This window comes from Prevotella vespertina (assembly GCF_009728485.1).
GTDB lineage: Bacteria > Bacteroidota > Bacteroidia > Bacteroidales > Bacteroidaceae > Prevotella > Prevotella vespertina.
Map to the genome: position 1 here is coordinate 1 of NZ_VVIQ01000010.1, position 95,728 is coordinate 95,728.

The 95,728-nt window shown below is 41.6% G+C and carries 72 protein-coding genes and 3 pseudogenes; 38 read left to right on the forward strand and 37 right to left on the reverse strand.

What is annotated here, in order from left to right:
- Positions 1-691: 691 nt before the first annotated feature.
- On the reverse strand, positions 692-889 hold the full coding sequence (locus tag F0475_RS11865; RefSeq protein ID WP_234422986.1) for a hypothetical protein: 198 nt from the start codon (positions 887-889) through the stop codon (positions 692-694).
- A 663-nt stretch (positions 890-1,552) separates the two neighbouring features.
- Between F0475_RS11865 and F0475_RS09080 the strand changes: the two genes are divergently transcribed.
- Positions 1,553-2,302 carry an outer membrane beta-barrel protein gene (locus F0475_RS09080; RefSeq protein ID WP_155716371.1) on the forward strand — a complete coding sequence of 250 codons (750 nt, stop codon included), beginning with the start codon at positions 1,553-1,555 and terminating at the stop codon, positions 2,300-2,302.
- 9 nt (positions 2,303-2,311) lie between these two features.
- Entirely contained in the window at positions 2,312-3,556 is a 1,245-nt protein-coding gene (locus F0475_RS09085; RefSeq protein ID WP_317163216.1) for an acyloxyacyl hydrolase, read from the forward strand.
- A 364-nt stretch (positions 3,557-3,920) separates the two neighbouring features.
- Here F0475_RS09085 and F0475_RS09090 read toward each other — a convergent pair whose 3' ends face one another.
- The 11 genes from F0475_RS09090 to F0475_RS09140 form a co-directional block, all read right to left on the reverse strand.
- Positions 3,921-6,416: a TonB-dependent receptor gene (locus F0475_RS09090; RefSeq protein ID WP_155716372.1), complete on the reverse strand. Its 2,496-nt coding sequence runs from the start codon at positions 6,414-6,416 to the stop codon at positions 3,921-3,923.
- A 92-nt stretch (positions 6,417-6,508) separates the two neighbouring features.
- On the reverse strand, positions 6,509-7,597 hold the full coding sequence (locus F0475_RS09095) for a zinc ribbon domain-containing protein (protein ID WP_155716373.1): 1,089 nt from the start codon (positions 7,595-7,597) through the stop codon (positions 6,509-6,511).
- A 41-nt stretch (positions 7,598-7,638) separates the two neighbouring features.
- A complete protein-coding gene (locus tag F0475_RS09100) occupies positions 7,639-9,705 on the reverse strand; it encodes a peptidase U32 family protein (protein ID WP_155716374.1) in 2,067 nt (688 codons plus the stop codon).
- Positions 9,706-9,764: 59 nt separating this feature from the next.
- Complete coding sequence (locus F0475_RS09105) at positions 9,765-10,658, reverse strand: homoserine O-succinyltransferase (protein ID WP_155716375.1); 894 nt, start codon at positions 10,656-10,658, stop codon at positions 9,765-9,767.
- A 298-nt stretch (positions 10,659-10,956) separates the two neighbouring features.
- Positions 10,957-12,990 carry a M13 family metallopeptidase gene (locus F0475_RS09110; RefSeq protein ID WP_155716376.1) on the reverse strand — a complete coding sequence of 678 codons (2,034 nt, stop codon included), beginning with the start codon at positions 12,988-12,990 and terminating at the stop codon, positions 10,957-10,959.
- A gap of 22 nt (positions 12,991-13,012) precedes the next feature.
- Positions 13,013-15,022: an ABC-F family ATP-binding cassette domain-containing protein gene (locus tag F0475_RS09115; RefSeq protein ID WP_155716377.1), complete on the reverse strand. Its 2,010-nt coding sequence runs from the start codon at positions 15,020-15,022 to the stop codon at positions 13,013-13,015.
- Between the two features lie 123 nt (positions 15,023-15,145).
- On the reverse strand, positions 15,146-15,580 hold the full coding sequence (locus F0475_RS09120; RefSeq protein ID WP_155716378.1) for a DUF5675 family protein: 435 nt from the start codon (positions 15,578-15,580) through the stop codon (positions 15,146-15,148).
- An 87-nt stretch (positions 15,581-15,667) separates the two neighbouring features.
- The gene (locus F0475_RS11740) at positions 15,668-18,088 is read right to left on the reverse strand and encodes a VirE protein (RefSeq protein WP_234422987.1); all 2,421 of its coding nucleotides are present in this window, start codon (positions 18,086-18,088) and stop codon (positions 15,668-15,670) included.
- 202 nt (positions 18,089-18,290) lie between these two features.
- Entirely contained in the window at positions 18,291-18,596 is a 306-nt protein-coding gene (locus F0475_RS09130; protein ID WP_155716379.1) for a cell division topological specificity factor, read from the reverse strand.
- Between the two features lie 210 nt (positions 18,597-18,806).
- On the reverse strand, positions 18,807-19,634 hold the full coding sequence (locus tag F0475_RS09135; protein ID WP_155716380.1) for a hypothetical protein: 828 nt from the start codon (positions 19,632-19,634) through the stop codon (positions 18,807-18,809).
- On the reverse strand, positions 19,594-20,568 hold the full coding sequence (locus F0475_RS09140) for a hypothetical protein (protein WP_155716382.1): 975 nt from the start codon (positions 20,566-20,568) through the stop codon (positions 19,594-19,596). The genes F0475_RS09135 and F0475_RS09140 overlap by 41 nt, the downstream gene beginning before the upstream one ends.
- A gap of 1,061 nt (positions 20,569-21,629) precedes the next feature.
- Here F0475_RS09140 and F0475_RS09145 point away from each other — a divergent pair.
- A complete protein-coding gene (locus F0475_RS09145; RefSeq protein WP_155716383.1) occupies positions 21,630-22,106 on the forward strand; it encodes an HU family DNA-binding protein in 477 nt (158 codons plus the stop codon).
- A 54-nt stretch (positions 22,107-22,160) separates the two neighbouring features.
- Positions 22,161-22,256 (forward strand): smalltalk protein, encoded by a 96-nt coding sequence (locus F0475_RS09150; protein WP_155716384.1) that lies wholly within the window; start codon positions 22,161-22,163, stop codon positions 22,254-22,256.
- Here F0475_RS09150 and F0475_RS09155 read toward each other — a convergent pair.
- A complete protein-coding gene (locus F0475_RS09155) occupies positions 22,240-27,906 on the reverse strand; it encodes an alpha-2-macroglobulin family protein (protein WP_234422988.1) in 5,667 nt (1,888 codons plus the stop codon). The two genes, F0475_RS09150 and F0475_RS09155, sit on opposite strands and share 17 nt — an antisense overlap.
- Before the next feature lie 305 nt (positions 27,907-28,211).
- Complete coding sequence (locus F0475_RS09160; protein ID WP_234422989.1) at positions 28,212-28,598, reverse strand: YARHG domain-containing protein; 387 nt, start codon at positions 28,596-28,598, stop codon at positions 28,212-28,214.
- A gap of 173 nt (positions 28,599-28,771) precedes the next feature.
- On the opposite strand from F0475_RS09160, the gene F0475_RS09165 reads away from it, so the two are divergent.
- The 4 genes from F0475_RS09165 to F0475_RS09180 all read left to right on the forward strand — a co-directional run bounded on the left by F0475_RS09165 (position 28,772) and on the right by F0475_RS09180 (position 32,822).
- Positions 28,772-31,018, forward strand: a complete 2,247-nt coding sequence (locus F0475_RS09165; RefSeq protein WP_155716385.1) for a M3 family metallopeptidase — start codon at positions 28,772-28,774, stop codon at positions 31,016-31,018.
- A 101-nt stretch (positions 31,019-31,119) separates the two neighbouring features.
- On the forward strand, positions 31,120-31,617 hold the full coding sequence (locus F0475_RS09170; protein ID WP_155716386.1) for an STM3941 family protein: 498 nt from the start codon (positions 31,120-31,122) through the stop codon (positions 31,615-31,617).
- Between the two features lie 283 nt (positions 31,618-31,900).
- Positions 31,901-32,398, forward strand: coding sequence for a hypothetical protein (locus F0475_RS09175; RefSeq protein ID WP_234422990.1), 498 nt, complete (start codon positions 31,901-31,903; stop codon positions 32,396-32,398).
- Positions 32,399-32,558: 160 nt separating this feature from the next.
- Positions 32,559-32,822, forward strand: coding sequence for a hypothetical protein (locus F0475_RS09180; RefSeq protein ID WP_009436045.1), 264 nt, complete (start codon positions 32,559-32,561; stop codon positions 32,820-32,822).
- Positions 32,823-32,845: 23 nt separating this feature from the next.
- Here F0475_RS09180 and F0475_RS09185 read toward each other — a convergent pair whose 3' ends face one another.
- The 7 genes from F0475_RS09185 to F0475_RS09215 all read right to left on the reverse strand — a co-directional run bounded on the left by F0475_RS09185 (position 32,846) and on the right by F0475_RS09215 (position 36,325).
- Positions 32,846-33,121, reverse strand: coding sequence for a type II toxin-antitoxin system RelE/ParE family toxin (locus tag F0475_RS09185; protein WP_155716388.1), 276 nt, complete (start codon positions 33,119-33,121; stop codon positions 32,846-32,848).
- Positions 33,122-33,129: 8 nt separating this feature from the next.
- A complete protein-coding gene (locus F0475_RS09190; RefSeq protein WP_036895742.1) occupies positions 33,130-33,357 on the reverse strand; it encodes a hypothetical protein in 228 nt (75 codons plus the stop codon).
- Between the two features lie 270 nt (positions 33,358-33,627).
- On the reverse strand, positions 33,628-33,972 hold the full coding sequence (gene rplT / locus F0475_RS09195; RefSeq protein ID WP_004383393.1) for a 50S ribosomal protein L20: 345 nt from the start codon (positions 33,970-33,972) through the stop codon (positions 33,628-33,630).
- Between the two features lie 36 nt (positions 33,973-34,008).
- Positions 34,009-34,206 (reverse strand): 50S ribosomal protein L35, encoded by a 198-nt coding sequence (rpmI, locus tag F0475_RS09200; protein ID WP_009436018.1) that lies wholly within the window; start codon positions 34,204-34,206, stop codon positions 34,009-34,011.
- A gap of 113 nt (positions 34,207-34,319) precedes the next feature.
- A complete protein-coding gene (gene infC / locus F0475_RS09205; protein ID WP_155716390.1) occupies positions 34,320-35,000 on the reverse strand; it encodes a translation initiation factor IF-3 in 681 nt (226 codons plus the stop codon).
- A 305-nt stretch (positions 35,001-35,305) separates the two neighbouring features.
- Positions 35,306-35,398, reverse strand: a complete 93-nt coding sequence (locus tag F0475_RS09210; RefSeq protein WP_155716391.1) for a smalltalk protein — start codon at positions 35,396-35,398, stop codon at positions 35,306-35,308.
- A gap of 411 nt (positions 35,399-35,809) precedes the next feature.
- Positions 35,810-36,325, reverse strand: coding sequence for an HU family DNA-binding protein (locus F0475_RS09215; protein ID WP_155716392.1), 516 nt, complete (start codon positions 36,323-36,325; stop codon positions 35,810-35,812).
- A 1,238-nt stretch (positions 36,326-37,563) separates the two neighbouring features.
- Between F0475_RS09215 and F0475_RS09220 the strand changes: the two genes are divergently transcribed.
- The 7 genes from F0475_RS09220 to clpB all read left to right on the forward strand — a co-directional run bounded on the left by F0475_RS09220 (position 37,564) and on the right by clpB (position 46,387).
- Positions 37,564-38,820 (forward strand): hypothetical protein, encoded by a 1,257-nt coding sequence (locus F0475_RS09220; protein WP_155716393.1) that lies wholly within the window; start codon positions 37,564-37,566, stop codon positions 38,818-38,820.
- A 3-nt stretch (positions 38,821-38,823) separates the two neighbouring features.
- Positions 38,824-39,342, forward strand: a complete 519-nt coding sequence (locus F0475_RS09225; RefSeq protein WP_155716394.1) for a hypothetical protein — start codon at positions 38,824-38,826, stop codon at positions 39,340-39,342.
- Between the two features lie 156 nt (positions 39,343-39,498).
- Positions 39,499-39,786: a DUF3127 domain-containing protein gene (locus tag F0475_RS09230; RefSeq protein ID WP_155716395.1), complete on the forward strand. Its 288-nt coding sequence runs from the start codon at positions 39,499-39,501 to the stop codon at positions 39,784-39,786.
- Between the two features lie 121 nt (positions 39,787-39,907).
- A complete protein-coding gene (locus F0475_RS09235; RefSeq protein ID WP_155716396.1) occupies positions 39,908-40,309 on the forward strand; it encodes a hypothetical protein in 402 nt (133 codons plus the stop codon).
- A 234-nt stretch (positions 40,310-40,543) separates the two neighbouring features.
- Complete coding sequence (locus tag F0475_RS09240; RefSeq protein ID WP_234422991.1) at positions 40,544-42,913, forward strand: DUF3987 domain-containing protein; 2,370 nt, start codon at positions 40,544-40,546, stop codon at positions 42,911-42,913.
- A 173-nt stretch (positions 42,914-43,086) separates the two neighbouring features.
- Complete coding sequence (locus tag F0475_RS09245) at positions 43,087-43,518, forward strand: DUF5675 family protein (protein ID WP_155716397.1); 432 nt, start codon at positions 43,087-43,089, stop codon at positions 43,516-43,518.
- 280 nt (positions 43,519-43,798) lie between these two features.
- The gene (gene clpB, locus F0475_RS09250; protein ID WP_155716398.1) at positions 43,799-46,387 is read left to right on the forward strand and encodes an ATP-dependent chaperone ClpB; all 2,589 of its coding nucleotides are present in this window, start codon (positions 43,799-43,801) and stop codon (positions 46,385-46,387) included.
- A 75-nt stretch (positions 46,388-46,462) separates the two neighbouring features.
- Here clpB and rlmD read toward each other — a convergent pair whose 3' ends face one another.
- Positions 46,463-47,887 (reverse strand): 23S rRNA (uracil(1939)-C(5))-methyltransferase RlmD, encoded by a 1,425-nt coding sequence (rlmD, locus tag F0475_RS09255; protein WP_155716399.1) that lies wholly within the window; start codon positions 47,885-47,887, stop codon positions 46,463-46,465.
- 206 nt (positions 47,888-48,093) lie between these two features.
- On the opposite strand from rlmD, the gene ppdK reads away from it, so the two are divergent.
- The 3 genes from ppdK to F0475_RS09270 all read left to right on the forward strand — a co-directional run bounded on the left by ppdK (position 48,094) and on the right by F0475_RS09270 (position 53,094).
- Positions 48,094-50,817, forward strand: coding sequence for a pyruvate, phosphate dikinase (ppdK, locus tag F0475_RS09260; protein ID WP_155716400.1), 2,724 nt, complete (start codon positions 48,094-48,096; stop codon positions 50,815-50,817).
- 834 nt (positions 50,818-51,651) lie between these two features.
- Positions 51,652-52,788, forward strand: coding sequence for a porin (locus tag F0475_RS09265; RefSeq protein WP_155716401.1), 1,137 nt, complete (start codon positions 51,652-51,654; stop codon positions 52,786-52,788).
- A gap of 120 nt (positions 52,789-52,908) precedes the next feature.
- Entirely contained in the window at positions 52,909-53,094 is a 186-nt protein-coding gene (locus F0475_RS09270) for a hypothetical protein (RefSeq protein WP_155716402.1), read from the forward strand.
- Between the two features lie 32 nt (positions 53,095-53,126).
- Here the strand turns inward: F0475_RS09270 and F0475_RS09275 are convergent, their stop codons facing one another.
- A complete protein-coding gene (locus F0475_RS09275; protein ID WP_155716403.1) occupies positions 53,127-54,203 on the reverse strand; it encodes a hypothetical protein in 1,077 nt (358 codons plus the stop codon).
- 156 nt (positions 54,204-54,359) lie between these two features.
- On the opposite strand from F0475_RS09275, the gene F0475_RS09280 reads away from it, so the two are divergent.
- The 4 genes and pseudogenes from F0475_RS09280 to F0475_RS09295 all read left to right on the forward strand — a co-directional run.
- Positions 54,360-55,544, forward strand: coding sequence for an ATP-binding protein (locus F0475_RS09280; RefSeq protein ID WP_155716404.1), 1,185 nt, complete (start codon positions 54,360-54,362; stop codon positions 55,542-55,544).
- 49 nt (positions 55,545-55,593) lie between these two features.
- Entirely contained in the window at positions 55,594-59,169 is a 3,576-nt protein-coding gene (gene nifJ, locus F0475_RS09285; protein ID WP_155716405.1) for a pyruvate:ferredoxin (flavodoxin) oxidoreductase, read from the forward strand.
- 176 nt (positions 59,170-59,345) lie between these two features.
- Positions 59,346-59,568, forward strand: a pseudogene (locus tag F0475_RS11870) (IS982 family transposase); the annotation flags it as partial.
- A 113-nt stretch (positions 59,569-59,681) separates the two neighbouring features.
- Positions 59,682-59,852: pseudogene (locus F0475_RS09295) on the forward strand (DUF3408 domain-containing protein); the annotation flags it as partial.
- Here F0475_RS09295 and F0475_RS11745 read toward each other — a convergent pair.
- From F0475_RS11745 to F0475_RS09330, 8 genes are all read right to left on the reverse strand, one after another.
- Complete coding sequence (locus F0475_RS11745; RefSeq protein ID WP_199879804.1) at positions 59,781-59,930, reverse strand: hypothetical protein; 150 nt, start codon at positions 59,928-59,930, stop codon at positions 59,781-59,783. The pseudogene F0475_RS09295 and the gene F0475_RS11745 sit on opposite strands and share 72 nt — an antisense overlap.
- Positions 59,931-60,019: 89 nt before the next feature.
- Positions 60,020-61,081, reverse strand: coding sequence for a nucleoside 2-deoxyribosyltransferase (locus F0475_RS11985; protein ID WP_155716406.1), 1,062 nt, complete (start codon positions 61,079-61,081; stop codon positions 60,020-60,022).
- Positions 61,082-61,173: 92 nt separating this feature from the next.
- Positions 61,174-61,752 (reverse strand): hypothetical protein, encoded by a 579-nt coding sequence (locus tag F0475_RS09305; protein WP_155716407.1) that lies wholly within the window; start codon positions 61,750-61,752, stop codon positions 61,174-61,176.
- 54 nt (positions 61,753-61,806) lie between these two features.
- Positions 61,807-62,151, reverse strand: a complete 345-nt coding sequence (locus F0475_RS09310) for a WD40/YVTN/BNR-like repeat-containing protein (RefSeq protein ID WP_155716408.1) — start codon at positions 62,149-62,151, stop codon at positions 61,807-61,809.
- 25 nt (positions 62,152-62,176) lie between these two features.
- On the reverse strand, positions 62,177-62,848 hold the full coding sequence (locus tag F0475_RS09315; RefSeq protein WP_155716409.1) for a hypothetical protein: 672 nt from the start codon (positions 62,846-62,848) through the stop codon (positions 62,177-62,179).
- Between the two features lie 708 nt (positions 62,849-63,556).
- Positions 63,557-64,009 carry a DUF4293 domain-containing protein gene (locus tag F0475_RS09320; protein ID WP_009436011.1) on the reverse strand — a complete coding sequence of 151 codons (453 nt, stop codon included), beginning with the start codon at positions 64,007-64,009 and terminating at the stop codon, positions 63,557-63,559.
- Positions 64,010-64,011: 2 nt separating this feature from the next.
- The gene (locus tag F0475_RS09325; RefSeq protein WP_155716410.1) at positions 64,012-64,353 is read right to left on the reverse strand and encodes a DNA-directed RNA polymerase subunit omega; all 342 of its coding nucleotides are present in this window, start codon (positions 64,351-64,353) and stop codon (positions 64,012-64,014) included.
- Positions 64,354-64,384: 31 nt separating this feature from the next.
- Positions 64,385-65,209, reverse strand: a complete 825-nt coding sequence (locus tag F0475_RS09330) for an outer membrane protein assembly factor BamD (protein ID WP_009436027.1) — start codon at positions 65,207-65,209, stop codon at positions 64,385-64,387.
- Between the two features lie 150 nt (positions 65,210-65,359).
- Here F0475_RS09330 and uvrB point away from each other — a divergent pair, with 150 nt between their 5' ends.
- Complete coding sequence (uvrB, locus tag F0475_RS09335; RefSeq protein WP_155716411.1) at positions 65,360-67,402, forward strand: excinuclease ABC subunit UvrB; 2,043 nt, start codon at positions 65,360-65,362, stop codon at positions 67,400-67,402.
- 479 nt (positions 67,403-67,881) lie between these two features.
- On the opposite strand, the pseudogene F0475_RS09340 reads toward uvrB, so the two are convergent.
- The 3 genes and pseudogenes from F0475_RS09340 to F0475_RS09350 form a co-directional block, all read right to left on the reverse strand.
- Positions 67,882-68,340: pseudogene (locus F0475_RS09340) on the reverse strand (HU family DNA-binding protein).
- A gap of 433 nt (positions 68,341-68,773) precedes the next feature.
- Positions 68,774-70,354 carry a hypothetical protein gene (locus F0475_RS09345; RefSeq protein WP_155716412.1) on the reverse strand — a complete coding sequence of 527 codons (1,581 nt, stop codon included), beginning with the start codon at positions 70,352-70,354 and terminating at the stop codon, positions 68,774-68,776.
- 22 nt (positions 70,355-70,376) lie between these two features.
- On the reverse strand, positions 70,377-70,580 hold the full coding sequence (locus tag F0475_RS09350; RefSeq protein WP_155716413.1) for a hypothetical protein: 204 nt from the start codon (positions 70,578-70,580) through the stop codon (positions 70,377-70,379).
- 741 nt (positions 70,581-71,321) lie between these two features.
- Between F0475_RS09350 and F0475_RS09355 the strand changes: the two genes are divergently transcribed.
- The 6 genes from F0475_RS09355 to F0475_RS09380 all read left to right on the forward strand — a co-directional run bounded on the left by F0475_RS09355 (position 71,322) and on the right by F0475_RS09380 (position 77,106).
- Positions 71,322-72,245, forward strand: a complete 924-nt coding sequence (locus tag F0475_RS09355) for a DUF4468 domain-containing protein (protein WP_155716414.1) — start codon at positions 71,322-71,324, stop codon at positions 72,243-72,245.
- A gap of 55 nt (positions 72,246-72,300) precedes the next feature.
- Positions 72,301-72,531: a hypothetical protein gene (locus tag F0475_RS09360; protein WP_155716415.1), complete on the forward strand. Its 231-nt coding sequence runs from the start codon at positions 72,301-72,303 to the stop codon at positions 72,529-72,531.
- Positions 72,531-74,927 (forward strand): putative porin, encoded by a 2,397-nt coding sequence (locus F0475_RS09365; protein ID WP_155716416.1) that lies wholly within the window; start codon positions 72,531-72,533, stop codon positions 74,925-74,927. The genes F0475_RS09360 and F0475_RS09365 overlap by 1 nt, the downstream gene beginning before the upstream one ends.
- 36 nt (positions 74,928-74,963) lie before the next feature.
- A complete protein-coding gene (gene menA / locus F0475_RS09370) occupies positions 74,964-75,905 on the forward strand; it encodes a 1,4-dihydroxy-2-naphthoate octaprenyltransferase (RefSeq protein WP_155716417.1) in 942 nt (313 codons plus the stop codon).
- A 74-nt stretch (positions 75,906-75,979) separates the two neighbouring features.
- Positions 75,980-76,615: an HD domain-containing protein gene (locus F0475_RS09375; RefSeq protein ID WP_009434566.1), complete on the forward strand. Its 636-nt coding sequence runs from the start codon at positions 75,980-75,982 to the stop codon at positions 76,613-76,615.
- A gap of 23 nt (positions 76,616-76,638) precedes the next feature.
- Positions 76,639-77,106: a nucleoside deaminase gene (locus F0475_RS09380; RefSeq protein ID WP_155716418.1), complete on the forward strand. Its 468-nt coding sequence runs from the start codon at positions 76,639-76,641 to the stop codon at positions 77,104-77,106.
- Between the two features lie 619 nt (positions 77,107-77,725).
- On the opposite strand, the gene udk is transcribed toward F0475_RS09380, so the two are convergent.
- From udk to F0475_RS09395, 3 genes are all read right to left on the reverse strand, one after another.
- On the reverse strand, positions 77,726-78,352 hold the full coding sequence (gene udk / locus F0475_RS09385) for a uridine kinase (protein ID WP_036894951.1): 627 nt from the start codon (positions 78,350-78,352) through the stop codon (positions 77,726-77,728).
- Between the two features lie 37 nt (positions 78,353-78,389).
- Entirely contained in the window at positions 78,390-78,977 is a 588-nt protein-coding gene (locus F0475_RS09390) for a uracil-DNA glycosylase family protein (protein WP_155716419.1), read from the reverse strand.
- Between the two features lie 73 nt (positions 78,978-79,050).
- Positions 79,051-80,097 (reverse strand): endonuclease/exonuclease/phosphatase family protein, encoded by a 1,047-nt coding sequence (locus F0475_RS09395; protein ID WP_155716420.1) that lies wholly within the window; start codon positions 80,095-80,097, stop codon positions 79,051-79,053.
- 209 nt (positions 80,098-80,306) lie between these two features.
- Between F0475_RS09395 and F0475_RS09400 the strand changes: the two genes are divergently transcribed.
- The 9 genes from F0475_RS09400 (at position 80,307) to F0475_RS09440 (ending at position 95,154) form a co-directional block, all read left to right on the forward strand.
- Positions 80,307-82,886 carry a TonB-dependent receptor gene (locus F0475_RS09400; protein ID WP_155716421.1) on the forward strand — a complete coding sequence of 860 codons (2,580 nt, stop codon included), beginning with the start codon at positions 80,307-80,309 and terminating at the stop codon, positions 82,884-82,886.
- A gap of 21 nt (positions 82,887-82,907) precedes the next feature.
- Positions 82,908-84,146, forward strand: coding sequence for a DUF5689 domain-containing protein (locus tag F0475_RS09405; protein WP_155716422.1), 1,239 nt, complete (start codon positions 82,908-82,910; stop codon positions 84,144-84,146).
- A 23-nt stretch (positions 84,147-84,169) separates the two neighbouring features.
- Positions 84,170-85,138, forward strand: coding sequence for a choice-of-anchor J domain-containing protein (locus F0475_RS09410; RefSeq protein WP_155716423.1), 969 nt, complete (start codon positions 84,170-84,172; stop codon positions 85,136-85,138).
- A 132-nt stretch (positions 85,139-85,270) separates the two neighbouring features.
- Positions 85,271-85,522, forward strand: a complete 252-nt coding sequence (locus tag F0475_RS09415; protein WP_004384468.1) for a type B 50S ribosomal protein L31 — start codon at positions 85,271-85,273, stop codon at positions 85,520-85,522.
- A 128-nt stretch (positions 85,523-85,650) separates the two neighbouring features.
- Positions 85,651-86,580 (forward strand): DNA/RNA non-specific endonuclease, encoded by a 930-nt coding sequence (locus F0475_RS09420; RefSeq protein WP_155716424.1) that lies wholly within the window; start codon positions 85,651-85,653, stop codon positions 86,578-86,580.
- A gap of 625 nt (positions 86,581-87,205) precedes the next feature.
- The gene (gene hflX, locus F0475_RS09425) at positions 87,206-88,456 is read left to right on the forward strand and encodes a GTPase HflX (protein ID WP_009434549.1); all 1,251 of its coding nucleotides are present in this window, start codon (positions 87,206-87,208) and stop codon (positions 88,454-88,456) included.
- 120 nt (positions 88,457-88,576) lie between these two features.
- On the forward strand, positions 88,577-90,430 hold the full coding sequence (locus tag F0475_RS09430) for a DUF4954 family protein (RefSeq protein ID WP_155716425.1): 1,854 nt from the start codon (positions 88,577-88,579) through the stop codon (positions 90,428-90,430).
- Positions 90,431-90,467: 37 nt separating this feature from the next.
- Complete coding sequence (locus F0475_RS09435) at positions 90,468-93,398, forward strand: M16 family metallopeptidase (RefSeq protein ID WP_155716426.1); 2,931 nt, start codon at positions 90,468-90,470, stop codon at positions 93,396-93,398.
- A gap of 109 nt (positions 93,399-93,507) precedes the next feature.
- Complete coding sequence (locus tag F0475_RS09440) at positions 93,508-95,154, forward strand: fumarate hydratase (RefSeq protein ID WP_009434591.1); 1,647 nt, start codon at positions 93,508-93,510, stop codon at positions 95,152-95,154.
- The last annotated feature ends 574 nt before the right edge of the window (positions 95,155-95,728 follow it).

Here is a 95,728-nt window from a genome sequence, read left to right on the forward strand (position 1 = left end):
GGATTCTCTTGTTTTTTTTTGCAACACTAAGATAAGTGAAAATTCTGACATGGCAAAATCCTGAGCAACTTTTTGTTGCTCAGGTACTTAAAAAGTTTAATTTATAATAGTGTTGCGGAATTAAGGAGGTATACATTTTTTTTATAAATTGAACCTTAAATATAACATCTCACTTATGTGCTTTACGAAAAAACTATCTAAAGTAAACTTAATTTCCCTTATTATCGATTAAATGATAATCAAGAAATATTAAGACCATAAAAGCTAATTATTCCTCTTTCTTATGAGAGTTCTTCTAAATGCTTCCGAAGCAATCAGACACATTGTCCGAAGCCTTCGGACAGAGTCTACGGAACTACTGAATAGAGATAAATAATGATTTACTTTGAATGAATTAAAAGACTTTTATAGTTTAACCGAGTCTATTTTTATTCGTGAAAAGATAAAGACTCAAATGTTCTGTCGTATCGGGGTGAATCGTAGCCATATTTTTTGAATATAGCTTTAACTTCTTCTGCCATCCGATAGGTAAAGAGGTTGCCATTCTCAGCATTCCGTAACGATAGAAATTACTTCATCCTCGAAAGTAGGAATATATTTCATTGCGGAGGTCGGGTAAGTCCTTACGGCGCACCTCGTCAAAGAAGTGATTGAAACCTGCATGACAAGTTACTAATTTTTTATCATGAAATTACCTGCAACAGCCATTCACAAGGTTCTCTGGTAAGAGTGCAGATGGGTAAATACCTCCACCCCATGTGTTGGTAGATGGTTGTAGTTTGAAATATAAATGATGCAGGCAGTTCTCTTTTACAGAACAAGATTCCAAAAAGCAAGCCTCATAACTCTTAGGGAAAGTGTCTAAGCTCAGCAATTCGTTTGTTTCCATTGGGTAATCATAATATTAAGATACTCTAAGATTAGATAAGAAAAAGAGAAAATATCATCTCCTCCCTACAAACAATGAATAGCTTGCAGGCTGACAACTATCAAGGTTCCTCCACATAAGAACGAATGGGCAAAAAACAAATAGACGTGGTACAGTAACAATCGTTAACTTAAACAATAAGACTGTGTTGGTCAATTCAGTAGATGCTTCGTTCGCAGAATCATTCTGTTAATAGTTCTAATTTCCTTTGTTATGGGTACAAAATTAAATAAAAAAAATGAGAAAAGAAAGAATATTCATAGAATAATTGTAGGCACACGATATAAAAAAGAAAGAATGAGCAACAAGGCCTGACCCACCAACTGGCCCCTCCCCCTCGCCCCTCCCCAAAGGGAGGGGAGTAATCACCGAGACACCCCGCACGTATAATGACAAAGCTAAGACATAATGACATAGGGACATACCCAATGCTCCAGCCATATATCCTGCATTGAAATATGTCATTAAAGAATATGTCTTTATGTCATTCTGGCTTAATACCATCTATGCCTTTATATCATTCTGTTTAGCATTCTGTTTCTTTATCTGTATGAAAAAGCCACAAGATATCAATGGTTTGAAGAAAAATCACTATCTTTGCATCAGAATCAGTTATCCTAAAAAATGAAAAAGATTATATTGATTGCTGCCATCCTTTTAGGGGCATTGACAAACGGACAGGCTCAGGTAATAAACAAGAACTACGCAAAACGTATTGGAGAAGTTGTTAAAGAAGGCTACCAAGACGTTAAAGGAGCTATTGTTCAAGATACCAAACCAACAGGTGAGCATACGATTTGGGACATCTACGCAGCTCCGAAAGTTGGATTAAACTTATCGAACCTATCTGGAATCGATGGGAAAATGAAAGTTGGTGCTGTTGCAGGTGCTTATATTGAAGTATTTTTTACAAATAACATTGCAATTGATGCAGAACTTCTTTATAGTCACCAAGGTTCTTCTGGTATCTATCGTAATATCAACACCACAGACGACTATGGAAACCCTGTTGTACAAGAATATGGTCCATATAACTTTAACTTGCACTATCTCAATATGAACTATCTTGTACGTTGGTACCCTTGGACTGATTTACCATGGAGTTTCACTACTGGAGTACACGCAGGATATGTTATCAGCGCACATGCTAAAGAGAAAAATGGAAAAAATATCAATCTGAAGGATCACATATATAAAGGTGATATAGCAATCCCATTTGGTGTTAGTTATGAATGGAGCCAATGGCAGATTGAAGCACGCTATAATCTCTACTTTAGGAAGCTAGCGCGCAATGCTGAAGCTCAAGAACTCATGCGAAATGCTCGCAATAATATGTTTGAGATAACACTGGGTTACAGGATTAAAGTGCTATAATATAATAAGGTGAGAACTGCTATCCTCATACTTCTCTCTACCCTTTCGATCAATGTGACAGCAGAGGAGAAAGACTCGCTCTCCATTGCGAAGATGGGGATAGAGTTCCGCTATATCCCTGCACAAACGCTCACTTTAGATAAGGAGCCACGTATCTGGACGAAGACGAAAGACACGCATTCTTGGGCTGCACAAATAAACGTTACGCCTACGAAGAATGCGTATGCACACGACTATAACTACCCTACTTTTTCATTCGGTCTCCGCTATCATCTCAACCATGGTACAACCATGCACAGAGATGATCCGTGGGGCGAAGCACAGCCTGTAAACTATACCAGTAAGCTGGGGAACTTCCTCACCTTATATGGTACTTTCAACCGACCACTCTATCGAAGCAAGCACTGGCAATGGGGATATTATCTAGGAACGGGTATTGCCTACACGAGCCTTAAATATAATCAGAAGAACGACATAGATAATGAATATATTGGCTCACACCTAAATATTTATTTCAATGCTGGCTTGTACGGACAAGTTAAGATAGCGAAAGAATGGAGCGTAAAGGGCGGATTAGACTTCGCACATCATAGCAATGGAGCTATGGCACGACCCAACAAAGGCGCAAATTACTTCGGTCCGTTCGTAGGACTTGTTTACGAGCCTCAACAAGCGACAAGCCCCATTGTGAAACGTAATACTAATAAAACTAAGCCCTTTCAAAAATATTGGTTCACAGAGTTTACCCTCGGACTAGGTGGAAAAACATTACTTGAGGAATGGTTACAAACTCAGTTCAATACCCCTCAAGGACAGCCTGATTATCGTAAAGAACATTTTACTTATTACGGAGCCTACTCCTTTCACACACATCTCCTCTATCGTTACGCTCGCCGTTGGGCATCGGGGGTAGGCGTCGGGCTATTCTACGGAGAATATGCGCATCGGATAGCAAGAATGGATAAAGAAAACGGACATACTGACGAGAAACATAGTCCGTGGTCAGCAAGCATCGAGGCACGTCACGAGGTTTACTATGGGAATGTTTCCGTTCGCCTCACACTCGGTTATTATCTTTACCGACACATGGGATATAGTGCCAATCACGGACTTGAATATCCTTATCACGAGCAGGTGGGTGTCTTCTATAGTTTCCCTAAGCTAAAGGGCTTAACCCTAGGATTCAGTGTGAACGCACATGCCACGAAAGCCGACTTTACCGAACTACAACTGTCCATACCTGTTAGGTTATAACTCTCTCCCAACCCTCTCCTTCGGGATAGGAACACCTAACAGAACATAGGCTTTACCTAACTATGAGAAACAGCCTATAACACAAGGTATTAGAATCAATTACATGAAAGATAAAATCAACCAATAGGAGGTAACAAAAATGACACATACGTGTTACTTAATTTACTCGTATGTGTCACCATGGTTAACACATACGTGTCACGCACGTGACTCGTATGTGTCATTGAGCCGTCAGCCTAGAAGTAAATGAACGAACAAATAACTCGCATACTTGTCAACACGTCTATCTCGTCAACTTCAACACCATCACTTCCATCCAACTAATAACTCGTCTACTTGTAAACTTGTCTACTTGTTAACTCCCTCAAAACTTATATCTAAAGTCAACACCTAGCTGGAATGGATTACCGCGCTGGACAAATGTAAACTTATTACCCGTAGCAGCACTTTGGACAGCAAACGTGTTATACTTCGTATCAGTCAGATTACGAACCCAAAGGTTCACGTGCAACTGCCCGAAGTCAGCATCAGCATGTGCGCCCAAGACAGCATAAAAGTTCTGTCCTATCATATTCTGCTCATCCCAATAAGTCTTGCCCTGTGCCGAGAGGTTCAAACCTACGGTCACACTACGTAAATGGAAACGATAAGAGGCATCGAGTAAGGCGGCTGGGTCAACATCAATACGATAGTCAGCACTTGCGCCCAATGTATGTTGTGGGACGAAAGGCACTTTCTTATCTTTGTAATTCACCTTATTGCCACCAGCGATAGAATCGGAATACTCATCGAACTGGGCACTTGTAAAGCCGTAACTAAGGGCATAAGACAAACGATTATCAAGTGCACCACCTCGAAGAGTCGCCTCTAAGCCACACGAATGACTACGGCCTGCGTTTGTCATAACACGTCCGAAACCATAATTACCAGCCATTACAGAGAGTTGTTGATTACGGATTTGCATGTAATAAGCTGCTAGGTCAAGATGAATTTGATGCCCCAAGAGGTTGAGGTGAGCACCTACCTCATAGTTCCAGCTAGTCTCAGGCTTATATTCTATCGTCTTAGCGATTCGCTTATAATAAGCCTCATCATGCTGAATATCCACATCTGCACGTGCCTTTTGTGCGGCTTGTGATGTCTCAGCCTGCAATATATCAGAGAACATTTGGAAATTATATCCGCCAGCACGATAGCCCTTAGACCATGTGGCATATAGGTTACTCCCGTCATCGAAACGATAAGTTAGTCCAACCTTTGGTAGTAATTGTTTGAAATGATTACCCTCATGGTGATTCAACGTTGATGTGATTACAGGATTAATATTCACACCTAGCACGTGCTCTTGCAATACGACACGAGCTGAAGTCGCATAGTCTATCGCCACATGCGAATAGTCATAGCGTAAGCCGAGTGTCGCTCTTAGGCGATTGGTGAGGTCGATATTACTCTCATGATAGACTCCAAAGTTAAATGTTGGTGTACGGAAAACGCCTGGGACAGGATCCATCGTCATATTAATGGAAACGCCTCCCGCACGTGCAATATTAGTAGCTACTAGCGTGCGAGCCGCTAGCATAGCCGCTTCTTCAGACATACCACGTGCTATGAAACTAGGCACCATACCACGTGCCATGGCATTGAGCATCCCGTTATAAGCATAGTCCGTTATCTTCTTTGACAGGGCTGCATTCATATCCTTATCGAAGTAGATGGGCGCCATCGTCTTCAACCATTGATAAGAACCAAAGGCACCGAATGTCCATTGCCATTTGCCGTTTCTATTACTCTTCACTGATAGTTCCTCAGTAATGCTATTACCATGCTGACGCTGGGTAAGATGGAGGAAATCTTGTGGGAGATAATCAATATCCATTAGCATATTGTCATGGAGGAATTGCCAGGAAGTCATGCTATTCACGTCAAAGCCATTGCCAGCATACTTGATTCCCATTCCTGTGTTCAGTATATTACGTCTGTAATAGCTCTGTCTGTTCTGATTGGGCATTTGTGTGCCAGCCTTCATAGCATATAAAGGCGAGGTAAGGGGTGCAGATGCAATCTCTTCTTTTGTCACGAGTTGTCCATAAGGGAACCCATTCTGGTGAGTGTATTGATAGTCGGCTATCCAATCGAACATCCATCTGTCTGACGCTTTCCACATAAAGCGTCCCTTGCCTCCGAACTCATTGATAAGGTCGGCACGACTTCCGTCAAATTGGTTTCGGAAAAACCCGTTTTGTCCACCATAGAAAGCTGATAAAGAGAAGGCACACTTGTCATCGAGCTTTTGGTAATGGCTCAGTTCCACCTTGCGCAATAGCTTCGTACCAAGCGAGAACTTAACATCTGTGCCCTGATACTGGAATGGGTTACGACTATACATACGAATGAGTCCGCCTTCTGTATTCATTCCGTAAAGCGTTCCTTGAGGACCATGCAATACGTCGACACGGTCAATATCATAAGTGTGGAAGTTAAAAGCACTCTTATTCAATATCGGCATTCCATCAACATAAATACCAACAGCTGGTGAGTTCACCCGTGAGCCGATACCACGCATATAAATAGAGGAAGTGTAACGACTTCCATATTCTGGCATAATGAATGACGGGACAAAGGTGGATAGATGGCGAGCGTCCTGCACATTTAATTGCAGAAGTTGGCTTCCATCGAAAGACGTACTACTCAAAGGCTGTTGGCGAAGTCGATAGACCTCTTTCGGCTGATTGATTACCAATACCTCATCAATATCATAAACCCGAGAGGTATCACCTATTGCTATGGTATTATCAGCATGAACTCCTACTGACAAGCCTGTTGCTATCAACAAAGCTAAGCTAAACTGGTATTTAAACATATCTTTTTCGCTTTCTTACGTTTAAGTATTATTTCACTCTGCAAAGATAGAGAGAATATATATATCACACAATCCTAATTTATTAGGATAACTTATTCATTCATCGCACCACAATGCGGACAACGCCCCTTACGATGTAAGCGAGTCCCACAATTCCCACAATAATAAGTCTCACTACTCCTTCGTAAATACATACGAAAGGCATAATAGATATAAACGACAAGTAGGATATAACCTATGTAATATAAGGTGAGAACGGAGAAGATAATATAATTAACGGCACATACGGCGGATAATCCACTAAGATAGAGTATGGCATCACCCGACTTCAATAAACGGCGCACATCGTCAATAGTAGCTATGGCGATGATCAGCATTGCCCATACTAAGCCTAGGAAGATATTAAGAAGTAAGGGCTGGGAGAACGGGTTGAGCGATGGGTGGAAATAGAACTCCCTCCACGTTTCTGGGGCAAAGAGTTGTATGCTAGCATAGAAGGCCGCTGATAATGCCACTACTACAGCTAACAATGTAGGATAGAAGGAATTGATGTCATTGAAGTGGACAATATGCGCATTACGCTTTAATATCTTACGTGCCAAATAGCCCACACCTATGATAGAAATAATAATCATAAAGATGAGTAAGTGGATGTTAGAGAAGGTGGAGATAAACTGGGATATGGGGTCGTCAGGGGTTACCTGCTTCAAAAGACGCCCTTCATGTATCCATCCAAAGGCGTAATCTTCAGTCGCTATCTGAACCCATACAGAATCATTCTTATCGTCAGGAAGAATACGAATATCAGCCACGACAATCCCCTTACCCTCATGCACGGCGAACGAATCAGTCTTCATTCGATTCACGGCCTCTTCGGGTTGTTGGCGTATAAGCATAAGTGAATCTGAGCTGACCACAAAGTTAAAGCCTTGCGAGTAATGGTGTTTCACACGGAAAGAAAGCGAGTCAGCCCCACTTATAGAGCCTTGCCAATCATCCTCTGTACTATCTTTTTGCTTTGAAAGAGAGTCGCCTCCAGCCTCTAATCTACGTGTAATCTGTGCCTCTTGAATACTATCTGGTAATCGGAAGGAAGAGGGTGTCTTCTTATGATAACAGCCTGTTATCATGAGTGTCACACTAAACAGAAAGACGATCAATATCGGATAATATCTTCGCATATTGTGAGAATGTTTGGGGTTAAAGGTTAGATGAAACACACTTACTCTACGTCAGGATGGATATTCATTTGGCAATCCTTACAATCAAACTCTAGGCGAAAACGACGCTTATCGGGTAACTCTAAATAGAGAGGTTCACGCCATGTGGGTTTCTTTCCTCCACGTTTCACACAATAGCCTAACGAATAACGAATACAATGACGGCATTGCATGAGTAAGGCATCCTCCACTTGTCCACGCTTCACTTGTACGCCTTGTGGGTGTTGATTCTCGAAAGCCTCATCGGGTTTTGTTAATCCTTGTTGTTCGTAAAACTTACGGGCGACATCGTTAGAGATATTATAAAGGTAAGGGAATGCCTGATATTGACTAGGGTTAGCCTCTCTCACAAACTTATAGGATTGCGCCTTATCACTATCCAATCTTGTCGTTCTGTGAATGGTGATACGCTTTCTTTCCTGTATCTTCTTGTCTAATTCTGTTATCAATGCACGACGCAAATCAGCAAGTATACTACTAGGAATAAAGCATTGCTCCACCCCATCCTCAAGTCTAACATCCGAGCATTCATAAGCCGTGTTTCCGAGTTTTGTCAACTGACGAACGATATTATCATGTTGAGGTTTCTGGGCTTGTTGATGATCGAAACTAATAAGTGTTTCAGCACTTAATGTATCTTCCATACTATCATCAGATACGAGCTTCCCCCTTAATATAAAGCCATTATCCGTAAGCCCGAAAGTCATTACAATAGGTATTTTACGGATAGCCGTAGTACCACTCAACTCCTTATCAAAGGCTTGATCTTGATTACGATACAATGCCATACCAGGCTTTAAGCCATGTGGCATCTTGTAGGGATAAAGGCGATTACCCACGGCTCGATTCACACGGAAACCATGGAGGACTATTGGAGAGTTGACGGGTTGACGAGTTGACGAGTTATTGGAACCATGAACTTGTCTACTTGCCTTCTTGTCCTCTTGTTCACTCCCCAAAAAGCACAATCCATCGCCATTAGCAAAACTTGACGTACCAGCCACATTGAAACTATCACGCCTAATCTCTTTCACCGTACCTACAAACTCGCCTAAGGCTTTTGGCGTATCAGGGGAGAAGATATCAGCCTGTCGACCATTTAAGAAATAGCTCGTATATCCACGATTAAAGGTTTTCTTTAGGTTAGGCGTAAACGAATAAGCCACACGCCCTAAAGAGGCACGACGAAACTCACGAGGGTATTGGCGGATAATCTCATCAATGCGTTGGCTATAAGCCGAGACCACATTCTTTACGTAATTAATATCTTTCAGTCTTCCCTCTATCTTAAAAGCACAAGCCCCTGAACGCATTAGTGCCTCAAGATTATCTATCTGACTCATATCCTTCAATGAGAGAAGATGACGCTGGTGTTCTATGGTTTTCCCGTCTGAATCCTTCAAGTCAAACGCTAAACGACAGAACTGAGAACATGCACCACGATTGGCTGAACGCCCAAAACAATATTGTGAGGCATAACAGATTCCACTATAACTCACACATAATGCGCCATGCACAAAGGTCTCTAACTCCAGATTGGGCAAACGTTTATGTATCTCACTGATTTCTTCAACTGATAATTCTCGAGCCAACACAATACGATCGAAACCCTGCTCGCTCAACCATTGGGCTTTCTCCCATGTACGTGTGTCACATTGTGTACTGGCGTGGAGAGCTATCGTATCAGGCACTATATCCCTCACCTTACTCATCAATCCCATGTCTTGCAAAAGGAAGGCATCAACGCCAACATTCACCAACTCACGGACTAAAGCAAGCGTCTCTTCAAACTCTTCATCATAGATAATCGTATTGATGGTCACATGAACCGTGACGCCATAACGATGAGCATATTCGCATAACTTACCAATATCCTCAACACTATTACCAGCCGATTGGCGTGCCCCAAATCGAGAGGCACCGATATATATGGCATCTGCTCCATGATCGATTGCGGCTATTCCACATTCAAGATTCTTGGCTGGAGCAAGGAGTTCAATAGAGCGACTCCCTCCAGCTATACCAGAAGTAAAATGAGAGGAATAAATATGACTTTTATCTTTTATCATTATAGATTACGCTTTTAAAGGGGTATTATATTGAGAAAAAACCCTACTCTATTTCCCTTCTACTCACTAAAGGGGGTGGCAATCAGCTTTACCCAATTCATAAATAGTAGGTTAGCGTGGGCACGCCAAGTAACAAGTGGACCTTTCATAGGATCATCCTCACGATAATAATGCTTTGGAATCTCTACATCATCACGCTTACCAAGGTCACGATGATACTCCCTATCTAATGTTTCAGGGGCATACTCCAAATGACCTGTGATAAAGAATTCATACCGATTACGTGACCTTACAATAGAAACCCCACTCTCCTTTGATTCGGCAATGATTTCGAGGTCATCAACTCGCTCAATATCCTCACGCCTTATCTCTGTATGACGACTCTGAGGCATACGAAAGACATCATCAAAACCACGAAAGAGAGGCAATTCAGGCTTTAAAGGAATCGTAGGGAAGATTCCAAACATCTTCTTGGATAAAGGATATTTCGGGATGTCATAGAAATGATAGAGTCCAGCCTGTGCCGACCAACAGATGTAAAGCGTTGAACGCACATTCTCACGAGCCCAATTAAATATCTCCTGTAGTTCTGCCCAATAGTCCACCTCCTCGAAAGGCATTCCTTCAACAGGTGCTCCTGTGATAATCAAACCATCAATCTTCTCCTTGCTGAGTTCTTCAAGCGTATGATAGAAACGATTGATATGTTCCGCAGGCGTATGGATGGAAGTATGGCTCTTGAGCTTCATAAAACTGATGTCCAACAATAGCGGACTATTAGAAAGAAGGCGAATGAAATCAGTTTCAGTCGTAATCTTAAATGGCATAAGATTGAGTATGACTATGCGAAGTGGATGATAATCATCCTCCCTTACAAGCCCATCCTCTATGTTGATATGCTCACGCTTTAATATGTCTATGGCTGGAAGTCCATCGGGTAATCTTAATGGCATAAATCCTGTTCTTCTATTAGGAGTTTTCCTACTCCTATATCACTTACGAAAAATCAGATACAAAGATAGTGATTAATTACCAATTGAACAAATACATCAGACAAATAAGGGAAACACGATAGATTAAATAATATAAAACCACGAATAAAGTAGAAGGCAAACTTCCTTATCTATTCACATTTCACAAATCCTTCATAAAGGAAAAAAGTCCCCTCTGATTGGAGGGGACTGAGTCTATTACGTTTTAATGTGAGCAAACGATACGTATGCCTACATAAACTTATATCACAAGTTTCGTTTACCAAAGCTTCAGACGTTCATTCTCTGGGATGAAGAGCTTATCGCCCTCCTTCACACCGAACGCCTTATACCACGCATTGATATGAGGAAGAGCACCATTTACACGCCACTCGCCAAGAGAGTGAGGATCACTCTTCACACGACTACGAATCTCGGCCTCTGTAATATTGTTTGCCCATACACCTGCATAAGCAATAAAGAAACGTTGTTCTGGAGTAAAGCCCATGATAACCTTACCTTTCTTGGCTTCTGGCGTCTTCTCGAAAGCATTGAAAGCCACCTCAAGACCACCATGGTCAGCTAGATTCTCACCTAATGTGAGCCTACCATTCGCATGAAGATCAGGCAAAACCTTAATAGCACTGAAGAAGTCAGCATACTTTCCTGTACGTGCCTCAAAGTTCTTTCCGTCCTCTTCTGTCCACCAGTCTGTCATATTACCATCCTTATCATAATGGCGTCCTTGATCATCAAATCCGTGCGTCATCTCATGTCCAATCACCACACCGATGGCTCCATAATTGAAGGCATCATCGGCCTTAGGATCAAAGAATGGATACTGAAGAATACCTGCTGGGAAACAAATCTCATTTGTCGTAGGATTATAATAAGCATTCACCGTTTGTGGGGTCATCAACCATTCATCCTTATCAACAGGCTTACCAGCTTTCTCTTGAATAGTCACGTCAGCCCAGAACTTACGACATGCTTGAACATTATCATAAAAAGACTTTGACGGATCTATTGTAAGTTTACTCAAATCTTTCCACTTGTTGGGATAACCCACCTTCACATAGAAGGTAGAGAGCTTCTCAAGAGCGGCTTTCTTTGTCGGCTCACTCATCCAATCTTGTGCTTTAATACGTTCAGCAAGGCTCACCTGCAAGTTTTTAACTAATTCCTCCATACGTTTCTTACTTGACGCTGGGAAATAACGCTCACAATAAATACGTCCGAGTGGCTCGCCCATTTGTTCTTCCACTTGTCGTGTGGCACGTTTCCAACGAGGATAATCCTCCTTGGTTCCACGCATGGTCTTACTAAAGAAGTTGAAATATTCAGCACGTACATTATCGCTCAAACAATTAGCTGATGACAAGATTGCATCCCATTCCATTCGTGCACGAAGTTCATCTGCATTACCAGTAGATGCCAGTTTATCAACGCCAGCGAAGAATGAGGGTTGTCCAACCACCATTGTTTGAATATCCTTACTCTGTATACCTTCAGCATTCGCCAATGATTCCAATGGGAGATGAGGATATTTCTCCTTGAACTCATCAAGCGTCATCTTATTATAATTGGCCTCAACATCACGTAATTCTGTATTACTTTTTGAAATCAAAGCTAACATTGTTTCATAACGCATAATGGCATCACGACGTGCCTGAGCCTGTGTGTCAGAGAATCCAAAGAGTCGGAACATATTGACAATAAACTGGCGATAAGCATTACGAATCTCGCTCGTGGCTTTATCATTATCCAGATAATATTCCTTCTGACCAAGTGTTAAACCTCCTTGACCAAGATTTAATATGTTCTGTTTAGCATTCTTTTGGTCGGCATCAAAACCATATCCAAAGGGTACACCATATCCAAAAGTGGCATACTTAATCTGAAGATTACGAAGATCGGTCAACGTTTTTGCATTCTCCATTTCGTCCAACAGAGGTTTAACAGGGCTTACACCTTCCTTATTACGACGAACCGAATCCATAGCGAGCTTATAGAAATCGCCTAACTTTCTCTCTACCGAACCTTCCTTGCCCTGCTTTTTGAGCAAGTCTGTAAGGATTGTGTTAATCCGCTTGTTATTGTTCTCCTGTAACTGGTCGAACGAACCAAAGCGTGAGAACGCGCCAGGAAGGGGATTGAGCTTTTGCCATCCACCTGTGGCAAACGTAAAGAAATCGTCAGCTGGACGTACCGACTTGTCGAGATTTTCAGCCTTGATACCTGCCTGACCCTGTGCCATAGCAATAAAGGGGACAGATGCAAGGAGCATCATTGGTAAAAGTTTTTTGATACGCATAGTAAAAATATTTTTAATAAAATTAAAGCCTCAGAGTTTCCAACTCTTCCGACAGTATGAGCCATCGTTCGTTTTCCTCATCGAGTTCGCGCTGAAGGTTGGTGTATTCTGTCACAAGCTCCATGTTCGAGGCATTTTCTGGTGTCATCAATAGATCATCCAATTCTTTCTTACGTGCCTCCAACTTGGCAATCTTGCTTTCGGATTCCTCCACGGCACGTTGAGCCTTACGAATCTTCTTCTGTATCTCTTTGCGTTCGGCGTAGGAAAAAGCCTCCCCCAACCCCTCCGAAAGGAGGGGAGCCCTATTTGCTGAAGATTTGCAATGATCGCCTTGCTTATCCTCCAATGTGCGAATTGGGGCTCTCCCCCTTTCGGGGGAGCTGGAGGGGGCTGGAGGGAGTTGGAAGGGGCTTTTCAACCAATCATAGATTCCCCCTAAATGCTCTTTCACCTTACCACCACCGAACTCATAGACCTTACTTACCAATCCATCGAGGAACTCACGATCGTGACTCACGATAATTGCCGTACCATCAAAGGCTTTGATGGCTTCCTTCAACACTTCCTTTGAGGCGATATCGAGGTGGTTCGTTGGCTCATCAAGGATAAGAAGATTCACTGGCTCAAGCAAGAGTTTGATCATTGCTAAGCGTGAACGCTCACCTCCAGAAAGTACTTTGACATACTTCTCTGACGTCTCTCCACCGAACATAAAGGCACCGAGCAAGTCGTTTATCCTCAGACGCATATCGCCTGTGGCGACCCTATCAATCGTTTCATAAATCGTAAGGTTCTCATCTAATAATTGTGCCTGATTCTGTGCGAAATAACCTATCTGTACGTTATGACCTATCTTCAGCGTACCATCAAAAGGAATCTCGCCCATGATACACTTCACAAAAGTAGACTTACCTTCACCATTCTTACCGACGAAAGCCACTTTCTCACCTCGTTTAATAATCAGGTCGACCCCCTCAAACACCGTCTGACCTGGTCCATCACTATGCAATCTATTGGGATAAGTCTTCCCTAAGCCTTCAGCAATGATTGGATAATCTCCACTTCTCAGACAAGGAGGAAACTTCAGACGCATAGCTGAATTATCCACCTCGTCCACTTCTATTGGCACAATCTTCTCCAACTGACGAATGCGTTGTTGAACCTGTACGGCTTTGGTGGCTTGATAACGGAAACGCTCAATAAATGCCTTTGTATCGGCAATCTCCTTCTGTTGGTTCTCATACGCACGAAGCTGTTGTTCACGACGCTCTTTTCTAAGCACGAGATATTCGTCATACTTCACACGATAGTCTTCCACATGCCCACAGGTTATCTCCAGTGTACGATTCGTGACATTATTGACAAATGCTCGGTCATGACTCACAAGGACAACCGCCTTGGCACTCTGTGCAAGGAATTGTTCCAGCCATTGGATGGACTCAATATCAAGGTGGTTCGTTGGCTCATCCAGTAGGAGTACGTCTGGACGACGGAGAAGAATCTTCGCCAATTCAATACGCATACGCCATCCACCAGAGAACTCACGTGTAGGACGATCAAAATCATCACGTGTAAAACCTAAACCTGTCAAAGTACGTTCAATCTCTGCCTCATAATTCTCGCCTCCCATCATCATATAGCGTTCGTGCTCAGTCGTAAAGCGTTCAACGAGTTCGGCATAGCTATCACTCTCATAGTCAGTACGCTCGGCCATCTCCTGCTCCATCTTCTTGAGCTTCTCCTCCATCTTTGTCTTATCAGCAAAAGCCTTACGTGTCTCCTCCTTCACCGTTGTATCGTCAGAAAGTTTCATCACCTGTGGCAGGTATCCAATCGTCAAATCATTGGGTACTGATACAGCACCACTTGTTGGTTTCTGAAGACCACACAAGATTTTCAACATCGTCGATTTTCCAGCACCATTCTTTCCAACTAAGGCTATCCTATCTCGTTCATTGATGACGAATGAAACATCCTTAAACAAGGGCTTCACGCCAAATTCCACCGTCAGTCCGTCTATTGATATCATTTCTAATCTCTTTCCTAAATGTTCTTTGCAAAGATAATATTTTATTTTTGAATAGAAGGTAAGCTCGTGGGAATAAAAAAGGAGCTTTCACTCTTTTCTATCCCCATCCTGCTTACTTTTATATTACTGTATGTTAAGCATTATTATTTCCTCCCTGTCAAGTGCTTCTGTCATAACCCGAATGAGGGAAAGGAGAACAGCACGGGAGGTCACGAGGTGTCCTTTAATTCTATTCCTACCCACAAGAATACATCCTCGTGTATTGACGGGCTTATTACCTGCATGTATTCTGATTCCCTCAAAACCTGGCACACCAAAGATCAAGGGAAGCCACGCTTTAAACTTTGGACTTTTCGTTATCAGCACACGATAAGTCCCTGTGGGGATGGCTGAACGCCCTCTGTCGTGTTTTATTTTCTTTATCTTGACGAGGGACATCCTTTTTTTCAGTCCATGATCAGCTGGCTCAAGCGTATCACAAAAATATTTCCCATCTATCAATAGCCGACCAATGGTATAGGTGGCTTTCTTTGCTATTCTATTGATTGTAATTTGCATAATGTTGGGGTTTATTAGTTCTCTCGTTTACTCAAAAATGTAACGTGTAACGCGTAACGTGTAACACTTATAAATAAGTCAAAAACGTCAAAGTTTCTTTCTCCATCTTTCTCCATCTTTCTCTATCCAGCCATTATTTTTCCACCTGAAAAGGATGACACGCAAGTTACCAGGCGTAATCTCTGGACGAAGTCTCTGGACATCACGATTTTCAAACGAGGCAGGCAATTCCTGAAAGACATTCTGATTTACGGAATTGTACTCACTAGCTTCATTATTCCCTTTCACTTGTTCCATCAGTATCTCACCAAAAACATGACATTGACCCTCCAACACATAATCGGCCATCATACGTGCAAAAGCAAGACAAGTTTTCGTTTCCTTACCAGCGAGAAGACTGAAGATAACCCCACACCGAAAGCCTATTACGGCCGCACGCTTACGATAAGTATCCATGACGATATCGGCTTTCTGGAGTGCTTCCAGACGTTTCTCCTCCACCCACTGACCAATGGTCTTACGAAGGCGAGGTGTATCAATGAATCCTGTTGAAGAACGAAGAAGGTTCACGGCTTTATTGATTGACTCATACTGACTATCGGTGATTTCCTTATAAACCTCAATCGGGGCAAAAGAATTATCGGGCATTTCTGAAATGATAACACGGGAAGAGAGTCCATTTTCAACATTATCTCGCCCAAAACACTTGCGGAGAGCTCCGTATGTGCCAAGGATGGACCAGTTATAAGCCACGGATACTAGCCCTGACTCGGCTTGATCTGAATTATAATCCTGTCCCCATTGACCATTATCGAAAGCAAGGCGATAGATGTCATACTTTGACGACCATGAACCAGCTCCATTTGTCTTACGGAGGGTATCAAGTTCCTCACCAAAAGAAAAAAGCATGTGCCCACGAGAATTTTTTAAACGTTTCAGAAGTGTTGAACAGGATATGGTCACGGGAACATTACGAATCAATACTTGAGGGTCGGAAGGGGCTTTCTCATTCGCCTTACGATTCTTACGTTCCTGACGCCATTCTTCTTCCTTACGACGTGCCTCTGCATCATCCTCATTCATCTGACGAAGCCAGACGTCAAGCACATCTTTGCAGGCACTCTTTCCAGAAGCTTGTGGACCTGTAATGACCGACAATAGACCTAAACGCATTCGCTTGCCATCACAATACTTTACCTCAACGCCATCGGCGTAAGCCCCAGCAAGTGGGAGGATGGAGCACAATACAGGAAAGCGCATCTTGGCAGGTATATTTTGAATGCTCTCACGAAGTCCAATGGCTCCTCTAAGCATTTCGGGTTTCAGTAGGAGGGAGGTTGAATGGGATTTGTGATCCACGGGCTCACCCTCTTCCCCAGAATCACCCAACGGACTCACATCTTTTCCAGAACAGGCGAGGGAGGCCTCACGCAATACCTCACGCATGAGTCGTGTCATGCCCTTAGGTTGTTCCTTACAAGCAGAGTGAACAATATTTCTCACCTCTGCATCAGGCAATCCAAAGGTAGGTATAAGTCTACAGATAAGCTCGGGGTCATTATCACATATCGTACGAATATTCACGGCAAGCGAATACAATCGTATATTCCGTTCGCCTTGTGCGGGCTCACCTCCTGTATGCTCCCACCACACTTGAATAATGCGGGCATAGGGAATGCCACGGAAAGAAGCCTCCGACCCCGAAAGGGAAGAAGCCTCCCCCGACCCCTCCGAAGGGAGGGGAGTTCTATTGGATGAAGAATACTCTCCTTGCTTATCCTCCCCTGAGCGAATTGGGGCTCTCCCCCTTTCGGGGGAGCTGGAGGGGGCTGGGGAGCTGGAGGAGGCCTCAAATAACTTCTCCTCATTCATATACAGGATATAATCCTCGGGCACAGCAAACGAACAACGGGCATAATCTTTCACACACACGTCATAATCATTGATTCCCAACTGACCTGCAAACCATTTCTGTCCGTCGGATAATGACATCCCTTCTGGTAATCGAAAAACGAAACGAAGTCCTTCACAGGAGGGAGAGATATGGATAAGGGCGATGGGCGAAGAAGGAGAAAAGAGATAGGGAAGATTGGAAAAACTTTTACCAATACAACCTCTTTCCTTCAGTGCCTTCAAAACATTCTCAAGACTATCGTGCCCATCATCGTCCCCACCTTCTGACTTCTCTGATGTTCTTAACAGGGGAATTGGAAGGGTACTGATATGGTCAAGATCAAAGATTGACAAACCTGAAGGGACGGCATCAGCACTAATCCTCCTTCCGTTCGGAAAGCTGGCATGAAAGAGGAACACAGGAAGCCGTTTCTTGTGTTCGGACTTGAACGTCTCGAAATCCTCACGTGACATCTCTCCACGCATTTTCAACTCGTGGGCATCGGCAATCTCGGCACAAATCTTACCCACTTTCTCACTTCTTACAACTTGATAAAACAGCTCGGGCGTGCAATCCACAACACCACGGCTTATACTTGAACTATAACTAAACATTTTTTTTAATTTAAAAATAAAAAAAGCCCCAGCCTCCCCAAGCCCCTCCGAAGGAGGGGATGTCCTAATTCGCTCATTGGAGGATAAGCAAGGAATTTTTGTATATCTTCAGCCAATAGGTCAGAGGAGGAAAATCAAGGGGATTATTGCAAATTTTCATCCAATAGGACATCCCCTCCTTCGGAGGGGCTTGGGGAGGCTTTTACTCATCAAAAACATCATACACAAAGTCGCTAGCCTGCTGGCTTTCTTGATCAATGACATCGTAAGGACGCACCTCCTCGGTATGATCAATAGAAAGCATCAAACGCGTACGACGACTATCAACATAAGCCTTGCCATGACGCAGGCGAATCGTCTTACTCTCACTCGCCTCAGGAGTCCAAACCTTCCAAGCATTGAAATTGCCCTCCGTCGGACTAACCAGTCCAATACTTCCCTTTACTCGATTTTCACTGACTAACATTCTTCTGTAAACCTCATCAGCTATCTGAATTCTTACTTCCATTGTTTTTTGTAATTAATTTTTTGTAATGAAGCAAGCCATAGTTCTCGCCCGGGATGAAAACAAAAAGCCTGCAGACTCCACTTTGGAATCCACAGGCAAAGGTAGAACTGAAGGTAGGGTTATAACCGGTTGTACAACCAGTTATAGATTTGAGTAATTAACACACATTTAACATATCAACCCATTAAACAAGGCGATTCGTTAATGTATTTAACATTTTATTTGCAAATCAGACTTCAAACTATCAAGCACCTTATTTACATTATCAATATCCTTTCCGTGTTGTTTTTCGTTTAAGGTCAATCCATTATTCAAATTGTTGAGCGCATTATTATAACTTGTACCAATGATATTACTCATCAAACGAGCAACCTTCGTCCTGTCATGATTATTGGTCCACAAATCACATTCCTTGAGAAGCTCACCGAGTATCTTCATCCTTACCTTCACAGGCGGATATTTCCCATCAGAGGTTTCCTCCTCCACAATTTCTTCCTCACCATGGAGTGCACTTGCGATTTCCTCCGACAAATAGGAAGTGTTATCTACTGACATAAAATCGGACACCCACGCTCTCAAACTATCCTCACCATAACGCCACATAAATTTCTGTACAGCACTCAAAATCTCTTCACGACGGGAGGAATAATTCCTCTCTGCTGTCCGCATCAATATCTCCACTAAATAACAATGAGGCTCTGAAAAAATGAGACAAACAATGAGGAGGGTTTGAACAACGCAGGTGGCAAGATTTATCTCATCCTTATTTATACTCTGACTTTTTCTTGATAGCCGACTCCATGTACTGTCCCACATCCCCTCACAAATCTCTTCCTGAAAGGCAGGATCATTGTCCTTTTCTTTCACTTCATCCAGACAGTTAGCCGTCTCTACAAAAAAATCCTCCATGCGAATATCCGAGAGGGTGAGTTCTCGTTCATACTTCGTGCATGCACCCGATATCAAACGATAAAGGGGATGATTACTGAATACAGAATCAAGCACTTCTCTTCCTGCGTTTTGCTCTTGGTTTCTCATCTTCAAAGCCTTCTGTTATATTCTTAATATCTGTCAACCATCGTACGAGCTCAAATGTATCGCCCTCACCATAATTAACCAGTTTTTTATTTACAAAATCGGTCAGAATATCGTCCTCCATCCAATAACAGGCATTCATCTTCTCCTTACTCCGATAAACACCCATCTGACGAAAATAAACAGAGATATTATAACCATAACGACAGCACAAGTCTACAATGTGAGTAACATCATTCTCTGCACGCTGTAATGTCAATGTTTTATCCTTGGTCGTCGATAATAATATCTGACAATCATTCGCATTGGTCAGCTTAGCTATCGAAGAATACAACTTCAGACTATCCAACATTCCAGGCGATGTATCAAGATTAATATTCTTATCTGGATCAGGAAAATCAATAATAATTTTTCTTATCGTATCTTTATTTTTATGCACCTGTTCATGCACAGTATGCCAAAAATCGGTCACCTTTATCTTTCGTTTTATAGCAATCTTGAAACCATATTTTATCAAAACACGATTGAAAGCATCCTGCAAAAGATTACGTATCTTATCCGTCTCTCCTCGAAAAACATCCGACTTACGTTCGATGGCTATCTGCTCATAACCAGCACGCGTATCAACCACAACAGCACAAAAAGGCTCGGTGTCTTCGAGTGTCTCCTTAAAGTCCTTAACTCGCGTTCTCTCAATGTGATCACAAATGCGAAGATAGGTGACACCGTCCAATGTGCGCTCTATTTGATTCGAATACTTGCAGGGGGTTCCGTCCTTCTTCGAGTGGTAAACATCCAGACTCTTCGATTCAAACAAACTTGAAAACGTCTCAAGGGCTTTATTGATAGCTTCCTCTTTTGTTTCGTTTTTCTTAGTAAACAAGTTCTCTTCTTTCAGAAAACTGTACTTATAGATGATAAACTTTGTCTTAGGCATTTTATTCTAATAGATTTTGAGGTCCTTTTATAAAACTAAATGCAAATATAAGAAATATTTTTAACTTTTCGTATATAAAACGTAAAAAATATACAAGTGGACGAGTAGACAAATGGAAGTAAAAAAAAGCCTCCCCAAGCCCCTCCAAAGGAGGGGATGTCTTTCACACAAGAGGCGTACAACATGACGAGTAATTAGCGTGCAAGTTAACGCGTTTATTACTATCATTGTTACTCCAGTAATCGAAAAGTAATCATAATTTTGAACTTTGAAATTTGAATTTGAGTAAACACGTTGTGGGGTACACATCCCCTCCTTTCGGAGGGGCTTGGGGAGGCTTTCCTCGTTACAGCGTTACACGTTACACGTTACATTTTTGCTTATGGAGTTTTCGTGTGGAGGCAGGGAGGGTATAGTTTTATTATTATATATAATATATATATTATATATAATAATAATTTTATTTATATTTTAATTTATAATTTATTTACCTTAAAAATCTACATTTTATTACTCTTTGTTTTATTATGCTTTTTTTGCCCTTAAATTCCACAATTTTTATCCCCTTATTAACGTGTGAGATATAAAAATGTAACGTGTAACGCGTAACGTGTAACAAACGGAAGTGAAAAAAACTCCCCCCGACCTCAGAAAAAGAAGCCTCCCCCAACCCCTCCGAAGGGAGGGGAGCTCCTATTTGCTGAAGATTTGCAATAATATCTTTTGCTTATCCTCCTCTGAGCTAGTTGGGGCTCTCCCCCTTTCGGGGGAGCTGGAGGGGGCTGGAGGCTTTTCACAAGTCACATTGACGAAGTGCGAATTTAAGGAAACCGCATTTCATTATAAATCAACCACTTACAACGTAAATTAAAATTTTCCTGCGAACAACTCCCCTCTGATACCCTTCATTTCCTTGCTTTACAAACAGAACAATCGTACCTTTGCAATATGAACAGAAGTGGACAAGTGAAACAAGTGGACAAGTGAAACAAGTGAGACAAGTCAAACAGTAATCATATTTTGAACTTTGAATTTTGAACTAAACAAAAAACTTTACTAACATGCTACATTACAGACTACATCAAGACAACCGAAAGACCTCTAAGCACAAAGGCAACTGGTATGGACACATTGTCACTCGGAACACCTATGACATTGAGGCACTGGCACAGTACATGGCGAATCATAACACGCCATTCTCGAAAGGAACCATCAAGGGTATTCTTACCGACATGGTGGCAAGCGTCAGAGAACTAAACCTTGCAGGAAACCCTGTAAAGATTGACGACCTCGCCATCTTCTCCCTAGGATTCAGCTCCCAAGGTGTGAAAGATGCAAACGACTATAACCCACAGAAGCACATCTCACGTTTCAGACTTCGTGCAAGGGCGACAGGCGCACTCTCTCCCAAACGACTCGAAAAGGTGGTTCGCATTGCCGAGGCTTCTGATTACAAGTCGCCTAGAACGCACAAGCCAGAGACTAGCACTCCCAAAGAGAATCCATCTGACCCATCTTCTGGTCCTGTATCAGCATAGACCATAAGCCTATAGCCCCAGCCCTATCATTATTAACTTAAATCCAAAACAATCATGAAGAAGAAAGAAACATGGAAATTCATCCTCCAGACCCTTATCGCCATCCTTACCGCTATCGGTACTACACTCGGCGTTACCTCGTGCCTGTAGAGGGATTCCCCCTCCTACCCCTCGCCTGTAGAGGGGTATGGGAGGGGCTTAACACACTGAATTGTAAGCCTTTCTCCGTACTGATAAACTCTGGGGCGTATGCACATTGAGCCGTGATGGTGCCCGTCGTATAAGTTCCTGAACGATCGAGATAATACTCCTGTTCTATTACATGCACGCCCTTGGGTAACATTCCGATAAACAAGTTAGTGCAATTATCTTTGACATCTAAATAATAAGAACAATCTCTACCATATCGATACCCACTCGTCTTATCAACAGGTTCCATACAAGCGGCACGATTATCAATAATTTGTACAAAATCGAGATCACGCGTACTAGTAAGCGTTATGCGCACTTTTACATGACTCCCCACCTGTAAAGCCCCAGCTTGTAAGGGGATGATTTCTCGCTTGACCTGCAATTCGCCCTTCGGGGCTTTTATGTCCTTGACGGATTGAATGGATTGAAAATAAAGGGCTCCAAAGCTGATATGAGTAGGTGAAACAGATTGAGAATCAGACGTTAATTCTGTTCCATTATATTTATCATTCAACCATAATCGTCCCTCACCTGACAAAGAAATATCTCTTATTCCTTTCAATTTATCAGCACTGAAAATATGCGCTTCTGTATCTCTAAACGTAGGAGCATCTGTAAGAGATTTTCCATTCAAGAAGGCGTAGATTGCGTTCGCACTATTGATGGTCGTCAACCAGTATTGTGTTCGCTTCTCCTGCAAGAGCCATTGTTTCATTTGGGCAATCGTAAGACGATCTTCTGGCGTTATCATTTGTAGGGCTTCAAGAGCCGACACGTGGGATGGAATCTTGTAATCGAGCCATGAATACCCAGCACGCTGACTATCATAATAACGTCCTTTGAGTTGGTCATAAACCGTGTATTGCTTCAACGTCTCTACGAGCTGGCGGGCTTCTTTTTGCTCACCATAGTGATAAAGAAGGATGGCTGATTGTGCCAACGAATAGATATCATACGTGGAGACGTTTTTCTTTAAACTTCGTATAAGTTCTTTACCATATTTTGTGAGCGTCTCCTTTCCGCCTCGCCCATCTAATGCGCGTAGGTAAAGTTCCTCTAAGTCGGTCTTTCCCTGGGCTAAATAATGAAAACCTTTCTCCATCATCTCATCAATAGCTCGCTGGTGCCCAATCATAGCGTTAAGGCGAACAAGGAGTTCCATGACCGTCTCAGTGACCCACCGATTACCCGACATTCCCTTAAACCAAGCCCATGAGCCATCTGATTGTTGGAGTTCACGCAATCGTTCTGTCAAGTCTTTCTCATATTCCGACATCTTTGATTCGTTTAGGAAATCAACTAAAGCCAACTTCTGTTCGGTTTCTTTTTTTGCCGTCAAAGTCCATGGAGTTTCTTGTAAAGACAGGGATTTTAATTCTTCATTTTTTTCCAGATTTGATGTAAGATGTTTTCTTTCCACACTATCTCTCACCTCAAACAAATTTGGATGAGCCTTTGCCAATTCATGCCCCAGTCTTGTCGTATAATACGCCATAGCCTGACAGATCGCACATCCATCCACAGGATGAGTGTAAGCGTGTAAGGCATCAATAATCATTGTCTCGGGGTGTTTCGTATATTCCACCCGCAGGCAAGGATAGATACCCTTATGCTCACTATTTGTAGGGAAGAGTTGATGGGGATGGAATGTCAGTTTTTCATTACCAACAAGTGTAAAAGGAATTGCTTGTGTAATGAGTTCTTTATTATCTAACACAGGGAGATAATGCTGTTCGCCATCACTCATTTTTCCATCCGTCACAATCACTTTACAAACGAGCAAGGAGGGCGTATTATTCATTGCTGGGGTATAAGAAAAACTTACCACCTGCGTACTATCACTCTTCAGTTGGAAGGCTTGTGTCTCTGAATAGATGACCTTCTCATTCTCTGCATTGAGGAGGATAAGCGTGGCTTTTCCATCTATGTTTTTATCTGACACGTTAAATATTTTCGCACTCATACTTGCCTTATCTCCTATTCGAATGAATCGTGGGAGGTTAGTTTGAACCATCAGGTGTTTACGAGCCAATATCGATGAGCGAATCAATCCATACTTCATGTCTTGGGTATGTGCCAAGCCCATGAATTGCCAAGAGGTTACGCTCTCTGGTAAGGTGAAATTGAGTGTGACATCCCCCTCTGTATCGCTCATCAAATTAGGATAGAAGAAGGCAAGTTCCGTAAAATTCTTTCTTATCGGAAGGTTGGTCAAATGTTGTAATTCTTCAGGGGAAAGAGTCAAAGTAGGGCTTGTCTTTTCTTCTGGGATATATATAGGATAAATGGGGGCACGTGAGCCATAAAGGGAGGGAATATTCTTTACAATAGTCACACTTCCTGTAAGAGATTCTTTCTTCACAGAGCTATAACCTCTAACGACTACCTCCTGGAGTTGATCACTGTTTTCTTTCATGGTCATATCCAATCGTGAACCATAGACCTTGCGCACAACACTCTGCATACCAATGTATGAGAACTGGAGCGTCTCGCCATAGTGCACCTTCAATCGGTAATGCCCGTCAATGTCGGTCACAGTGCCTAATCCATTTCGCTCGCATGACATGACAGTCGCCCCTATGATGGGTTCTCCATCTTCACCAACAACCTTACCTTCAACGATAATTTTTGCACCTCCAGCTAGCCCCATATCTAAGGAAGGATAATTGTAAGTGATTGAGGGTGAGTGAGAATAAATGCTCATATAATAGGATAATAGCTTGTCCATTCCTAACCATTCGGCACGAACCTCGGTGAGACGATCACCCAATGAGAACTTCCATTGATTCTCGGCAATCCTATCTAAAGCCCTGTCATAGAGTGTCGCCATTAACTGGGCACGCACAGGGTGACCATCAGGTGTTGAAACTTTCAGCGTCCATGTTTCTTTATCTCCTGGCACGAGTCTATCACGGAAAGTGGTCCATGAGAGATTCAAATTTTTATCATCGAGCCGACGATTAATCGTTTGAGAAAAACTAAGGAATTGACCATCTACATAGTAAGCATAACAAATGGTCATACCATCTCCATATTCTGGACGATAATTAAATGTGCGACTGACGATGGTATCGCTCAATTCTAAGGTTCCATTTTCTAATGTTTTTTCAGGGGTAAAGATGGAATAAAGCACGTGGATATTTCTCTTGCTCGTGCCGACATAAACTTTTACAGAAGAATTATCACCTTCTCCAAAATCAGAGCCTGTGGCATAGAACCACCCATTCATCTCTTCACACGGACGCTTATCATTTTCATCGAAGAGAATGAACGAATAACGAGCCGTATCACCTTCACAAGTCGCTATGAGCTCATTCCGACCTTTCTTTACATTTGCAGGCAAAGGTAGGGTGATAACACCGACAGAATGATTATCAGATTTGTCCGAAGGTTTCAATGTATATGTATCACTGGTCTCACAAGATTGAACATCACTTTCATAGCCTTTCAACCAATACTTAACTCGACCTTTCTGTAATACTCCACACCTATTTGTAAGCAAGAAACAGAGTTGGGGCAAGTGATGAAGTTCTACTCGATAATCGCCATCTGATTGAATCGTTAGATGAGCCCGTTTGTCATCGGCATAGACGGTATAATTAAACGTCTGTTGTTCACCTGTACCATCAGTAAGCGTACCATTGATTGAGAAGAAATTACGTGACACACCTGACCTTACCGAACTATCGAGTTTCATTGGAATCAAGAATTGCCCTCTGTTATCAGTAAAGAGTGTATCTGGCTTTGTATTAGATAGATAGGTTCTGTTTACAATCACCCTCGCACGTCTTACAGGTTCGCCCATCAGGTTTTGCGCCTTACCTTCTAGCGTGATACTATCGCCTAAAGCATAGCGCATTGTTGGTTTGGAAATCTCAATGGTGAATGTGGGGCGTTTGTATTCTTCCACACGGAAGTAAGCCACATTCCACCCTACTCCTATCGTATAAGCGCCATTGAGCGTTTTATTAGGTAAGGTGAAAGAGGTGTGTGCCGTGCCATAATCATCCGTAAAAATACTGACAGAATCGAGAATTTCTCCTTGTGGATTACGCAAGTATAGTTTTGTAAGTGCATTACTCCAAGCCTTTGTTTTTGTATGATTTATTTGATGACGAATAACCCCCACGTGGACAATCTGACCAGGACGATAGACTCCTCTGTCAAGAAAAATATTCATGCGTGTGGTATCTGCTTTGTCAAGATCATAATCACTCAATCGGTCCACATCAATGGGAGGAAGGTGAGATCCTTCTGGCGTAATAACATATAAGGAGGTGGAATCTTCATAATCATAGAGACGTAATTCGCCCTGACCATTTACGGCTATCGGTTTCCCCTTATCCAACTGGATAGAAGCATTGTGAATGGGCTGATTGTCTTTTGCCCGCACGATTGCCAAACGAAGTGTATCACCAGCTTGTGGAAGGCTCATCAATCGAATGTCACTAACGAAGAACATTGTTCGCTCACCTATCGTCTTAGGATCAGTCTTCAATTCAAGAAGATACATACCAGCCTTGAGTTTTGGTAATTTAATTTCGTCTCGATACTGACGTAAACGATTGGTATTTGTCAAATTATATGTTTGTGAAAAGCATTTCCTACTATGCATCGTTTCATGCTCCACCATATCGTCTATATCATTGTCTTCCCAATTAAGATTCTTCTCTTTAACTTTTCGTACAATTACCTTTACATTGTTAACATTCTTATACGCCAACGTAAGCGTTCTCTCTTCATCAGTAGACCAAAGAGAACGCTCTTGGGCAAGAGATAGAGAGGAACGTGTCATATCAGATACCATTTGACGAAGAATATTGACACGAGGATAAGAAGTCCACTGACGAATGGCTCGCTCGGCATTAGCCAGTAAAACACTATCATTCACAAGTCCGTATTCTCGCTGGAGCTGACAATAGAGGATTGACGCCTCAGCCCCCTCCTTAATATCATGATAAGCTTGTGCAAGAGAATCTAACTGGTGAAGATAATTTGACTTTAAAAGACTGGCTTTATCCGTTGGTGCATTTTGTTTTAACATCTCTAGGGATGTAAAGAAGGTGGCTGGTCGATTACCTACACGCGAATAATAAGAATTGAGCGTGGAGAAATCACCCAAAGTATAGCCTATTATATGCAAGAGATCATAATGAAAATACTTGTCAATCGTATTCCCCTTTGTTTTCACACGTGTGTGCGCCAAGAGTTCGGGATGAGCCAAAGCAAGTTGAGCATACGCTTGTCCATCAGGACTATCACTTTGCCCCAATGCACAAAGTAATGTACTATAAATGGAGGAGAGCACAGGCTCATTCCTACGCACAAGTGCTTCACGTTTTTTCAATCGTTCGGCATAAGGCAAGAGACTATCTGGAGCCCAATTCATCGTCACCATACGGCGTTCAACGCCAGCATTCAGAAGGATGTCATATCGTTTTTCGTGTTCAGCTTTTAGCATTAAATCGTCATACACTCGTATTGCATCCTGTGGTTTACTTTGTGCAATACTTTGCGCATTATTCCACATTTGTTCAATCTTCTGTGCTCTTAGACCGAGAGAAGAGAACATCAAAAGGGGTATCAATAAGCTTATAATCCTTCTCATCTTATGGTTATTTGAGTAAATAAAATTTCAATATTGGAATACGAAAAAAGAATGACGTTTTTAGACAGAATGACGTTTTTAGACAAAATGACGTTTTTAGACAGAATGACAAAAGAACATATTTTGAATGACATATTTTGAAACACAAAACTTGGAGCATTGAACTTTAAAGGTCAATGATTCAAAACGCAAAAGTAATTGATACAATGCTCAAAGATCAATGATACAATACCTAAAAAGCAATGACACAATGCTTTAAAAGCAATGTTCCAAGTTCAATGCTTAAAAGGTCAAAGCTCAATGGTCTATTGCTCGTATTTCAATAGATATGCGATGTTAGCCTTCTCAAACTTATTCAATTCTCGTGGACTAACCTCATTCTTCGTTGGTCGATACCATGATTGAGAAAGGAAATATCTACGAAGACGAGCGTCTTGGAATCGACGACCATGACGCGCATAAATAGAGTTCTTCAAAACTCTTATCTGACCACGATCAAGATATGCGATGTCGTCATAAGTAACATAACGTAAAGACAAGTAATCGTATTGCGTTCCCCAAACAACACCTGGTTGATAATTACGATAGGTTGTTGTGCGTCTTGGAATAGATGGTATCTGAGCCATTGCGCTTAATGATAACAAACAGAAGGATACCATGAAGAATACTTTTTTAAATAATTTTGCTTTCATAATTACGTTTATTTTGATGACTGCACAAATATAAATATTTTATTTGAAAATAACAAGTAAACGAGTGAATAAGTAAACGAGTAGACAAGTGAGCGAGTTAACAAGTCGAATACTTGCTTACTTGCATTATTAATCGTATCTTTGCGGATATAAACACCTAACACCTATGTAAAATGAAACAGAACTTAAAGAATGTGATGATTGCCGTAGGGCTTGTTTGTACGGCTCTTACAGGGCAAGCACAAACGTCGAAGGCGCATAGTGCACAGATTGTTAGTAATTCACTTATGAAACAGAGTACATTACCTTTCAATGCCCCTGATTTCAGTAAAATCAAGGGGAATGATTATCTCCCAGCTATTCGCACGGCGATTGATGAACAGAGGGCTGAGATAAAAAAAATTACAGATAATAAGCAAAAGCCAACCTTCACTAACACCATATTGGCTTATGAACGGAGTGGAAAGAACCTAGAGCGTATATCAAATATTTTCTATGCATTGGTGTCAGCTGATAAGACACCCGAAATAGAAAAAGCGCAAGGAACTATCGTTCCATTGATGACCGACTTTGAGAATGAGATTAAATTTAATCAGAAGTTCTTTCAACGTGTGAAATATGTTTACGACCATGAGTACACAAAGCTCACGGGAGAAGACAAGAAACTACTGGAAGTGGTTTATAAAAATTTTACTCATGCCGGGGCTTTACTTCCAAAAGAGAAGATGGCTCGTATACAGGACATTAATAAAGAGTTAGCCACACTCCAACAAGAGTTTGGTGATATGTTACCCAAGGCAGGAAACGAGGGCACTGTATGGGTTAACGATATCAAAGAACTATCAGGATTGAGCGAGGCTGATATTGCCCAATGCAAGAAGGATGCAGAGAGTCGTGGTGGAAAAGCGCCTTATTGTATTGTAATTACAAATACCACCCAACAACCAATCCTTGCTAGTCTTGATAATCGTAATCTGCGTGAGCGTGTTTATAATGCGTCTATCCATCGCACGGATGGCACAGGGGCTTACAACACCTTCCCTATCATTGTAAAGATTGCTCGCTTGCGTGCAGAGAAGGCTCAACTAATGGGTTATAAGAATTATGCGTCTTATTCGTTGGAGAATACGATGGCGAAAAATACAGACAATGTATATGCTTTTCTCCGTCAGATGATTGAGGCTTATCAACCAAAGTCAGAGGCGCAAACAAAGGCGATTGAAGAGTATATGAATAAACAAGTGAACAAGTTGACAGGTGAGCAAGTAGACAAGTTGACAAGTGAGCAAGTAAACAAGTCAACAAGTGGACAAGTTAATGCAAGTAACTCGTCAACTATAAAACCTATCAACTCGTCAACTTCTCTCCAACCTTATGATCGCTTCTATTATTCGGCAAAGATGAAGAAGGATCAGTATAGCTTTTCAGATGATGACGTGAAGCCTTACTTCAACCTTGATTCAGTCCTTGTGAATGGTATCTTCTATGCCGCTCATCGTGTCTATGGTCTTAGCTTCCGTGAGCGCAAAGATATCCCTACTTATAACAAGGATATGAAAGTTTTTGACGTGCTTGATGCTGATGGTAAGCAATTAGCTTTATTCTATTGCGATTACTTCCGTCGTCCAACAAAACGAGGTGGTGCATGGATGAGTGCTTTCCTCAAACAAAGTTCAGATAGAAATCAAAAACCATTAATATATAATGTATGTAACTTTGCCAAAGCACCTGAGGGTCAACCAACGCTTTTAACGTGGGATGAGACTCAAACAATGTTCCACGAATTTGGACACGCTTTGCATGGTATGCTTTCTAATTGTAAATATAATACATTGAGTGGTACTGCCGTGTCACGTGATTTCGTTGAAATGCCATCACAATTCAATGAGTCGTTCGCCAGCATTCCAGAAGTATTCAATCACTATGCACGTCATTACAAAACCAACGAACCAATGCCTGATGCTTTGCGTGAGAAGATGCTCGGTTCACTCAATTTCCTTTCAGCTTATTCGTTGGGTGAAAATCTTACAGCTACTTGCTTAGACATGGCGTGGCATTGCCTCTCACCTTCTGAAGTGCCGACGGCTCAAGAAGCGCCAGAATTTGAAAAGAAGGTATTGTCAGAAATTGGTCTACTGAACAATCAAATTCCACCACGCTATTCCACTTCTTACTTCAACCATATCTGGGGTGGAGGCTATGCGGCTGGTTATTATAGCTATCTATGGAGTGAGGTATTAGCAGTAAATATTGCTGACTATTTTGCGGAACATGGAGCATTGACACGCAAGGTGGGTGATGACTTCCGACAGAAGATTCTCTCACGTGGAAACACTCGAGATCTAATGACAATCTTCTCCGATTTCACAGGTCTGAAAGCACCTAACACAAAGGCTTTATTGAAGGCAAGGGGGATGTAAAAGTCTCCCTCAACCGCCTCCATCAGTAATGCTGTGTTATCGAAGTCGATATGCGTCGCAAATGCGTGGGATTGAGCATGAAGAATATTAAACAATAGAATATGAATCAGACAAAGAAAATCCTTGCCTACTTAGGTTGTATCGCGTTTACCATCTTAGGCGTATGGCTTCTTACCATAGATGACACCACAACAATGTATTCCCTTTGGAAACTAAGAGTTGCTGGCATCCTCTCCATCATCTTCTTTGGTGGTGTCGGTTTGTTTATGGCTTATAAAAAGGTAAAACTTCTCATAAACCATAAGAAAGAAATAGAATTTACAGATAGAGGTCTATCTATCTGGGGAGCTGAGGAAATATTATGGAATGAGATAGCCGACTTCTCCCTAATACGTTTTAAAGGTAACAGGTTGATAACCATTCAGATGAAAGACCCTGAAAAGGTTATCACAAACGAATCTTCATGGATAAAACGCAAGACTATGGAGTATAACCTCAAGACTATCAACGCCCTTTACTCCTTTCCTGCCTATATGATGGATGGGCGAGCTGAAGAAGTACTTGCATTGTGCAAACAGAAGTTGGCAAAACATAATTAATACCCACCTCCTACTCCTCCCGAAGGGAGGAGGGGTGATTACTCCTATCTGCTAAAAGACAATATCCACTTCACTATTCAAGCCCTCCTCCCTTCGGGAGGAGCTGGAGGTGGGTATTAGAGGGGAATACTCTCTTATCCCTTTAATATAATCAATAAATCTTATGGGAATGCTTTTTGTTCTTATTTTATGGGCAATCGTTCTTATAGTCCTATCTCTCATATTAGGACTGATAACGTTACCTTTCTCTTACTTCCTTTGCAAAAGGCAAAGGAAGAGGAAGATGGTTCTATCATTCCTCACACCAGGAGTATTTATTGGGGTATACGCTGTAAGTAGTTTTGTGTGTATGATTATCATTGCTATCATTCTTGGTTCTGACATTGGTATCGGTGATAGTTGGTCTATCCCACTAAAGAATGGTTATGAACTTACCTCAGTTGATACGCCCGAATATGCTAACATCAATCGCAGAAACGATCCGTTGCAAGAAAACCTTATTGATGGGATTACACATATACAAGTGGTTGGAGACTCTGTCATAGGAAAAGGGGCTGATGGAAACTACTTCATCTTCAACCTACAAAATGGTGACAAGGAAGACAACCTAAGCTATCAAAATCTCACAATAAAAATGAAATCAAGACCCATTACACTCGTTAATAATAATACCTACTATTGGGAACAACGCAAAGTACCCTATATAATTGCGGGCATCTTTTGCCTTCTTATAACCATTTTAGCAATAAAAACTCTTTGGCGAATAGGTCTAATTTACTAAGCTTTTATTTCATATATGTAACTTACCATTATTCCAACCCAAACCCTAAGACACATCAAAAAAACTACACAAAATGTATCTATCTAGCCCTCCTCCCTTCGGGAGGAGCTGGAGGTGGGTATTAGATCCTTATCATTCACTACATCTAAATCAAAAGAATATGAGCGACAATCTCTTACTTTATATCAGCTCTATTATCTGCGCACTCCTCACTATCTATCAGATATTCAATCGCCAGAAAAGAGCAGGTATCTTATCAGCTATTGTATTATTAGGTTACTCCCTCCCACTCTATTACCTCTTCTTCTTTCGTTCAGAACATGGGGCAGGTCTCACATGGTGGTTTTATCTCCTTGTGCTAAACCTCATATACATCCTCTCAACAGCGATACACCTCATTTTTAAGCGTATCAAAGGAAGATAAACTAAAATACAATATAAGGTTATTTATCCAAACAAATCTGAATGAGTACCAGTGTCAATCAGCTGTAAGATTAGTTTATCATCGTCTTGAAACCATATCAATAACCAATCAGATTGTAAGTGACATTCCCAAAGCCCACGATACTTCCCCGATAACTTATGAGGTTTATAGTTTTGAGGGAGGCTACCTTTCTCTACTAATATACGAAGAGCTGCCTCAAACACATGAGAATCCAATCCTCTTTTAAGACATTTTTTAAAAGAGCGTTTAAAGCTATTTGTATATTCAATTTCGTACATATAGCTTACTATCTCATCAATTGAGACATAAGTTCATCAACATCTTTAGCATGATGAAGATGTCCAGCCTTGAGATCTTCGATACTCTTATCAAGCCCATTCATTTCCTCTCGTTCAAAAGACCAACCCATTCGTTGAGCAAGTTCTTTTAGAAACCTAAGGTCAGAACTATTGGGAAGTCGAAGCCTTACAACCTCTGGATGTATTACAGACGTATTCATATCTAATTTATCCATTACGTGACAAATATACGATTTTAATATGATATTAGCAAACATATAAAGTAAAAAAACATCCATAAAAAAAAGAGGATTCCTCCGCAGAAGAATCCTCATAATCTTTAGAAGTCACCAACCCCCTACCCAATCCCTGCCTTAGCAAAGACTTAGAGGTGGACTCTATTCTTTCCCTCCTTGAAAAAGCCAGACAAATAAATAGGAGTAAGCAATAACTCTCCCACTTCAGTATCTAGCCCTCCTCCCTTCGGGAGGAGCTGGAGGTGGGTCTTACTTTACCTTGTCAACAATAGCCTTAAAAGCTTCCTGATTGTTAACAGCGAGGTCAGCGAGCACCTTACGGTTAATCTCGATACCAGCCTTGTGCAATGCACCCATCAACTGGCTGTAGCTCATATCATAAAGACGAGCAGCAGCGTTGATACGCTGAATCCACAATGCGCGGAAGTTACGCTTCTTGTTACGACGGTCACGATAAGCATAAGTCAAACCCTTCTCATAGGTATTCTTTGCTACCGTCCAAACATTTTTACGGGCACCATAGTAACCCTTAGTCTGCTTCAGAATTCTTGTTCTCTTTGCTTTTGAAGCAACATGATTGACTGATCTTGGCATAGTTTTTCTTTCCTTTTAATTTGTTTGACTAATGAATTAACGAAGTCTGAGCAAGTCGCGTACCTGCTTCAAGTTTGTACCATCCACGAGCGTCTGGTGAACAAGATTTCTCTTCTGTTTCTTTGTCTTCTTAGTCAGAATGTGACTGTGGTAAGCGTGATGACGTTTAATCTTACCAGTACCGGTGAACGTGAATCTCTTCTTTGCGCCGGAATTTGTCTTCTGTTTTGGCATTTTTGTAAAATTTAAAATTGTTATTTATATTCATCTGTGGCAACGTATATACCAGGACGTTACGCACAGGTTGCCCATGTCGCCCCTCATAACGAGGAGACACCCAACGGGCGTTAGTCAATATTCAGTTTCTTCAATGCGTCAGCACCATTCTTAGCGTTGGCAAACAAACCGCCATCCGCCTTTGGCTCCTCGCTGACGCCCTCAGCACCTGCCTTCGCACCAGCCTCTGCCTCCTCACGGTCGCGCTTCTGCTGACTCTTCTTGGCAACACCTGCCTTCTTAGGTGCAAGATAGAGGAACATCTTCTTGCCTTCGAGTTTCGGAAGCTGCTCTACCTTTGCAAGCTCCTCAAGATCGTTGGCGAAACGAAGCAATAACACCTCGCCCTGCTCCTTAAACAGAATCGAACGACCACGGAAGAACACGTATGCGCGTACCTTATTACCAGCATTGAGGAACTCCTGCGCATGCTTGAGCTTAAACTTATAGTCGTGCTCATCCGTCTGAGGACCAAAACGAATCTCCTTCACCTCCTGCTTAACCTGCTTCTGCTTCATCTCCTTCTGATGCTTCTTCTGCTGGTAGAGGAACTTAGAATAGTCGATGATACGACAAACCGGTGGCTGTGCGTTAGGAGAAATCTCCACAAGGTCAACTCCCTCTTTCTGAGCTAATTCCAACGCTTTTCGCGTAGGCATAACCTCAGCTCCATCATCACTTACCACACGTACTTCCCGAACGCGAATCTGCTCGTTCACGCGGTACTTCATTTTCATTTTGTCATTCTTCATTCAACTATTTTAATGTGTTTAAATTCGCTAAACGCGTGCAAAGTTACTATTTTCCAACCGATTATCCAAGCATTTTTACTTATATTTTTTATATAAAAAGGAAAAAGCCCCACCCAACCTCCCCGAAGGGGGAGGAGGAGCCCCACCCAGCCTCTACAGCCCCACCCAACCTCCCCGAAAGGGGAGGAGTGCCTATGCGCACACGAGGGGGATTAGGACTCAGGGCTCTTTATCTGATAGTTTTCTGCAAAATACTTGCAAACTTGCCTCCTCCCCTTTCGGGGAGGTCGGGTGGGGCTTCCTTTCTACAAACAGCTCGACATACCCAGCGTTGTAGCAATGGCAGTGAGCACAGAGATAATCACATTAATGATTGTTTTCCATTTTTCGTGTTTCATAAGGCTTTTTACTTTGAAAATTGAGGTTTGAACTATTAACTTTGAACTTTGAGGTTTGAAATTTGAACTTTATGATTTCAACTATTAACTTTGAACAATTACCGACTACGAATTTCTCTAATTACGCTAATACTTATTGCGATGTAATTCGTGCAATTCGCGTCATTCGTAGTTAACTTTATGATTTGCGTTTAACCCTTAAGCTATATCAGTAATCATAATTATGGATTATGAATTCTGAATTATGAATTCTTGATAGTATCTCGCTAATCACCCCCCTCTCTTTTACTTCCCTTCGGTCAGTGACCGTTGGTTCGGAGAGGGTTTGGGGGAGGGGTATCTCGCTAATCACTCCCCTCCCTTTGGGGGAGGGGCAAGGGGGAGGGGCCAGTTGTTGTTGTTGCTGGGGCTTTACGCATGTCCACCCTCACTCGTAGCCGTAGACTCGCCAGGCTCAGGTCCCGAAGGCGTAGCCCCATTAGCTGGGTGCTTACCCTTCTTATTACCCTTCCTGCTATCCTTGAGCGACTGGTCGTACTTATCGTACTCACGCAGGCGCACAGAATGCTTCAAGCGAGCCGTCATCAGCGAACCAGAGGCACGAGCACGCAAGTGAGGCTGATAGATATCCCTTGCCGGCGTGAAGTCTGCCAACTTCTCCACACCCTGACTGCGAATGCCTGCCGAGAAGATTGCCAAGTCAGGGATTTTCACTGCCACTCCCTCCAGCACCAACTCGCGGATGCAAGCCACCATATCGGTCAGCACACCAGCAATAGCACCCTTAGAATAAGGCGTGTTATGGGCAGACATATACTCCGCCAACTTCTCCAAATCGTAGGTCTGATCGACCACCGCACGCGCATACCAATATCCCTTACGCTTACTGGTCTTGCGCTTGTCCTGATAAATTTTGTAATGAATCATAGTATTTTAACTTTGAATGAAATTAATAGAACAACAAACAAGCAGCCCCTCCCCCTCGCCCCTCCCCCCATAGGGAGGGGAGTAAAACCGTGTTATCCCAGCATTAACGTATGCGGTTACGCTTTTTCTCGTCCCGCCCCATTTAGCAATCACAATTTTTGAATTGCAACCTACTGATGAAAACGCTGTCCGAATTATTCAGAATTAACAAAGAACGCTATACTATAAGTTTGAGAGCACTAATCTTTACGTTTAAGAACGCTTACCTTTGCGCTTGAGAACTGCTACCATCACATTAGGGGTATCTCGCTATTCACTCCCCTCCCTCTGGGGGAGGGGCAAGGGGGAGGGGCCAGTTGTTGTTGGCTTGTTGTTGTTGGTTGTTGGTTATCTGTTTGTTTTTTCTGTTTGCAAAGTTAATCAACAGCAAGAGGGAAAGCAAAAATACACTGTGTTAAATTTTGCAAAACAACACCTAACGCACTATTTTACAACATGTTAAGGAACTACGACCACGTTATAGCGAAAACAATACAAGCAAGCAATGGTAAGCAAAACGCCTCTTTTTTCTAACGGAATAATCAATCCCCAACTCTCCTACTCTACCCTTTGAAAATTACAAATTACAAATTACAAATTACATTAAGCCCCACGCAGGGTGCGGAGAGGAGGAGGATTCCTAATAGTTTATTATAATATATAATATAATTATATTATATATTATAATAAAAATTTATAGATAATAATTTATAACTATTTTCTATACTTATCCTTTCAATCCACGACCTCACTCCCCTCTCTCTATCCTCAAAGAATATCCCGACCAACCTTAATGTAATTTGTAATCTGTAATTATGTAATCGAGAGTGAAAACAAAAATAGCCGTTATTTTTACCTGCATCATCTTGAATCGCCTTAACCATCAGCAGTTAGAATCTGCCTTGCAGAATTGCCCTTCAAGGACCCCCAAAAAAATAAAAAAAAAGAAAAGATGATGCTTGCATTTGTACGAAAAATTTTATAACTTTGTAAGGCCTTATCATAAAACGAAGGCTGAAGACGAAATTTAATCTGCGCCCTCTTAGCAGCTTTGTTAACCCGCAATAGAAGCATACAGAGAGGTTGGCTCCATAAAAGAGCTGTCGATTCTATAAAAAAAGGAAAGACACAGAGAAAAGAATAGGCTTCATTAACCTTTAAACAATGTTATTTTAATGAGAGATTTGAACCTCAAAGAAATGATGAATTCAAGGGAGAGCCACCTTATCATGAAGGCTCTCACTGTAGATGTAGACTATCTGGGTGACTATGGCACTCGGAGGAATAGCACAATCGATATTATCAGTCGTATTAATAGCGGCGATACCAGCCTCATAAATGAAAGTTGGCAAAAACTGACTGGAGAATTCGACCTTGACAAGATTAAAAAGATTATCGACGGAATAGAGGATGAGAGGGTGCTTAATGCTATCGTGGGAATAATAAAATCTGAATACTCACGACTATTAAAACAGGGCAAGATAAAAGCAATTTTCAGAAAAAAAGAAATATTTGTAGATTGGAATTGTATTGCAGTCGATGCAGGTTTGGAGGAGCATATCGACGACTTCATAACACAATGGAAGGAAATTAAAAACGTATTACAGAAGGAAAAAGAGGAACGCGAAAAGGCTGCATCTATTTTTAATATTTTCTGCGGAGAGAAAGACTGTCACGAGTCTTTTGTGCCTTATTCGCCAACCTTTCTGCCACAAGACAAGGAACTCAATGGACAGAAAGGGGGATTATGGGTTGAAAACATCGTAGAGAAAACTATAAGTGAGGAACAACAGACCACTATCGCACAGCTGAGAGAGAAAGCCGACAAGCTTAAACAATCTAATACCCTACTTAAAAAGCAAATAAAAAACCTAAAGAAAAAGGACGCTCAAATGCTGAAGGAGAACAAGAAACACCTGCAGGAAATTGAGAACCTAAAGAAAATCAATAGCACACAGGAGGAGGAAATAACACAGCTTCGGCAGGAGATTACTGACACCATCTACACTCCACAGATAGAATATGAAATGTCGGAGGAGGAGAAGGAAGAGTACGCAAAATTTTTCGATGATGCCGTCTACGAACAAGTTTTCTTTGACGATAATCTTCAGAAAATTAGCGAGCTGGAGGATAAAAACAAAGAGTTGGAGGCTAACATGCAAAAGATAATAGAGGAGCAGGGGCAGAAATACGTCAGTATTGATGTGCTAATAAAGGGGCTGGACGACATCCCCGACACGAAGGAGAAACTATCTCTCATAGAGAAGCTTGGCATCTATGTCTTAGGAGATACGCCTTGTGCAAAGAGAATCCTCTCCCTTGCAAGAGAAATCAATAGGAATCTCAAGGAAATCCAAGCACGACAAGGACAAACCAATATAACAGCCAACCAGCTTGTAATGGGCAACGGAACACAGAATATTACTAACGCCAATATGGCACCAAGAGCGGAATAATATATGAACAACGAGCATAAAGAGGCTTTGCAGCAGCTGTTGCAGGGGGCTAACGTGAATATTCATCAGTTAGTCGTTGGCGACAGCACACAGACAATTGAAAACCTTATCATGGGCGATTGTACGCAGAACTACTACGGCAGCAGCCACGATGAGCCACGCCTTGCTCCTGACGATGAGGAGATAAAGCAGGCGCTGACGGAACTTCTCGAAGCCAAGACTGACGAGGGCAAGCCGCTGATGAAGACGCAAACGCAGTGGTATGCTGTCTATAGAGTGCTCTATGAATACTGCAACTATCCTAAGAAGATGACCGATTTTGAAAGGGACATTAACAACAGAATGGGCTTCAAGGAGGCGGAGCCTGCCTGCAGTTACCAATCTTTCAAGAAGGTGCCTACCGACCTGACTGACCTCTCTGTTAAGGTGAGCAAGTGGGAGGCTCTCAAGAAGAAGACTCCCGCCTACGAACAGCAATGTATGGTTGCTGAATTCCTACTGAAAAGGCTAAATCTGACGTAGGTTTATTCCCCTTTCAGTTCCCTTTTTCCCAATACTATTCCCCTTGTACGTTTTTTCGTGCAAGGGGATTTTTTATGCCCTATCTTTGCATCAGCTAACGAAAGGAAGCCCCGTGGCAATGTCGCTACGCACTATCCTCGGTAAGCAAAAATTATTATGCAAGATTTAGAAAATATCGTTTTCAAGGTGAAGGCTTTACAGCCAGTAGTAAAAGGAATCAGCCAGCGTGACGGACAAGCTTGGCAACGTCGTGACGTAGTGCTGGAGGCAGAAGAGAATGTTGTCTACCCTGACGCATTAGTAGCCACGCTGCACGGCAGTATGATTGAGAAGTTTACCCTCCAAGAGGGCGACCGCCTAAAGGTGAGCCTGCATTATGGCGTCCGTCAGTGGCAAGACCGCTGGTTCAACGACATCCGTATCATCAAGTTTGAGAGGGTATAGCCATCGGGAGGAATAAAAAAAAGAAATAATCATCTGAGTGAAGTGAGCTGAAGGAAAGTCTCCGGAGAGTAAACGTGGCCACGTTTTCAGACGCTTCTTCCTCACTTAACGAAGAAGAAAAATGAAGAAAAATATTGAAACTAACGCAGCTTTTATCGAGAACATTAACGAAGTATTTTATGACAATATCTGTATGGACACACAGACTCGCTTCCATACCGACGGCCATATCCAGTTCAAGCCCTGCCCATGGGAGAGGTCTGTTGTCGTGGCTGGTAGCGAGAAGAAATTCCAAGCATCGGTCAGTGTGCGCGAAGATGGTGAGACGCTTATCCGTCCTTATCGCAAGGGTACGGGTAGCCGCTATGAGAAACTCTTTGAGATTCCTTACGCTTGTGTCAAACAGACTTCTCACGACCTTATCGTCAATATCCGATTGCCCCGAAAACTCGGCATACGTCGCATCGTCACAATGATGAGCGAGATATTTGTTGCCGTAACAGCGTTCGTAGGGGGGATGTAAAGCCCCACCCGACCTCCCCGAAAGGGGAGGAGGCAAGTTTGCAAGTATTTTGCAGAAAACTATCAGAGAAAGAGCCCTGACTCCTTATCCCTCGTGTGCGCATAGGCACTCTCCCCCCTTCGGGGGAGCTGGAGGGGGCTTCTCTCCCCTCCCTTCGGAGGGTTTGGGGGGCTTCTCTCCTCCCCTTTCGGGGAGGTCGGGTGGGGCTTCTTATTAATACAAAATTAAAAAACTATGACACAAAACATTGCACTCAACACTTCACGCAACGGCAATAAAGGAATCGTCAGAACGATGACTATCGAAGACTACGACAGACTCATTAGAGAGCCGTGGCTAAAGGAACTGATAAACGAAATTCGTACACTACCAGCTGGCGACAAACGGGCTGACGCGCTGAAGGCACAACTGCCGTGGCGATGCCCACATTACACCGCCTTCGGGGATAATCACCGTAGGCAAGCAAATCTACTGCCTGAAGCATTCACCTTTCAGACAACTTTCGATGTAGATGACGCTTCGGTCGTAGAGAAAGCTATCACAGCGGCACGCGAACTTGATAGTAAACCTGGACGTTGGCGCGGCAAGTTATTGCATATGGAATATTCAGCCCGCAAGAAACTGCATATTGACTTCCGTCTTCCACTCGGTATGACCGTAGAGGAGGCGCAGCAGGCTTATGGCGAGGCTATCGGTGTGCCGTATGACAAATCCTGCATCACACCCGAACGCTTTATTTATGTCACATCCATTGACGACGAAATCTATCGTTCGAAAGAATGGTATCAACCCCTCGATGATGACGACCGTGAGATGTATGTAGCTGCTTTCCGAGGGCGTGGACTTACGGACGATGGGCGTACGCTTGCCTATCAAATGTCAACGGCAGAAGCTACACACACACCGAAAGAGGAACGCACGCACACGCAGCCTACGACCTGCACCGAAAAGCAGTTGCGCATCTTCGACCTCAGTCGTGAAGCTGCAGGCTTAAAGGATGTAGATATCAACCGCATAGGCTCACGCCACACCTCTCTGCAGGCTATCCTCTCCATTGCAGCCAGCCGACTGATGAGCGAGGAAGAACTCTTGGCAGTGGTGCAGCAGCGCATGCCTGAATATGCTAAGGAGCAGGATTGCCGTCAGCTTATCCACGATTTTTATGCGAAATATCACGACGACTCAAAGATTTTCAACGCAACCGTTCAACGTATCAATGCCCTTGCTGAGCAGGAGGCAGGTGAAGGTGTCTCTAAACTTGAAACAGCCGTAACGAGTGGCTTAATGGACGACCAGACCTTCTCCATACCCACACCGAAGGCAAAGCCCCAATATGTTGCAGACATCGAGAACGCCATCTTACGTCTGCCTGCACTAAAAGCAACCTTGGCAGGCGTTCCAGAAGGGATGAAGATACCCGTTCTTTGTGCCATCATGCCACTGGCAGCCGCATACGCTGACAGCGTAACGGTGGAATACTGCGACGGAAAGCGAATGCAGCTGGGACTTATGTCGGTCATCGTCGGTCCGCAAGCATCGGGTAAAAGTGCGTGTAAGGAAGCCCTCGACACATGGCTCGAAAAAATGAACGAGGGCGACGAAAAGGCACGAAAGCAGGAAGACGAATGGAAGGAGAAACGCCGTAACCGAAAGGCTAACGAGAAGGCTCCCGAAGACCCAAGAGTGATGATACGCAACGTGCCAGTTACCATCTCGTGTTCTACCCTACTGAAACGTATGAAATATGCACAGGGGCACACGCTCTTTTCCTTTGGTGAGGAACTCGACACGCTACGAAAGACAAATGGTGCAGGCTCGTGGTCGCAGAAGTATGACATCTATCGCCTCGCCTTCGATAATGGTGTATGGGGGCAAGATTACAACTCAGATCAGGCAGAGAGTGGTGTGGTTCCCGTAGCCTATAATTTCTCTATCCTTGGCACTTACGGTGCCTTCAAAAGATGCTTCAAAAGAGATAATGTTGAAAACGGATTGTCATCGCGCATCTTTATCGCAGAAATGCCCGATTCCACTTTTGCCCCTATGCCCCTCTATGGTGAAGAAGTGGAGGGCTTGTCAACTGAAGTTAATGCTGCTGTAACAATGTTGCGCGCTAGCCACGGCATTATTGACACCCCCCTATTGCGAGAAGCTATCGGCGAGTGGGTGGAACGGAAAAGAATAGAGGCAATGGCTGATGGCGACATCGTCAAAGACACCTATCGTAAGCGTGCAGCCGTCATTGGCTTTCGTTGTGGCGTTATTGCCCGTCTGCTGATGGGTGAAGAGAACGAGAAGGTGCTGGAATTTGCCCGCTTGATTGCTGAATATATTTTGGAGAAACAATGTAACTTCTTCGGTGAAGCATTACTCTGTGAATATAAGTCGGCTGAACAAGAAATGGGAAAATATTCGGCAAACGGATGTATTTTTGACAAACTTCCACCTGTTTTCACCATCAACGACCTGCAAAAAGAAAAGGGTTCTACTGTGACCAGAAACGTAATCAACAACATCATCTATCGATGGAAGAAGAGTGGATGGATTGAAAAGAAAGAGGAAGGCAAATGGATGAAAACGACCCAAGATAAATATAAGGTGTAAACACTTTTAATCGTGTCATGTAATATTTATTATAATCTGTAAACTCTCTATTAGCAATCACAAAATCACAATCATAAAATCACAAAATCGAAAAACAAAACAAAATCAAAAATCACAATCATAAAATCACAAAATCACAATCATAAAATCACAAATCAAATTAAGTCAACGCTATGGAAATAAAATTAATAAGACAATATTACCAGAAGAAATATACTATCGGACGTTTATATGTCAATAATTATTTTTTCTCTGACACCCTCGAACCTCCCTCAAAGCGTCTGTCAGAAAAGTGTTCATTGAAAACGATTAAGAAAGTGAAAGGCGAGGGTTTTAGAGCTATCCCCACAGGGCGTTATCGCATCCTCATCACTCGTAGCCAACGATTCGGAAAATGGTTGCCGCTACTGCTGAATGTGAAGGGATTTGAGGGGATAAGGATTCATGCGGGGAATAAGCCAGAAGATACGAGGGGCTGCATCCTCCTCGGTTTCAACCGCCGCAAAGGCTATGTGCTGGACTCTACGCAGTGTGTCCAACAGCTGATGCGCAGGATGACGGAGGCTATGGAGAAAGGAGAAAAAGTGTTTGTGAAAGTGAAGTAGCCCCACCCGACCTCTACAGCCTCACCCCCAACCCCTCTCCGAGTGGAGAGGGGAGTGATTAGTGAGATACCCCACCAGTGTTGCTGTCATTCTGTCGTTTACATCTGTCATTCTGTCATTTTGTTTTCATAGGCACATCATTTGAGATAATGGGTTACAGAATTAGCAAAAAAAGTAAGAAATAATCGGGAGGCTGATGATGAATAATTAGGTGATTGAAAAACGTCTGGTTAGAAATGATTAGAGGAACGATAAGAAAATAAGAAAGGAGATTTGAAGAATGACATTTGATAAATTTACAATTAAAGCGCAAGAGGCTGTTCAGAGTGCGATAAATATTGCACAGAGAAATGGGCAGCAAACCATTGAGCCAGTGCATATTTTGGCTGGTGTGATGGAAAAGGGAAAGGACGTGATTAATTACGTCTTCCAGAAATTAGGTGTGAACGCACAAGCTGTGGAGAGTGCCATTCAGAATGAGATGAGCCACTTACCGAAAGTATCTGGTGGTGAACCTTATCTCTCTTCTGAAACCAATCAGGTAATGCAACGCACGATGGATATTTCGCAGAAAATGGGCGATGAGTTTGTAAGCATTGAACCGATGTTGCTCGCTCTGTTGGCTGTAAATTCCACCGCAAGTCGGATATTGAAAGATGCGGGTTGCACAGAGAAAGAAATGACAGCTGCAATTAATGATCTTAGACAAGGACAGAAGGTGCAGTCGCAAAGTGGTGACGAGAACTATCAATCATTACAGAAATATGCTCGCAACCTTATAGAAGATGCACGTGCTGGCAAGCTCGACCCAGTGATTGGTCGTGATGAGGAGATTCGAAGAGTATTGCAGATTCTGTCTCGTCGTACAAAGAATAACCCTATCCTCATTGGTGAGCCAGGTACTGGTAAGACCGCTATTGTTGAAGGTTTGGCAGAGCGAATCGTTCGTGGTGATGTGCCAGAAAACTTGAAAGATAAGCAACTCTATTCATTGGATATGGGTGCGATGTTGGCTGGTGCTAAGTATAAAGGTGAGTTCGAGGAGCGATTGAAGAGTGTGGTTAAGGAAGTGATGCAGGCTGATGGTAATATCATCCTCTTCATCGATGAAATTCACACATTGGTCGGTGCTGGTGGTGGCGAAGGTGCTATGGATGCAGCTAACATTTTGAAGCCAGCTTTGGCACGTGGCGAGTTGAGAGCTATCGGTGCAACAACCCTGAATGAATATCAGAAATATTTTGAGAAAGATAAGGCACTTGAGCGTCGTTTCCAAACAGTTATGGTGGATGAGCCAGACGAATTGGACGCCATCTCTATCCTTCGTGGATTGAAGGAGCGTTATGAGAACCATCACAAGGTTCGTATTCAAGACGATGCTTGTATAGCAGCTGTAAAACTTTCTGAGCGTTATATATCAGATCGTTTCTTACCTGATAAGGCTATCGACTTGATGGATGAGGCAGCAGCAAAACTACGTATGGAGCGTGATTCTGTTCCAGAGGAGTTGGATGAGATTACTCGTCGTTTGAAACAACTGGAGATTGAGCGTGAGGCGATTAAACGGGAAGACGATAAGGAAAAGATTGCACAACTCGACAAGGAGATTGCCGAACTCAAAGAGCAGGAACATAGTTTCCGTGCTAAGTGGGAAGGCGAGCGTGGATTGGTGAATAAGATTCAACAAGACAAGCAAGAGATTGAGCAGCTCAAGTATGAGGCTGATCGTGCCGAGCGTGAGGGCAATTACGAGCGTGTTGCAGAGATTCGTTACTCTCGTTTGAAACAACTGGAGGATGATATCAAGAATATTCAACAGCAGTTGCAAGCAACACAAGGCGGTGAGGCGATGGTGCGTGAGGAAGTTACTGCGGATGATATAGCTGAGGTGGTAAGTCGCTGGACGGGTATTCCTGTCACCCGAATGTTACAGAGTGAGAAGGATAAACTACTCCACTTGGAGGATGAGTTGCACAAGCGTGTCATCGGTCAAGACGAGGCAATTACCGCCGTTGCAGACGCAGTTCGTCGTTCACGTGCAGGTTTGCAAGACCCAAAGAAACCTATTGCTTCCTTCATCTTCTTAGGTACAACAGGTACAGGTAAGACGGAGTTGGCAAAGGCATTGGCTGATTATCTCTTCAATGACGAGTCAATGATGACGCGAATTGATATGAGTGAGTATCAAGAGAAGTTCAGTGTAACACGCCTCATCGGTGCGCCTCCGGGGTACGTTGGTTATGACGAGGGTGGTCAGTTGACTGAGGCTGTACGCCGCAAACCTTACTCAGTGGTTCTCTTTGATGAGATTGAGAAGGCACATCCAGACGTATTCAATATTCTTTTACAGGTATTGGACGATGGTCGATTGACAGATAATAAGGGTCGCACGGTGAACTTCAAGAATACGATTATCATCATGACGTCTAACCTCGGTTCGCAATATATCCAACAGCAGTTTGAACATCTTAACGATACAAATCGTGAGGAAGTAATCGACAAGGCAAAAGTTGCGGTAATGGATATGTTGAAGAAGACGATACGTCCAGAGTTCCTCAATCGTATTGACGAGACAATTATGTTCTTGCCATTGACAAAGGAGCAGATTGGTGGTGTTGTTCGTTTGCAACTCGAAAGAGTTAAGGAAATGTTGGAACCACAAGGTATCAATCTCGAATGGACCGACCCAGCCATCAACTATCTTTCAGATGTTGGCTACGATCCAGAGTTTGGTGCACGACCCGTAAAGCGTGCTATCCAACGTTATGTATTGAACGACCTCAGTAAGTCATTGCTTGCAGGTACTGTCAATCGTGACAAACCAGTAGTCATTGATTGCTTTGGCGAGGGCTTAGTATTTAGAAACTAATATTAAGGAGTGTGACTTATATGAAAAGAGCCTCCTTCGGAAAGGGTGGAGGCTCTTCTTTTATTCAATCGGTAATTATCGCTTTTCTAATAGAACCACATTTTCAACGTGTGGCGTGTGTGGGAACATATCAACGGGTTGAACGGCGGCTACCTTATAATCTGCATCAAGCAAAGCTAAATCTCGTGCTTGTGTTGCTGGGTTACAACTAACGTAAACAATTCGTTTAGGACTTGCCCCAAGGATGACGTTAACAACGTCAGGATGCATACCAGCACGTGGTGGGTCTGTGATGATAACATCAGGGCGACCATGCTTTTGGATAAACTCTTCGGTGAGAATATCTTTCATATCGCCAGCATAGAAGAGCGTATTATCAATGTTATTGACGTTGGAATTGACCTTTGCATCTTCAATCGCTTCGGGAACATACTCGATACCAATCACCTTACGAGCTTTCTTAGCAACGAAGTTGGCGATTGTTCCCGTTCCTGTGTAGAGATCGTAAACAAGCTCATCTCCCGTAAGATTGGCAAATTCTCTAGCAACAGAATAAAGATGATAAGCCTGTTCGGTGTTCGTTTGATAGAAACTCTTTGGACCTACCTTGAACTTCAGGTCTTCCATCGTTTCAAAGATATGGTCATTACCTTTATAAAGCGTTAGTTCTAAGTCGTTAAACGTATCGTTTCCCTTCTGATTATCGACATAAAAAAGAGAGGTTATTTGTGGAAAATTCTCAGCAATATGCTGCATGAGAGCCTTTGCTCGCTCGTCATCTCCCTCTTCATCGTAATGGAATTGTACGAGCAACATCCACTCACCCGTATTAGAGTTACGAAGCATGAGGTCACGTAATAAACCATGTTGAGCGCGGATGTCATAGAATGTCATTCCCGTTTCTAAAGCATAGTCACGAATATCATTGCGTATCTCGTTACAAAGATTATCCATGAGCCAGCACTTCTCAATAGGGTAAATCTTATCGAAGCTGCCCGTTATATGGAATCCAATGGCACCACCTGATAGCCCGACACCTTCAGGTAACGCAGCTAATTCTTCGGCGGTGTACCATCGTTTATTGGCACAACCAAACTCTAGCTTATTGCGGTATTCCTTTGTGTGGACAGAACCCATGATAGGTCGGAACTCAGGAAGCTCAACCTTTCCAATGCGGCTCAGTTGATCATAAACCTGCTGCTGCTTTGCCTTTAATTGTTCGCTGTAAGGTAAGTTCTGCCATTTACATCCGCCACAGATACCAAAGTGTTCGCACATAGGTTCTTCACGCACATTGCTCTTGCTGATAAATCGAATGACGGTAGCCTCGCAATAACTACGTTTCTTCTTTCGAACTTGCAAGTCGACGATGTCACCAGGAACAACAAATGGAACAAAGACAACCTTGTCTTCAACGTGTGCAACACACTTTCCTTCGGCAGCAACTGCCTCTATAGTGACATTCTCAAATATAGGAAATGGCTTTCTCTTTCTACTCATAAATTGTTTTGTATTTGGCTGCAAAGTTACTAAAAAAATCTAGTATGCGTCGTTGTGCCTATCTTTATTGTGTATGTGTGTTCGCTAACAAGATGAAAATGTAAGGTAGAGATTACATTATTCATTGAAAAGTTTGTCACTTTACCTAATTATTGGTATATTTGCACGTAGAGATAAATAACTAAAATACATTATCAATTATAATTATGAGCGAAAAAAGAGTTTATACCTTCGGTAATGGTAAGGCAGAAGGTAAGGCTGATATGAGAAATCTCCTCGGTGGTAAGGGAGCTAATCTAGCAGAAATGAATCTTATCGGTGTTCCTGTTCCTCCAGGTTTCACCATTACTACCGATGTATGTAACGAGTATTTTGAGAAGGGTAAAGAGACTGTTGTTGGCTTATTGAAATCAGAGGTTGAGAATAGCGTTAAGCATGTAGAATCTTTGATGAACTCAAAGTTTGGTGACCCTTCTAATCCTCTTCTTATGAGTGTACGCTCTGGTGCACGTGCGTCAATGCCAGGTATGATGGATACAATCCTCAACCTTGGTTTGAACGATGTTGTTGTAGAGGGATTGGCAAAGAAGACAGGCAATGAGCGTTTTGCCTACGATAGCTATCGTCGCTTCGTACAGATGTATGGTGATGTCGTATTGGGCATGAAACCAGTAAATAAGGAAGATATTGACCCCTTTGAGGCTATTATACAGCAAGTAAAGGCACAGCGTGGTATCAAACTCGATAACGAAATGACGGTTGAAGAGTTGAAGCAACTGGTGACTTTATTTAAGAATGCTATTAAAGAGCAAACAGGTCGGAACTTCCCTGACGATCCAATGGAGCAGCTGTGGGGTGCAGTATGCGCCGTATTTGATTCTTGGATGAATGAGCGTGCTATTCTTTATCGTAAGATGGAGGGCATTCCACAAGAATGGGGCACAGCCGTTACAGTTATGGCAATGGTCTTTGGAAACATGGGTGAAACATCAGCAACAGGTGTTTGCTTCTCTCGTGATGCTGCAACTGGTGAGAATTGTTTCAATGGTGAGTATCTTATCAATGCACAGGGCGAAGATGTTGTAGCAGGTATTCGTACACCACAACAGATTACAAAGGAAGGTTCATTGCGTTGGGCAGAGCAGCAGAATATTGACGAAGAAACCCGTCGCAAGAAGTTCCCTTCAATGGAAGAAGCTATGCCTGAGTTATACGCCCAGTTGTATGCTCTTCAAGATAAGTTGGAGAAGCATTACCACGATATGCAGGATATGGAGTTCACCGTACAAGAGGGTAAGCTCTGGTTCTTACAAACTCGTAATGGTAAGCGCACAGGTACTGCAATGGTGAAGATAGCTATGGACTTGCTTCACGAAGGTGAGATTGATGAAAAGACAGCTCTTTTGCGTTGTGAACCAAATAAACTTGATGAACTTCTCCACCCAGTATTCGATAAGGAAGCACGCGCTCAAGCACATATATTGACACGTGGCTTGCCAGCTTCACCAGGTGCTGCTTGCGGTCAGGTAGTATTCTTTGCTGATGATGCAACAAAGTGGCATGAGGATGGTCACCAGGTAATTATGGTGCGTATTGAGACATCTCCAGAGGATCTCGCAGGTATGTCAGCAGCAGAAGGTATCTTGACAGCTCGTGGCGGTATGACTTCACACGCAGCAGTTGTTGCTCGTGGTATGGGTAAGTGCTGTGTCAGTGGTGCAGGTGCAATTATGGTTGATTACAAGGCTCGTACTGTTGAGATTGATGGAACAATCATTCGTGAAGGTGATTACATCTCATTAAATGGTTCTACTGGTGAGGTTTATGCAGGTGAAGTGAAGACACGCCCAGCAGAGGTAACTGGCGACTTTGCCGAGTTAATGAATCTCTGTAAGAAGTATAGTAAATTGGTTGTACGCACCAATGCTGATACTCCACACGATGCAGAGGTTGCAAGCAACTTTGGTGCTGTTGGTATCGGTCTTTGTCGTACAGAGCACATGTTCTTCGAGAATGAGAAGATAAAGGCTATGCGTGAGATGATCCTCGCTGATAGCACAGAGGATCGTGAGAAGGCTCTCGATAAACTATTGCCTTATCAGAAACAAGACTTCTATGGTATCTTGAAGTGTATGGATGGTATGCCAGTAAACATTCGTTTGCTTGACCCACCATTGCACGAGTTCGTTCCTCATGATTTAAAGGGTCAAGAGATTATGGCTCAAGAGATGGGTGTAAGCGTTCAGTTCATCCAGAGCCGTGTAAGTTCTCTGTCAGAGCATAACCCAATGTTAGGACTACGTGGTTGTCGTTTGGGCAATACATTCCCAGAGATTACAGCCATGCAGACAAAGGCTATCCTCGGTGCTGCTATCCAGTTGAAGAAGGAAGGCTTTAACCCAATGCCAGAGATTATGGTTCCATTGGTTGGTATCGTAAATGAGCTTGATATACAGGAGCACATCATTCGTAAGACTGCTGATAAGCTCTTCAAGAAAGAAGGCGTAGAGGTTCCATTCAAGGTGGGTACGATGATTGAGATTCCTCGTGCTGCTCTAACTGCCGACCTCATCGCACAAAAGGCTGAGTACTTCAGCTTCGGAACAAACGACTTAACACAGATGACTTTCGGTTATAGCCGCGACGACATTGCTAGCTTCTTGCCAAGCTACTTGGAAAAGAAGATTCTTGATGTTGACCCATTCCAGGTTCTCGATCAGAAGGGTGTTGGTCAGTTGATTCAAATGGCTGTTGAGAAGGGACGTAAGACACGCAAGAACCTCAAGTGTGGTATCTGTGGTGAGCATGGTGGTGAGCCAAGTTCTGTCAAGTTCTGCCATCATGTAGGGCTCAATTACGTTAGCTGTTCTCCATTCCGTGTGCCAATCGCAAGACTCGCAGCGGCACAAGCAGCGGTGGAAGAGATGTAGTAATTTCTTAGAAATAAATCTTATTAGGCGGCATACCAATGTATTTACAAAGGTATTCCGCCTATTTTTTAAGGGAGTGTATCAATATAAGAGAGCTTCTTATCGTGTTAAATAAAAACGAGACTCCAATTCGTTTAAATAAATATCAACAACTACGAATTAAATGATCAACATAAGAGAGTGTATCGTAGAACTTAACCTGTGCGAAACACTCTCTTTCTATTTGTCTAATCCAACGCCATGATTAATGAGCTTATCACGTTGTCATAAGCTCGGTATATTCAATAAAGGTTCAGTATCTATCTTTCCAGCACAGAAACACCATTTGCGTTTAATTATCCAGTAGACTTACACAAAGAGTGTCTATGGATTCTGCTAATATAATAAGGAGGAATCTCGTCAAACTAAGAAGCATCATCAACTGACAATACAAGTCCTGTCGCATAGATAGTATATATCCTGTCATACTCTAAGTTAGAGTACGATATTATACACGTTTGTATAACGAGTTATACACGTTTGTATAATTAGTTATACACGTCTGTATAATTGATTATACACGCTTGTATAAAAGACTATTGATTAGTTATCATTGATAGGACACATACTTATGATGGAGTCTGACAGATAATATAACATCAGATTATACCAACCTTGTTATACAAAGCTTATCAGCTTTACAGTATATAGAATAAGGTAGGGAATGATTAGACAATGACATAGAGAGAAAAGCAGGATATTATTTTGCACTTATCCGATAAAGCACTATCTTTGCAGCATTAATACTCTAAGTATCATTACAGCAGCTCTTATCTCACCTAAAATATACAATTTATGAGAAAAACAATTATCTTAGCCGCATTGATGTTTAGTAGCATCATAAGTTATGCGCAAGGGCAGAAGTGGATAAACAATGTAAAGTTATCTGGCTTCGGAATCGTTCAATATCAATACAATGGTATGCACAACAGTAAAACGAGCAAGTCGAACAGCTTTAATCTTCGATTAGGTCGTGTGTCTTTAGACGGTCGCATATTAGACGATTGGTATTGGAAAGCACAATTACAAGTAAACGGCAATACTTCTACCTTAGGGGCTTCGCCTCGTGTAGTTGACCTCTTTGCCGAGTGGCAGAAGTACGATTATTTCCGTGTAAAGTTGGGACAATTCAAGAATCCATTTACATTCGATAACCCTATTCACCCTATCGACCAGGGCTTCATGAGTGTTGCACAAAGTGTATTGAAGTTAGCCAGTTTCTCTGACAGAGCTGGTGCGCACCCTTCAAATGGGCGTGATATTGGTATTCAAGTGCAAGGTGATTTCCTAAAGAACAATGCGGGGCGCAACCTTGTTCACTATCAGGTAGGCGTATTCAATGGTCAAGGTATTAATACTAAGGATGTTGACCAACAGAAGAATATCATCGGTGGTGTATGGGTTATGCCTGTTAATGGTTTACGCTTAGGATGGTTCGGTTGGACGGGCTCATACGCAAGAAAAGGCACATGGACTGATAATGCGGGTATCGCACAAAGCGGTGTACGTAAATTGCAGCAACGTCGTTATGCTTTCTCAGCTGAATATAAAGCGAATGATTGGACATTGCGTTCTGAGTATATCCACTCTACGGGTTATGCCTTTGCTAAGTCTTTGAGTAACACGGATGATGCAGCCGCAAAGGATTGCAACCTCAGTGCTGATGGTAATAAGGCACAAGGTGTATATGCACTGGTTATCGCTCCTATCATCCCTAATAAGTTGCATGCTAAGGCAAGATATGATATGTATCAGCCTTCGGATGGCGCACAAAAGCAGCGTACTCAATATGATATTGGTCTTGATTATGAGTTTACAAAGAACTTAGCTTTGAGTGGCATCTATTCTTATGTACATGATAGATCACAACGCGCACTGCAGGCTAATCCTAATTATTCTATGTTTGATGTGGAATTAAGTTTCCGCTTCTGATAGACAATAAAATACGGATATGTTCGTACATGTCCGTATTTTATTATACCTTTGCAATCTATCCATAATGACTAAAGTGGATACTATAAGGAATACACATTAAAGAGAGAACCAAAAAAGATGACAACTGAACACCATCACCAACACCACCATAAAAGCCATTCTAATAGTAGAATTGGGCGTCATACAACGATATCATCTAAAGGAGCACAACGCAGACATAAAATCAATCAAGTTCTAAAGTTCGTTGCGACCATTGCTGCAATCTGCTTACTATATCTTGTATGGTGGATATATAACAACTAATCACAAATGCGGCGATAGGCTTTAAGAGTTTGTTACCGATCTTTATTTAGGATATGAAGATGATAGTGCGAGCCGTCATTATCAATGCGCATCATCTTATGTTGGAAGCTCTTTTTATTCGAAAGAGATAAGGCTACATGTCCCATTGTGCGACGCAAATTTATCTCAACAAGAGGATGCAATTTAAAACCAACGTCTCCCCTACTCCCATTAGCTACAATCATCATATCAACACCTAATGCTCCATAATAAATGCCTGTTAGCTGTTTCGATAATAACGTTTCTAACGTCTGTGCTATATTATTTAGCACTGGTATTGAGATATAAGCTGAGAGAAGTTCTTGTTTAACTTCTTCTTTCTCAAGACTATTGCCTATATATGCTCCATTCATTGTATGGAATACTGATAGACCTACATAATGAACACCATCTTTATCAGCAATGAACTCCATCCCAAAGTCTTTCACCTTATTATAATAAGGCTCAACCATAATACTCCCTTGCTGCTTAATAACGTTGTTCGCCCAATTAAGTATTGCGGGGTCTATCATTGTATCAATATAACGAACACCTCTCCCACTGCTGCTCCATGGAGCTTTTATCACAGCCTTATCAATTTTCTCTAAGAGAGAAGTAAGTTCTGCCACATTCCTTGCACAAAACGATTCACCTATTAATATATCCTCATCCAACAACTCTCGCAATTCACGCAAAACTTGTGAGGCATACTCCCGATTACTAAGTTCTCTAATTGCTGATAGTCTCTCATCCGTGGGTAATACGTTAGCCTTAATCCCTAATTGTTCCATCTGGAACTTGATTGCAGAATCCCAACCCCATGGCATTACTTCTGTCACTTCATCAATAATCTGCTCTATATCATCACTATCTATAAAATGAACTTGCTGACCATAACTCACAAAGCGTCGAGCATGGATTCGGGCAGAATTGACATTCTCTACTAGAATATAATCGCCATCTTTAGCCCATAGAACTGGCAAATAATCCAAATCATGCCTCATTTGCCTACCAGCATGGGGGGCTGTAAAGTACTTATTATCATAAGCTAATGCAATATCATGTTCCGGATTGAATATATGTAGTGTCATCGTACTTTATTTTTTACGTCATGCAAAGTTACATTAAACCAAATGCAATACAAAATAAATACCTTAAAATAACATTTTTTGCTATCTAGAGTTTGCAAATCAAAGAAATAATTGTAACTTTGCAAGTGCATAATACAAAAATAGGACAAGAACAAGATGGACGCATTCTTTCGTACTCACTCATACCTAGTGGAGCATACAAATGCCCCTGTTCATCGTTGTCTCATGGATGAGATAGATTGGAACGACAAACTAATAGGTATCAAAGGAACAAGAGGCGTGGGAAAGACAACATTCTTGTTACAATATGCAAAGGAGCGTTATAGTTCTACAGACAAGCAATGTCTCTACGTAAATATGAATAACTTCTATTTTCAAAGTAGAGGAATTGCGGACTTCGCTGGAGAGTTTTACTGTAATGGAGGAAAGGTTCTGTTGATTGACCAAGTATTTAAGCAGCCCGATTGGAGTCGTGAACTACGGCGGTGTTATGATAATTACCCCAATTTACAGATTGTCTTTACAGGGTCAAGCGTGATGAGACTGAAAGAAGAGAATCCAGAACTAAACAGTATCGTCAAAAGCTATAATCTACGTGGCTTCTCCTTCCGAGAATTTTTGAATTTACAAACAGGATTACAACTTAAGCCTTACTCATTAGAAGAGATTCTAAATAACCACGAGGAGATTACCAATCAAATCTTATCAAAAGTTAGTCCGACAAAGTATTTCCTTGACTATCTTCATCATGGTTTTTATCCTTTCTTTTTAGAACATCGCAACTTTTCAGAGAATCTTCTGAAGACGATGAATATGATGACTGAAGTTGATATCTTACTCATCAAGCAAATAGAGTTAAAGTATCTGACTAAGATTAAGAAGCTCTTTTACCTCTTGGCACTTGAAGGAACAAAAGCTCCCAACATCAGTAACCTTGCAAAAGAAATAAACACAAGTCGTGCAACAGTGATGAATTACATCAAAAATCTTACTGATGCTAGACTTATTAATCTGGTTTATCCTGTTGGACAAGAGTTCCCCAAGAAACCATCGAAGGTGATACTACAGAATCCAAATCTGATGTATGCAATCTATCCCATTCAGGTGGAACAGCAACAACTTATGGAGACTTTCTTCGTTAATACAATGCAAGAAACTTGTGTTATCAATGAAGGAGGAAAGCAAGGAACTTACATTGTCAATCAAAAGCATAAAGTTAAGATATGTGATGCTGGGAATAACAAGATTCGATTCAGTAATGACACTATCTACGCAAAATATAATACTGAAGTTGGGAAAGATAACCAAGTACCACTTTGGTTAATGGGATTTCTTTATTAGAAAAAGACCAAAAACATTATAAAACAATTTTCATTTAATAAATTTCAAAATGGCTAAAGAAAAGAAGTTTATCACTTGTGATGGTAACGAAGCCGCTGCTCATGTGAGCTACATGTTCTCTGAGGTAGCAGCTATCTATCCTATCACTCCATCATCTCCTATGGCTGAACACGTTGATGAGTGGTCAGCACGTGGACGTAAGAACCTTTGGGGTCAGACAGTAAGCGTACAGGAGATGCAGTCAGAGGGTGGCGCAGCTGGTGCCGTACACGGTTCACTGCAGTCTGGTGCTCTCACGACAACCTTCACCGCATCACAGGGTCTTCTCTTGATGATTCCTAACATGTATAAGATTGCTGGTGAACTTTTGCCATGTGTATTCAACGTTTCAGCACGTACACTCGCAAGTCACGCTCTTTGTATCTTCGGTGACCACCAGGACGTAATGGCTTGCCGTCAGACAGGTTTCGCTATGTTCTGTTCAGGTTCTGTACAGGAGGTTATGGACCTCTCTGCAGTTCCTCACCTTGCTTCATTGAAGACATCAGTACCTTTCATCAACTTCTTCGATGGTTTCCGTACATCACACGAGTATCATAAGATTGAGTGCCTTGATCAGGAAGATATCCGTCCATTGGTTGACGAGGAAGATGTTAAGCGTTTCCGCGATCGTGCAATGACTCCAGAGCGTCCAGTAGTTCGTGGTACAGCTGAGAACCCTGAGACATTCTTCACACATCGTGAGGCATCAAACAGTGCTTACGAGAATGTAGCAGAGGTTGTTGAGCACTATCTTGGCGAAATCTCAAAGATTACTGGTCGTGAGTATCACCTCTTCGATTACTATGGTGCTAAGGATGCAGAGAACATCATCATCTTGATGGGTTCAGCAACAGAGGCAGCTCGTGAGGCTATCGACTACTTGATGTCTCAGGGTAAGAAGGTTGGTATGATTGCTGTACACCTCTATCGTCCATTCTCTGTTAAGCACTTGCTCGCTGCAGTACCAAAGTCTGTTAAGCGTATCGCAGTTCTTGACCGTACTAAGGAGCCAGGTGCAGAGGGTGAGCCATTGTACCTCGATGTTAAGAGTGCATTCTATGATGTTGAGAACAAGCCACTGATTGTTGGTGGTCGTTATGGTCTTGGTTCTGCTGATACAACACCAGCTAAGATCATCGCTGTTTATAACAACTTAGAGTTGCCAGAACCAAAGGATCACTTCACAGTAGGTATCGTTGATGACGTAACCTTCACTTCTCTCCCAGAGGTAGAAGAGATTCCATTGGGCGGTGAAGGCATGTTCGAGGCTAAGTTCTATGGTTTGGGTGCTGACGGTACAGTTGGTGCTAACAAGAACTCAGTAAAGATTATCGGTGATAACACTGATAAGCACTGCCAGGCTTATTTCTCTTACGACTCTAAGAAGTCAGGTGGTTTCACCTGTTCTCACCTCCGTTTCGGTGATAGCCCAATCCGTTCTACTTATCAGGTAAACACTCCTAACTTCGTTGCTTGCCACGTTCAGGCTTATCTGAATATGTATGACGTAACACGTGGATTGCGTAAGAATGGTACATTCTTGTTGAATACAATCTTTGAGGGTGATGAACTCGTAAACTTTATACCTAATAAGGTAAAGCGTTACTTCGCTAAGAACAATATTACCGTTTACTATATCAACGCAACAAAGATTGCCCAGGAGATTGGACTTGGTAACCGTACCAACACCATCCTACAGTCTGCTTTCTTCCGTATCACAGAGGTTATCCCTCTCGACCTTGCCGTAGACCAGATGAAGAAGTTCATCGTTAAGAGTTATAGCAAGAAGGGGCAGGATGTTGTAGACAAGAACTTCGCTGCTGTTGACCGTGGTAACGAGTACAAACAACTGACTGTTGACCCAGCATGGGCTAACCTTCCAGACGATGAAGCTAAGGTTGACGATGCTCCAGCATTCGTTAAGGAACTCGTTCGTCCTATGAATGCACAGGCAGGTGACCTCTTGAAGGTTTCTGACTTCGTTAATCATGGTACCGTTGATGGTACATGGTCAGTTGGTACTGCAGCTTACGACAAGCGCGGTGTTGCTGCTTTCGTTCCTGCATGGGATGCTGAGAATTGTATTCAGTGTAACAAGTGTGCATTCGTTTGTCCTCATGCTTGTATCCGTCCATTCGTTTTGGATGAGGCAGAGAAGGCTGGCTTCAACGAGCCAACACTTGACATCCTTGCTCCAAAGCAGCTCAAGGGTATGCAATTCCGCATCGAAGTATCAGTTCTCGACTGTACAGGTTGTGGCAACTGTGCTGATGTCTGCCCAGGTAAGAAGGGTAACAAGGCATTGTCAATGACACAGTTCGTTGCAGGTGAAGAGGAAGCTACACGTCGTGCAGCTGACTGGAACTACCTTGTTAAGAACGTTAAGAGCAAGCAGAACTTGGTAGATATCAAGTCAAACGCTAAGAACTCTCAGTTTGCTCAGCCTTTGTTCGAGTTCTCTGGTGCATGTGCTGGTTGTGGTGAGACTCCATACGTTAAGCTTGTTTCACAGCTCTTCGGTGATCGTGAGATGATTGCTAACGCTACAGGTTGTTCTTCTATCTACTCAGCTTCAGTACCTTCTACTCCTTACACAACTAATGAGGAAGGTCATGGTCCTGCATTCAACAACTCATTGTTCGAGGACTTCTGCGAGTTCGGTATGGGTATGGCAATGGGTAACAAGAAGATGCGCGAGCGCATCGTAGTGCTCCTTAGCAGTGCGATGGCTGATGATCACGTATCTGCAGAGTTCAAGGAAGCAGCTCAGGAGTGGCTTGACAACATGAATGACGCTGATGCTTCTAAGGTTGCAGCAGCTAAGTTGAAACCATTAATCGAGGCTGGTGCAGCAAAGGGTTGCCCTGTATGTGCAGAGTTGAAGACTCTCGATCACTATCTCGTTAAGCGTAGCCAGTGGATCATCGGTGGTGATGGTGCTTCATACGATATCGGTTACGGCGGTCTCGACCATGTTATCGCTTCTGGTGAGGACGTTAACATCTTAGTACTCGATACTGAGGTTTACTCTAACACTGGTGGTCAGAGTTCTAAGTCTACTCCACTCGGTGCTATCGCTCAGTTCGCTGCTAAGGGTAAGCGTATCCGTAAGAAGGACCTCGGCTTGATGGCAACTACATATGGTTATGTTTACGTAGCTCAGGTAGCTATGGGTGCTGACAACGCACAGACCTTAAAGGCTATCCGTGAGGCTGAGGCTTATCCAGGTCCATCACTCATTATCGCTTACTCTCCATGTATCAACCATGGTTTGAAGATTAAGGGTGGTATGGGTCGCAGCCAAGCTCAAGAGGCTAACGCTGTTGCTTGTGGTTACTGGCACCTCTGGCGTTATAACCCACAGTTGGCAGAAGAAGGTAAGAATCCATTCTCTCTCGACTCTAAGGCTCCAGATTGGGACAAGTTCCAAGAGTTCCTTCATAGTGAGGTTCGCTTCCTCTCTGTCCTCAAAGCTTATCCAAACGAGGGTCAAGAGCTCTTCAAGGCTTGTGAGGATATGGCTAAGCTCCGTTACAAGAGCTATGTTCGCAAGACCAAGGAAGATTGGAGCGAGGAGGCATAAAACCCTTCTTTGAATAATGAAGATATAGAGTTAATTACACTATATAACACTTTAAAAGAGGAGTTTCTCTATGATAGAGAAACTCCTCTTTTTCATTCAACATAATTTGTTGCTTATCACGACCATTCAACCGATTCACAAAGGACTTTCTAAAATGTTCGCGAACAAACAAAAAATTGTTCGCGAAGAATTTCGATTTTGTTCGCGAACAATTTGGAGATTGTTCGCGGACTCTTAAGTGTTTTGATGCAATAACAACAAAATATACGCTAAAACCTACAGGGAAAAGAAAATATCATCGAAGTTCTACAAATACCAAAGGCAGAAGTTATGCTGATAATAATACTTTTTCACGATTCTAGTTATCGTTGCTTTAAACATTTCTATCTTGAGAAAGTATATTAGAAGCCATTGCCACCTAATTGCCTGTTTCTAAAGAAGCCATGCATCAATGTACAAAGAACCATTGAAACATAGCTTGCACTGTTCTGAATTCGTCGAACCCACATTGTTTACAGTCAATTCGCCTTCGAGAGCGGACCAATTTTACTATGAGTGCTGATACACTCCAAGTGCTAAGAAACATTTTACAGGACATAGGTGAGCGGGTATCAATGGCTTCCTATATTGACAATATTCTCCGTGAATACCTTAAAGAACATAAGGAACGAACTCAAACGTAGAGAGCTACGACAGCGATGTTTCGGAAGAAGACGAGCGTCCACTGTCATACTATCTGTAAAACTAGTGTTTTTGTTCATATTGTACGGTGCTCGAGGGGTGGATCAAAAGTAAAACAATCAAACTATATCTGTCATACGATAAAACCAAGCCTCTGCTTTTATATTAGTCAATATGGCGTGGCTGTTAGCAAAAAGACTTGCTTCATCCCATAAGGAATGATATTATAGCAGAAATCGGACTCTTTAACAAATGGTCTTTTAGAAAGATATTTGTCAAATGCTTGTATCTGCCTTAGACCTTCTTCCTGATTACGTACGCCACTGATAGCGAAGACATATTTTTTCTGTTTTTTATCTCTGTTGTAATTCAGCTTGTATAGTGCTTCTTCTATGTCTTTTCGGTAAGTAAACCTTTGCATAGAAATTATATTTTTCCCCTTTATCACTGAATAGAAATCATGAAAATCAACTGATATTATCCAATGAATTTCGATACAGTTACGAATACAATATAAAAACGATTTTATTTCTTCATAAGTATTACTACCATTTGGAAAAGAAAGGATTGCGTCAAACATTTCTTTTTCAACAACTTCAAATATGTCTGAAGTTTGTAGAAGGACTAATTTTCTCCTATCATTTTGATGCAATGAAAGTAAATGAACCTTATCAATAGCCTCTTTTGAGTTTGCTAAGATGATGTTCATAAGAGTATACTCTCCTTTTTCTATGCAAGAGAATCCATCTCGTTTAAGTTTTTCAACAATTTGCTTATTTTCGGAATCGACAGTTATCAGACTCGCACAATCTACATTTAAGTTCAGTATATCATCAAGTATTTGATACAGCTCTTCTTCATTTTCATAAGGAACAACCGTGAAATAAGGATTACCATTCAACATCGCTGAAATATTAGACCGCAACTCATTATAGAAAATATAAGCAGGAATACCATGTGCCTCAGCATAAGCCAATTCATAGCCAACACCAAGAGAGGGGCAAGTACATTCGGCTATCAGCAAGTCACACGACTCAAGCCATTTAGTATCACGCTCGTAAATAAAGGCATCTGACATAAGCGTCTGGGATTTCATGCTCATATCTGCTTGCCCGATGTGCTCTGTAATCACAATGTCAGTTTTGTTTATATAGTCAATAATACGCTTGTATAAGCCTGCGTCTTCTCTACCGCCACGTATAGAGCCTGCAAAATAAATTCTTCTATTCATCGTAAATAAAAGTTTGTGCCTTGTCTATTTTATATTCAACGATGTCAATTAGCTATTCAAAATAATATCATCTTTTATTGGTGAGATTGTTTCTATACTGCCACTTGCTCTAAAATCTGAAGCTTTTCTATCGTCTTATTAATATCAGTATTATCCCACGTCATGTCTTTCGGATATAATTCTTTTCTAAAACAATGGACAATCTCAAAGAGATTTTTAAGCAAATCTTCTGTATTCTTTGTTTGCGACTTCTCACCTACGTATAAATTGATTATATTTGAAGCTTTAGCACTTATTTGATAAATACTCTTACTTCTTGTGTGTAATGAGATATATGATGTTAGAAATTGCAGCTCAACAGCTTCCTCTGATGTAATCTCACCATCTTTCAGTATTTTACATAGTGCATGAAGATACTCTTGATAAATCTTCAGTTTCTCCTTAAATATTTCAGCGTTGCGTTCCTTTTCCAAAGCATTACGAGTCTGACCAGACAAAAGAAGCATTGTAATGATGGCAGATAAGACTACTCCAAACAATGCACCAACAATTCGCGGCCAAATATCCTGTGTATTGTAGTTGCCAAACATAATGGCACTACCAAAGAATACGACAATTGCAATAAAAATAAGACTAAGCGAAATTAGTCTTTGATACTCTATATTTTTCATAAAACTATTTTTGTTTATTCCCCAGACACAAAGAGGCTGGGGAATAGATTTAAATTAACGGCGATACCAAGAACTTCCACCATTCTTAGAATAATACATTCCCCTGTCCGTTTCTGTAAGTAGTTCATTACCTTGTACTATGATTTCTTCAAACTCACCAGCCATTGGACCTTTATAGCGAGCATACCAAGCCCCTCCTGCATTTTTAGAAAAATATACACCTTTTGAAGTACAAGCTAATAGCTCTTTACCGAAAGCGCACAAGCTATAGAATTCTCCTGGTGTTGAACCAGAGTAGCGAGGGTGCCAACTACTACCTCCATTTGTTGAATACTCAATACGATTTTTCTCAGAATTAATGCGAATCATTTCGCGACCAAAGTTTACAATTTGTCCCATAATTTTTGTTAGTTAGTTTATTTATTTAAAGTTCATTTTGCAGATACATTGCGATTGCCCCCAAATCATCATAACTGATCCTGCTTGAGGGGTGGGGTATACCTATAATCTTTATATCGCCCCACATCGCTTTTGCTACACCGTGTTTAGCAGGTTCTCCATTAACTATTGGGGGAACTATGCTCTCTACTTCCTTAATGTTTAAACGATTGACAAAAGGAGTAAAGCAATCGGGTATAGAGAAGCAGACCACGGCTTTTGGATGATAAATATCCTTGATAACTTCCGCACTGAAATCAAGACATTGATTGATGATTTCAGCACTTCCTTTCTTGGCTTTCAGACCCTTGATATCCTGACTGCCAAAATAGACAGCATTCATAAACACGAAATTACCATCTTCCATAGGCTCTGTAAACTTAGCCCATTTCATGGCTGCATAGAGTTTTCCCCATACAGGCCACTTTTCACGCTCAGTGTAAAAGTAAGGATTTCCTTCATAAAATCGTTCCTTGTTTGCTCCTTGATAAGGGAAGGGTTCATGGGCATTGTAGCCAAGGAATACTACCTGTGGAGATTTATCCAACACAGGTTTAGACTGCATTGCACAACTTGTACAGTTAATTTCAGGACCTACACTCTCGATATACTGGCAGACCTTGTCTACCCATTTTTCATACAATTCTTGTTTGTCCATAGTCAATTATTGAGCCTTTATCCAGTCCGTTTAGCCCTTAAAAAGTTAGTAATAGGATTAATAATACAGAAGCGTGAACTGGCTATGTCCACATTCTAAGTCGAAGGTCCTAGGAAAACCCATTGCACGAAAGTAGTAATAGCAGCCCACGCTATAGCGTGAGAACCACTATGCTATCCTTGTGCAAGTGTCTTGAATTTCCTAGGTTCTCGACTTACAAGATAAGCATAACGCCTCTTATTTTTTCAACGATGTCATTGTGTCTCTGAAGAAACACGCTACAAAATTAACATTTTTATTTTATTATTAGGTAATAAACGTGGATAAAATTAGAGACAATATTATTACTATAACAAGATAAGTTTATCAGGCTTAAATTTCTTTCCAAAAATAGTCTATAGTCAGCACAATAAGAATGTAAAGAAAAGCTACAGACTGAATGGTCCAAAATATAATTCCGTACTAAGACTCTTGAAATTGTCTTATAGGACAATTTTTACTGCCTAATAGCTATTGATAATCAGATATACGCATTGCGTGTCCCTGACAATATATACTTTCGTGCCCCACAAAATGTACTATTGTGCCTCACAATATATACTTTCGTCAAAGTGAAGTTCTTCATGCAAGATTCAAATAAAAAAATATGGTATCAAAAGCTACTTAAAGTATGCCTTTGATACCACATTATATTATAATAAAATATTATTATCTTATTCTATCAGCTGCTCTGACCAAAGCCTCATCGGCAAGAATAGCATGACGAGCCAACCATAAAAGAATAAATGCAATCAGTGGCAGACATGCTGCAAATTCTATATGGAAAGTAAACCCAGTCATTAACACCTGACTGAATACGCCATATACAACATACCACCCAATAATCATCAACATAGAAAACAAGCAGAAACGAGCTTGACGCTTACGATTGTGATAGTCGAAAATTGCAAACAAATCTATTGGACAAGTAACTAAAAGTATAGCAAACAATGCCCAAACGTTAAAGTTCCTTCCTCCGTTTGCATCAGTAAGCCAAAGATTCATCAACTGATTATCAGCACCCATCCCTTGTGGCTCAAAACTACCAATCGGTAGGCAAAGACAGGCAAGCGTTACTATCAATGCCAGAAACAAGAAGATTGTTTGTTTCCTTTGTATCATGATTACAATTCTTCCTCTTCTTGTGCCTCCTTAGAAGGATCACGCCAATAAACATCACCATCTAAGAACTCTTGCGTAGCCAACAATGTTGGTTTAGGCAACTTCTCATAATAGCGGCTAATTTCTATCTGCTCACGATTCTCAAAAACCTCTTCGAGAGAGTCGTTATAAGAAGCAAACTCTGCAAGTTTCTTACTCAAGTCTTGCTTTATCTCAACAGAAATCTGGTTCGCTCTTTTAGAAATAATTGCAACACTCTCATAAATATTACCTGTACCCTTCCAAAGTTCTTGAACATCACGGGTTACCGTATTTGACGGTGCTTTTAACTTCTTGTAATCCATTCTTATTATTATATTTTTAAGTCTTTAATTTCTAGTCTTTTGTTATCTGCTTACATTTCTTTATGAAATCCTCAGCAGTTTTGCGCTCTTTCGAATTAGGGTATTCATTGATGAAACCATAACATTCATCTTCCGCATCTTGATAACGCTGTAACTTCTTTGACTCAACACTCATCTGTGCCAACTCATACTTACTCTTCATGATTAGGATAGAAAAATCTTCACGAAGATTACTATAAGGATAATCATTCAAAGCGTTTTGAGCTGTAATGATACATGCCTCATAATTATTGCCACCACTGGTACAATTACCAAAATATGAACCGAGATTATAATAAAGCTTTGCATTCAGATACTCCTTACGAATAAGTTTATCCTGCAAATCGAAGAGGCGTTGTTGAGCTGTACTCTTCATCTTCCCTTCTGGGAAAATATCTAAGTAATCTTGGAAAGCAGCTATTGCAGCAATTGTGGGAGTCTGATCAAGACGTGCTTCTGGCGTTCCCTCAAAAAGACTCTGACCAATATAAAAGGATGCCATTTCGGCATACCTTCCACGTGGATAAGTTTGGTAATACTTCTTGAAAGTCTCTGAAGCAGCTTCATAGTCCTTCAATCCATATTCACCCATTGCCAACATATAAAGGCATTCCTCAGCATTATCAGTACCCTTTTCTATTGTTACAAGATCCTGTAACAAAGGAACAGCAAAGCCGTATTTTCCCTTTGCGAAACACTCTTTAGCGAACTCATACTTATAATTGTTATCAGTTGTCTTGTAGACCTGATTATATTCATGAGCACAACTTGTTAAGAGCAAAGCAACACAAATGCCTATTAAAAAACTCTTCTTCATATATTAATTTTGAAATGCAAAGTTACACATTATTCTATAAATACACAAAGGCACCTTGCTTTTTTAGCAAAAAATCACTATTAATGAGATACTATCACTTGATTTTCGTACCTTTGCCATCCAAAGATTGTTCTCCTTTTTACAGATATAATGAACTTCAAATTAACATCAAAGTATAAGCCTACGGGTGACCAACCTGAGGCTATTAAGGAATTGACCGAGGGATTAGAACGTGGAGATAAAAGCCAAGTTTTATTAGGAGTAACGGGATCAGGTAAGACGTTTACAGTAGCCAATGTGATTGCAAACGTGAATAAACCAACGCTTATCTTATCACATAACAAGACTCTAGCAGCCCAACTTTACGAGGAAATGAAAGCGTTTTTCCCAGAGAATGCTGTGGAATATTATGTCTCGTATTATGATTATTACCAGCCTGAAGCTTACTTACCCACAACTGATGTTTACATTGAGAAAGATCTTGCTATAAATGATGAAATAGACAAGCTAAGGCTTTCTGCTGTTTCTTCTCTATTATCAGGTCGTAAAGATGTAATTGTGGTCTCATCCGTTTCATGTATATATGGTATGGGTGCTCCAGTCGCAATGAAGGAGAATGTCATCCATATCAAGAAAGGGCAAATCATCGATCGAAATGAGTTTTTACGACGCCTCGTTGATTCCTTATACACGCGAAATGATATTGATTTACAACGCGGAAACTTCCGAGTAAAAGGAGACACTGTCGATATTGCAATGGCTTACAATGACAATATCTTGCGCATTACTTGGTGGGACGATGAGATTGACACTATCGAAGAAGTTGACCCAATAGCATTCCATAGAATTGCCACTTTTGATGATTATGAGCTATATCCTGCAAATCTCTTTGTTACATCAAAAGAACAGACAGAAGGTGCCATCCGACAGATACAGGATGATATGGTAAAGCAAGTTGACTTCTTTACTCAACTGGGGGACAATATCAAGGCACAACGCATAAAGGAGCGGGTTGAATATGACATTGAAATGATTAAGGAACTTGGTCATTGTTCCGGTATTGAGAACTATTCACGTTACTTCGATGGTAGAAAGGCTGGACAGCGACCCTATTGCCTACTTGATTTCTTTCCGAAAGATTACCTGATGGTCATTGATGAGAGCCATGTAAGTGTACCTCAGATTTCAGCAATGTACGGTGGTGACCGAGCGCGTAAGACAAACCTTGTTGAATATGGATTCCGTTTACCTGCGGCTTTTGACAACCGACCATTAAAGTTTGAAGAGTTCCATAACCTGATTCATCAAATTATCTATGTGTCTGCAACACCTGCAGACTATGAGTTGAAAGAATCAGAAGGAGTTGTTGTTGAGCAATTAATTCGACCTACAGGATTACTTGATCCAGAGATTGAGGTTCGTCCTTCAGAGAATCAGATTGATGATTTAATGAACGAGATTGTTATCCGTGCAGAAAAGGAGGAGCGAGTATTGGTAACAACCTTAACAAAGCGAATGGCGGAGGAATTGACGGAATACTTACTCAATCACGACATCCGAACAGCCTATATCCATAGTGACGTTGCCAGTCTTGATCGCGTCAAAATCATCAATGATTTGCGAGCAGGACTATATGACGTTCTTGTTGGTGTGAACCTATTGCGTGAAGGACTTGATCTCCCGGAAGTATCGCTTGTCGCCATACTTGATGCGGATAAAGAAGGATTCCTCCGTAGTCATAGAAGTCTTACGCAGACAGCCGGACGTGCAGCCCGTAACGTAAACGGAAAGGTGATCATGTATGCGGATAACATAACCGAAAGTATGCAGCGAACCATTGATGAGACAATGCGAAGACGTGTGAAGCAGCTCAAATACAACGAGGAACATCACATCACACCAAAGCAAATTGTCAAGGCGATTAAGGATACTTTGCCAAAAACTGGACGCTCTACAACGGCACAAGCATTTCCCTTTGCTAAAGGAACAAAAGGCATATATGCCGAACCTACACAATCAATGGCATTTGCAGCTGATCCTATCATTATGCGGATGACGAAAGAGCAATTAGAGAAGAGTATTGCCAACACAACAGCTCTTATGAAACAAGCTGCGAAAGATCTCGACTTCTTACAAGCTGCACAATATCGTGATGAGATTATCCGATTGCAAAAGCAGCTCGAAACAAAATAAACTCAATATCCTTAGACAGAATATCATACTTTAAAGACAGAGTAACACACGAACATATAGCCTTAATATGTTACCATGCCCCTATGTTCGTATGTTACTCTGTCTCCAAAACTTATGTCCTTAAATAATATGTTCTTCTGTCATTTTGTCTCTAACTCCCATGTTCTTCTGTCTCACACAAAAGCCTCACCCCGTTAGCTTGGGGTGAGGCTGTGTACCACGGAAGCGAGAGAACCAAATTAATACACTAGTTTTGAAAGACATTAATTTCACAATTAATATAATCGATTGTCTTATTACAGAACGATTGATACCCTGAATCAATCTTAAAATGCTCCCGTGGTAAAAGCCTCCCCAAGCCCCTCCAAAGGAGGGGATGTCCCTAACCCTACTTACATGCTTTCAGTCGTTTCAAACTATATCCAATAGGGACATCCCCTCCTTTGGAGGGGCTTGGGGAGGCTTTCTTGGGTGGGGCTTTACCCTACCTGTGGTTCAGGGTGTTCTTCACTCCCCTCGCCTTTTGGAGAGGGGGCGGGGGTGAGGCTTTTTTCCTCTTCATCTTTCTTCCTCTACGATTCGTAGGAGTTTGCAGCCAACTCTCTCTTCAATTCCGTTCCTGGTGTGAAGACCACACGAGGCTTAATCGTCTCAGTCTTAAAAGCTTTTTCCGTTTCTGCCCCTTTGCTCGACAACGTGACACGCATCGAACCAAAATTACCCAGCTGAATACTGAAACCATCACGGAGGTAATGTGGCAGACAATCAATGAAGTTATACAACACGTTCGACACATCACCACGTGTCAAGGACGAACGTCCCGCAATGTCACGTGCAATGTCGTCCAGTGACTTATGCCCAACGTTTACCGGATTGGCATAAAACTTCACTTCCTCCCGCTTCTGCGGATTCTTCTTTTGAACTAATTTAAATCTCATGATTCTTAGGTTTTTAAATTATTAAATAACTGTTGTTTATCATAGCGTAGAGCAGTACGCTTCCGCAGCTTTCTTCTTGCATCTTCATGCTGCCCCATTCTATTTCCTTGATTAATTTTCCTCCTCTCACCACTTCATTTTGTCACCCTTTCAGCATCCTCCTCCTGCCAGATGCGTATTGCCTTGCTGCCGAATACGTATCTACGTTCTGATAGATGCGGTGAGCGTTGCCGTTAGATACGCATCTAACAACTGCGCAATGCGTATCTACGAGTAGCTAAATACGCATCCGCTAGCACGTAGATGCGGTGAGCGCTACAACGGAATACGCATTGAGCAGAAGCCCTACCCGTTAGGCACTCCCTCCCCTTTCGGGGAGGGTTGGGGTGAGGCTTCTTAGAGTGCGACACCTGTAAAGGGACAAACGCACGGACTACTCAAACACCCCGATTCTGTATCCACCATAGCGATAACTATTAGATATAAAGACATAACCACTATAAAAATTTAAACAGTATGCTATATCTGTTTGACCACCTGCCGAAGCACTGGATGACCAATAATGGCCCTCAATGCCAATACCATACAACAAATCAGAGCTGGAGTAACCCAAAGCGGGAAGATAAAAGTAATTGTTAGCATCGGCTGCGGAAGGAAGGATAGTTGATGCTATCCATCCATCGTTGTCCTTTTTTAACCGCCAATCGATTCCATCTACAGCAGTATTTGTATTAAATCCGCTTATGTGCATTTTCTTCTTAAACCACATTCCTCCTTTATATAAGTGTCCCATTGTAGTCCATAATTCGTCAGTATCCACACATGGATTTCCTTTTACTGCATACCACGTTAACTCATTTATGTTAGGGAGATTGGCACATGAATGAGTGGCAGGATTACTAATGCCAGGACCTGGGTAACTTTCGTTATAGTAACGTGAGTCTGTGTTACTTTTAGCATAGACATTACTTCTGCCCATATTAAGTGTTGGCTGACTACCCCCTTTATTCCATTCATATCCTTTCCAGAACTGTTCCTGTGCGTCCCACATATAATAATTATCACCGTCGTAATCATGCGGATCAAGATTCGCTGTTATATCATGAATTGAACCAGCTGTACAGTTAATTGTAACAATTTTAGAGACTGTTCCTTCTATTGTACCATCTGGATTGTCCGTTGTATTGCGAAGCCAGTAGCGAATACGGAAAGTATGAGTACCAGGAGCAACGACTGCATAAGTAGCATTCTTGCTCATATCATCAGTAGTATTGTCTATTGCGAAGCCCGAACCTGTTGTTACTGTAATCGTCTTAGAACCACCTGAAGCAAGCGTAAGTGTGCCATCAGCAGCCATATTGTAAGTTCCTGCAATCTCATCATCGCTCATAATCTCAACCTTAATCAACGTGCTGCGCTTTACATATTCGTTATTGGTACGAGGAATTAAGCAAAGATAGGAGGCTTTATGGTTAAGTGTGAATGTATAATCATTACCAGCTTTATTACCTGTTGCAATTCCGTAATCTCCAGATTCACCAGCATGATCAAAGTTATTTGGAGCAGACTGCGTTTGTGTTGCTTTAATCTCTACTTGTGGTTGAGATCCTGTAACAGCCGTATTGGTGTAAATAATATCATGTGAAGTCCCTGTATATGTACCAGACAACGAAAACTTAGCAAAAGACTGGTTTGCTGCAGAAGGTATTGTCGCCGCAGCACTTTGCTGCCACGTTCCTCCATCATCTTTTACCCATATCTTGTCAGTACTGCTCCAATTTACGGAAGCACCTGTGCCCTTTGTATGATTAAGAATGGCTGTACGTGTTGTTGCATCTGGTTGAGACGTACCTGTAAAGACAGTTGTACCAGCTGGAATATTATCTTTCTTCTGCTTTTCATCCTGTGCAACGTCATCATTAGCACAGCTGGCAGCAAACAATAAAGCTGCAAAGCCGTAACATATACCTCGCATTACTGAACCAATAGTCGTTCTCTTCATAAACTTATTCATTTCTTTTCCTTTCTGATAATTCTTAATCGTTTTCCGTACTATTCCAAGAAGTCCCACCTTGGTCTTCCTCTTCATCGTTAAAAAAGTTACGTTTTGCATCGCCCGTTACTACACCTGGTTGAATTGTACCAGCATTACCACTGGCATGAACCAAGAGAGCTTCTGTCTCCGTACAAACAATGTTGCACTGGGGCTTTTGATAAATCTTTCTTTCAATTACCATCATTTCGTTTAATTTTAAAGGATACGGAGTCAGCGTATCCTACTTGTTTATTGATTAAAATAGCTGTTATTTCGTTCTTATTTTGCTCTAAATCGAGTTCAGAAAAGGGCATAAAAAAGCGAACAAAGGAAACTATTGAAAGTCCTTTGTTTACAGGAGTTACGGCACGCTTCGCGCGCGCGTATGCGAGAAGAAAAAATGTGTTATTAAACGCTAGGTGCGCATATTGTGTGTGTGTGTGTGTGTGTGTGTGTGTGTGTTAGCAAATTATTTGGATTGACCAAAGATAAAGTGCAAAAAGATGCAAAGAATTCGATAATTCTTTGCAGTACTTCGTTCACTTGATATGTTATTGCTAATTGTTTCACGGCGGCAAAGGTAAGAAGAATAAATTAACTAGCCAAATAAATTAGGAAAAAAGAAGCCCTCAACACTCGACCCAACCAGCCTCACCCCCAACCCCTCTCCGAATGGAGAGGGGAGTGAAATGTATTGTTTGCTAGGGATTGGGAAGGGAATTGGGAAGGTAATTGAAAAGAACTTGAGATAGTCACATTATAGATAATACGATTGGAATTACACCTTATATTATATAGGAAAGATAATTGCAGCATAGGGAACTTACATGAAAGAACGATTATAGCATGAGGAAAGAAAACGTTAAAAGTATTTATAAACATCCCTTATATAAGTATAATTCCTTATCTTTGCTTATCATTTTGACACTTGATAAAGTTTAGAAATATGAAGAAGACTCTAATATTCTTATTCATGTGCCTTCCTTTGATGGCTATGGCACAAACAACTCTTACGCCAGAGCAGCAACTGGAACAGGCGCAACGCCAATTAGAAGAAGCGAAAGCTGCTTTAGAAAAGGCGAAACAAAATGCGGCTAAGGCAAAGTCTGAAGCAGCAGAGAAGGCGAAAAAAGACGCTGAAGCCATACAACGAAAGATTGCTGAGACAAAAGCAGAAACCGAACGAGTAGCACGTGAGGCTGCAAAGATAAGGGAAGAAGCGAATAAGGATAGTAATAAGAAAGAAGACACAACCACTGATTCCACACCAAAGAAAGAGGGTAATTCTAATGCTTGGGTCGTACCTACTACTCCTGATAAAGCAGCAGTAAAGGCAAATAATAAAGTTGCAGACAGTAAGAACACAAATGATATTTATCTTCAACCAGGCATTGTACCTGAAATAAATGGACAAGTTATATGGACAGAAGATGTTAATGTTCCTGGTGCAACAGCAACTGAATTATATGATAAGGCATACGCTTATCTAACCAAACTCACAGAAGGAAGCAACCAATTAGAAGGTAGTAAGGTAGCATTGGTGAATAAGAATGAGCATAGTATCGTCGCAACAATACGAGAGAAACTCATTTTTTCTTCTACATTTCTATCCCTCGACTATACACAATGTAACTATGTACTACAAGCAACATGTAAGGATGGATTGGCTACATTGAGTATGAGTAGAATCACATATAGCTATGATGTTCAGGGAAATGTAACCAATTATACAGCGGAGAAGTGGATTACTGACCACTATTCAATGAATAAGAAACAGACGCGTCTCCTTCCTGTATCTGGTAAGTTCCGCAAAGCTACTATCGACCGTAAAGATAGTATTTTCCAAGGATTCCGTGAAGCCCTACAATAAAAGGCAAACGGCATCTATTTCATCTTTTAATTAATAACAAGCAAATAACCAACAAATGGAAATACAAAATAGTACAGCAAGAAGACTCGACCATCGCTTACACAGGCAAGAACCCAAAGACCGCTTCTTACCGATTCGCCAGAAACTAAACATTATCTTTATGCTTGGTGCAATCGTGGGTGTAGCAGTTTACTTCTTAAGCGAATCAACCACAACAGGTATTATCATTATCCTTGCTGCGATGGTCTTTAAGATTATCGAATGCATACTTCGTTTTATCCGTTAATGAGAAAATACATATTATTAATTGTTCTTTCCATTGCTTCAACAATCGTTGCAATGGCACAGAACAATAACTACCGCCCCATAGACGATGGCACATTTGCTGCAGATGGATACCGAAAAGACCGCAATTTGGGTCGTTCCGATTCTATCCAAAGCCAGCATAAGGAGATTCCACGTGGCATGAAGGTATGGACAATAGATGAGCGTTTCGGTGATCGCAAACCTGCTATCCCTGATACCTTATCTTATATGTTCATGAACAGAGGACTAAGTACAGGACTTCGAGGCGAATACAATACACTAGGGAATCTCGGTTCTCCACGGCAAAACAGAATCTTTATTGACAGAAAACTACCTTCGGAATTCTTCTTCGTAGATCCGTATGATATGTTCATCGTGCAACCAGGGGACTTTCAATTTACCTCTACCCTCTCCCCGATTACGATTCTATCCTATAATACCGCTGGTAATAGAACCAACGGAGAAGATCGTTTTAAGGCACTCTTTGCTGTTAATGCTGGTAAAGAATGGGGTTTCGGATTCAAGTTTGATTACCTCTATGGTCGTGGATATTATAGCAATCAAAGCACGTCCCACTTCAATTATTCGATGTGGGGAAGCTATTTAGGCGAACGTTATCAAGCTCATCTACTCCTTTCTCTCAATCATCAGAAGGTAACAGAGAATGGTGGTATCACAAACGATGCTTATATCACTCACCCTGAGTCTTTCAATGATTCATACAATGAGGATGAAATTCCTACAGTCCTAAAACAGAACTGGAATAGAAATGATAACCAGCATATCTTCTTCAACCATCGCTATAGTCTGGGATTCTTCCGCAAGATACCAATGACTGAAGAAGAGATTAAGGCAAAGAAGTTTGCTCTCAAATCACAACAGGCTCAAGCAGAGGCAAAAGCGAAGGAAAAGGCGCGCCGAATAGCAAAAGCAAATGGTGACACCTTCGATGAGGAAGCATACGACAAGGAACAACGTTCCTCTGGACGCCCTGATAATGCCGTCATTGCGGGCGATGTTGCGCAGGTTAATCATAAAGCTGATAGTCTTAAAATGGGAAATCGTGAGGTGGTAAACTTAGAAGATTCCGCCCAGATGGCAAGATTGAATAAAGCTGATAAGGCAGCAAAAGACTCTACTTCTCAATGGATGAAGGAAGAATATGTCCCAGTGACGAGTTTTATTCATACAGCTAGATTCGATAATTATCGACGCATCTATCAGGCTTATGATACCCCAACAGATTACTATGCGCAGAATTACTTTAGCTATGGAACAACTGCGAATGATTCTATTTACGATCGGACAAAGCATTGGTCTTTTAAGAATACATTTGCGGTAGCATTGCTCGAAGGATTCAATAAATGGGCAAAGGCAGGATTGAAAGCTTTTGTATCTTACGAGTTAAGACATTATGAATTACCAGCAATTACTGCAGCTATTCCGCCTGCCACGGCTTTCATCAATGGTTCACAGAAATGGAATCAACATGACATTTCTGTAGGAGGACAACTCCTCAAGGCGCAAGGAAAGACACTCCATTACGACATCAGTGCGGAGGCATGGCTGGTAGGAACTCGTGCCGGACAATTCCATCTTGATGGTCACGCAGACGTTGGATTCCCCTTATTCGGCGATACGGTACAATTAGCCGCTACGGCTTTCTTACATCGTTCGGCTCCTTCTTTCTATATGGAGCAGTTCTATGGCAAGCATTATTGGTGGAATAACAACCTTGATCAACAGATTCATTCACGCATATTAGGCGAATTGTCACTACAGCGTACACGCACAAAGGTACGTGTTGGCTATGATGTTTTAAAGAACTACACCTACTTCGGACTTCAGAATGATCGTGTTAGAAGCGGAGACAACTATCTCGTACAACACAACAATGTGAATGTTAGACAAGCAAGTAGTCCTATTAGTTTGCTTACCTTACAACTGCAACAGGACTTTCAACTAGGCATACTCAACTGGCAGAATGTACTGACATTGCAGAAGTCAAGTAAGGAAGACATTTTACCAGTACCGACTTTCAATGCTTATAGTAATCTGTTCATCCGATTCAAGATTGCACGTGTGCTAAAATGTGACTTGGGTGTTGATATGCGCTACTTCACAAGTTATTATGCACCAGAATATATCCCAGGAATGGGCACATTCGGAATACAAGAAACGGCTGCAAGTAAGACTAAGATTGGTAATTATCCGCTCTTGGATGCTTATGCGAACTTCCAATTACAGCACACACGTTTCTTCATAATGTTCACGCATCTCAATGAGGGAAATGGTGGAAATTATCTTTTCACACCGCATTATCCATTGAATCCACGTATCCTAAAATTCGGTATTAGTTGGAACTTCTTTAACTAAACAAGCCTCATCAGGACTTTACCATCATTATAATAAATGATTTCAGAACGTGACAACATAAAAACGAATAGTCTATCTGCATGGATTCTAGCAGCTCGTCCAAAGACATTGACGGGTGCGATTGTCCCTGTAATGATAGGAACGGCATGGGCTTGGAAGATGGGTGGAGCTGAAAACTTCCGTTTCTTCCCTGCCCTACTCTGTTTCCTTTTTGCCTTTTTAATGCAGATTGACTCTAATTTCATCAATGATTATTTCGATTGCGTAAAGGGAAGTGACGACAAAGAGACGCGCCTTGGTCCTAAACGTGCCTGTACGGAAGGATGGATTACACTGCCAGCTATGCGCAAAGGATTGGTCATTACCTCTCTGCTCGCTAGTCTCGTTGGACTTCCTCTCGTATTTTATGGCGGATGGCAAATGGTACTTGTTGGTGCAGCCTGCGTACTTTTCGCCTTCTTATACACCACCTTTTTTTCCTATCTAGGCTTGGGTGATGTACTTGTATTGGTTTTTTTCGGTATCATTCCAGTTACCTTTACCACTTACGTTATCCTTTCATCCACGTTACAAGGCATTTATCCTGAGGTAATTATGACAAGCATTGCGTGCGGATTGGTTATTGATACGCTCCTAATTGTCAATAATTATCGGGATAGAGACAACGACAAAAAGAGCGGAAAGATGACTCTAATTGTGAGAATCGGAGCAAGGAAAGCAGAAAAACTCTATAACTTTTTAGGTTTACTCGCCATCATTTTCACCATACAAGGACGCTTCAACCCCGATAACAATGGGTGGAAAGCTTACGTAATTCCGCTGATTATCTATATCCCTTATATCTTCTTGCACACCAAAACACAGCGGTATATGGTGCAAATCAAGCAAGGGCGGGAACTAAATAAGGTGCTGGCTCTCACGGCTCGGAATATCCTTATCTATGGAATACTAACCACAATCGTGGTGCTTATTTCATAATATTGCATCAGCCCGAGAGTCGTTTTCCCTCAATCTCACCCCATTTCTTCATTTTTTAAATACAAACAATTCCCATGCAACAGCCCAATCTCGAAATAATGACATTTGTGGAACAGCAGATTCTACCCCGTTACAACGCTTTCGGAAGGAGTCATGGACTCGGACACGTGCAGCGAGTGATCAAAAACTCACTAGCATTAGCCGCCGCAACAGGCGCCGATGTCAACATGGTGTATGTCATTGCTGCCTATCACGACCTAGGAATGGAGGGACCTCGTGCTATCCATCACATCACAAGCGGTAAGATTCTTATGGCAGATGGAAGACTCAAAAAGTGGTTTTCACCCGAGCAATTAAAGATAATGAAGGAAGCGGTTGAGGATCATCGTGCCAGTTGTTCACGCACGCCTAGGAGCATTTACGGAAAAATTGTGGCTGAAGCTGATCGAGATTTAGAGCCAGAAATCGTATTCTCACGTGCCATTCTCTACGGAATTGAGAATTATCCTGAGAAGAATGAGGAACAAATGTGGGAACGATTCCGCGATCACATGAAGGAAAAGTATAGTCGGACGGGCTATCTCAAACTATGGATTCCAGTTTCACCGAATGCTAAGAACTTAGAAATCATACGCAAAACCATTGAAAATGAGACTCTATTGCGTGATGTTTTCAATAAGATTTATCCACAGTTATTAGCCAAAAATTAAGTAATTACAAGGTCAGAAATACGATGACAAAAGAAGAATTAATGCGGAAGGCTATAGAGCTTTCCATCGAAAGTGTGCACAATGGTGGTGGTCCCTTTGGCGCTGTCATTGCACGTGAAGGTGAGATTATAGCAGAAGGAAGTAATGGCGTCACGATTTATAACGATCCAACGGCACATGCCGAAGTAACGGCTATCCGAAAAGCTTGCGAGAAATTGGGCACTTTCGACCTCACAGGATGCGAAATTTACACCTCCTGCGAGCCATGCCCTATGTGCCTCGGTGCAATTTATTGGGCACATTTGGATAAAATCTACTATGCAAATGACCGAAAAGATGCTGCCGATATAGGTTTTGATGACGATTTTATCTATCAAGAGATAGAAGTAAAACCACAATATCGCAAGAAGCCTTCAGAGATTTTGATGCGTGAGGAAGGGCTCGAGGCATTCCGAATTTGGAATAAAAAGACGGATAAAATTGAATATTAAAATACCATTCCAAAGATTTCGATAGGTCTATTTCGTCAGAAAGAGATAGGCAAAAGGATAGAAAAGGAGGTTATGACAGACTGTTCATAACCTCCTTATTATTAGAATATACTTTACAAACGAAATTTTCAATCTAGCGATTTAAATCGAAGAAATATCCCTTAAAATAGAACGTATATACGTTTTGAGTAAAACGTATATACGTTTTTGGTAAAATGTATATAGGTTTTTGGTAAAATGTATATACTTTTTTATGAAAAAGTAGGTACATTTTGCTAAAAAAGTATAATATTTATGAGTAAATAGCAGGTTCGATTTCTATAAAACACTGGTTATCAACATCTTACAGGAGTATACTAAAAAGCTCTCATAATTCGTGTATTTGAGTACAACTCTTATACTCGTCGAAAATAACGCAATTACAAGCTCGGAATTAGCAATATTCTATTACAAATTAAAGAAGCTAACAATCCCCCTTAATGTAGGGACAGACGCCCTCGTCTGTCCGCACAAATAAATTATAAAGAGCAAGCGTTCACTTCTCTCTACACCTCTTTAATTCATCTGCTAAGGCTACAAAAATAAAAAGATGTGCCTTCCGAAGCACATCTTTATCAATTTATTTCTTTGGCATCAACCCTTCAATATACCTGCAAAGGATGTTGATTCCCTTCACATTCTCACCACCTTGTGGGATAATCAAATCAGCATAACGCTTTGTTGGCTCAATAAACTGCTCGTGCATGGGTTTAAGCACCTCCAAATAACGGTCAACAACCATAGAAACAGTACGACCACGATCGATAGTATCACGCTGAATATTACGAATTAAACGCTCGTCAGAGTCACAATCAACAAAGATTTTGAGGTCCATCATCTCTCTCAACTTCCTGTTACTCAGTGCCATAATACCCTCAACGATAATAACAGGTTTGGGTTCTACATGGATGGTTTCAGGCAAACGATTGCTAAGAATGTAGCTATAGGTGGGTTGTTCAACCGCTTTTCCCTCACGCAATTCATTCACATGCTTAATCAATAGCTTCCAATCGAACGCATCAGGATGGTCAAAATTGATGGCTTTTCGCTCCTCATCGGTAAGCCCCGTCGTGTCATTATAATAAGAGTCCAAGGGAACGACAGCAACATAATGAGGCGGAAGGCTCTCAACAATTTTCTTAACAACAGTAGTCTTTCCCGAGCCAGTACCCCCAGCAATGCCAATGATTGTAATCTTATCTTTCATCTTTTTTGATTTTATTTCCTTTTTTATTATCGGATTATCATTCATCGAATAATCCTATGTCCTTCAACATCTGTACATAATATTCAGACTTCTTCTCGACTTTCATCGGATAGGCGCGACTACTACTGGGTTCGCGATAGAGTTTGAGGGTTCGCCCTTCGAATGAAAACTCCTTATAGTCGCCCATCTTCATCTTACGAGCATCTATTTGATAATGATCTGTAAACACCTTTGTAGCTAATTGTCCTGCTGCCAATACTGCTTTACACTCTGGAAGGACTCGAAGCATACCATCAAGGTCGGCTGGTTCAACAATCTCCAAGTCCTTATCAGCCGCAGTCCCAGTCGTTCTTCGGATGCGTAATGCAGTATCGAAGATAGCAATTCCTTTTTCTTTCAGAAAGGCTTTCAGTAGTTCTAGCTTGTAAGTTTTGTTTTCCTCATCTACAAAATACTGCTTATCACCAAAGAATATATAACCAAATATGCGCCACATATCATTTGTGTAATTAGGATAATACCATTCCATACACCACCGCTTGGGGGCTGGTGGGAAGGTTCCTAACAATAATAACTTCGCATTACTCGGTAACCATGGCTCAAAAGGATGAGTTTCAATTTCCATTGTCTTATTATTATCAAATTAGACTAATTTGCCTAATTAGCCCTATTTGCCTAATTAGGCTAATAACCCTCTACTACTGCTGCTGCTTAACAAAATAAGTTACCACTGGCAAGTGATCAGAATAACCATCCGACCAAACACCACCAGCCGTAGTACGCTTTGTATTTCCTTTATATTTACCAGTCTCTTGGAAGAGATAATCCCGACGGAAGATCTGATTCTTCCAGAATTTCAACTGAGAGAAATCCTTTTTACCATCCTTATTTAATAGATTCGGCGTCATGATAATCTGATCAAAGAGATTCCATTTACCTTGATATTGTAAGGTTCCAGTTCCCTCCTTTACTAAGAGATTGTACCATGGATTATACATATCATCAGCACCGACCTCATTAATTTCAGCTTTCGCAGATAGACACTCATGGATACTCTTATTCGTTGGATCATCATTCATATCACCCATTACTAATACTTTTACCTGTGGATCATCAAGAAGTAATGAATCTTTCAAAGCTTTCACCTGCTTCGCACCTAATTCTCGATAATAAGAACCAGCCCCACGACTAGGAAGGTGACAAACGACAACCGTCAAATGTTCACCAGCTAAGGTTCCACTAACCGTAAGGAATCCACGGGTTGCACGTGTACTATCCTGCGGAAGATCATAAACGTATGGAACTAACTTTGTGTTGCGAATAGTAAAAAGATTAGGATTATAAATCAAAGCGCAATCAATGCCACGATGATCAGGACCTTCTATATGCACAAACTTATAACCACGAGCAGCCAAAGCAGGCTGAGCTACTAAATCACGCATGACATGTTCATTCTCAATCTCAGCCAATCCAATCACAGCACAACCAACATTCGGTAAAACATCCGTACCCATCTCTGATAATACAGTTGACATGTTATGCAACTTATGGCTATATTTCATTTCATTCCAATGATAACTACCATTCGGTGTGAAATCATAATCATTCTTTCCTTCATCATGGGTATAATCAAAAAGATTCTCTTGATTATAAAAACCAACGGCATAAACAGAAAACTTCTTCTGTGCAGAAGTAGAAATACCAAAGAAAATGGTACCAATAAGAGCAAATAGTAACTTTCTCATTATTATTAAATGTTGTTGTTTGTTATCAGCAGTACACAACCCTGTTCCATAACTAATCAATAAGAGACAGGGAATTACTTTTGCAAATGTCGTTAATTTATCCGACATATAGGCATGATTCCCGAAAAATTAATCAAAAAGCCTTTCCTTTTTAAAATTTATTTCGTTACTTTGCACACTAAATATAACATATTTTAATGTAATCAACTATGCAGAAAAAGCTGACACTTGCTGTTTTAGCCTTTTGCAGTTCATCCGTTATGGTGGCACAAAATACCAAAACAGAGATGAACCAGCAGGAGCAAACAGCCAACGCTATGGACGAATCGGCGTTTACATTCACTGAAGCGCAATTAGGTGAAGACAATGACATGAACGACAATGTCACAATTCTTAACTCAAATAGTAATGTTTATGCTTCTCAAGTAGGTTTCTTATACTCTCCGATGCGCTTCCGTTATCGTGCATTGAGCCAGAAGTATAACGACATCTACATCAATGGAGCACCGATGAATGACATGGAAAGTGGACAGTTCCGCTACTCGATGATTGGTGGTCTTAATCAACAAACACGTAATGTTGACTTTGCCCTACCTTTTGAGAGTAATAATTTCTCAATGACAGGACTAGCAGGAAGTAACAACTATGATTTCCGTGCAGGATCTATGGCTGCTGGGAATCGTATTACTCTCTCTGCTGCTAACCGCAATTACACCCTCCGTGGTATGTACAACTATGCTTCTGGATTCAATGCTAAAGGATGGGCTATCGCAGCAAGTGTTGCTTATCGTTGGGCAAATCGTGGTTATGTTGAAGGTACATTCTATAACTCATTATCTTATTTCTTCGGTGTTCAGAAGAAATGGAATAATGGTCATTCATTAGCATTATCTACATGGGGTAATCCTACCGAGCGTGCTTCTCAAGGCGCAAGTACTGATGAAGCATATTGGCTTGCTAATGATTATCAATATAATCCTTATTGGGGTTATCAAGAAGGGCGCAAGCGTAACAGCCGTGTTGTAAACGATTTCGCACCTTCTGCTATCCTTACTTGGGATTGGGACATTAATAAGAAGATGAAACTCACAACGAGTCTCTTCGCTAAGTACTCAATGTATAAGAGTACAAAGCTAAATTACAACAATAGTGACAACCCACAGCCAGATTATTGGAAGAACCTTCCAAGTAGTTACTTTGATGTATGGAATGAGAGCGATGTGCGCTATCGTACATCACAGGCATACGCTGATTGGAAGACTGCTGTTGCATGGTGGGGCAATAAGGAGAATCGTCAGATTCAATGGGATCGTCTTTACTATGCAAACCATCAAGCTGCTATTAACGGACAAGATGCGCTCTATTATCTACAAGCAAAGCACATTGATAATCTGACAACATCCCTTTCTTCAACACTCACAAACCATATTGCTAAGAATAAGGTTTTAAATGTTGGATTCTCACTTGGTCAGAACTTTGCTCGTCATTATCAGACAATGGAAGACCTATTAGGTGCTAAGAGTTTCCATAACGTGAACACTTACGCTATCGGAACATACGCAGCTAATGATCCTCGTATCCAATACGACCTCAACACAATGGGAACAAGAGGCTTGGGCAGTCTTGTTTATGAAGGCGATAAGTTTGGTTATGACTATAACATCAACGTACGTCGTGGTCAACTATGGGCTAGTTACAATGAAACTCTCGGCAAACTAAATTATATGGTAGTTGGGCGATTAGCTTATGACAACATGTATCGTACTGGTCATATGCGCAATGGTATGTTTGCAGATAACTCATATGGTAAGAGCAAACATGCAGACTTCGTTTCTGGTGGATTAAAGTCTAGTGCTACACTTACTCTTGGTGGTGGGAATGCACTTTCTCTCGGCTTAGGCTATGAACATAGAGCACCAAATGCAAGCAATGCTTTTGCCTCTCCAGAAATGAACAACGACTTTATTCTCAATCTTCATAACGAGCGAATCTTCTCAAGCGAATTAAGTTATCAGTATTCTGGTAGCTGGTTGCATGCAAATCTTAGCGGTTATTATAACCACATGACACATGTAACAGAATGGCAAAACTTCTACTTTGACGATGCTAACTCATTTACTTATGTTAGCATGACTAACATAAAGAAAAATTATTATGGTGTTGAGTTAGGACTCGACTTTAAGATTAATAGCTTCTTAAACTTTAAGGCACTTGGAACATGGAGCGAGGCTAAAAACACCAATAATGCTGATGCTATTTACATGAACTCTACAAAGAGTACATATAATAAGGATGTTGTTTACAACAAGGGTATGCACGAGGCAAACACTCCTCTGAGTGTATATAGTGGTATCCTTAGCTTCCACAAGGCAGGTTGGTTCATCGACTTGAGTGGCAACTACTATGATAGAATCTATCTCTCATACGCTCCTAGTCTCAGTTATGGTAGCACACTTCGCACAATGGGTACAGCTCTTGGTGGTATGGATGCTGATGGTAACTATACTCCATACGCACAAAGTGAGGGTAAAGGCGGATTCATGCTCGATGCATCTATTGGTAAGAGCATCTATTTGCCACATGGTAGCCTATCTATCAATTTGATGATTACAAACCTCCTCAACAACCAAAAGATTGTTAGTGGTGGTTATGAGCAGAGCCGCAGTAACTATACAATCAATAGAGCTACTGGCGCTACAACAACACGTGCTTACGACTTCTATCGCAATCCAAAGAAATACTATGTAAATGGTATCAATGGTATGTTGAACGTTGCATATAAATTCTAAAACTAAAGAATAGGAACAATTATGATGAGATTTAAATATTTAATGATGGCAGCTGCCTGCGCTCTCTTTGCGTCTTGTATGAACGATGGTTATACAGAACCTGCAGAGAATGCGCCAGCTCCTTATGGCAATAATGAACTGACAGAAACGAATGTCATCACTATTGCACAACTGAAGAATAACTTTGCGACTTATATTTCTACCGACTTCCGAGATGGTCGTAGCTTTGCTAAAGTTGATGATGATATTAAGATTAAGGCAATCGTAACCAGTTCTGACGTACAGGGTAACGTTTATCAAGAACTAGCTTTACAGGATGCGACAGGTGCTATCATTGTTAGTGTAGCACAAGGCGGACTCTATGGAGCATTACCTGTTGGTACTGAGATATTGGTTAGCTTGAAGGATCTTTATGTCGGTAACTATGGTAAACAGGCTCAAATCGGTGTACCATCGAAGAATGCTACAGGTGCAGATGTCATTGGTAGAATTGGTCGTGCGACATGGGATCAGCACTACAAGATTCTTTCTACAGGACATAAAGTTGAGCCTACTCTCTTTGCAACAGGTTCAACTCCTACAACGTGGAATCTTGATACGGACGGAGGTAAGCTCGGTGTAATCCGTAACGTTAGTTTCAAGAGTAGCAACAACGCAAAGGTGAAAGACACCTTCGCTGATGCGAATGGCGGTGCGGGTAGCGTTAGTTGGACATTGAATGAGCAGGACGGAAGAAAGGTAATTGTATATAATAGTAACTTTGCTGACTTTGCGAATGCTAAAGTTCCAACTGGTAAGGTAGACATCACTGGTATCATCAAGCGTTTCAATAACCAGTGGGAAATCATTATCCGCTCTTTGGACGATATCAAGCCCGCTGAACGCATAGATCCATTTGCAGGACTTCCTGGTACAGGCGATGGTACACAAGCTAACCCAATTGACGTTACTCGCGCCTTAGCTTACATTGCTTCTGGTCATGCTGATGCTACAGAATACTATATAAAAGGTAAGATTTCCTTAGTCAACAGCGTTGATACTGGTAATTATGGTAATGCTGAATATTACATATCAAATGACGGCACAACCAACAATCACCTCATGGTATTCCGTGGCTATTGGTTGAATGGTGCTAAGTTCACTACCGCAACAGCTCCACAACTTGCTGTTGGAAAGACAGTCGTTATCCTCGGTAAGTTGAAAGACTATAATGGTACGCCAGAGGTTGACCAGCGTAGTAAGATTATCTCAATTAATTAACAAGTAAAGTAACAATACACAAGATGAAAAAGATTATTTATTCAATGATGGCATTGGCTATCTCTGCCACAGTTTTCACCAGTTGCGAGGATGTACCATCGCCATATAACATGACATTCGAAGAACCTAATGTCACTCCTACCCCACAACCAACCACTGATCTCAATACAGAGGCTACCGCTTGGACGGTTGCTGAAGCTGTACAGAAGATACAGGCAGGGCAGACTACAAACGGGGAGGCTTATGTAAAGGGTATTATCTCTGCTGTAACTTTCTACGATCAGAATCATAAGAGTTTATCATATTATCTCTCTGATAATGGAACCGATAAGACGCTTCAAGTATTCTCTGGTAAGGGTGTAAATGGTGCTGACTTCGCTGCTAAGACCGATTTGCAGGTTGGTCAAACAGTTGTTGTTAAGGGTAATCTCAAAGCTTTTACTAACAAGCAGGGACAGACTATCATGGAGATAGATAAGGGTAGCAAGATTATAACTATTGGTGGCTCTGCAACCCCACAACCATCAGGTGTAGCCCTCGCTGCAACATTTGCAACAGGCGAAGACAATTTCACAATCAATAATATCACCCTTCCTTCAGAGCTCACGTTCGTTTGGAAACATGATGCAAAGAACAAGTATATGAAGGCTTCTGCACACAAAGGAAGTGACAACTATGCTTCTGAGAGCCGTCTCGTCTCTCCAGCCTTTAGCCTAGCAGGTAGGACTTCTGCTACACTTTCTTTCAAGCACGCAGCTAAATTCTTTGCCAATGCAGCCAACGAGTTTAAGGTACAAGTATCAACAGATGGCACAACATGGCATGACGTAGCTGTTTCAGCTTATCCAACAGGTACTGATTGGAAGTTCATCGATGCTACTTGTGACCTATCAGCTTATGCAGGTCAACCAACTGTTTATATTGGTTTCCACTATACCAGCACAGCAACAACTGCTGGTACATGGGAGATTAGCAACGTAGAGGTAAAGTAAAAAACAATATGAAATATTTGGCAGGGTGCAGAATTATTCGTAATTTTGCACCCTGTTGAGTGTAGTCTCCTAGTTTATTCATAGGAGAAGAACAAAGACGAGTTACATTATTAACAATTAGATAATAACAAAATGAAACAAGGTATTCATCCAGAAAACTATCGCCCCGTCGTATTCAAAGATATGTCCAACGGCGATATGTTCCTTTCAAGATCTACATGCAAGACTACAGATACAGTAGAGTTTGAAGGCGAAACTTACCCAGTGGTAAAAGTCGAAATCTCAAGTACCTCTCACCCATTCTATACAGGTAAGAGCAAACTTGTCGATACAGCAGGTCGCGTAGACCGCTTCATGAGCCGTTACGGTAAGTTGAAGAAGTAATCGATAAATATCTTTCGATTTAAAGACATATAAAGTGCGAACAAACGTAGTTGCATATACGTTTGCTCGCACTTTTGTATTCAAAAAAACTAGCATCCTCTAATAAAACAAGCACACAACCCGACACAATGAACAAGAAACTAGTCAGCAAGGGCATTTTCACCCTTACCTTACTCACCTTAACTATATGTTCTTCATGTAGCAAAGACGATAGCGGCTCCTCCTCCACAGAACAAAAAGAGACCATCGTTAATAACACAAACTCAAATATGAAGGATATCCGACTAGCAACACATCGCCTTGAATTTCCAAGGCTAAAGGGCGGAAGCAGTACTATTCTCACACACGAACTGAACACGGGTGAAGTGAATTACAGCGTGGAATGGGATGTTGTTAAGAAGTCGAACAGATGGACTTGCTACGAGATTTATGCGAAAAACGCTGAGAAGAACGTACCAAGGAAGCCATACACCGACCCAAATCAATACCCCTTTGACCCACTCTTCCCCGCAAATGCCTATTATACTTACGACCCTATCTACGGCTCTGGCTACGACCATGGGCACATCTGTCCCTCGGAAGACAGGAAATACTCAAGGGAATCGAATGACCAGACTTTCTATCTTAGTAATATGCAACCTCAGGTCCATGGCTTCAACGCTGGAGTTTGGGAAACAATGGAAAGCAAGATGAGAACCTATATCACTGCTGCCAAAATCTCAAAAGACACACTCTTCATCTGTCGCGGTGGTACGATTGATAAGGCAGGACAATTCATGACGATTAGAAGTAACTTCATCGTCCCAAAATACTTCTTCTCAGCTGCCCTAATGAAGTATAAGGTGTACGGAAAAGATAAGTGGGAGTACAAGGCTATCGGCTTCTGGTTTGAGCACAAGAGTAACAATGACCGCTCGCTTGTACCCTATGTTGTCAACATCAGTGAGCTTGAACAACTCACGGGTATAGACTTCTTCTGCAATCTACCTGATGACATTGAGCGAAAGGTAGAAAGCGTGTCAAAAGAGAAAATCATTGACCTCTGGAACATACAATAGGTACTTCCTGCTACGAAAGAACCGACTTTGCAGACTGTTTCACAACAGCTCTGTCTAATCTTTCTCACCCGTTTGCGAATCGTCTACTACCCGTTTCAGCATGATTTAGCACCTGTTCCACATTTCCTTCTAACGTGTTGCGCATCATTTACACACGCATATAAATTTAGTTTCATCATGATGAGACACAAGTTTCACCATGGTGACGAATAAGTTTCACCGTGGTGACGAAATAGTTTCACCATGGTGAAACTAACAAAAGATACGGAAGGAAAAAAAACAAGACGCATGAGTAAAGAACAGGAGACAAGGGAGAAAGAATAGCGGAACCTATTAGACAAAGAGCGTGAATAGGGTGCAAAAGGATTTGAATTAGCATAGATGGAAATGTAAATATATTAGGTATAAATGATGTGGAGATAGGAAGGTGTTTTCACGACGCAATATCCCTTAAGAGCACGAACATTATTGTCTTGATTCTTAAAGGACATAAAAACGGAGGCTATGATTAGTATTTTTCAGAATTTATAAGTACCTTTGCCATGTAGCAGAAGGTGTAAGAGAAAGCTAGCCAAAGTTATGCTATTACACACACTACCAATATATTATAAGAGAAGCATACTGAATGAAAGAATTTATCATATCTGAAGTAAAGACAGAGACAGCTATACTAGTGGGCCTCATCACAAAGGAGCAAGACGAAGCCAAGACGAAGGAGTATCTTGACGAACTAGAGTTCCTTGCTGATACCGCAGGTGCTGTTACCGTTAAACGATTCACACAGAGAGTGAATGGTCCGAGTGCTGTTACCTACGTTGGTAAAGGTAAGCTCGAAGAAATCAAAGAATATATCAAGCAGAAAGAGGACGACGATGAGCCTATTGGTATGGTTATCTTTGACGATGAGCTATCAGCCAAGCAGATGCGCAATATCGAGCAGGAACTCGGTGTAAAGATACTAGATCGCACCTCACTCATTCTCGATATCTTCGCTATGCGTGCGCAAACTGCTAATGCGAAGACACAGGTTGAATTGGCACAATATCGTTATATGTTACCACGCCTACAACGTCTATGGACACACTTGGAGCGTCAGGGTGGCGGCTCTGGTTCTGGCGGTGGTAAGGGATCTGTAGGTTTGCGTGGTCCTGGTGAGACTCAGTTGGAGATGGACCGCCGTATCATCCTTCAGCGAATGTCTCTCTTAAAGCAGCGATTAGCCGAAATAGATAAACAGAAAACAACCCAACGTAAGAACCGTGGGCGTCTGATTCGTGTAGCACTAGTCGGTTATACGAATGTGGGCAAGTCAACAACTATGAATCTGCTTGCCAAGAGTGAGGTGTTTGCCGAGAATAAGCTCTTTGCAACCTTAGATACAACCGTGCGTAAAGTAGTTGTAGAGAATCTTCCCTTCTTGCTTGCTGATACCGTTGGATTCATCCGCAAACTCCCCACAGACTTGGTTGATTCGTTTAAATCGACACTTGATGAGGTGAGAGAAGCCGACTTACTTTTACATGTTGTGGATATTTCTCACCCTGATTTCGAAGAGCAGATACAGGTTGTAAATCAAACGCTCACCGAACTAGGATGTGCTGATAAGCCCTCTATGATCATCTTCAATAAGATTGATAACTATCATTGGATAGAAAAGGAAGAGGACGATCTCACACCAGCAACCAAAGAGAATATCACCTTGGAAGAACTCAAGAAAACCTGGATGGCTAAGGAACAGGAACAATGTCTGTTCATCTCAGCTAAGAATAAGGAGAATATAGACGAGTTCCGAGACGTGCTTTACAAGAAGGTGCGTGAGTTGCATGTGCAGAAGTATCCCTACAATGACTTCCTTTATAACATCGAAGAGGAATAAATATTATTGGGCTAATGAGCCTAATAAGGCTAATCGGACTAATAAGATAAATTGGGCTAATAAGGCTAATTGGGCTAGTAAGGCTAATAAGGCTAATAACAACAACTAAAACAAAGAATTATGCAATATCGTTCCCTAACACCTGAAGAGATAGACCTTCTAGAGAAGAATAGCTGCTGGGCAGAGGATTGGACTCGTGTGAAGGTTGCAGAGGAAGACTTTCAAGCAAAGTTCTTCCATCGTGTGATGTTTTATGGTGATATCCGATTGGGAAAATGCCAGAAGGATATAGAAATAGCAAAGGATTTCGTTAAGCACTCGGGTATTAACGATGCCACCTTACGCAATGTCACGGTAGGTGATAACTGTTTAATAGAAAAGATAGGGAACTATATCAATAATTACACCATTGGTGACGACTGCATTATCTCAAATGTCTCTGTTATGGAGACAACAGAGGGAGCAACCTACGGAGAAGGCAATCTAATTGCTGTGCTCAATGAGGTAGGCGATGGAAACGTTATCCTATTCCATGACTTAAACAGCCAGTTTGCTGCATTCATGGTTAAGCATTTCAATGATAAAGATCTCAAGAATGCAATACGTAGGCTTGTCTCTGAAGAGATAGCACGCACCAACCCAGACCGCGGTACCATCGGTAATAACGTGAAGATTATCAATACACGTGAGATAACAAACACGGTTATCCAAGATGATTGCGAAATATCAGGTGCTAGCCGATTGAGTGATTGTACAATACTTAGTTCAGAGAATGCTAGTGTGTTCATTGGCACTGGTGTCATCTGTGAGAACTCGATTATATCAGATGGATCTAGTATTGTGAATAGCGTAAAGATGCAAGATTGTTTCGTTGGTGAGGCTTGTCAGATAGCTAATGGTTTCACCGCCTCACAAAGTGTATTCTTTGCTAATTCATTCATGGCAAACGGTGAGGCTTGTGCTGCCTTCTGCGGTCCTTTCTGTGCCTCACATCACAAGAGCTCACTACTCATCGGTGGTATGTTCTCCTTCTATAATGCAGGATCAGGAACCAACTTCTCTAATCATGCGTATAAGATGGGACCAATGCACTGGGGAATATTGGAACGTGGTACGAAGAATGCCAGTGGTAGCTATCTGTTAATGCCAGCAACGATAGGAACCTTCTCTGTATGCTTTGGTAAGTTAATGCACCACCCCAACACAACAGCTCTCCCCTTCTCTTATCTTATTGCAGAGGCCGACAAGATGTTCCTTGTGCCTGGTCGTAACATAACAACGGTAGGACTTTATCGAGACATACGCAAGTGGCCTAAACGTGATATGCGTCCACAACAATCACAGAAGAGCATTGTTAACTTCGATTGGCTATCACCTTTCTCTGTTGGTGAGATATTAAGAGGAAAGAAGATATTGGAGAGTCTGCGACAAGCGAGTGGTGATAACGTTTCAGCATACAACTATCACGAATATACTATCAATGCTTCCAGCCTGCGTAAGGGTATCAAATACTATGATATAGCCTTGCGCATCTACATGGGTGCTGTGCTCAAGCGTGCACATAAGTGGGGCTTCTTTGGTAAACCAGAGATCGAAGTCGGTACTGGTAAATGGAATGACTTATCAGGCTTATTACTTCCTGAATCAGAAGAGATGCGCCTTATCCATGATATTAAGGATGGTACGCTTGAAACCATACAAGATGTTATTGAACGCTTTACGGAAATCAACGATAACTATCGAGTATATCAATGGGCATGGACGTATCGCATGATCCTTGAATATTATGGTATCAAGGAGATTACAGCAGAAGACGATGAGCGCATTAAGAAAGACTACATTGAGGCACGTCGTGCATGGATTGCTGAGATTAGGAAAGATGCTCAGAAGGAGTTTGATATGGGCGATGTGGAGCCAGAAGTATTTGAGTCCTTCGTCAATAGCCTTGATCATGAGATTGACTTTGAGAATTGATAACCAACCTTATATTCAACAACTAAACTATTTTTGTATGAGAAAGTATTTCCTTAATCAAATCTACATGAAGGGGATTTGTGTGGGAGCAATGCTTCTACTAACAACCCTTGCTGGATATGCACAGCGTTATAACTACGAGAGTGTGCCAAATGATCCTATGCAAACGCGTATCTATACGCTGAAGAACGGACTGAAGATTTACTTATCAGTTAACAAGGAGAAACCTCGTGTGCAAACTTACATTGCCGTTCGGACAGGGTCACGTAATGATCCAAAGGAGACAACTGGTTTGGCTCACTACTTGGAACACCTTATGTTCAAAGGAACTACCCACTTCGGCACATCTAACGCAGAAGCAGAACGTCCTTACCTAGACTCTATTGAAGCGCGATTCGAACAATATCGTCACATCACTGACCCAGTAGCACGCAAGAAGTGGTATCATCAGATTGATTCCATCTCTCAACTAGCTGCTCGTTATAATATTCCTAACGAGTACGATAAGATGATGACTGCTATTGGAAGTTCTGGGACAAATGCCTACACATCGAATGATGTCACTTGTTATGTTGAGAATATCCCTTCAAATGAGATTGACACATGGGCAAAGATACAAGGGGATAGATTCCAGAACATGGTAATCCGTGGATTCCACACAGAGCTTGAAGCTGTGTACGAGGAGTATAACATTGGACTGGCAAGTGACTGGCGCAAGATGTATGCAGCTTTGTTTGCAAAGTTATTCCCTACACATCCGTATGGTACACAGACAACTATTGGACTTGGAGAGCACTTAAAGAACCCTTCAATTGTCAATATTAAGAATTACTTCCACAAGTATTATGTTCCTAACAATATTGCTATCTGTTTATCTGGCGACTTGAATCCGGACGAGACTGTGGCAACTATTGATAAGTATTTCGGTAATTGGGAGCCAAGTGCACATATAGATGTACCACAATATGCTGCTCAACCAGCCATCACAGCGCCTATCGACACAACTGTTATAGGTAAGGAAGCTCCTATGTTCTTCATGGGCTGGCGTGCTGATGCTAGTAACTCTCAACAGATTGATACCCTAGAAGTAATTGGAGAGTTACTATCGAATGGCAAAGCAGGTTTATTCGACTTAGACCTTAATCAAAAGATGAAGGTACAAGAGGTCGGTGCTGGCGTTGCTGATATGAACGATTACTCTGTATTCTATCTCTATGGCCAATCTAAGAAAGGACAAACATTACCAGAAGTTCGTAGTTTGGCATTAGATGAGATTGAGAAGTTAAAGAAAGGACAATTCTCTGACGATTTACTTCCTTCGATCATCAACAACTATAAAAGACATTATTACACACAGCTCGATAACAATCAGTTCCGAGCAAAGCAGTTTGTTAATGCATTCATCAATCATAAGAACTGGAAACAGGAAGTAGAAAAGATTAGTCGTATATCTAAACTAACAAAGACTGACATCGTTAGGTTCGCTAACCGCTTCTTTGGTAATAACTTCGCCTGTGTTTACAAAGAACAAGGCAATGACACTACTATTAAGAAGGTGGAAAAACCAGCCATCACTCCTATCCCTACTAACAACGATAAGCATAGTGCGTTCTTGGATGAGATTGTAAATACAAAGGCAACTCCTATTCAACCTCAATTCGTTGATTATAAGCGTGACCTGACAAAGGCGACAACAAAGAAGGGCTTACCTATCCTTTATAAGCAGGACACATCTAACGATCTCTTCACGCTGTGCTTTGTTCTTCCTTTCGGTGACGAACACGATCCAAAGCTCACTTATGCAGCTGACTATCTCGAGTATCTTGGAACTAATAAGCTCACAAACGAACAGATCAAACAACAGTTCTATAAGTTAGCATGCGACTATAGTATATCTGAGAAGAATGAGCGCACCTACATCAAGCTTAATGGCTTAAATTCAAATATGCCACAAGCTCTTGCCTTATTAAATGATTTACTTAATAATGCAAAGGTAGACAAGCAGGCTTATAACCTCTATGTTGAACAGGTTTTGAAATCACGCAGCGATAATAAAGCTAATCAGCAACAGAACTTTGCTGCTCTGAGAAACTATGCAACGTATGGAGAATACAACCCAACCCGTAATATTCTTAGTGAACAAGCTCTTAGAGCAATGAATCCACAAGAACTACTAAATATGTTGAAAGGGTTGAAGAACTATAAGCAGACAGTTCTCTACTATGGACCATCAAGTCTAAAGGCTATTGATGAACTTGTTAGTAAAACCATTCAATCACCTAAGAAGTTTGCAGAAGTTCCTGCTGCTAAACGTTACGTAGAGCAGACAACACCAAAGAATGAGGTGATTATTGCTCCGTATGAGGCAAAGAATATCTATATGGTACAGCTTCATAACGAGAATCAAGATTGGACACCTGAACGTGCCCCAATCATTGCTCTATTCAATGAATACTTCGGTGGTAGCATGAATGCTATCGTCTTCCAAGAGTTACGCGAAGCACGTGGACTTGCTTACTCTGCCTATGCACAATACGATACACCTTATCGTTTAGGTGATAAGGAGAGTTTCTACACCTATATTATTACACAAAACGATAAGATGATGGATTGTGTACACGAGTTTAACAAGCTCCTTGATGATATGCCAGTGCGTCAAGCAGGTTTCGATTTAGCAAAACAAAGTTTGATGAAGAGTCTAGCTTCTGCACGTACTACAAAGTACTCTATCCTCACCTCTTACCTTGCAGCACAACGATTAGGACTTGATACCTCGTTAGGCGAAGTTATTTACAAAGCTCTTCCAGCACTACAACTGAAAGATGTAATCGACTTTGAGAAGAAGTATGTAGCTAATAAGCCGTTTAAGTACATCATTCTTGGTGATGAGAAAGAGCTTGATATGAAGGGGCTTGAGAAGATTGCACCTATCAAGAAGGTTACTACAGAAGAAATCTTCGGATATTAGAACAAGGTAAAAGCGAATAAACAAGAAACATACAAAAACATAATAACAAACAAATAGAAAATGCCGCTGTGCCTTATACAACATAGGCACAGCGGGAAAACAAAACATTATGGCAGAATTCAAATATGCACCAATGTTTCAATTGGGCAAGGATGACACCGAGTACAGACTAATCTCTAAAGAGGGAATTAGTGTAGGTGAGTTTGAAGGTAAAGAGATCCTTAAAGTAAGTAAAGAAGCGTTGACGCTCCTAGCACAAGAAGCTTTCCACGATTGTGAGTTTACGCTCCGTCGTGCGCACAATGAGCAAGTTGCGAAGATTCTAACTGACCCAGAGGCTTCTGAGAACGATAAGTATGTTGCTCTCCAATTCCTCCGCAATGCAGAGACGGCAGTTAAGGGTGTATTACCTTTCTGTCAGGATACGGGTACGGCTATCATTCATGGTGAAAAGGGACAGCAAGTTTGGACTGGTTTCGAGGATGAGGAAGCGCTCTCACGTGGTGTATTCAATACTTTCACAGAGGAGAACCTTCGTTACTCACAGAACGCTCCTCTTAACATGTATGATGAAGTAAACACAAAGTGTAACCTCCCTGCACAAATTGATATCGAGGCTGTTGAGGGTGCAGAATATCGATTTGTAATGGTTGCCAAAGGTGGTGGTTCTGCTAATAAGACCTACTTCTACCCAATGACAAAGGCTACCATCCAAAACGAGGGAACATTGATTCCATTCCTCGTAGAGAAGATGAAGAGCCTAGGTACTGCTGCTTGTCCTCCTTACCACATCTGCTTTGTTATTGGTGGTACATCTGCTGAGAAGAATCTACTGACAGTTAAACTCGGTAGTATTAAGTACTATGATAATCTACCAACTACAGGTGATGAGACAGGTCGTGCTTTCCGTGACATCGACCTAGAAGCTAAACTCCTAGACGAGGCACACAAGATCGGACTTGGTGCGCAGTTCGGTGGTAAGTACCTAGCACATGATATCCGTGTCATCCGCTTGCCACGCCATGGTGCAAGTTGCCCTATAGGTATGGGCGTAAGCTGTTCTGCTGACCGCAACATCAAGGCTAAGATTAACAAAGATGGTATCTGGTTAGAGAAGATGGATACTAATCCAAGTGAGTTAATACCAGAGGAGTACCGCAAGCCAGGAGAGGGTGCAAAGGGCATTGAGATTGATCTTGATAAGGGTATCGATGCTGTACGTGCGGAATTAACAAAGTATCCTGTATCTACACGCGTCAATCTAAAGGGAACTATCATCGTAGCACGCGACATAGCACATGCTAAGTTGAAGGCTCGTTTAGATGCAGGTGAAGACTTACCTCAGTACTTCAAGGATCACCCAATCTTCTATGCTGGTCCTGCTAAGACACCTGCAGGTTATCCTTGTGGTTCAATGGGACCAACAACAGCTAACCGAATGGATCCATACGTAGATGAGTTCCAGAGTCATGGTGGCTCACTCGTTATGTTGGCGAAAGGTAATCGTACGCAAGTTGTTACCGATGCATGTAAGAAGCATGGCGGATTTTATCTCGGTACGATTGGTGGTGTAGCTGCTGTCCTTTCTCAAAGTAGCATTAAGAGCATTGAGTGCGTAGAGTACCCAGAACTTGGTATGGAAGCTATCTGGAAGATTACAGTAGAAGACTTCCCTGCTTTCATCCTTGTCGACGATAAAGGACATGATTTCTTTAAGGAACTAAAGCCATGGACTGGTTGCAGTTGCGATAAATAGGATGTAAGAGAATATATAACTGAAGAGTAATAGCTTTTACAATTTTTCAACGAGATTATTACTCTTTATAAAACTAAGAACAGCATAAAAGTAGGTCAAAACTTACTTAATGCTGTTCTTTTTTATATACTAAATATGAGCTAATCCTTCACTAATGTTGAAACTTCATAACCCATTAGATTACAGGCACAAAAGAATTTAATAACTTCATCAAGAATCCATTAAACTAAAGTACAATTATACTTTAACTTAAACTTCATTCGTACTTTAACTTAAACGACGATTGTACTTTAACTTAAACCTCTCTCGTTCTTAAACTTAAACATCAATAGAAGTCCATATACACCTTATATAATAGAAAGGGTTATAAAAGTACCATCGGGGAATAACAAATAACACAAAACAATAGCATTGAAAACGATGAATATCTTCCCAAAAGGAAGAAGGCCTCAAATCCGCAACTAAGCCCTTGAAGGTTCTTATTGCGTTTACACGTCCTCTCATTACTGAATTTGCAGATAATTTGAACTTGAAGCACCCACTTCTGCCTACAATATCCCCTTACCCCACAATG

Coding starts and splice junctions, on each gene's coding strand:
- F0475_RS09390 (WP_155716419.1), bottom strand. CDS start 78,977: ATGGAAATTGAAACTCATCCTTTTGAGCCATGGTTACCGAGTAATGCG.
- F0475_RS09150 (WP_155716384.1), top strand. CDS start 22,161: ATGAAGAAGAAAGAAACATGGAAATTCATCCTCCAGACCCTTATCGCC.
- F0475_RS09345 (WP_155716412.1), bottom strand. CDS start 70,354: ATGAATAAGTTTATGAAGAGAACGACTATTGGTTCAGTAATGCGAGGT.
- F0475_RS09435 (WP_155716426.1), top strand. CDS start 90,468: ATGAGAAAGTATTTCCTTAATCAAATCTACATGAAGGGGATTTGTGTG.
- F0475_RS09155 (WP_234422988.1), bottom strand. CDS start 27,906: ATGAGAAGGATTATAAGCTTATTGATACCCCTTTTGATGTTCTCTTCT.
- F0475_RS09095 (WP_155716373.1), bottom strand. CDS start 7,597: ATGCGAAGATATTATCCGATATTGATCGTCTTTCTGTTTAGTGTGACA.
- F0475_RS09120 (WP_155716378.1), bottom strand. CDS start 15,580: ATGCAAATTACAATCAATAGAATAGCAAAGAAAGCCACCTATACCATT.
- F0475_RS09190 (WP_036895742.1), bottom strand. CDS start 33,357: ATGGATAAATTAGATATGAATACGTCTGTAATACATCCAGAGGTTGTA.
- F0475_RS09240 (WP_234422991.1), top strand. CDS start 40,544: ATGACACAAAACATTGCACTCAACACTTCACGCAACGGCAATAAAGGA.
- F0475_RS11985 (WP_155716406.1), bottom strand. CDS start 61,081: ATGAATAGAAGAATTTATTTTGCAGGCTCTATACGTGGCGGTAGAGAA.
- F0475_RS09145 (WP_155716383.1), top strand. CDS start 21,630: ATGCTACATTACAGACTACATCAAGACAACCGAAAGACCTCTAAGCAC.
- F0475_RS09140 (WP_155716382.1), bottom strand. CDS start 20,568: ATGCCTAAGACAAAGTTTATCATCTATAAGTACAGTTTTCTGAAAGAA.
- F0475_RS09210 (WP_155716391.1), bottom strand. CDS start 35,398: ATGAAACACGAAAAATGGAAAACAATCATTAATGTGATTATCTCTGTG.
- uvrB (WP_155716411.1), top strand. CDS start 65,360: ATGAACTTCAAATTAACATCAAAGTATAAGCCTACGGGTGACCAACCT.
- F0475_RS09160 (WP_234422989.1), bottom strand. CDS start 28,598: ATGAAAGCAAAATTATTTAAAAAAGTATTCTTCATGGTATCCTTCTGT.
- F0475_RS09375 (WP_009434566.1), top strand. CDS start 75,980: ATGCAACAGCCCAATCTCGAAATAATGACATTTGTGGAACAGCAGATT.
- F0475_RS11740 (WP_234422987.1), bottom strand. CDS start 18,088: ATGTTTAGTTATAGTTCAAGTATAAGCCGTGGTGTTGTGGATTGCACG.
- F0475_RS09220 (WP_155716393.1), top strand. CDS start 37,564: ATGATGAATTCAAGGGAGAGCCACCTTATCATGAAGGCTCTCACTGTA.
- F0475_RS09410 (WP_155716423.1), top strand. CDS start 84,170: ATGAAAAAGATTATTTATTCAATGATGGCATTGGCTATCTCTGCCACA.
- menA (WP_155716417.1), top strand. CDS start 74,964: ATGATTTCAGAACGTGACAACATAAAAACGAATAGTCTATCTGCATGG.
- F0475_RS09350 (WP_155716413.1), bottom strand. CDS start 70,580: ATGATGGTAATTGAAAGAAAGATTTATCAAAAGCCCCAGTGCAACATT.
- F0475_RS09235 (WP_155716396.1), top strand. CDS start 39,908: ATGAAGAAAAATATTGAAACTAACGCAGCTTTTATCGAGAACATTAAC.
- F0475_RS09115 (WP_155716377.1), bottom strand. CDS start 15,022: ATGATATCAATAGACGGACTGACGGTGGAATTTGGCGTGAAGCCCTTG.
- F0475_RS09415 (WP_004384468.1), top strand. CDS start 85,271: ATGAAACAAGGTATTCATCCAGAAAACTATCGCCCCGTCGTATTCAAA.
- F0475_RS09315 (WP_155716409.1), bottom strand. CDS start 62,848: ATGGACAAACAAGAATTGTATGAAAAATGGGTAGACAAGGTCTGCCAG.
- nifJ (WP_155716405.1), top strand. CDS start 55,594: ATGGCTAAAGAAAAGAAGTTTATCACTTGTGATGGTAACGAAGCCGCT.
- F0475_RS09430 (WP_155716425.1), top strand. CDS start 88,577: ATGCAATATCGTTCCCTAACACCTGAAGAGATAGACCTTCTAGAGAAG.
- hflX (WP_009434549.1), top strand. CDS start 87,206: ATGAAAGAATTTATCATATCTGAAGTAAAGACAGAGACAGCTATACTA.
- F0475_RS09405 (WP_155716422.1), top strand. CDS start 82,908: ATGATGAGATTTAAATATTTAATGATGGCAGCTGCCTGCGCTCTCTTT.
- F0475_RS09305 (WP_155716407.1), bottom strand. CDS start 61,752: ATGAAAAATATAGAGTATCAAAGACTAATTTCGCTTAGTCTTATTTTT.
- F0475_RS09440 (WP_009434591.1), top strand. CDS start 93,508: ATGGCAGAATTCAAATATGCACCAATGTTTCAATTGGGCAAGGATGAC.
- rplT (WP_004383393.1), bottom strand. CDS start 33,972: ATGCCAAGATCAGTCAATCATGTTGCTTCAAAAGCAAAGAGAACAAGA.
- clpB (WP_155716398.1), top strand. CDS start 43,799: ATGACATTTGATAAATTTACAATTAAAGCGCAAGAGGCTGTTCAGAGT.
- F0475_RS09225 (WP_155716394.1), top strand. CDS start 38,824: ATGAACAACGAGCATAAAGAGGCTTTGCAGCAGCTGTTGCAGGGGGCT.
- F0475_RS11865 (WP_234422986.1), bottom strand. CDS start 889: ATGGAAACAAACGAATTGCTGAGCTTAGACACTTTCCCTAAGAGTTAT.
- F0475_RS09365 (WP_155716416.1), top strand. CDS start 72,531: ATGAGAAAATACATATTATTAATTGTTCTTTCCATTGCTTCAACAATC.
- F0475_RS09280 (WP_155716404.1), top strand. CDS start 54,360: ATGGACGCATTCTTTCGTACTCACTCATACCTAGTGGAGCATACAAAT.
- udk (WP_036894951.1), bottom strand. CDS start 78,352: ATGAAAGATAAGATTACAATCATTGGCATTGCTGGGGGTACTGGCTCG.
- F0475_RS09090 (WP_155716372.1), bottom strand. CDS start 6,416: ATGTTTAAATACCAGTTTAGCTTAGCTTTGTTGATAGCAACAGGCTTG.
- F0475_RS09355 (WP_155716414.1), top strand. CDS start 71,322: ATGAAGAAGACTCTAATATTCTTATTCATGTGCCTTCCTTTGATGGCT.
- F0475_RS09310 (WP_155716408.1), bottom strand. CDS start 62,151: ATGGGACAAATTGTAAACTTTGGTCGCGAAATGATTCGCATTAATTCT.
- F0475_RS09165 (WP_155716385.1), top strand. CDS start 28,772: ATGAAACAGAACTTAAAGAATGTGATGATTGCCGTAGGGCTTGTTTGT.
- F0475_RS09170 (WP_155716386.1), top strand. CDS start 31,120: ATGAATCAGACAAAGAAAATCCTTGCCTACTTAGGTTGTATCGCGTTT.
- F0475_RS09270 (WP_155716402.1), top strand. CDS start 52,909: ATGACAACTGAACACCATCACCAACACCACCATAAAAGCCATTCTAAT.
- F0475_RS09100 (WP_155716374.1), bottom strand. CDS start 9,705: ATGATAAAAGATAAAAGTCATATTTATTCCTCTCATTTTACTTCTGGT.
- F0475_RS09325 (WP_155716410.1), bottom strand. CDS start 64,353: ATGGATTACAAGAAGTTAAAAGCACCGTCAAATACGGTAACCCGTGAT.
- F0475_RS09230 (WP_155716395.1), top strand. CDS start 39,499: ATGCAAGATTTAGAAAATATCGTTTTCAAGGTGAAGGCTTTACAGCCA.
- infC (WP_155716390.1), bottom strand. CDS start 35,000: ATGAAGAATGACAAAATGAAAATGAAGTACCGCGTGAACGAGCAGATT.
- F0475_RS09395 (WP_155716420.1), bottom strand. CDS start 80,097: ATGAGAAAGTTACTATTTGCTCTTATTGGTACCATTTTCTTTGGTATT.
- F0475_RS09380 (WP_155716418.1), top strand. CDS start 76,639: ATGACAAAAGAAGAATTAATGCGGAAGGCTATAGAGCTTTCCATCGAA.
- F0475_RS09135 (WP_155716380.1), bottom strand. CDS start 19,634: ATGAGAAACCAAGAGCAAAACGCAGGAAGAGAAGTGCTTGATTCTGTA.
- rlmD (WP_155716399.1), bottom strand. CDS start 47,887: ATGAGTAGAAAGAGAAAGCCATTTCCTATATTTGAGAATGTCACTATA.
- F0475_RS09245 (WP_155716397.1), top strand. CDS start 43,087: ATGGAAATAAAATTAATAAGACAATATTACCAGAAGAAATATACTATC.
- F0475_RS09330 (WP_009436027.1), bottom strand. CDS start 65,209: ATGAAGAAGAGTTTTTTAATAGGCATTTGTGTTGCTTTGCTCTTAACA.
- F0475_RS09215 (WP_155716392.1), bottom strand. CDS start 36,325: ATGATTCATTACAAAATTTATCAGGACAAGCGCAAGACCAGTAAGCGT.
- F0475_RS09400 (WP_155716421.1), top strand. CDS start 80,307: ATGCAGAAAAAGCTGACACTTGCTGTTTTAGCCTTTTGCAGTTCATCC.
- F0475_RS09175 (WP_234422990.1), top strand. CDS start 31,901: ATGGTTCTATCATTCCTCACACCAGGAGTATTTATTGGGGTATACGCT.
- F0475_RS09180 (WP_009436045.1), top strand. CDS start 32,559: ATGAGCGACAATCTCTTACTTTATATCAGCTCTATTATCTGCGCACTC.
- F0475_RS09275 (WP_155716403.1), bottom strand. CDS start 54,203: ATGACACTACATATATTCAATCCGGAACATGATATTGCATTAGCTTAT.
- rpmI (WP_009436018.1), bottom strand. CDS start 34,206: ATGCCAAAACAGAAGACAAATTCCGGCGCAAAGAAGAGATTCACGTTC.
- F0475_RS09360 (WP_155716415.1), top strand. CDS start 72,301: ATGGAAATACAAAATAGTACAGCAAGAAGACTCGACCATCGCTTACAC.
- F0475_RS09080 (WP_155716371.1), top strand. CDS start 1,553: ATGAAAAAGATTATATTGATTGCTGCCATCCTTTTAGGGGCATTGACA.
- F0475_RS09420 (WP_155716424.1), top strand. CDS start 85,651: ATGAACAAGAAACTAGTCAGCAAGGGCATTTTCACCCTTACCTTACTC.
- F0475_RS09185 (WP_155716388.1), bottom strand. CDS start 33,121: ATGTACGAAATTGAATATACAAATAGCTTTAAACGCTCTTTTAAAAAA.
- ppdK (WP_155716400.1), top strand. CDS start 48,094: ATGAGCGAAAAAAGAGTTTATACCTTCGGTAATGGTAAGGCAGAAGGT.
- F0475_RS09320 (WP_009436011.1), bottom strand. CDS start 64,009: ATGATACAAAGGAAACAAACAATCTTCTTGTTTCTGGCATTGATAGTA.
- F0475_RS11745 (WP_199879804.1), bottom strand. CDS start 59,930: ATGAACAAAAACACTAGTTTTACAGATAGTATGACAGTGGACGCTCGT.
- F0475_RS09130 (WP_155716379.1), bottom strand. CDS start 18,596: ATGGAAGTAAGAATTCAGATAGCTGATGAGGTTTACAGAAGAATGTTA.
- F0475_RS09265 (WP_155716401.1), top strand. CDS start 51,652: ATGAGAAAAACAATTATCTTAGCCGCATTGATGTTTAGTAGCATCATA.
- F0475_RS09110 (WP_155716376.1), bottom strand. CDS start 12,990: ATGCGTATCAAAAAACTTTTACCAATGATGCTCCTTGCATCTGTCCCC.
- F0475_RS09105 (WP_155716375.1), bottom strand. CDS start 10,658: ATGCCATTAAGATTACCCGATGGACTTCCAGCCATAGACATATTAAAG.